This is a genomic window from Brucella haematophila, assembly GCF_005938105.1.
GTDB classification, from domain to species: Bacteria; Pseudomonadota; Alphaproteobacteria; order Rhizobiales; family Rhizobiaceae; genus Brucella; species Brucella haematophila.
This window is the reverse complement of record NZ_VCPE01000009.1, coordinates 171,008-276,154: the sequence shown is the minus strand read 5'-3', so window position 1 is coordinate 276,154 and position 105,147 is coordinate 171,008. Positions and strand designations below refer to the sequence as shown.

The following is a 105,147-nucleotide window of genomic DNA, read 5'->3' as shown; positions in this document are numbered from 1 at the left end:
CGTCGGTGCGATGAGCGCCGGGTTGGTTCGTCGGAAGCAGCGGCGAAATCACTGCCCACTGATGATCATCAAGCCAGAATTCACCTGCCATGGCCAAAAACTCCCGTTATCGCAGGCAGTGAATCAGTGAAAGGAAACATGATCAACAGTTTGATTGGGTTTCGAGCCTAAACCAGTTCCACGTCGACGACGCCCTGAATGGCCTTCATCGCGCTCGCAATCTGCGGACTGACGCGATAGCGATGCGGCAATTCGATTTCGACTTCGCGCTGACCATTATCCTTGATGACGATGAGGCTCACCTGTCCATCGCCGCGCGTGTTGAAATGCGGCGCGATATGGCGGACGGCTTCTGCAGAGCGCAGATAAAGCCGCATGGCCCTCTGCATACGACAGGCCTCGTCTTCCAGCGACTGCACAGTCTGGATGCGCAAACCAATGCCTTCCGGGCGATCTTCAGCTTGCACGGTGATCACCACCGATTTGCCGCTTTCCAGAAGATCGCGATATTGCGCAAGTCCTTCAGAGAACAGCACAGCTTCAAACTGGCCGCTGGCATCCGACAATTGCACAATGCCCATCTTGTTGCCGGTGCGGGTCTTCCGCTCCTGACGCGCCGTCACCGTGCCCGCCAGACGCCCGGCATTGGCCCCGCGCTTCACGGCAGCCGAAAAATCGGCCCAGCTTTGCACGCGCATGCGGTCGAGAACGGTGCGATATTCATCCAGCGGATGCGCCGACAGATAGAAGCCGACCGCCTGAAACTCGCGATGCAGCATTTCCGACGGCAGCCACGGCGCTGCCTGCGGCAGGATGAGCTGCTCCTTCGGCGCGCCGGACAAGCCGAAAATATCGGACTGACCGCTGGCGGCATTTTCCTGCGTGCGCTGGGCAAAGCCCATGATGCGGTCCATGCCCGCGCTCATTGCCGGGCGTTCACGCTTGAAGCAATCCATTGCGCCCGCATTGATCAGGCTTTCCAGCACACGGCGATTGACGATCCTCGGATCGACCCGCTCGCAGAAATCCTCAAGGCTTTCAAACGGCTTCTCGGCGCGCACATCCACAATATGATCGACAGCAGCTTCACCGACGCCCTTGATGGCGGCCAGCGAATAGAAAATCTGCTTTTCGCCGACTTCAAACGGGCGGAACGAGGTCACGACCGACGGCGGAACAACCTCAATCCCCAGACGATTCGCTTCACGGCGGAAATCGTTGAGCTTGTCGGTGTTCGACATATCGTAAGTCATTGACGCAGCGAGAAACTCGACCGGGTAATGCGCCTTCATATAGGCAGTCTGGTAGGAGACGATGGCGTAGGCCGCCGCGTGCGACTTGTTGAAGCCGTAGTCGGCAAACTTGGCGAGCAGATCGAAGATCATATTCGCCTGCGCCTTGTCGACACCGCCATCGATAGCGCCGGTGACGAAACGGACGCGCTGCTTGTCCATTTCCTCGCGAATCTTCTTACCCATGGCGCGGCGCAGAAGGTCAGCTTCACCGAGCGAATAGCCCGACAGCACCTGCGCGATCTGCATCACCTGTTCCTGATAAACGATAACGCCTTGCGTTTCCTTGATCAGGTGATCGATCTTCGGGTGAATGGAAGCGATTTCCTCTTCACCGTTCTTGCGCGCATTATAGGTCGGGATGTTCTCCATCGGACCCGGACGATAGAGCGCGACGAGCGCAATAATGTCTTCGATCCGGTCGGGCCGCATGCCGAGCAGCGCCTTACGCATGCCCGCACTTTCAACCTGGAACACGCCGACAGTTTCGCCGCGCGACAGCATTTCATAAGTCAGCGCATCGTCAAACGGCAACCGGGTCAGATCGATCTCGATCCCTTTGCGCGCGACGAGTTTGACCGCCGTTTCGAGAACCGTCAGCGTTTTCAGTCCGAGAAAGTCGAACTTGACCAGCCCGGCCTGTTCCACCCACTTCATATTGAACTGAGTAACCGGCATGTCGGAACGCGGATCGCGATACATCGGAACCAGTTCCGACAGCGGACGGTCGCCAATCACGATACCGGCGGCGTGGGTCGAAGCGTGGCGATAGAGGCCTTCAAGCTTGAGCGCCATATCGAGAAGCCGCCCGACGACTGGCTCTTTCTCACGCTCTTCCGTGATCTTCGGTTCGGTTTCGATGGCCTGCGCCAGAGACACCGGATTGGCCGGGTTCTGTGGCACGAGCTTGCAGAGCCGGTCCACCTGGCCGTAGGGCATTTCGAGCACGCGACCGACGTCACGCAGCACAGCGCGCGCCTGAAGCGTACCGAAGGTGATGATCTGGGCTACCTGATCGCGCCCGTATTTCTCCTGCACATAGCGGATCACCTCTTCACGACGATCCTGACAGAAGTCGATATCGAAGTCGGGCATCGAAACGCGGTCAGGATTGAGGAAGCGCTCGAACAGCAGCGAGAAGCGCAACGGATCGACGTCGGTGATTGTCAGCGCATAAGCGACGAGCGAACCTGCACCCGAACCACGGCCCGGCCCGACCGGAATGCCATGGGCCTTGGCCCATTTGATGAAGTCGGCAACGATCAGGAAGTAGCCGGGGAACTTCATGCGGGTGATGATGCCGATCTCATATTCGAGACGCTCGGCATATTGTTCCGCCGTATAGCCCTCCGCGAGACCTACGCTCTCAATGCGCATTTGCAAGCCCTCGCGGGCCTGTCGCGCCAGTTCACCCGCTTCCTCGGCTACAGCGGCTTCCGGATCGTCGGACTCACCGGTGAAGCGCGGCAGGATCGGAGCGCGGGTTTGCGTGTACCAGCTGCAACGCTCGGCAATCTCGACCGTATTGTCCAACGCCTCGGGCAAGTCGCCAAACAGCGCCGCCATCTCGGCACGGCTTTTCAGATAATGATCCGGCGTCAGGCGGCGGCGGTCGTCATTGGAGAGGATCTGCCCTTCCGCGATGGCCAGAAGCGCATCGTGGGCTTCGTAATCCTCCGCCTTGAGGAAGAATGCCTCATTGGTGGCAACCAGAGGCAATTCCATCTCATAGGCCAGTGCAACGGTCTTTGCTTCCAGAGCGCGATCATAGCCAGCATAACGCTGCAACTCGACATAAAGCCGATTGCCAAATGTCTCTTGCAGGAACGCCAGACGCGATTGCGCCCTGTCTGGCCGGTCTGCCGCAAAGGAGCGACCGATCGGCCCAAGCGGCCCACCCGTCAGAACAATGACGTCCTTGGCAAGTGCTGGCAGCCAGCTTGCATCAATGTGGACCGGATCGCCCGCAGGCGTGTCCAGAAACGAGCGGCTGACAAGCCGCACGATATTTGCATAGCCCTCTTCCGTCGATGCGAGCAGGACGAGAGGAGCCAGATCAAGCGCGAGCCTGCGATTGACGCTGCGCCCGTTGTCGTTGTGATCGCCGAAGGCAACATCGACCTGACAGCCGATGATCGGCTGCACACCATCCTTCGATGCCTTCTGCGCAAATTCCAGTGCACCAAACAGATTGTTGGTGTCAGTTACCGCGATGGCCGGCGCCTGGTCGGCAATCGCCTGTTTGATAACCTTGCCAAGCGGCAACGCGCCCTCAAGCAAGGAATAGGCTGAGTGAACGCGCAGATGCACAAAACGCGGCGTGGAAACGCTTCCACCGGCTGCATTGTCTGCTGCTGCATCACTCATTCTATTTACCCCGATCAAACTGAACCGTGCGGGTGGACATACACCCGTTTCATGGGACCGCCTACTGAAATGCGACTGGTCGCCAGCGACTCTGTCGCCTTGAGCTTTCAGTTTCAGGGAATGTCCCGGCGATGTCCAGAGAGACGGCCGCCGGTATCGAAGGGGTACACAAGAGAACCCTCAAAAGCGCATTCCATTCGACCCGTTTCTACGGCGAAATTCAGCGAACGCGCTCTAAGCTTTGTTGCGCATATCTGTGCCCACAACCGGTTTTCCGCTTTGGGAGATATGCTTTCAGTCACTTCAGATCGCGCTGACCCAGATGGCGAAGGTTGCAATAAACAGGCTGACGGAGACGAATGACAAAACGTCGTGGACGAGATCGGTCATGTGGAAAACTCCTCTGTGTTCACGTATGTTTATTTTTTGTTCTATTTTTGTTCCAAAGTCAACACCCTGTTCGAGTCGCCAGTTACTTTAGGGTTTACGAATACTAAACGCGCAACCGCAGGCGGTATCACGCGCCTGCAGTTTCAATAACTTAGCAATGGAGAAGATAACGGCGCCTTGGTCGGCGCCTTTTACAGATCGACGACCTTGCCGTCTTGCAAGGTCACACGGCGGTCCATGCGGCGGGCCAACTCGTGATTATGTGTGGCGATCAGCGCCGCCAGACCGGACTGACGCACAAGGGCTTCCAGCGCGCCAAACACATAGGACGAGGTTGTCGGGTCAAGATTGCCCGTCGGCTCGTCGGCCAGAAGCACAAGCGGTGCATTGGCAACGGCGCGTGCAATGGCGACACGCTGCTGTTCACCACCGGAAAGCTCGGCAGGACGGTGCGACGCACGCTTGCCGATCTTCATATATTCGAGCAATTGCTGCGCACGTTCTGCCGAGGACTTCTTGGTCAGGCCACGGATCATCTGCGGCATCATCACATTTTCCAGCGCGGAAAATTCTGGCAGCAGATGGTGGAACTGATAGACGAAACCGATATCGTTGCGGCGCACCGCCGTGCGGTCGTCGTCGGAGAGCGCGCTGCAAGAACGCCCGTCGAGAAAGACGTCGCCATGGTCAGGCCGCTCCAGAAGGCCCGCTGTATGCAACAGCGTGGACTTGCCTGCACCGGATGGCGCAACAAGTGCCACCATCTCGCCGCGACGCAGCGTGAAATCGGCATCCTTCAGGATGACCAGCTCGCGGTCGACTTCCTTATAGGCGCGACTGACCTTCTCCAGCCGCAGAATAATTTCAGCCGCCATTATTCGTACCTCAATGCTTCGACCGGATCGAGCTTGGCAGCGCGCCAGGCCGGGAAAATGGTGGCGATAAAGGAAAGCACCAGAGCCATGACGATGACGGAAATCGTCTCGCCCGGGTCCATCTTGGCTGGCAACTGGCTCAGGAAATAGAGTTCCGGATTGAACAGCGTCGTGCCCGAAAGCCACGAAAAGAACTCACGCAGCCGCTCGACATTCAGGCATACGACGACGCCGAGGACCACACCGGCGACCGTGCCAGTCACGCCGATAGCGGCACCCGTCATCAGGAATATGCGCATCACTGCGCCGCGTGTGGCACCCATGGTACGCAGAATGGCGATGTCGTGCCCCTTGTCCTTCACCAGCATGATGAGACCGGAGATGATATTAAGCGCAGCCACAAGCACGATCAGCGTCAGGATCATGAACATGACATTGCGCTCGACTTCCAGCGCCGAGAAGAAGGTCTGATTGCGCTGACGCCAGTCAACAAGTGTCAACTGACGACCTGCCGCCTCTTCCACGGGTGCGCGCATCGCATCCACCTTGTCGGGATTATCGACAAAGATTTCCAGAGACTGCACCTTGCCTTCCTGATTGAAGAAAAGCTGCGCCTCGGAAAGCGGCATCATCACGATGGAATTGTCATATTCCGACATGCCAATCTCAAAGATCGCGACAATCGGATAGGCTTTCACACGTGGATTGACGCCAAACGGCGTTACGTCGCCATCGGGCGAAATCACGCGGAGCGTATCCCCGATCGACAGACCAAGATTTTCGGCCATGCGCGTGCCGATGGCGACACCGCCACTTTGGTCGAAGCCTTGCAGCGTGCCCTGGCGAATATTGCCAGACACCAGCTTCAGCTTTTCAAGGTCTTCTTCGCGAAGGCCACGGACCAATGCGCCATTGCCCGCGCCGATAGTGCCCTGCACCAGAGCCTGCCCTTCCACAACGGGAATGGCGAATTTGATGCCGGAAATGCCGTCGATACGCTTGATCAGATCAGCATAATCATCCAGCGGGCGATCAATCGGCTGCATGATCAGATGGCCGTTAATGCCAAGAATACGCGACAGAAGCTCGGCACGAAAACCGTTCATCACCGCCATAACGATAATGAGTGTCGCCACGCCAAGCATGATGCCGGTGAAAGAAAACCCGGCAATAACCGAAATGAATGTCTCACGGCGGCGCGCACGCAGATATCGCCACGCGATCATCCGTTCGAAGGCCGAGAATGGGCCAGACTTCGGCGGCTTTACCGCTGCCTTGACCTGCCCTTCGGACTTTGCTGCCGCCGCGCCGCTCATGCTTCAGCCGTCAGCATGTTGATGGCGGCTTCCACCGTCAGGTTCTGGCGTTCGCCGGTCTTGCGATCCTTGACTTCGACCTCGCCAGCAGCAACGCCGCGCGGACCGACGATCACCTGCGTCGGCAGGCCGATCAGGTCCATGGTGGCGAACTTGGCGCCCGGACGGTCATCCGTATCGTCCAGAAGCGGATCGACACCGGCATTGGTCAGAGCTTCGTAGAGCTTTTCGCTCACGGCGTCGCAACCTTCGTCGCCCGGCTTCATGTTCACGATGCCTGCGCCGAACGGTGCAATGGCCTTCGGCCAGATGATGCCCGCATCGTCGTGGAATGCTTCGATAGCGGCAGCCACGAGGCGCGACGGACCGATGCCGTAGGAGCCCATCGACACCAGATGTTCCTTGCCGTCCGGGCCCTGCACTTTGGCGCCCATCGGCTCGGAATATTTCGTGCCGAAATGGAAGATGTGACCAACTTCGATGCCGCGTGCAGAAACCTGATCGTCAGCCTTGACCTTGGCCCAGTCGGCCTCGTCATGCATTTCGTCGGTTGCCGCATAAGGCGTCGTCCAGCGATTGACGATATCGATGAGCTGGGCATCGTTGCGGAAATCCGTATCCGCGCCCGGCACGGCCAGATCGAGATAAGCCTTGTCGCAATAGACCTGGCTTTCGCCGGTTTCAGCCAGAATGATGAATTCGTGAGACAGATCACCACCAATCGGGCCGGTATCGGCACGCATCGGGATCGCCTGCAGACCGACGCGCGCAAATGTGCGCAGGTAGGAGACGAACATGCGGTAATAAGCCATCTTCGCGCCCTCATAGTCGAGGTCGAACGAATAGGCGTCCTTCATCAGGAATTCGCGCGAGCGCATCACGCCGAAACGCGGACGGACTTCGTCGCGGAACTTCCACTGAATGTGATAAAGATTGAGCGGCAGATCCTTGTAGGAGCGCACATAGGAACGGAAAATATCCGTGACCATTTCTTCATTGGTCGGGCCGAAGAGCATTTCGCGCTCCTGACGGTCCTGAATGCGCAGCATTTCCTTGCCATAGGCGTCGTAACGCCCGCTTTCACGCCAAAGATCGGCGGACTGGATCGTCGGCATCAGGATTTCGTTGGCACCAGCGCGGTTCTGCTCCTCACGGATGATATCGCAGACCTTGTTCAGCACCTTCAGGCCTATCGGGAGCCACGAATAGATGCCGGCAGACTGCTGACGGATCATACCCGAACGCAGCATCAGCCTATGAGAGACGATTTCCGCCTCTTTAGGATTTTCCTTCAGAATGGGCAAAAAATACCGCGACAAACGCATCGTAACCACCGATCCAGAGAGAATGCCTGCTTGCTTCAAGAATCAGGCAAAAATTAAGCATATTTGCAGGTTTCTTATCGGGTTATGCTTGTGTTGAAAACCCGCTTGAAAAAGCTTTGCGCGGAGCGGTTTTCACCATCCACAGGCATAAGAGGCAGGTAAATGGCCCAAGGGTGCAAAACACCGCCTCCGAATTCACATTCAATTTCAATATATTACAGATATATCATCAGCATTTGGAAAATTTCACGAAAGAATTATGACGTTGAAGAAGATTTTTGGTGACAAAAGCTGTGCAGTTCGCTATTTTTTTCATCATAAGAGCAACAACGGAATAAAACCGTTGTTTTCACGCGGTCAAAGTCTTGGGAGGATGGATCCAGGCGCGAGCTACGCAGCCGCCAGTAACATGGAAACGGATCGAACGCGTATTTTATTAGCAAGGCGAAAGCCTTGCTTTTTTTTTGCATTTGCATGGACCTCAGCCCTCACCGCCACTTTCAAAAAAAGCCAGGCAATAACCTATTGAATTTGTGGGATTTATCGAGCTGCTTTTGCAGGCGACTATTTGCAATCTATTGTCAAAGTCAAAGTAGTTTTATTCTTGGCTCAGCCACAGCGGCGCAACGGGATGCGACCCGAGGAGCGAAACTCCATTAGCTTCATATAATTCAGTGGGTTACGATAAGATCATAAGTTTTTGATTCAGGCCGCGTCTCCACGCATCCCTCTTTCATCATAAAAGAAAGGCTGCCCATTTTATAGGCAGCCCTCAAATTCTCATCCGATTTCGCGAATGCGATTATGTCAGATCGGGGAAGAAATGCGGAATGTCATCCAGACCGAAACCGCTGACCTGCGTTACATAATAATAGACGGCGAAGATGAGCGTGGCGACGACCGTGGTGCGCAGAAATGCGCGACCGATGCGCGGCGTTGCCGGGGCGCTGGCCACAGTGCCTAGCGTGACATTGTTTTCCTCAGCCTGCGTCCGCAGACCGACAGGCAGCAGCGCGAAAAGCGCCGTCCACCAGATAATGAAATAGATCGCAATGCCGGACATGATAGACATGATTACACTTCCTCCAGCTCGATCAGCGTGCCGTTAAAGTCCTTTGGGTGCAAAAAAAGGACGGGCTTGCCATGCGCACCGGTCTTCGGCTCTCCATCACCAAGGATACGCGCGCCTTCAGCCTTGAGCCTGTCCCGCGCAGCGATGATGTCTTCCACCTCATAGCAAAGATGGTGCACGCCGCCCGAAGGGTTCTTTTCAAGGAAGGCCGCGATGGGCGATCCCTCGCCCAACGGCTCCAGCAGCTCAATTTTCGTATTGCCGACGTCGATGAAAACCACGGTCACACCGTGTTCCGGCAAGGCCTGCGGCGCGCCAACATTTGCAGCCAGTTTGCCACGATAAAGCGCGGACGCAGCCTCGATATCCGGAACGGCAATCGCGACATGGTTCAAACGTTCGAGCATCAGCACCTCCCTTGCTGTTATTCCTGTCGAGTGATGTCAGCGTATCCTATTCACGAATACGGTCACCACCGGCTTTTTGCCCCACGTCTGATTTGCCGCAGCACGCACGGCGCGACGTGCGGATTCACGCACCAGCTCGACGTCCTTGCGGCGGACACGCGGAATGCTCTCGACAGCCTCGACTGCTGCGTCGAGGAGAATGTCTTCCATCAATTCGCCCTGACCGTCTTCTTCCGGCAGGCCAAACGTTACCAGATCAGGCTCATCGAGCAGCTTGTGCTCGCGGTCCAGCAGGATCGAAACAGCGACGTGGCCGACATAAGCGAGCTTGCGACGCTCGACCATGCCGATCTCTTCTTCGTCACCGATCAGTTTGCCGTCCTTGTAGATACGACCAATCGGCGCTTCATCGACGATTTCGGCCTTGCCGGGAGCCAGACGCAGCACATCGCCATTGCGGATTTGGGCAACCTGACCGATCCCTTCCATCGCGCCAAGTGAGCCCTGCGCCACCAGATGCGCAGCTTCGCCATGCACCGGAACGAGTATCTGCGGGCGAACCCAGGAATACATGCGCTTCAATTCGCTGCGACGCGGATGGCCGGAGACATGCACCAGAGCATCGTCATCACCAATGATCTTGACGCCACGGTCGATCAAGCGGTTCTTGATATCGAGAATGGCCTTTTCATTGCCCGGAATGGCGCGCGACGAGTAAATGACCGTATCGCCGGGCGACAACGCCAGACTGCGCATTTCATCGCGGGCCAGCTTGGCAAGCGCTGCGCGCGGCTCGCCCTGGCTGCCGGTCAGGATCATCACCACGTTTTCACGCGGAATATATCCGTAATCCTCTTCGCTCAGATATTCCGGTAGGCCTTCCATATAGCCAAGCTCGGTTGCGACCGAAATGGCGCGCTTCATCGAGCGACCAACCACCAGAACCTGACGGCCCGCATCGCGCGCCGCTTCGGTAATGGAGCGAATGCGGCCCACATTGGAAGAAAAGGTGGTGATCGCAACACGGCCACGCGCATTTTCGATCAGCTCGCGCAGGCTTTCGCCGACCTGACGCTCCGAAGGAGATTCACCCTCGCGCATGGCATTGGTGGAATCGCAGATCAGCGCCAGAACACCGGCGTCGCCAATGGCGCGGAAGCGCGCTTCATCGATGACCGGACCGAGCGACGGTTCCGGATCCATCTTCCAGTCGCCCGTATGCACAACCGTGCCAAGCGGCGTGGTAATCGCAAGCGATACAGGTTCCGGGATGGAGTGCGTGACGGCAACCGCTTCAACCTTGAACGGACCGACCTCGAATTTTTCGCCAGCCTTGTAGATGGTGATCGGAATTTCCGGGGCACTGAACTCCGCCTGACGCTTGGCTTCAAGCAGACCGGCGGTGAACGGCGTCGCATAGACCGGCACCTTCAGGCGCGGCCACAGATCGAGCAGCGCACCGAAGTGGTCTTCATGCGCGTGGGTAATGATGATCCCGCGCACATTGTTCTTTTCCGCTTCGAGATAACGGATATCCGGCAAAATGAGGTCGGCGCCCGGCTGTTCCGGCCCGGCGAAGCTCACGCCCATATCGACGACCAGCCATTCGCGATTATCCGCAGGTCCAAAGCCGTACATAGCGAGATTCATGCCGATTTCGCCCACGCCGCCGAGCGGCAGGAAGACGAGTTCCGGAGTATTGGATCGGGCCATGAAATTTCCTTTGTAATTATACCTGCTTGCAAAGTGTATCTGGATCAGTTTGCGCTTGCAGCGTTCTTTGTGCGTCTTTCTGGAGGCACAAAGAACGCTGCAAGTCTTTGCATCTAGGCATCGTGCTTTCCAAAAATCGATTCCGATTTTCGGGCCGATGCGCTAAAACTTGATCCCACTTCAGGGAGACATGCTTTCGCCGCATCCACTGGACCTAAATGGCTCTAGTTGCAACCCCGGCAAGATAAAAGAAAGCTGTTATTTCCGCAGTGTTGCAGCAGTTCCGAAATAAACATCGCCTGCTGTAACCGTAACGCGCCCGCCATCATTGTCTCGGATCACGAAACGGCATGCTTCATCTATGGTCTCGAAGCGGCCTTCGATGATGTTGCCTTCAACCTGCATGGTGACATTTCCGCCCAAACCATGTGCCCGCTCCAGCCAGCGTTTGCGAATGGCATCAAGACCACGCCCCTCGTCCCATACACGATAATTGACCGACCATGCATCGGAAAGAGCGGCAAACAATGTCTCGGCATCGCACTTGCTGCCAAGCGCGTTCAGTGAGGTCGCGGCATAGGGCAGATCGTCGGGGAACGCCACGACGTTAGTGCCTATGCCGATGGCGACCGCGAAGCGATCCTTCGCGAGAATGGACGATTCCAGCAGAATGCCCGATAGCTTTGCGCCATCCAGCAGCACATCATTCGGCCATTTCAGGCCGATCTTCGGCGGTACGGCTGGTCCGGAAGCTGCAAAAGCCGCTTCCAGCGCATCAGCGAGCGACAGGCCTGCAACGAAACCGAGCGTCGCCGCCGTTTTCAACTCATAGGATTCAATCAGAAGAAGTGTGGAGGCCAGATTGCCTTCCGGTGTAGACCAGGCACGACCGCGTCTTCCACGTCCGCTTTCCTGTCTCTTCGAAACAAGCCAAAGCTTGCCCGGATCACCGCTAGCTGCTCGTTCCAGAGCCACTGCATTGGTAGAGCCTACCGTCTCGAAAACCTCGAGACGGTAGCCAGCATTTTCGGCGACAGGCGAAAGCGCAAAATGCATTCGACCACCTGCTGCCGTTTACTTAGAAGAACGTCTTTGCTGCGGCTTCGGCAAATCCACCGATCGGGCCAGCAAGGAAGACGTAGAAGAGCACGAAGGCACCCGTGACGCCGAGAACGAGACGCAGCTCGCCCGCGACCGGCACGAAACCGCCGACCGGCTCATCGAACCACATGATCTTGATCATGCGCAGATAGTAGAACGCACCCACGACCGACGCCACGATACCGATGATCGCCAGCGGATAAAGACCGGCCTGCACGGCAGCGAGGAAGGTGTACCACTTGCCGAAGAAGCCAGCGAGCGGCGGGATACCGGCGAGCGAGAACAGAAAGATCGTCATGATCGTTGCCAGCACCGGATTGGTGCGCGACAGACCGGCCAGATCGCCGATGTTCTCCACATTGCCGTCCTTGGTGCGCATGGCGAGGATGAAGGCAAAGGTGCCGAGCGTCATGGCAAGATAGATCGCCATGTAGATCGCCACGCCCTTCACGCCCACAGCCGTACCGGCAGCGAGACCGACAAGGGCATAGCCCATGTGGCTGATGGAGGAATAAGCCATCAGACGCTTGATGTTGCGCTGGCCGATAGCGGCGAAGGCGCCCAGAACCATCGAAGCGATTGCGATGAAGATCACAACCTGTTGCCAGTCATGGGTGACCGGAGCAAAGGCTTCCGAGACGACGCGGATGATGAGCGCCATGGCGGCCATCTTCGGAGCAGCGGCAAAGAAAGCCGTTACCGGAGTCGGCGCCCCTTCATAGACGTCCGGCGTCCACATATGGAACGGAACCGCGGAAATCTTGAATGCCAGACCGGCCAGAATGAAGACCAGACCGAACACCAGACCAAGCTCACGCTGGCCACCCGAAACAGCCTGCGCGATTTCGGTGAAGCCGATATGGCCGGTATAGCCGTAAACGAGCGAGATACCGTAAAGCAGCATACCCGAGGACAGCGAGCCGAGAACGAAATACTTCAGACCGGCTTCCGTCGAACGAACGCTGTCGCGGTTGAACGCTGCCAGCACGTAAAGCGCCAGCGACTGCAGTTCGAGACCGAGATAAAGCGACAGCATGTTGGATGCCGACACCATAAGCAGCATGCCCAGCGTCGAGATGACGATCAGGACCGGGAACTCGAACTTGTCGAACTTTTCCGCCTTGGCGAAACCGACCGACATGACGAGCGTGACGATGGAGCCGATCAGCGTCAGCACCTTCATGAAGCGGCCGAAGCCGTCATTGACGATGGCGCCGCCGAAAGCGGAACCGTTCGCCGGGAATAGAACAACCAGTGCCAGCGCTGCAATCAGCACTGCGACGGACAGTCCGTTGACGAGCGTGGTTGCACGCTCGCCAGAGAACACGCCAATCATAAGCAGTGCCAAGGCGCCTACAGCCAGGAGAACCTCCGGTGCTGCAAGGGTCAGATGAGCTATCAGATCAGTCTGCATGACCTTACGCCTTTATTTTCTTACTGTGCCAGCATTGCATTGGCGGCTCCGCCAACTGCAGCGTCGTAATGTTGAACCAGAGCGGTCACAGCACTTGCAGTCGCATTGAAGACCGGTGCCGGATACACGCCGAAGAAGATGGTGAGTACCACGAGCGGATAGAGAATGATCTTCTCACGCGGGCTCAGATCGAGGAGCGCCTTGAGGCTTTCCTTGTTGAGTGCGCCGAAGATCACCTGACGGTAGAGCCAGAGCGCATAGGCCGCCGAGAGAATGACACCCGTCGTTGCGAACAGCGCCACCCAGGTATTGACCCGGAACACACCGAACAGTGTCAGGAATTCACCGATGAAGCCCGAAGTACCCGGGAGGCCCACATTCGCCATCGTGAAGATGAGGAAGGCCACCGCATATTTCGGCATGTTGTTCACCAGACCGCCGAACGCCGCGATCTCACGGGTATGCATACGGTCATAGATCACGCCGACGCAAAGGAAGAGCGCGCCCGACACGATACCGTGCGACAGCATCTGGAAGATTGCACCCTGAATACCCTGCTCGTTGGCCGCGAAGATACCCATGGTCACATAGGCCATGTGTGCAACGGACGAGTAGGCGATCAGCTTCTTGATGTCTTCTTGAACCAGAGCCACCAGAGACGTGTAGATGATAGCGATCACCGACAGCGTGAAGACAAGCGGCGCGAAATCAGCGGAAGCCAGAGGGAACATCGGCAGCGAGAAGCGCAGGAAGCCGTAGCCACCGAGCTTCAGAAGGATACCGGCCAGAATGACCGAGCCTGCTGTCGGCGCTTCAACGTGCGCATCCGGAAGCCAGGTGTGGACTGGCCACATCGGCATCTTGACCGCAAACGACGCGAAGAAAGCGAGCCATAGCCATGTTTGCATGCCAGCCGGGAAGCTGAACTTCTGCAACTCGACGATGTTCATCGTGCCAGCCTGCCAGTACATGGCCATGATGGCGATGAGCATCAGCACCGAGCCGAGCAGCGTATAAAGGAAGAACTTCAAGCTTGCATAGACGCGACGCTTGCCGCCCCACACGCCGATGATGATGAACATCGGGATAAGGCTTGCTTCGAAGAACACGTAGAACAGGAACAGGTCGAGCGCGCAGAACACGCCGATCATGAGCGTTTCCAGAATAAGGAACGCGATCATGTATTCCTTGACGCGCTTTTCGACCGATACCCAGCTTGCAAGAATGCAGAACGGCATCAGGAAAGCAGACAGCACCACGAACAGGACGGAAATGCCGTCCACGCCCATGCGGTAGCTGATGCCACCACCCATCCAGCCAGCCTGCTCGACCATCTGGAAACCAGGGTTCGAATTATCGAACCCGGCCCAGACAACGAGCGACAGGATGAAGACGAACACCGTCGTCAGCAAAGCCACGTTGCGGATGTTGCGACGCGCAGCCTCGCTGTCGTCCTTGATCAGAAGGATCAGTAACGCGCCGACGAGCGGCAGAAACGTGACCGTTGAGAGAATTGGCCAGTCGGTCATCAGAAAGAGCTCCCGAGCATCATCCAGGTGACGAGCGCGGCGACGCCGATCAGCATCGCGAATGCGTAATGATAAAGATATCCGGACTGCATCTTGACGACGCGGTTGGTGACATCGAGCACACGGGCCGAGATACCATCCGGACCGAAGCCGTCAATGAGCCAGCCGTCACCGCCCTTCCAGAACAGACGACCGAGCCACTTGGCCGGACGAACGAAGAGGAAGTCGTAGAGTTCGTCGAAATACCACTTGTTCAGCAGGAACTGGTACAGACCGCGATGGCGTTCTGCCAGTGCCTTCGGCGTTTCCGGCGACCGGATGTAGAAGATCCAGGCGACGATGAAGCCGACGATCATAGCCGTGAAAGGCGACAACTTAACCCAGGTCGGAACGTGGTGGTAATGTTCCAGGACTTCGTTGGTCGGCAACGTGAACAGCGCACCCTTCCAGAACTCGGCATAGTCGTTCCCGAAGAAGAATTCCTTGAACACGACACCAGCAAGGATCGCGCCGACAGCGAGAATGAGCAGCGGAACCAGCATCACGGGCGGCGATTCATGGACGTGATGCATGACTTCCGCCGAAGCGCGTGGCTTGCCGAAGAAGGTCATGAAAATCAGACGCCAGGAATAGAAGCTCGTGAACAGAGCCGAGACGACGAGCAGCGTAAAGGCGTAGCCGGCTGCCGGGCTGTGCGAAGCGAACGTCGATTCAATGATCGCATCCTTCGAGAAGAAGCCCGCCGTACCAATGATCGTGCCCGGAATGCCGAGACCCGTAATAGCGACCGTACCGATAAGCATCATCCAGTAGGTAACCGGGATCAGCTTGCGCAGGCCGCCCATGCGACGCATGTCCTGTTCTTCCGACACGGAATGGATAACCGAACCGGCGCAAAGGAACAGGAGCGCCTTGAAGAAGGCGTGTGTGAACAGGTGGAACACGGCAGCGCCGTAAGCGCCAACGCCCAAAGCCACAAACATGTAGCCAAGCTGCGAACAGGTCGAATAAGCGATAACGCGCTTGATATCGTTCTGCACCAGGGCAACCGTTGCCGCGAAAAATGCGGTGGTTGCGCCGATGATGGTGACAACAAGAAGAGCCGTATGGGACAGTTCGAAGATCGGCGACATGCGTGCGACCATGAACACACCCGCGGTCACCATGGTTGCGGCGTGAATGAGAGCCGAAACAGGCGTCGGGCCTTCCATGGCGTCCGGAAGCCAGGTGTGCAGCAGGAACTGCGCCGACTTACCCATAGCGCCCATGAACAGGAGCAGGCAGACAACGGTCAGCGCCGTTTCCTTGTGCAACTCATAGCCGAGGAAGTTCAGCACGACCTGACCTGCATCCGCAGCGCCTTCTGCCGGCAGATAATTGGCCGCGGCAGCGAAGATCGTGTTGTAGTCGACCGACTGGAACAAAGCGAACAGGCCAAAGATGCCGAGCAGGAAGCCGAAGTCACCAACGCGGTTGACGACGAAGGCCTTCATGGCGGCGGCATTGGCCGAAGGCTTCTTGAACCAGAAACCGATCAGAAGATAGGATGCCAGACCCACGCCTTCCCAGCCGAAGAACATCTGGACGAGATTGTCCGACGTAACCAGCATGAGCATCGCGAAGGTGAACAGCGACAAATAGGCGAAGAAGCGCGGACGATGCGGATCGTGGTGCATATATCCAATCGAATAGATATGCACGAGAGCCGAAACCGAGTTCACGACAACGAGCATGACGCCAGTCAGCGTGTCAACACGCAGCGCCCAGTCGAAGGACAGCGCGCCCGAGGTGACCCAGTGCAGCACCGGAATGCGCACAGTTTCACCATCACCCATTGGAATCTGGAAGAACACGATCCACGAGCAGATCGCGACGATAACCATAAGGCCGGAAGTGATGTATTCACTCGCTTTTGCGCCGATCTTATTGCCGAACAAGCCAGCAATAAGAAAGCCGATAAGCGGAAGGAAGACGATCGCGTAGTAGAGCATTTGCCCGTCAACCTTTCATAACATTGACGTCTTCCACCGCGATGGAACCGCGATTACGGAAGAAAACAACGAGAATTGCCAGACCGATGGCCGCTTCAGCAGCCGCAACGGTCAGAACGAAAAGGGCGAAGACCTGCCCGACCATGTCGCCGAGCTGGCTGGAGAACGCCACGAAGTTGAGATTGACCGAAAGCAGGATCAATTCGATCGACATCAGGATAACGATGACATTCTTGCGGTTCAAAAAGATGCCGAAGACGCCAAGCGTGAACAGGATGGCCGAAACGGTCAGATAATGAGCGATACCGATTTCCATATGCTTATCCTTAGATGCCTTTGCCCGTTTCGACCTGCTTGATCTCGATCGCCGTTTCGGGCGTGCGAGCAACCTGGGCCGAGATGGACTGGCGCTTGACATTCGGCTTGTGCCGCAGCGTCAGAACGATGGCGCCGATCATCGCGACCAGAAGGACGAGACCTGCAACCTGGAAGTAGAAGACGAAGTCGGTGTAGAGAATGTCGCCCAGAGCAGCGGTATTGGACCGCTCGGCGATATTCGGGATCGGCACAGCGCCCTGCCCCAGCTTCGGTGCAAACATGTTGCTTGCGAATACGAAGATCAGTTCGCCCAGCAGGATCAACCCGACCAGAGCGCCGACCGGCGCATATTGCAGCGCACCGCGCTTCAGTTCCGAGAAATCCACATCCAACATCATGACAACGAAGAGGAAGAGAACCGCCACAGCGCCGACATAAACGACGAGCAGGATCATGGCGAGGAACTCAGCCCCTGTCAGCAGGAACAGAGCTGCCGCATTGAAGAATGTGAGGATCAGAAACAGCACCGAATGCACGGGGTTGCGTGCCGCAATCACCATGAACGCGCTTGCGATCATGATGAAAGCGAACAGATAGAAAAACGCTGCCGCAATACCTGTCAGCATGGGGATCCCCCAACACCTTTCCGTGAGCAAAGCCCTATTGCTTTGCCCGCTTTATTCATAAACTCTTGTTCGAGCATCGAACTGACCGAAAACCCGATCTGACGCTCGAACTGATCGGGAACCCGATCAGCGATAAGGCGCATCCATCGCGATATTGCGCGCGATTTCGCGTTCCCAACGGTCACCGTTGGCGAGGAGCTTGTCCTTGTCGTAGTACAGCTCTTCGCGCGTCTCGGTCGCGAACTCGAAGTTCGGACCTTCAACGATGGCATCCACCGGGCATGCTTCCTGGCAGAAGCCGCAATAGATGCACTTCACCATGTCGATGTCGTAACGCACCGTACGGCGGGTGCCGTCGTTGCGGCGCGGACCGGCCTCGATGGTGATAGCCTGCGCCGGGCAGATTGCTTCGCAAAGCTTGCAGGCGATGCAGCGTTCTTCACCGTTGGGATAACGGCGCAGCGCGTGTTCGCCACGGAAGCGCGGCGAAACCGGGCCCTTTTCATGCGGATAGTTCAACGTTGCCTTCGGCGCGAAGAACTGGCGCATGGAAAGAAAGAACGCGCCGACGAATTCCTTGAGAAGGAGCGATTTGGCTGCTTGAGCGATTGAAGCCATTGTTATTACTCCTTACGCCAGACCGAAGACTTTGAGGAAGGTCGCGGTTGCGACAACCATGAAGAGCGAGATCGGCAGGAAAACCTTCCAACCCAGACGCATCAGCTGGTCATAGCGGTAACGCGGTACGAAAGCCTTCACCATGGCGAACATGAAGAAGCAGAAGCAGAGCTTGAGCATGAACCAGATCACGCCCGGAACCCAGTTGAGGAACCATACGTCGACCGGAGGCAGCCAGCCGCCGAGGAAGAGCGTGGTCATCAGGGCGCACATCAGCGTGATCGCCACATACTCGCCGAGGAAGAACAGAAGGAACGGCGTGGACGAATATTCGATCATATGACCGGCCACGAGTTCGGATTCAGCTTCGACAAGATCGAAAGGCGGACGGTTCGTTTCAGCAAGCGCCGAAATGAAGAAGATCACGAACATCGGGAACAGGCAGAGCCAGTTCCAGTCGAGGAACGATGCAGGCAGGCCGAGCATGGTGCCGAGACCGGTATTCTGCGAAAGCACGATGTCGGTGAGGTTGAGCGAGCCAACCGTCAGCAGAACCGTAACAATCACGAAGCCGATGGAAACTTCGTAGGAAACCATCTGCGCCGCCGAACGAAGCGCGCCGAGGAACGGGTACTTCGAGTTGGAAGCCCAGCCGCCCATGATCACGCCGTAAACTTCAAGCGAAGAAATGGCGAAGATATAGAGAATGCCGACATTGATGTTGGCGATAGCCCAGCCTTCATTGACCGGAATTACCGCCCAGGTTGCCATTGCGAGAACGGCGGAAACGAAGGGCGCAAGGAGGAAGACACCCTTGTTTGCGCCCGACGGAATGATCGGTTCCTTGAAGACGAACTTCAACAAGTCGGCGAAAGCCTGGAACAAACCCCAGGGACCGACAACGTTAGGGCCGCGACGAAGCTGCACTGCTGCCCAGATCTTGCGATCCGCATAAAGCAGGTAAGCGACGACGATCAGCAATACGACGAGCAGAACGACCGACTTCAGCGCCATGATCAGCGCGGGTAAGACGTAAGCTGCAAAAATTCCTTCCATTGTTCCGTCTCTCTCTCGCTTACTCGGCAGCCTGCTGGAAGCCACCAGCCGCGAGCGCCGAGCATTCGGCCATGACGGCGGAAGCGCGCGCAATTGGGTTCGTCAGGTAGAAGTCCTTGACCGGGGAAACGAACGCAGCGCCGCCACCCAGGTTCGAGGCCTTAGCTGCCAGCGCGACGAGATCGTCGGCGGAAGCAGGCGTGATGGTGTCGATGGCCAGCATGTGCGGGTAATCCGCATAGAGCTTGGCGCGAAGCTGTGCGAGCGAGTCGAACGGCAGGCGCTTACCGAGCGTATCGGAAAGAGCACGCAGGATTGCCCAGTCTTCCTTCGCTTCGCCCGGTGCGAAACCGGCGCGGCTACCAAGCTGCACGCGACCTTCGGTGTTGAGCCAGGTGCCCGACTTTTCCGTATAGGCTGCGCCCGGCAGGATCACGTCGGCTGCATGCGCACCGGCATCGCCGTGCGTACCGATGTAAACCACGAAGCTCGAGCCCTTCCGGGTCATGTCGAGTTCGTCTGCACCAAGCAGGAACACAACATCCAGATTGCCCAGCATGTCGCCAGCTGCCTTGCCGCCCTCACCCGGCACAAAGCCGAGATCCAGAGCGCCAACGCGCGAAGCGGCAGTGTGCAGAACGGAGAAGCCGTTCCACTCATCCTTGATCGCGCCGACATCCTGAGCGAGCTTGGCGGCGGTCGACAGAACCGCAGCACCATTCTCGCCGGTGAGCGCGCCCTGACCGATGATGATCAGCGGACGTTCGGCCTTAGCCAGCACATCGCGGAAAGCGTGTCTGCCAGCGGCGAGCGAGCCAAGCGTATCTGCACCGGCGCCGAGATATTCGTATTCATAGCGCAGTTCAGCCTGTTCGCCGATCAGAGCGACCGGGAAATGACCCATGCGCTGACGCTTGCGGATACGAGCGTTCAGAACAGCAGCTTCAACGCGCGGATTGGAACCGATGATGAGCAGAGCATCAGCGTTTTCAATGCCTTCGATGGTCGCGTTGAAGAGATAGCTTGCACGACCCAAAGCCGGATCGAGCGCTGCGCCATCCTGACGGCTGTCGATGTTGGCGGAGCCGAGCGAACCCATCAGGTTCTTCAGCGCGTAAATTTCCTCAACCGAAGCCAGATCGCCTGCAACAGCGCCAATCTTGTCGGCAGAGGTTGCAGAAACCTTGGCAGCGATAGCGGAGAAGGCTTCCGGCCAGCTTGCGGCGACCAGACGGCCATCCTTGCGAACATAAGGGCGGTCGAGGCGCTGGGTGCGCAGGCCGTCCCAGATGAAGCGGGTCTTGTCCGAAATCCACTCTTCATTCACCGCTTCGTTGACGCGCGGCATGACGCGCATCACTTCACGGCCACGGGTATCAACGCGGATGTTGGAACCGACAGCATCCATCACATCGATGGTTTCAGTCTTGTTCAATTCCCACGGACGCGCCTGGAACGCATAAGGACGCGAGGTCAGAGCGCCAACCGGGCAAAGATCGATGACATTGCCCTGCAATTCCGACGTCATGGCGCGCTCGAGATAGGTGGTGATCTCGGCGTCTTCACCGCGGCCGATGAGGCCGAGTTCGGAAATGCCAGCAACTTCGGTCGTGAAGCGGACGCAGCGCGTGCAGTGAATGCAGCGCGTCATTACCGTCTTGACGAGCGGGCCGATATATTTGTTTTCGACAGCGCGCTTGTTCTCGCGATAGCGCGAACCGTCGGTGCCGAAAGCCATTGCCTGATCCTGCAGATCGCACTCGCCGCCCTGATCGCAGATCGGGCAATCCAGCGGGTGGTTGATGAGCAGGAATTCCATCACGCCTTCGCGGGCCTTCTTGACCATCGGCGTGTTGGTGAAGATTTCAGGTGCTTCGCCATTCGGGCCGGGACGCAGATCGCGCACGCCCATAGCGCAGGATGCTGCCGGCTTCGGCGGTCCACCCTTCACTTCAACCAGGCACATACGGCAATTTCCAGCGATGGAAAGCCGTTCGTGGAAACAAAAACGCGGCACTTCCGCGCCTGCGGCTTCGGCAGCCTGAAGGAGCGTATAGTGATCGGGTACTTCGATCTCTGTGCCGTCAACCTTGATCTTTGCCATCGCTTTTCCAAACCTGCGGCTCGTGCCGCAATCTAGACGTCAAACTTTTCCGCCTTCCCTACCCGGGCAGGCTCAACGCAACTCGTTTAAGCCTTATTCCGCTGCTTCCAGACGGATATTGCGGCTCTGCACGGCGTTGCGTGTGTAATCATCAATGCGCTTTTCAATTTCCGGACGGAAATTGCGGATCAGGCCCTGAATTGGCCATGCAGCCGCATCGCCAAGCGCACAAATCGTGTGACCTTCAATCTGCTTGGTCACGTCGAACAGCATATCGATTTCACGCTTCTGCGCGTTGCCCTTGACCATGCGTTCCATGACGCGCCACATCCAGCCGGTGCCTTCACGGCACGGCGTGCACTGGCCGCAGCTTTCATGCTTGAAGAACGCCGACAGACGGGCAATCGCCTTGATGATGTCCGTGGACTTGTCCATGACAATCAGGCCGCCGGTGCCGAACGACGATTTCTTGTCGCGCATGCCGTCGAAATCCATGATGGCGTCCATCATGTCTTCGCCCTTGATGACCGGGCACGATGCGCCGCCGGGAATAACCGCCAGCAGATTGTCCCAGCCGCCGCGAATACCGCCAGCGTGCTTTTCGATCAGTTCGCGGAATGGAATGCCGAGGCCTTCTTCCACCACGCAAGGCGTGTTCACATGGCCAGAAACCTGGAACAGCTTGGTGCCGACATTGTTCGGACGACCGATGGAGGAGAACCATGCACCGCCGCGACGCAGGATCGTCGGCGCAACCGCAATCGATTCCACGTTGTTCACGGTGGTCGGGCAGCCATACAGACCCATATTGGCCGGGAATGGCGGCTTCAGGCGCGGCTGGCCCTTCTTGCCTTCAAGGCTTTCGAGCAGCGCGGTTTCTTCGCCGCAAATATAAGCGCCAGCGCCGTGGGAGACGAAAATGTCCATGTCCCAGCCGCACTTGTTGTCCTTGCCAAGCAGACCGGCATCATAGCACTCGTCGATTGCTGCCTGCAGGGCTTCACGCTCACGCATGAACTCGCCGCGGATATAGATATAAGCGGTGTGTGCACCCATGGCGCAACCGGCGATCACGCAGCCTTCGATCAGCGTATGCGGATCGTGGCGCAGAATTTCGCGGTCCTTACAGGTACCTGGCTCGGATTCGTCGGCATTGACGACGAGGTAATGCGGGCGACCGTCGCTCTGCTTGGGCATGAACGACCATTTGAGACCCGTCGGGAAGCCAGCGCCGCCACGGCCACGCAGGCCCGACGCTTTCATCTCGTCGATGATCCAGTCACGGCCCTTTTCGATGAAGCCCTTGGTGTTGTCCCAATGGCCGCGAGCCATGGCACCCTTGAGGGAGCGATCCTTGAAGCCGTAAATATTGGTGAAGATGCGATCTTTATCAGCCAGCATGTCTCACCTGTTTCCGTTCGTGTTTGCGAATATCGAAGTCATCATACCGGCTTCTTTCCGAATACCTTGATGTATTCCTCGACGCCGCCCTTGGCCAAAGCCTTGGCTTGCTTCACCCATTCTTCCCGCTCGATGCGACCGTGGAAGCTGAGATAACCGTCAACCCATTCGCGCTCGGCCTTCTTCCAGGCTGCAACCTGCTTGAAGGTGAAGATGCCCAGCTCATGCAGGGTTTCTTCAATCTTCGGGCCAACGCCGGAGATCAGCTTCAGATCGTCAACGGCTTCCGGGCGCTCCATGGCAACCGGGCGATTGGTATCATCGAGCTTGAATGCCTGTTTCGTATCGACCGACGCGGCCTTCTCGGCAGCCTTCGACACCTTGACGTCCGAAGGCGTCTTCAGAGCCGGATCGGTTTCAGGTGCATTGGTGACCGGCTTTGCAGCGTTGGACGGCGCAGCGGCCTTTTCTTCAGCAGCCTTGGCTTCAGCTTCCGCCTTGGCCTTTGCTTCTGCTTCGGCCTTCGCCTTGGCGGTCGCGGCGTCCGATGCCTTGCGGGTTTCGAGACCGATCTTCTTGTAATCCAGATCTTCGGTCAGCGAGGTCAGGCCATTGATCGGCTCAGACGTCACGCGGTCTTCCTGCGGACCCGGCTTGACGGTATCGCCCTTGCCAGCTTCGAAAGCGTCGATGATTTCAGCCAGGCGTTCCGGCGTCAGATCTTCATAGGCGTCCTTGAAGATCATGACCATCGGCGCATTGGCGCAAGCGCCCTGGCATTCGACTTCTTCCCACGACAGCGTACCGTCGGCATTGGTCTCGAACGGGTCGTGGTTGATCTTGTGACGGCAGACGTCCATCAGCGCTTCCGAACCGCGCAGCATGCACGGGGTCGTACCACAAACCTGAATGTGAGCGCGCGTGCCAACCGGCTTCAGCTGGAACTGCGTATAGAAAGTCGCGACTTCCAGAACACGGATCAGCGGCATGTCAAGCATCGCTGCTACATGTTCAATGGCAGCTTTCGTGACCCAACCGTCCTGCTCCTGCGCACGCATGAGCAAAGGAATAACAGCCGACTGCTGACGGCTTTCTGGGAATTTTGCGATCGTCTTGTGCGCCCAGACCTGATTTTCCGCGTTGAACGCGAAAGCGGCTGGCTGGACGGCATCATCTGCGAGACGGCGAACGGACATCAGCGGTCAACCTCACCAAACACGATATCGAGCGAGCCAAGAATTGCCGACACGTCAGCCAGCATATGGCCGCGGCACAGGAAATCCATGGCTTGAAGATGGGCAAAGCCCGGAGCGCGCAGCTTGCAGCGATAAGGCTTGTTGGAGCCGTCCGAGACGAGGAAGACGCCAAATTCGCCCTTCGGGGCTTCAACTGCTGCGTAAACTTCACCGGCAGGCACATGGTAGCCTTCCGTGTAAAGCTTGAAGTGGTGGATGAGCGCTTCCATCGAACGCTTCATCTCGCCGCGCTTCGGCGGCACGATCTTGTTGTCGGTGTTGGAAACCGGACCGACACGTTCCTTGCCGAGAAGCAGGTCAACGCACTGGCGCATGATACGGGCCGACTGGCGCATTTCTTCCATGCGGATCAGATAGCGGTCGTAGCAGTCGCCGTTCTTGCCGATTGGAATATCGAATTCCATCTCGTTGTAGCACTCGTAAGGCTGCGACTTGCGCAGATCCCATGCAGCGCCAGATCCGCGAACCATAACGCCCGAGAAACCCCATGCCCACGCGTCTTCCAGCGAGACCACGCCGATATCGACGTTACGCTGCTTGAAAATGCGGTTCGGCGTGATGAGGTCATCAAGATTGTTGAGCGTCGTGAAGAACGGATCGATCCACTTGCCGATGTCTTCCACGAGCTGATCCGGCAGGTCCTGATGGACGCCGCCCGGACGGAAATAAGCAGCGTGCATACGCGCGCCACAGGCGCGTTCGTAGAACACCATCAGCTTTTCGCGCTCTTCGAAGCCCCAGAGCGGCGGCGTCAGCGCGCCAACGTCCATGGCCTGCGTGGTCACGTTCAGCAGGTGGTTCAGGATACGGCCGATTTCCGAATAGAGAACGCGGATCAGCTGACCGCGCTTCGGCACATCGATGCCCATAAGGCGTTCGACGGCGAGCGCATAGGCGTGCTCCTGATTCATCGGCGCCACGTAGTCGAGGCGGTCGAGATAAGGCACAGCCTGAAGATAGGTCTTGGCCTCCATCAGTTTCTCGGTGCCGCGATGCAGCAGACCGATATGCGGATCGACGCGATCGACGACTTCGCCGTCGAGCTCAAGCACCAGACGCAGCACACCGTGCGCGGCAGGATGCTGCGGACCAAAGTTGATATTGAAATTGCGGACCTGAGTCTCAGCCATGTTCAGCTTCCCGTCGCTCAGTTCGTCTTTGCCTTCTCATCGCCCGGCAGGACGTAATCCGTCCCTTCCCATGGCGAGAGAAAATCGAAATTGCGGAATTCCTGACGCAGTTCGACAGGTTCGTAGATGACGCGCTTCAGCTCGTCGCTGTAACGCACTTCCACAAAGCCGGTCAGCGGGAAATCCTTGCGCAGCGGATGGCCTTCGAAACCGTAGTCGGTCAGAAGGCGACGCAGATCCGGATGGCCGGAGAACAGCACGCCATACATGTCGTAGGCCTCGCGTTCGTACCATTCGGCACCCACGAAAACCGAAACCGCCGACGGAACCAGCGTATCTTCATCGGCCTGAACCTTGACGCGAATGCGCTGGTTCTGACGCGGAGACATCAGCTGATAGACCACATCGAAGCGATTGGCGCGCTGCGGATAGTCAACGCCGGAAATGTCCGTCAGATTGACGAACTGGCACTGCACATCGTCACGCAGGAAGGTCAGAACGCTGATAAGGCTCGTCACCGGCACGCAAAGCGTCAGCTCGCCATAGGCCAGCTTCGCCTCTTCGATTGCATCGCCGAGGCGTTCTTTGATGTAGCCGGAAAGTTCACCGAGAGCTTCTTCGCTCATTTCCCTAACTTCCTTATTTAGAACTCACACTGCACTTGCCTTGGGAGACTTTTGGGAGAAATCCCACGCGGCGGTGTCAGTCGAACCCTAACAAAACCTGTATGGCGCAAACCGGTCCAAGGACCGGATTAACGCTCGATCGTACCCGTGCGACGGATCTTCTTCTGGAGAAGAAGGATGCCGTAAAGCAGAGCTTCCGCGGTCGGCGGGCAGCCAGGCACATAGATATCGACCGGAACCACGCGATCGCAGCCACGAACCACCGAATAGGAATAGTGGTAGTAGCCGCCGCCATTGGCGCAGGAACCCATCGAGATCACATAGCGCGGCTCAGGCATCTGGTCGTAGACCTTGCGCAGAGCGGGCGCCATCTTGTTGGTCAGCGTGCCTGCAACGATCATCACGTCGGACTGACGCGGAGAAGCGCGCGGTGCGATACCGAAGCGTTCGGCGTCGTAGCGCGGCATGGAAATGTGCATCATTTCCACAGCGCAGCATGCGAGACCGAAGGTCATCCACATCAGTGAACCGGTACGCGCCCAGGTGATCAGAGCGTCAGCAGATGTGACGATGAAGCCCTTGTCGGACAGTTCGCTGTTCAGATCGTTGAAGAAAGCATCGTCGGAGCCGACGGGCTTGCCCGTACGTGGGTCAAGAATGCCCTTCGGCTGCGGAGCCACGAGTGTGGTGTTGGCTGTGGTCAATCCCATTCCAGCGCTCCCTTCTTCCATTCATAGATGAAGCCGATGGTGAGGACGCCAAGGAACAGCATCATCGATGCAAAGCCGAACCAACCGATGGAACCGAAGGACACAGCCCACGGAAACAGGAAGGCGACTTCCAGATCGAAGATGATGAAGAGAATCGACACGAGATAGAAACGAATGTCGAATTTCATACGGGCGTCATCGAAGGCATTGAAGCCGCACTCGTAAGCTGAAAGCTTTTCCGGGTCTGGCTGTCTATATGCGACGAGGAACGGCGCAACCAGAAGGGCTACACCGATTACCATTGCGATGCCGAGAAAGATGACAATCGGCAAATAGGAACTTAAAAGCTCGTTCATGATCCTTTATCCGGCTTGAATACGAGGCTGCGCCGCCTGTCATAAGCTTTTTGAAGCCCACGACCATGCGACACATTGCATCTGTTGCAACCTCGTCGCCCCAAGCAGCTTCAAAAGGCATGCCGTGCGAACTAAGCGCTTTCGCGGGGACGGTTAGCGCAGCCCGCGTTGAAGCGCAACCCCTCCAGCGCCTTCAGGTGGGCATAGTCGGGTCGAGATCCTTAATAAGGTGTCGCCTCAAGCCCGAATAACCCGGCTGAACCCGTTCAGCCCCCATGCTGGCGCAATAAGATCATAATTTTGTGAGGCAATGTCTCACGATGCATTCTCGCTGACAACAGCAAAGAGAATCATCGCCTATATTAATAAAGCGCGCCTACACGCCGTTCTCTGCGCCGCGGAACGAGAGATAAATATAAGCGTGCCGCGACAAAATGATCTCCCTCCCCCACCATCGCAAATCCAGCTTCCGAAAACGCCCCGCCGTGACACGCGCAAAATTTCTTTCGTGCAGGCAGCAATATGGAGAATGGAAATAGTCCGGCACGCTCGCAGTGCGCCAAGCCATGCCTTCAGATCGACAGGAAAGACTTTATCATAAGGACATTGTTTGGAATCAGAATCGAAGGGAGGTCACATATGCAGCATTTTCTGCTCACCGGCGGCGACCTTCTTGTGATCGGCGTGATCGTCCTTTCGGTCGCCTATCTCTCCTGGAAACAATTCTCCCGATAAAAGAGCGCTTGCTCAAGCACGCATCCGAACCAGCCGACGGGTCAAATCCGTCTGCGCGAGTTTGGGGGTCTCTTTTGGCTATCTCAGGGAAGAGTTTTACAAAATGGCGTGGAGCGCCACTTTCAGTTCAACAGTGCATTTGATTGTGTTGAAGGAAAGTGGCGCGAGTGACGGGGCTCGAACCCGCGACCTCCGGCGTGACAGGCCGGCACTCTAACCAACTGAGCTACACCCGCGCATTTTTTCAGCCCGTAGGCTTCAGTCACCACCGTCGTTTCCGGCGGTGTGAGCGGTCGTTTAAGGGGTTCGCGAACAAGTGTCAAGCGCATGTTTGGAGAAGAATTGTGATATTCTGTAATTCATACACAGGCTGTGCGAAACGCCTTGCAAACAGGGCCGTGAGAATAAGCCCGTGGCGCAATAGCGAGCAAAGGCTTGCACGATAAAAAGCTCGAAAAGGGAAAGGAATCAAGAGGCGTGGAGCGCCACTTTCAGTTCAACAGTGCATTTGATTGTGTTGAAGGAAAGTGGCGCGAGTGACGGGGCTCGAACCCGCGACCTCCGGCGTGACAGGCCGGCACTCTAACCAACTGAGCTACACCCGCGCATTTTTTTCAGCCCGTAGGCTTCAGTCACCACCGTCGTTTCCGGCGGTGTGAGCGGTCGTTTAAGGGGTTCGCACACAAGTGTCAAGCAAGTGCTGAAAAGAAAGCAAAAGAATTTTCGTCTTTCTTTCAAAAGACCGGTTTTCCCGGCCTTTTCAAAGACATCCTGTTATCCACATCGCTCCGTCCCGCCACCGAGAAGAGGCCGTCCAGCGTGGTGAATCACATGGTGCTTCGATATATCTGCCCGTTCACCGCATCTTGTGATTCATAATGCTAGCAAAAGCGCGGACTCAGGCGACAATTCCCTCCATTCCATGTATCCATGCTTCACTGATCCTTTTAGCCGCCCCTGCGTGCAGAAAAGGATCGGGATAATATGAAGATCGCGTCGCGATAGGCTGACTTGCTGCAATAGCAAGCGGAAAGGAATTGAGATGAGCTGGACACCCCATGGACAACACCTGATAGCTGGCGAGTGGGTTGCGGGGGAGACGACGTTCGCTTCGACACCGGCGACAGGTCCATCGCATGAGTTTGCAGTCGGTACGCCCGCTCTGGTAGCGCGCGCCTGCGAGGCAGCGGAAGACGCCTTCTGGACTTATGGTTATACAAGCCGTGAAGAACGCGCCCTCTTCCTTGAAGCCATTGCCGACGAAATCGAAGCGCGTGCTGCTGCCATCACAGAAATCGGCACGCAGGAAACCGGCCTTCCGACCGGACGTCTTGAAGGCGAGCGCGGACGCACCACCGGCCAGCTACGCCTTTTTGCCAATCATATCCGCAAGGCCGATTATCTCGACCGTCGCATCGATGAGGCCCTGCCCGACCGCAAGCCTGCCGCGCGTCCGGAAATCCGCCTGATGCAGCGTCCTATCGGCCCGGTTGCCGTTTTCGGCGCTTCCAATTTTCCGCTCGCCTTCTCGACAGCCGGTGGCGACACCGCTGCCGCCCTTGCCGCGGGCTGCCCGGTGGTTGTGAAGGGCCATTCCGCCCATCCTGGCACTGGCGAGATTGTCGCTGACGCTATTCAAGCCGCCATTGCCAAGACTGGCATGCCGAAGGGCGTGTTCAGTCTCATTCAGGGCGGTGACCGCAAGGTCGGCGAAGCACTCGTCACGCATCCCCTCATAAAGGCAGTCGGCTTTACCGGTTCGCTCGGCGGCGGTCGCGCTCTGTTCAATCTGTGCGCACAGCGCCCGGAACCGATTCCTTTCTTCGGCGAGCTTGGCTCGGTCAATCCGATGTTCCTGCTGCCGGAAGCCATGAAGGCACGCGCCTCGTCGCTCGGCGAAGGCTGGGCTGGATCGTTGACCATGGGTGCCGGTCAGTTCTGCACCAATCCGGGCATTGCTGTGGTTATCGATGGCTCGGAAGCCGACAGCTTTGTGCAGTCAACCCGCAGCGCTCTGGAAAAGGTTGCGCCGCAGGTCATGCTGACCGATGGCATTGCCAAGGCCTATCAGGACGGCAAGGCGCATTTCGACAGCCGCAACTCCGTCAAGCCGGTGCTGACCACCGAAAGCAAGGGGCGCGAAGCTTCGCCCAATCTCTATGAGACGACTGGCGAAGCTTTCCTTGGCGACCACACCATTGGTGAGGAAGTATTCGGTCCGCTGGGCGTTGTCGTTCGCGTCAAGTCGGTTGATGACATGGTGCATCTGGCCAAAGGCTTTGAAGGCCAGCTGACCGCGACCCTGCATATGGACAAGGACGACGCCGCAGACGCGCGCAAGCTTCTGCCGGTTCTGGAGCGCAAGGCCGGACGCGTTTTGGCCAACGGTTTCCCGACCGGCGTGGAAGTCGTCGATTCTATGGTTCATGGCGGCCCTTACCCGGCCAGCACGAATTTCGGCGCGACCAGCGTCGGAACCATGTCCATCCGCCGCTTCCTGCGCCCCGTCAGCTATCAGAACATCCCCGCGGATGTGCTGCCTGCTGACCTCGCTTAATAAGCTATGGATGCAGCCGTCGTTCCATTCGGGGGTAGACGGCTGCATCCCGATTATGATTGCCGGCAGTCGATGAGTTTCGACAGATCGGCCAGCTTCTGCTCATTCCAGAATCATCACCGCTGTAATAATTTGGCGTCTTCGATTGCGATAGATTCTGGGGGGCATCGCTATGAACAGCACACTCGACATTACGCTCAACGCAGCCATACAAGATCAAAGGACGGTCGACGACAATCGCCGCAGCATAGCGCCGTTGCTGGACGGTATGTCTATCCGTGAAAGCGTTCGTCACAACGACGACCGGGGAAGTGTCACAGAAATATATGATCCTCGTTGGAACTGGCATCCAGATCCGCTCGTATTCTCCTATGCATTCACGATACGTCCAGGTGCTGTCAAAGGATGGGGCCTCCATAAGCAACATGAAGACCGGTATTTCGTGATTAGTGGTGAACTGGAGCTGGTTCTGTTCGACCCACGTCCTGAATCCAGCACCTATAACAAGATTTGCAAGGTCTATCTGTCAGGCGCGCAGCCGAAACTGGTCAATGTTCCGAAATTCGTCTGGCACGCAGATCACAACATCGGAACTACCGAGCTCGTCGTCATTAATTTCCCGACAATCCAGTACGACCACAGCAAGCCTGACAAATACCGTCTACCGCTGGATACCGATTTGATTCCTTATGATTTCGGAACAGCAAAGGGATGGTAGACGCGCCACTATTCTCGATCTTGATGCCAACGCACAGCCGCCTCGACGTCATTCGATATGCCATTCAGTCCATACTAAATCAGTCAGTTAGCGATTTTGAACTGCTCGTCGTCGGAGACGGCTGCGCGCCGGGAACGGCAGATGTCGTTCACGCGTTCGATGACCCACGCATACGCTTCTTCGACCTCCCTAAAGCGCCGCATTTCGGTTACGCAAACCGCAATATCGCCCTGCGGCAATCACGTGGTCGATTCATCGCTTTCATGGCAGATGACGATCTGGTGCTGCCGGACCATCTGGCAATATTACGCGACGGTTTGGACAGTGGAAGCGCCCTCGCCTACACGCAAGCCGTTTGGGTTTCCACCGATGGCGTGGCCGCTCCGTTTCTCACAAATCTCGAGCTTCAGGACGAGCTTGAGATATTCATGAACCAATGGAACTCGATACCGGCCAGTTGCTTCGCTTATCGTGCGGACATATTGCCCAAGAGAGATGCTTGGCCGGAGGATGTGGCCTCAGCGGCAGACTGGCGGTTGTGGCACGCGATTATTAAAGCGGCTCCCGACAATCCTCTCGTCTATTGTCGTATCCCGACTGTTCTTCATTTCTCCGCAAAATGGAAACAGTCACGAAATTCACTGATGCCACAACTCGCCACGTTTCTAGACATTGCAGATAACGCCGCATGGTGGCCGAAGTCGCTGAAAGCACAGATACCGCCTGAGACGACCGAACAAACGATCTATGCCGCGCTTCTGGAAAATTCGTCGTGGACGGCAACATTCCGGCGGGATGCAACTGATCTTATTGGTAGAATCGCCTGGGACGATATTGGAAATCTGCGTCCGGAGCTGAACCGCAATAAGATACGGTCTGAACAACTGATGCAGTCGAATGCGCAGATTGTTAGTATGGACGAAGCTTATACCGCGCTGCAAATAGAACTCGATATGCGTTTGCAAGACCTTGAAGCCAAATCTGCACAGCTTGCCGATTTGGAACGAAAGCTGCAACAACATGCAATCGAGATTGCTCAATTGCGCAATTCCAAGTCGTGGAAATTAACGAAGCCTCTTCGGGACATTGTCAGTTTCATTCGCAGGTAGTTGTCCCTCAAATTGCACATGGAGAGACCACTCGTTACTCTTGCACAAACAATAGGCCATTCGAAAAGCGCCTAAATATGGTTCGACCTTCAAAAATCGAATTTGAATATCACCTTTGTTGGAGCAAAACTGCGTTTGCCATTTCATCAGCAGTAGGCTCATGCCTTTTTGGCGGTGAACATGATGCCGGGGCATACAAAAGAACAACGCAGCCCCCTTGAGCATCTCACACGGTTTCGGGTTCGCGGGGGGCAGGCCATGCTCAAAACCGACTTGCCCGACGATGCGGGCTCTTACAGGATTCACACACAGGCGGACTTTCAATACAGTGCATCGCTGGATTGGGCCTATCGATGCAGCATGGGTCTGCTCAAATATCCGCTCAATGAAGCCATATCCTATCAGCTTGTCTCGATGAGCAGTGCGTCACAAGCGGATCGGGCCGGGCCGATCGAATATCGGCCAGACGTGCTTTGCTTCCGCAATACGCATGAATGGTATCTCGGCCAGACTACAGCCTATATTTCGGAACTTCAGGAAGCGCCGACGCCCCTTATCGCGTGGCTGTGCAGATATATGGTCAAGGGCCATGCAGTCGCCGTGCATGAGGTCACCGACCTGCCTCGCACCGAGCTAGCAATTCAGGTCGAGTTTCTGCGTCAGAGCAATAAAAGTGTGCTTAGTGTGCCGGTGTTTCACGACGACAGGCTGTGCGGTATCATCGGCTTCGATACGACCGTCGCCAACAATATCTGGCCGACCTACGAAGTGAGTGCACTGCATGTCATCGACGTAGATCGCAGAAAGATCGATAAATGGCAGGTCAGGATGCGGTCGATTGACAGTTCATGGCCGGTATCACGATCCTATAGAAAACAGCTGCGTGAGCGCATGGGCATATGAAGGCGGAGAAGGCGTCTACACTGAAAGCTGTCTCAAAAGTCCAAGTCAGTCGGCATGAACCGTTTCCGCAAGCCGCGCACGTTCGCGCAAACGGAAGCTGCGGGGTGTCTCCCCGGTGGAATTCTGGAAAAAACGCGAGAAATAGGCCGGGTCGGAAAAGCCGAGCGAATAGGCGATGTGCTGCACCGAGGATGGCATTGCGATGAGGTCGCGTTTGGCCGTATCGATCAGCTTATGTGCAATCATATGTTGCGTCGTTTCTCCCGTCAGCTTTCGCACCAGCCGGTTGAGATGGGTCGGCGACAGGCCGAGCGTATCCGCATAAAAGGCCACCGGACGATGTTCCCGATAATGACGGTCGATCAGCTCCAGAAGTTTTTCAACGCGTGCGTCGCTATAAGCCGCGCGCCCGTCTTCAGCTTGTAGCTCGCTCAATGCCGGACGTGAGACGAGAACGATCATCGTCTTGAGCATGGATTCCAATATACTGTTTTTATATGGCTTTCTGGAATAGAACTCTGTCTGGATCCGGTTGACCGTCAGAGCAGCCAGCGCACAATCTTCCGCAGCAGCGTCCTCCATCGCGACAAGGCGTGGCCCATGCAGCCAGGCCGCAAAGGCGCTTCCCGGACGGTCGCTGACAAAGGGCATCTGTGGGCGCAGAACCGTAATAATATGGCCGGTAATATCGCGCGAGAATGAAAACCCGTGATTGAATCCGGGTGGAACCAGAATAGCGCATGGCGTGCGGAAACTATGAACCACGCCATTGAAACTGGCATTGCCCGCGCCGCTTTGAATGTACAGGAATTGAAAGAAATTCTCGTGCCGGTGCAGTTCGATTTCAAACTGATGCAAGCTGGATCGTGAGTAAAGCGTTTCGCAATGAAGCCAAAAATCCGGCTTTTTGTCGGTTCCTTCCCCGTAGAGTTCGTAGGTAGGAACCTCAATACGCATCATTCTTCTCCAGCAATAATGTTCGATTTGTACAATTTATTGCAGCAAGAATCCATTGCCAGTTTGAGGCTGTTTCAAAGAATAAAGGGCATTCGTTGCGTTGGGAGGAAATCATGCGCACCAAAGTGGCCATTATTGGTTCAGGTCCGTCGGGCCTGTTGCTCGGACAGCTTCTGACGCGCGCTGGTATCGACAATGTCATTCTCGACCGCGCCAGCGAAAGCTATATTCTTGGCCGCGTTCGCGCCGGTGTGCTGGAAGAAGGCACGGTGCGCTTGATGGAAGAAGCAGGCACTGCTGAACGCCTGCATCGCGAAGGCCTGCCGCATGATGGCTTCTCGCTCGCCTTCGACGGGCGCGATCACCGCATCAACCTTCATGCCCTGACCGGCAAACGCGTGACCGTTTATGGCCAGACGGAACTGACGCACGATCTGATGGATGAACGGCATAAATCCGGTACTGTCGGCATTTATGAAGCGTCGAACGTCACGCCGCATGATTTCGACGGCTCTTCGCCTTACGTCACCTATGAGAAGGATGGCATCACGCACCGCATCGACTGCGATTTCATCGCCGGTTGCGACGGTTATCACGGTGTCAGCCGCAAATCGGTGCCGGAAAAGGCGATTACCTCTTTCGAAAAAGTTTATCCGTTTGGATGGCTTGGCATTCTGGCAGATATCCCGCCGGTCGATCATGAACTGATCTATGCCAATCACGAACGCGGCTTTGCGCTGTGCTCTATGCGCTCGGAAACCCGCAGCCGCTATTATCTCCAGTGCTCGCTGGACGAAAAGATAGAGGACTGGAGCGACGACCGGTTCTACGACGAATTGCGTCGCCGCCTCCCCGAAAACCATGCCGAAGCCCTGGTGACGGGCCCCTCGTTTGAGAAGTCCATCGCCCCGCTCCGTTCTTTTGTTGCCGAACCGATGCGTTTCGGAAAACTGTTCCTTGTGGGCGATGCCGCCCATATCGTGCCGCCGACGGGTGCCAAGGGTCTCAATCTGGCGGCAAGCGATGTTCACTACCTGTTTGAAGGTCTGCGCGAGTTTTATCTCGACAAATCCGCGGCGGGCGTTGATGCCTATTCGGTCAAGGCGCTGGCGCGCATCTGGAAAGCGGAGCGCTTTTCATGGTCGATGACGAAGATGCTGCATCGCTTCCCCGACATGGAAGCCTTCGACCAGAAGGTGCAGGAAGCGGAGCTGGACTATATCAGCCATTCCCATACGGCATCGACCGCACTTGCTGAAAACTATGTAGGATTGCCGTTCTAAATATAAGCTCTCCAACATCCGGCGCGCTGTTCTGTTCTTAAGCGGCGCTCCTTCATGCTTAGCAATGCGCATCAGGCTTGAACGTGAGGATATATCCGACTTAAATCCTCCCAAGAAAGTCTGTGCGCAACGGTGTTGAATCATTTCTTATTTGGACATTCCCATAACCAATCGGTTATGATTTCGACCAACAATATCATTTTACATAAACAATCAGATCGACATTCTATTGCGCATCCCGAAAGGCGGAAAACGGTTTTCGGAAAAGATGCGCGTTAGAGCAAAAACTGAGACGCACCGAGCTGAGACCATCAGATCGGAACGCGCTCTGGAGAAAGGTCATTCCCTGTGGCGCTGCGACGGTCAGGCGCGGGAATGATGGGCAACTGGGAGGAGAATATGAAGAAATTAGCACTCACCGCATTGGCGGTTTTGTCGCTCACCGCATCGGCGGCTTATGCCGATGTGGTTAAGGTTGGCGTGATCGGTCCATTTTCGGGACCATTCGCTATTCAGGGCAAGAATTTCAAGGCCGGTATCGATGCCTATATGGCAGAGAACGGCAACAAGATCGGCGACGATACGGTGGAAGTCGTCTATCGCGACGTGCCGCAGGCTGATCCGGCGCAATCGAAGGCGCTGGCACAGGAACTCGTTGTCAAGGAAGGCGTCCAGTATCTGGCCGGTTTCTACTTCACGCCCGATGCCATGGCTGTCACGCCGATCCTCAAGCAAGGCAATGTGCCGATGGTGGTGATGAATGCCGCCACGTCTGCAATCGTGACCAAGAGCCCCTATGTGGTGCGCACGTCGTTCACGACCTGGCAGACCTCCACGCCTATTGCCAAAGTGGCACTCGACAAGGGCGTGAAGAAGGTCATCACTGTGGTGAGCGATTACGGTCCGGGTGTTGATGCAGAAAACGCTTTCAAGGCCGCATTCACCGATGCTGGCGGCGAAGTGGTCGAAGCCATTCGCATGCCGCTTGCCACCAATGATTTCAGCCCGATCATGCAGCGCATCAAGGATTCCGGTGCGCAGGGCGTTTTCGCCTTCCTACCGTCTGGTCCCACCACGCTCGGCTTCATGAAAGCCTATGTCGATAATGGCTTGAAAAATGGCGGCGTACAGCTTTTTGCGCCGGGCGACCTGACGCAGGAATCCGACCTTCCCGCTCTCGGCGAAACGGCGCTGGGCGTATTGACCACCTTCCACTATGCAATTTCGCACGATTCTCCTGAAAACAAGAAGTTCGTCGAAGAAGCCCGCAAGGCAATCGGCAATCCTGCCGAACTCTCGTTCCCGGCTGTCGGCGCTTATGACGGCATGCACGTCATCTACAAGATGATCGAGGCCACCGGCGGCAAGAAGGATGCGGAAAAGGCTGTGGAAGCTGTTAAAGGCATGGAATGGGTCAGCCCGCGCGGCCCGGTTTCCATCGATCCGGAAAGCCGTCACCTGACGCAGAATATCTATCTGCGTGAAGTCGCCAAGGCGGATGACGGCACCTACTACAACAAGGAAATCCAGACCTTCGAGAAGCAGGGCGATCCGGGCCTCAAGGCCAAGTAGTCTGTTTGCTTCATGGTTCAGCCCGCCTCTCATTCGATAGAATATGAGGCACTTGCGCTCCCGGACTATTTTCGGGAGCGACTTTCTCTTCGAGAGGTTCCTGATTTAACAGAATCGTTGGAACCGCTCTATCTCGTTGTTTTCGCGCATTATCCTACGCAAAACCGCTACGCACTTTTGCTGGAAATGCTCTGGGCCTCGGGCCAGAGAAACAGTCTAGAGCGGTTCCGGTTAAAACGGAATCGTGGAACCGCTCTATCTCGTTGTTTTACGCATTGTCCTACGCAAAACCGCTACGCACTTTTGCTGGAAATGCTCCAATAGGATTACTCAATGCAGACTGTGCTCAGCATTGCCATCGATGCCCTTGCCTATGGCATGGTGCTCTTCGTCATCTCTATCGGCCTTTCTGTCACCATGGGTCTGATGCGCGTTGTCAATCTGGCGCATGGCGCCTTTGCGATGATCGGCGGCTATTTCGCGTCTTATGCCGCGCAACAGCTTGGCCTCAATTACGGCTTTGCCATCATCATCGCCGTTATCGGCACGATGATCATCGCGGTACCCGTGGAACGGCTGCTCTATCGTCGCATTTATGGTGCGCCGGAGCTGACGCAGGTTCTGATGACCATCGGCATCACATTCTGCATCATCGGCCTGACCAACTATATTTTCGGCCCGACGCTGAAGACGATTCCGCTGCCGGAAATGCTGCGCGGCTCGATCGACCTTGGCTTTCGCTCTATCGCCAAGCACCGCGTTTTCGCCATTGGCTGCGGTCTCGCCGTTGCTGTTGGCCTCTGGTATATCGTCGAGCGCACCGCCTTCGGCGTGAAGCTGCGCGCTGCCGTCGATAATGCCAATATGGCCGCGGCTCTCGGTGTTCGAACCGAAATCGTCTACGCAGTCAGCTTTGCACTCGCCATCGGTCTTGCTGCATTTGGCGGTGTCGTCGGCGCAGAACTGCTGCCGGTCGAACCTTATTATGCGCTGCGCTATATGGTGACGTTCCTCGTGGTCGTTTCTGTCGGCGGTGCAGGTTCCATTCCGGGCGCTCTCATCGCCTGTCTCCTGCTTGGAGCCATCGACACAACAGGTCGCTATCTCGCGCCTGAATATGGCGAATTCTTCTTCTATCTGGCGGTGATCGTGATCGTTACCCTGTTCCCACGCGGCCTTGCCGGAAGGTTGGCCAAGAAATGACCGACATGTCGCAAACCCTCCCCCAAACCCGCAAGTCCTATGCAGGCCTGATCGGCGTCATCGCCATCATTGTGGCCAGTGTCATCGGCTGGTTCCTGTTTCCTGACAATCTGGCGCTGCTGACTCGCATCATCGCCATCGCGCTTCTTGTGCTCTCGCTCGATCTGGTCACCGGCTATTGCGGCATCGCAACGCTTGGCCATGCCGCATTGTTCGGCGCGGGCGCCTATGGCGCCGGCATTGCCGCAGCGCATTTCGGCGTGACCGATCCGCTGCTCATGACGCTGGTCGGCCTTGCCGCCGGCGCTGTCACCGGGTTGATTTCCGGCGTCGTCATTTTGCGCGCGCACGGATTGGCGCAGCTCGTTTTGTCGATTGCCGTGGTGCATCTTTTCCATGAAGCCGCCAATAAGGCATCTGAGTGGACAGGCGGCAGCGACGGCCTGAGCGGCATTTCGCCCGATCCGATTTTCGGTGTCTTCGAGTTCGATCTCTATGGGCAAACTGTCTATATTTACGGCATCATCCTGCTGCTCGTCTCCTTCATTTTCCTGCGCTATGTCGTGCGCTCGCCTTTCGGCATGTTGTGCCGCGGCGTGAAGGAAGACCCCATCCGCATTCATGCCATGGGCGCATCGGTTCATTCGGCGCAGCTTCGCATGTATGTCATCTCCGGCGCTATTGCTGGCATCGGCGGCGCACTGAACGCTATTTCCACGCAGGTTGTGGGTCTGGACAGCCTCAGCTTCACCATGTCGGCGGAAGCGCTGGTCATGCTGGTTCTGGGCGGCACGGGCACGCTGTTCGGCGGGCTGATTGGCACCGTCGTCTTCATGTGGTTTGAAGATCTGGTCTCTGCTGCCAACCCGTTTCACTGGCTTACCATGGTTGGCGCATTGCTGATCCTCGTGGTGCTGTTTGCCCCGCGCGGTCTCTACGGCACCGCCGTCCATTATTTCGAGAAGCGGAAGGCGCGCAATCCATGAGCACCGTGTTTGAAGTTTCAAAACTGCGCAAGAATTTCGGCGGTCTGGCGGTCACAAACGACGTTTCGCTCAGCATGGCCAAGGGCGACCGCGTCGCCCTGATCGGGCCAAACGGTGCAGGCAAGACCACCTTCGTCAATCTCGTGACCGGCAACCTTCCGGCAACCTCGGGCACGGTGACACTCGGCGGCGAAAATGTCTCGAAACTCAACGCCATGCAGCGCGTGCGGCGCGGTCTGGTGCGTTCGTTTCAGGTCACGCGCCTTTTCTTCGATATGACGCCAGAGGAGCATGTCGCGCTTGCGATTTTGCAGCGCGAAGGCAAGACGGGCCGCATTCTCGGTGACTATCATAAAATGCCGGGCGTGATGGATGAAGTGCGCGATATTCTCGACACACTCGGCCTGTTACCGCTCAGCCAGCTGCGTGTCAGCCAGATCGCTTATGGCCAGCAACGATTGCTGGAAATCGCGCTGGCATTGGCGCTGCGTCCAAAGGTGCTTTTGCTGGACGAACCTGCTGCTGGTGTGCCGCAAAGCGATACGGGCCGCATCGAAGAAGCGCTCGACCGCCTGCCCGCCGATCTCGCCGTTCTCATGATCGAGCACGACATGGATCTGGTTTTCCGCTTCGCAAAACGTGTGGTCGTTCTGGCCGCAGGAACAGTGATTTTCGACGGACTGCCGCAAGATGTCGTGCAGGATACGCGCGTCCGTGAAGCCTATCTGGGGAGCTATGCGCAATGAGTGCAGCCTCGCTTGAAATTCGCAACCTTTCTTCCGGCTACGGCCCGACGCGAGTTATCGAAGATGTGTCATTCAAGGCGGAACCCGGATCGAGACTGGCCATATTGGGGCGCAATGGCGTCGGCAAGACCAGTCTCTTCGCGACCATCGCAGGGCAGACCCGTCGCTATGGCGGCGAAATCCTGTTGGGTGGCCAGAATATCGCGACACTGCCGTCAGCTGCCCGTGCGCTTGCCGGTCTTGGCTATGTGCCCCAGACCCGCGACGTATTCCCTACACTTACCGTGGAAGAGAATCTGTTCGTCGGCTTGAAGAAGCGTCCCAAGGACGCGCTTGAGGAAGCCTATGCAATGTTCCCGCGCTTGAAGGAGCGCCGCCGCAATCTCGGCTCGCAGCTTTCGGGTGGCGAACAGCAGATGCTGTCGACGGCCCGCAGTATTCTCGGCAAGCCGACGGTACTGCTGCTGGACGAGCCACTCGAAGGCCTCGCACCGGTTATATGCGAAGAACTGATGGCAGCCTTCTCAGCTTTGGCGCAGAAAGGTGACATGACAATCCTGCTTGTCGAGCAACGCATCCAAAGCGCGCTCGATTTCGCAGATCATGTCATCATTCTGGAGCGTGGCCGCATTGCCTGGTCTGGAACATCGAAGGAACTGTCCGACGATCATCATGCTGTCGAGGAACATCTCGGCGTCGGCGGGCTTCACTAGAGCCAGCCCGGTTCAGCCCAGTCTGCGATCAAACACGCTTATGGCGCATCTTCCGCGCGTCATAAGCGTCGGCATTCTTGTACCAAGAATCGGTTCGTAACGCGCCGAAGGAACGAACGGCTCCACAGCGCCTCTCCTGCATCAACAGCTGGTATCGAGCTGCCAGAGTAAGCCTGCATCAGACGACACGCATGAGCGTTGAAGCGCTTAATATCTTGTGTTTTCAAGGAGATAAGTGGTGGGCGATGAGAGACTCGAACTCCCGACATCTTCGGTGTAAACGAAGCGCTCTACCAACTGAGCTAATCGCCCGACTGATTTGTCAGTCGCGTGAGAGCCGTTTAGGCAATTCGCACGCCAAGCGCAAGAGCAAATTTCGTCAATTCTCACAGTTTCGACCATTTTTCCAAAATGCCCGAATTTGACACGCCATCAGTCGCCCTAGTTTAGCCAGCTGAGCGAATGTCACCGACCCTTCAAGGAAACGAGGCTGGTTCTGATATCCGTCACCCAAACATAATGTATCTCGGCACAAGATCAGGAAAACAGATAACCTAAAGGGCAAATATGACGCGGATTTAAAAACCAGAAGAATTTAATTCTATTATATCACATTTCACTAATTAATCTTTCTTGAATTTTCTCGATTGGAAAAATCGCATTATCTCGTCATGCATTTGAATCATGGAGAGGAATTATAATGCGTAATATCGTTCGTGTTTCTTTGACCGGCCTGTTTCTCGGGGCAAATCTTACAGCTGCCTTTGCACAGGCAACGCCTGAACAGATGGAAATGGCCTATAATGCTGCCCGCAATCAGCTGGGCGTGCTGACCTATTGCAAGGACAAGGGCTATACCGATGGTGCAGCCATTGAAATCCAGAACAAGCTGCTTGGAATGATCCCCCCTCCGGCCGACACCTCCAAGGCTGAAGCTGCGGAAGAAACCGGCAAGCAGGGCAAGGTTTCCGCCATGGGTATGGAACAGGATATTGCCACCAGCGCGAAGGCGCAGAATGTTTCCGAAGAAAAGCTGTGCCAGACCATGGCTGACGCCGTGAAGCAGGCTGGCGCGCAGCTCCCCAAGTAAGCGCCGACCCTATCGAAAACGAACCCCGCCCAGTGCGGGGTTTTTGTTCATCTGGCCTTTCGCTGATGGCACAGCCCGCCCAAGTTTTAATGCAGTGGCGTCAATCTTGCTAATTCAGCAATTTATTAAGCATACAGGGCGCTTATCTTCTGTTTACCATGCAACTTAAGAGCGCAAAAAGAATTGCCCGTGTAATTTGCCCCCAGGTCAAGACGACCAGCTAATAAAAGCAGAGTCTCAGGAGCAACACATGTCCAAGCTTTTCTCGCGTTTTCGCAAAAATGAATCCGGTGCAACCGCTATTGAATACGGTCTGATCGCCGCTCTGATCGCAGTCGTCATCATCGGTGGCGCAACCACCCTCGGCTCGACCATCAGCGAAAAGTTCACCGAAATTGCCGGCAAAGTTGAAAGTGCAGGCAAGTAATTCTTAAAATCGGCTTTGAGACAATCAAGGCTCACACTAAACAGCCGCCCCCTGTGGGCGGCTGTTTATTTATTCCGGCCAGGAGTTATCGGAACATGTGGTTCCACTCAATGTTAATAAGTATCCTCAGCCGAGAGAGAACAGCAAAAAGAATATAGCTATCACTCTGCAATCTTTGTTGATTTTGCCGCTTGAAACGCTTTCGGCATACTACCAAGTGAATAGGGTTCGCTGAAAAATGGTGCGTTAATTGCTGCGCCGTTTTCGGCCTTTCAAGGAGCGACAGCCATGTCATTAAAATCACTTCTGATCGCCGTCGGCATTGGCATATCGGGACTAACGCTCACCGGGTGTGTGTCCGAAGGCTATTATGGCGGCGGTTATTACGACCCATATTATGTGCAGGGCAGCTATATCGGCACTGGTGTCGTTTATGACAGCGGCGGCTATTACCGCAACTACCCGCGCTATTATCGGGACTCGCGCTACCGCGATTACCGCTATCGTGACCGCGACCGTCGTCCGAATTACAACAGACCGGACAGACCACGCCCGCCGCAGGGTGAACGCCCTCGTCCCCCACAAGCCGAGCGTCCATCGCGACCACGCCCGGAAGTAAGGCCGCCTTCAGGCAACAGCGGGCCTCGCGCCTATATCCGGCCGAGAGGCGACGAGCCGCGGTAAATCCCAGAATCAAAAAGGCTGCGAGTTTCGCAGCCTTTTCTTTTGTCAGAGCTTGATCACATATTCCTTGCGGGTGGTTTCCAGTACATCCCAACTACCCTTGAAGCCCGGGCGGATGACAAAGCTGTCGCCCGCCTTGACTTCCTGGCTCGCTCCGCCCTCCTCGCTCACAATCGAGCGACCAGACAGAATGTGACAGAACTCCCATTCGTCATATTCGATCCGCCATTTTCCGGGCGTGCTTTCCCAGATGCCAGCAAAGAGCGTGCCTTCGGCATTTTCTTCCAGATTCCATGTACGGAATTTGGGATCACCGGAAAGAACGCGCTCCGGCAGCGGAGCGCCCTCTTCCGGTTCTATACCTGTCAGTTCGAAGTCGAGAAACCGGCTCATCCGATCAGACCTTGGCCAGAGCCTGTTCGATATCGGCGATGATATCGTCTGCATCTTCAATGCCGATCGACAGACGCACGACGTCCGGTCCAGCGCCAGCCGCCACCTTCTGCTCGTCGCTTAGCTGACGATGCGTGGTCGAAGCCGGATGGATAACCAGCGAGCGGGTGTCGCCAATATTGGCGAGCAAAGAGAACAGGTCGAGGCTGTCCACGAATTTCACGCCTGCATCGTAGCCACCCTTGAGACCAAAGGTGAAAACCGAACCAGCGCCCTTTGGCGAATATTTCTGCTGAAGCGCATGATATTTGTCATGCGGCAGTCCGGCATAATTCACCCAGGACACCTTCTCATGGCCATGCAGCCAGGTCGCAACCTTCTGCGCATTATCACTATGGCGCTGCATGCGAAGCGGCAGAGTTTCAACACCTGTCAGGATCTGGAACGCATTGAACGGAGAAATCGCCGGACCGAAGTCACGCAGTCCCAGCACGCGGGCCGCAATGGCAAAAGAGATATTGCCGAAGGTCTTGTGCAGTTCGAGACCGGCATAATCCGGGCGCGGTTCGGTCAGAAGCGGATAATTGCCCGATTTCGCCCAATCGAAGGTGCCACCATCGATGAGAATACCGCCCATGGAATTGCCATGACCGCCGATAAACTTGGTCAGCGAATGCACGACAATATCTGCACCATGTTCAATCGGGCGCACGAGATAGGGTGAAGCCAGCGTGTTGTCGACGATCAGCGGCAGACCATGCTTATGGGCGATTTCGGCAATCGCTTCGATATCCACGACAATGCCGCCCGGATTGGCGAAGCTTTCAATGAAGATTGCGCGCGTCTTGTCATCGATCTGCTTGGCAAAATCGGTCGGGTTGGTGGCATCCGCCCAGCGCACTTGCCAGCCGAAGGATTTAAAGGACTGGCCGAACTGGTTGATCGAACCGCCATAAAGCTGGCGCGCGGCGACAAAATTATCGCCCGGCTGCAACAGCGTATGAAAAACGAGCAGTTGCGCGGCATGCCCCGATGCCGTTGCGACGGCCGCTGTACCACCTTCCAGCGCGGCAATGCGCTCTTCCAGCACGGCCGTCGTCGGATTGGTGATGCGCGTATAGATGTTGCCGAATGCCTGAAGGCCGAACAGGGCAGCAGCGTGATCCGCATCTTCGAACACGAAAGACGTCGTCTGATATATCGGCGTTGCGCGCGCGCCCGTCGTCGGATCTGGCTTTGCGCCTGCATGAACGGCCAATGTTTCTATGCCGGGTGAGCGTTTGGACATTTATTCCTCCTGATAACGAATGCCACTCTTTGAGAGCGGACGTTAGGCTTTGCCCCAAAGAAAGCAAAGGAGGAATTTTTCGAGCCACAGCAAAGCGGGGAATTTTATTCCGGCTTCAAACAGTTACCCGATCAAACGCGGATATTCGATTGCCGGACAACGGTCCATGACGACTTTCAGCCCGGCATCTTCAGCGCGCTTACCTGCCTCTTCGTGAACAACGCCGAGCTGTGTCCACAGAACCGACGGGCGCTGCTTCATCGTCAGAATTTCATCAACAATACCGGGCAGCGAATAAGGCTCACGAAACACATCGACCATATCTACAGGCTCTTCAATATCGGCCAGACGTGCCACAACGCGCTGGCCATGGATTTCCTTGCCAACCTGCCCCGGATTGACGGGAATGACGTGGTAGCCCTTTGACAGCAGAAACTCCATCACGCCATTGCTCGGGCGTTCCGGCTTAGGTGAAGCGCCAAGAAGCGCGATTGTTTTGACGGATTGGAGAATGTCGCGAATCTGGTCGTTAGACGGATTGTTCATGTTGTCCTCACCGGCCTCAACTGCGTGACTGTGTTTAATCGTTCGCACGAGCGGATGCCGCTTGCAACACGATGGTTCACGCTTCTATTGCTATAAAGATTGGGAGGAATGGATGAATATCAATATGGCACAGCACACAAGCCCGACCCCGGTGATGGATATCGAAGACCTGCGCGCCTTCATGAAGCGCGAATTTCCGCAGCTTGGTGACAGTTTCGAGATTGTTGCAATAGACGAAGGCTCCGCCACGATGCGCCTTCACGCTGACGAACAACATTTGCGCCCCGGCGGCACGGTTTCCGGTCCTGCGCTTTTCGCGCTGGCCGATGTCGCAGCCTATGCGGCCATACTGGCGCATATCGGGCCGGTCGCGCTTGCGGTGACGACCAATCTCAACATCAACTTTCTGCGCAAGCCTTCGCCCGGCACGGTGGAAGCTGTTGCGCGGCTTCTCAAGCTTGGAAAGCGCCTTGCCGTCCTCGATATCAGCCTGACCGATGGCGTGACAGGGGAACTGGTGGCCCATGCAACAGCGACCTATTCAATCCCACCGCGTTAAAAGAGCCGCAAAAAGATGCGGTATTATAATACCAAATATGCAAGCCATTGATTTTATTACGCTTTTAAAATAAGCACGCAAAAGCGGGACTTGACGACAGGGCAGAGTTTGTGTATCGACCCGCCGGAAGCGCGCGAAACTTATCTTTTGCACGCCCGTTCGGGTTGGATAGCTCCAACACAAGCAACAAAAAAAGCCCTGATACAAGATCGGGGATTAGTCTAAGGAAGACTTCAATGGCAACTTTTTCTCAGAAGCCGGCTGAAGTGGTGAAGAAGTGGGTACTGATCGACGCCGAAGGTCTCGTCGTTGGTCGTCTCGCAACTATCGTCGCCAATCGCCTGCGTGGCAAGCACAAAGCAACCTTCACTCCGCATGTTGACGATGGCGACAATGTCATCATCATCAATGCCGACAAGGTTGTTCTGACCGGCAAGAAGTACACCGACAAGGTTTATTACTGGCACACCGGCCATCCGGGCGGCATCAAGGAGCGCACTGCTCGCCAGATTCTCGAAGGCCGTTTCCCGGAACGCGTTCTCGAGAAGGCTATTGAGCGTATGATCCCACGTGGTCCGCTCGGCCGTCGCCAGATGAAGAACCTGCGCGTTTATGCAGGTCCGAACCATCAGCATGAAGCTCAGCAGCCGGAAGTCCTCGACGTCGCAGCGCTGAACCGCAAGAACAAAGGGAATGCATAATCATGGCTGAGCAGCTCAACTCGCTCGAAGAACTCGGCACTGTTGCCAAGACCGAAGCTGCCGCTCCGGTTCACGTCCAGAAGCTGGACGCACAGGGCCGCGCTTATGCCACCGGCAAGCGTAAGGACGCCGTTGCACGCGTTTGGGTCAAGCCGGGTTCCGGCAAGATCACCGTCAACGACAAGGAATTCGAAAAGTATTTCGCACGTCCGGTCCTGCAGATGATCCTCCAGCAGCCGATCATCGCTTCGAACCGCGCTGGCCAGTTCGACATCATTGCTACCGTTGCTGGTGGCGGCCTGTCCGGTCAAGCTGGTGCCGTTCGTCACGGTATCTCGAAGGCCCTCACCTACTACGAACCAGGCCTGCGCACGGTTCTCAAGAAGGGTGGCTTCCTGACCCGCGATAGCCGCGTTGTCGAACGTAAGAAGTACGGTAAGGCCAAGGCTCGCCGTTCGTTCCAGTTCTCGAAGCGCTAATCCGCTTAGGGCCAGCTCTCGAAGCGCTGGCCCGTTTAAAAATCACCCAAGCGCTCCGGCGCTTGGGGTTATATTTCCAGACGATAATATTCTTGTCGTCTGGATATGCGAAAAGCGAGCCGCAAGGCTCGCTTTTTTGGTTTCTACGTCCCTCTCCTCCCTATTTAAAGGAGGTTCATTTACACTATTCTTTTTTCTTTTCAGATTTCACTTAAATTTTTAACTTACATTTTCATGGATGTGTATTTTGACATTTATTTCTAATGGGAAGGCCAATATTTTATTGGCTGCATGCACCTTGTCTCAAATTTTACTTTCTTCGACAGCTTATTCGCAAAGCATAACCGACAATGATGACAAGAGCTATTTCAACAGGGCTATCATCTTCGGCGACAGCCTGAGCGATAATGGTACGTTTGCTGATGATATCATAGCATTCACTGGACACGTTACGACCGATGGACGATTCAGCAATGGTCGCGTCTGGAACGAATATCTCTTCCGAAACCAAGAGCGAGGCACCGAATTCGTAGTATTTCGGATCCGTACCGATGATTTTGGTGACAACACCCCCAACCGCGACATCAACGTCAACTACGCCATCGGCGGCACGAAATATCAGAGTGCTGGCAGTGCGATATCATGGATAATCCCATCTATTGCAGACGAAGTGAACGAATTCATTGATGGGCGTAATACCATCTCCCCTCACAGCATCGTCTCCTTATGGGCCGGCGGCAATGATGCCATGGACGCGCTTGACCACGGTGCTTCAATACGGGATACGGCGGCGTTTGGCGGAAATGAATTATCGAAAGCGCTTGAGCGTCTTTATCAAGCAGGCGGGCGACAGTTCCTGGTACCTGACCTGCCCGACTTTTCGAAAGTTCCCCGCTATGCGAACAGGCCCGGCATCCCATCCAGAGAGGCAACGGACGAATTCAACAGCGCCATTGCCAACAGCATCGCCGCGTTCAAGAAAAAACACCCCGATGCTGTGGTCTATGCGCCCAAAATCGACGACATCCTCGATATGGTCGTGAAGCATCCCAATATCTTCGGCTTCTCAAATGCGACCGGCAATTGTGTAAACACACCCTCATGTTTGAATCAGCCGCGCGGTTCCTCGATACAGAACGAATATGTCTTCTGGGATGATATTCATCCGACAACCCGCACGCACAATTACATTGCCAACTATATGCGGGAATATTGGTCAAACCCGGATCTCGCAGGCTTCTACGTTCGATCTCCCGAAGGGCTCTTCAAGACCGAGCGGAACATTTTCTTTCCGACATCCGATAAAATCGTAGCAGGCTATCTGGACGGTGACCGTTCCCTCTACAAGATGCAGTCTGGAAAACTGACGCTGACCGGCGAAAACAAATATACCGGCAACAGCTTCGTGCTTGAGGGCGGGCTGGAGCTTGGCAATGGCGGCAAGACAGGCTCCATCATTGGCGATGTCGACTTGATGCAGAAGGATGCGTTTCTGTCATTCAACCGCAGCAATCTGCTCAGCTTCGACGGCAAAATTACCGGCGATGGCCGTGTGCGGCAGGTCGGACAAGGCACCACCGTGCTTGGCGGACAGAGTAGCTATAAGGGACAAACCGACATTTACGCGGGCGAATTGATGGTCAACGGTTCGATCACCTCGCCGGTTCTGGTCCATTCCGGCGGGACGCTAAGCGGCACCGGCTTTACCGGAGGTATAACAGCGGGAGATGGGGCTCATGTCGCTCCGGGTGATTTCCGCACATCCGACACGAAGACATTGAAAGTCAATGGTGACATAGACCTGAAAGACGGTAGCACTCTCGATATTGGCGTGGGCGCTGATGGCAGCACATCCCTGCTCTATGGCAGCGATCGGGCGCAGCTTGCGGGCGGTGTCGTGTTTGACGGAGACAAGAAACGCCTACCGCTGACTGTAGACGAGGTTATTGCTCGATTGGGCAAAAGCAGCGTCTTCCTGAAGGCAGATAATGGCATTACAGGGCGCTTCGACAAGGTTTCACCGACATATAATTTCATCGGTGAAGAACTTGACTATAGGCAGAACGAAGTCGGCGTCACCTTTGTAAAGCAGGATAAAAGGTTCGCAGTCTATGCGGCTAGCAATCAGCAAAGAAGGGTTGCCGACGCCGTACAAGCGCTCGGCTCTCAAAACGCGATCTACAAGAATGTGTTCACCTCACGGGTAGATGACAATCTGTCAGAAGCCTATACGCAGCTTTCCGGCGATATTTACGCGTCCACACTGACATCGCTTCTTTACGACAACCAATTACCACGCGAAGCTGTGACCCAGCGGATCAACAGCTTATCCGACAGCCGTTTCACGCATTCGGCGAATGTACCGAATGCGCCCCGCCAGAACGGCGTCTGGGGACAGGCCTATAATTCCAGGGCGCATTTCGAGAGTGATGGAGAAGCGCAAGGCATGAGCCGCAGCGCCACCGGTTTCATCACCGGTATCGACGGCCATGTCTCCGATAACTGGCTGCTGGGTCTCTTTACCGGCTATATGCAATCATCGCTCAATAGCGGTCTGTCGTCAGCCAGTATCGATAGCTACCAGATCGGCGCCTATGGCGGTTACGCATGGAACAACATCAACCTGACCTTTGGTGGCAACGCAAACCTGCATGATATCGATAGCAAGCGCACGATCCGCTTCAAGGAAGTCTCGAATGACAATCGCGCGAGTTACCGAGCCAGCAGTTTCCTGGGATTTGCTGAACTGGGTTACAAGATCGACACCAGGCTGGCATTGGTGGAACCCTTTGCCGGGATTTCCTACGCCTACGCGAAAACCAATGGCTTTATTGAAAACGAGGCGGTAACGGCCCTCTCCGGCTCCGGCGCAACGGGCAACCTGTTGAGCAACTATCTCGGTATTCGCTTCTCCAAAGATTACACAATTTCCGAAACCAGCAGCATAGGCACCAAGCTTGCAGTCGGCTGGCAGCACAATAGCTATGCACAACGAGAAACGATGCTAAGCTTTGGAAATGAAGCCGGGTTCACCTTGGCGGGGCTACCGCTCGACCGCGACATGTTCTACGCACAGGCTGGATTGGACTTCAATCTGACAAGGAATACTTCTCTCGGGTTGAACTACCGGGGACAGTTCGCAAACAAGGCGCAGGATCAGGCGATCAAAGTGAAACTCGCCGTCAATTTCTAGAGCATTTCCAGCAAAACTGCGTCGCGGTTTTGCGCAGGATAATGCGTAAAAACAAATAGATAGAGCGGTTCCACGGTTCCGTTTTAACCAGAACTGCTTCAGCGTGCCGCGAAAGGTCGGATATCGCGTTTTGCATACGGAAAGGCGGGCTTTCGGGCCCGCTTTTTGTTATGAATTTCAGGAATCAGCCAGCCAGGAGCCAGCACGATGTCGTCCGACCGCTTCGCCCCAACACCGCAACCACCTTATTACGTCGTCACCTTTGCTTCGCAGCGCATTGGTGACGACGATGGCTATGGCGATATGGCGGTGCGCATGGCCGAACTCGCGGCGCAACAACCCGGATATCTTGGCGTCGAAAGCGCCCGCGATGCGGAAGGCTTTGGCATCACAAACTCGTTCTGGGCGGATGAAGACAGTATTCGGGCATGGAAGCGCGAAGTGGACCATCTCGTGGCGCAGAAGCTTGGTCGCCAGCAATGGTATGAAACCTATCGCGTCCGCATTGGTCGTATCGAACGCGCCTACGGCTTTGATCGGGATTAAAACCTCTTCCCAATTTCTCAACTGACCGGTTATAGAAGTCTGAGCTTCATCGGGAAACGGCCATGCCATCCAAGACCATTGATCACGCATTTACCGCGCGCAGCCTGACAAGCGCTGCGACAGACCCGACCCATGCGGGCGTGCTGTCTTTCATGCGGCGCGTCTATAGCAAGTCGCTCAAAGGCGCGGAAGCTGTTGTCTGGGGCATTCCGTTCGATGCCGCTGTGTCCAACCGGCCCGGCGCGCGTTTCGGTCCGCAGGCCATCCGGCGCGCATCGGCCATTTTCGACAATGATCCGCAATATCCGTTCCAGCGTGATCTGTTCGAAAATCTCGCGGTCATCGACTATGGCGACTGTCTGCTCGACTACGGCAATCATTACAAGACCCCGGCCACGATTGAGCGCGAAGCGGCAAAGATCCTCAAATCCGACGCGTTTTTGTTAACGCTTGGTGGCGATCATTTCGTGACATGGCCGCTTCTGAAAGCCCATGCCGCGAAATACGGCCCGCTGGCACTGGTGCAGTTCGATGCGCATCAGGACACCTGGTTCGATGACGGCAAGCGGATCGACCATGGTTCCTTTGTTGCCCGCGCCGTGCGTGACGGCATCATCGACCCGGACCACTCCATTCAGGTCGGCATTCGCACCCATGCGCCGGACGATTGCGGCATCAAGATCATTTACGGCCACGAAGTCGAAGACATGACGGCGGCAGAGATTGCCGACGCCATTCTAAAGCGCACGGCTGGCAAGAAGAGCTATCTGACCTTCGATATCGATTGCCTCGATCCGGCCTTTGCGCCCGGCACGGGCACGCCGGTGGCTGGCGGCCCTTCATCCGCCAAGATGCTATCGATCCTGCGCAAGCTCACGCCGCTTGACTTCGTCGGTGCGGATGTGGTCGAGGTTGCACCAGCTTATGATCATGCCGATATTACGGCTATCGCTGGAGCCACAATCGCAATGTATTATCTGGGCCTGCTGGCAGAACAGAAAGAACGACGATGACGGCGCCGCTTTCGCGCGGTTAAGAAATTGATTCAAGCGGTTGAAAAACCGATTCCGGAATTTGTCGTAACTTTATGAAATCAAAAGGCAAAAGCATGAAACCGAAAATCTTCATCGATGGCGAACACGGCACCACCGGTCTGCAAATCCGCAGCCGTCTGGCCGAGCGCGGCGATCTTGAAGTGATTTCAATCCCGGAAGCCGAGCGGCGCAACAAGGATTTGCGCGCCGACTATCTGCGCTCTGCCGACATTGCTATTCTGTGCCTGCCTGACGATGCATCGAAGGAAGCCGTTTCCCTGCTTCGGGACCATAATTCGACCCGGATCATCGATACGTCGACCGCATTCCGCGTGCATCCGGAATGGGCCTATGGCTTTGCCGAACTGGCCAAAGGCCAGCGCGAGCGCATTGCCGAGGCCCGCCTTGTCGCCAATCCGGGCTGCTATCCGACTGGCGCAATTGCGCTCATTCGTCCGCTGCGTGACGCTGGGCTGTTGCCGCCTGACTATCCCGTTAGCGTCAATGCCGTTTCCGGTTATACGGGCGGCGGCAAGCAGTTGATCGCCCAGATGGAAGACACGAACAATCCGGACTATCTGGCCTCCAATAACTTCCTTTACGGCCTGCCGCTGCATCACAAGCACGTGCCGGAATTGCAGCTGCATGGACGTCTTGACCGTCGTCCGATCTTCAGCCCGAGCGTCGGACGTTTCCCGCAAGGGATGATCGTGCAGGTTCCGCTGTTCCTGAATGAGCTTGAAGGCCGGCCATCGCTTGCAAAGGTTCACGCTGCCTTGAGCGCGCATTATGCCGGTCAGGACATCGTCGAAGTCGTACCTCTGGAAGAAAGCGCCAAGCTGCCGCGTGTCGATGCGGAAGAACTGGCCGGCAAGGACGGCATGAAGCTTTTCGTCTTCGGCACCGAAGGCGACAATCAGGTCAATCTGGTCGCCCTGCTCGACAATCTCGGCAAGGGCGCTTCGGGCGCGGCTGTGCAGAACATGAACCTCATGCTCGGCAAAGCCTGATGACGATTGAACCGATGTTCCCTGACGAATGGAATATCGGTTCGTTCGAGCCATTGGCCGATACGCATTCAAGCCTCGTCTGGAAGGTCGAACGCATCGGTCATCCGGACGAGGTTTTTGTTATCAAGCAGTTGAAGCCAGTCGGGCTGGAGGAAATGCGCGGCGCACATTATCTGCGCTGGCAGGATGGGCACGGCGCGGCGCGGCTGTACGATCTGAAAGATACGTCGATGCTGCTCGAATATGCGGGCAGCTATCATCTCGATCAACACCTCAAAAGCGGCCACGATGCGGATTGTCTGGTGATCTTCGGGCAGGTTCTGGCCGCACTGCATACGCCCTCGCCCGCGCCTGCACCATCAGACCTGCAACCGCTCGACAGACACTTTTCCGGCCTTTTCGCAGTCGCGGATCAAACGCCGATCTATGCGGATGCTACAGCGCTTGCAAAGCAGCTCCTGGCGACACCGCATCAGCCTATTCCGCTTCATGGCGACATTCACCACGAAAACATCCTGCGAGGTCCGCGTGGCTGGCTTGCTATCGACCCGCATGGGCTGGTCGGCGATGCAGCTTTCGATGCCGCCAATATCTTCTACAATCCACTGGATCGCGACGATCTTTGCCTCGACCTTGACCGGGCAAGGCTCATGGCCGAACATTTCGCGCCGATCATAGACCGCGCGCCGTCCTATATACTTGATTATGCCTTTGCCTATGGCTGTCTTTCAGCCGCGTGGCACCGCGAGGACGGTAATGATGCCGACGAAGCGCGGGAGCTGAAGATCGCCACCGCGCTGAGATATTTGCGCCAGACGGCCTATCCTTCGTAAGCGCCCTTGGTGGCGCGCCAATGCGCAACCGCGAAAGCCAGTACAATCAGCGCAACAAACTGGTGCGTGAGGCCCATATGCAGCGGCACACTCATCAGCAACGTTCCAATACCGATCACAGCCTGCACCAGCACGAGGCCGAGCAACACAATCGTCCGCCGTGCGTGGGTTGTACCCGGCGCATCTTTCCAGACCTGAACGGCGTGGAGAACGGTGAGAACCAGAACCGTATAGGCAAACATGCGATGCACGAACTGCACGGTTTTCGGGTTTTCGAACAGATTGCGCCACCATGGTGACTGGATGAACAGATCGGATGGGATGATCGCGCCATCCATCAAAGGCCAGGTGTTGAAGGTGAGACCAGCATGCAGCCCGGCCACCAGACCGCCAAGATAGATCTGCACCAGAACGGCAAAGACGAGCCATCCGGCAAAGCGCTGCACTGACCGCTCAGCGGGGCGCTCTGTATAGGTCACAAGCCCTCTCGCAATGTAGAAGACCGCCGTAATGATCACGCAGGCTGTGGTGAGGTGGATCGCAAGCCGATACTGGCTGACGCTGGTAAGCTCGCTGAGGCCCGATGCGACCATCCACCAGCCAATGGCGCCCTGAAACCCGCCCAACGCCAGAAGACCCAGCATACGATATTTCAGCCCGCCTTTCAGGCGACCCGTCGCCCAGAAGAAGATCAGCGGCACGGCCACGAGGAAACCAACAAAGCGGGCCAGCAGACGATGCGCCCATTCCCACCAGAAAATATACTGGAACTCTTCAAGAGCCATGCCCTTGTTGATCTGCTGATATTGGGGAATTTGGCGGTATTTATCGAATTCTTCCACCCATTCCGCATGGTTGAGCGGAGGAATAACACCGTGGATCGGCTTCCATTCGGTAATCGACAGGCCGGAGCCGGTCATACGGGTGGCGCCGCCCACCATCACGATGGCGATCAGCACAACGAAAACCGCATAAAGCCAGTAACGCACAAGGCGCCGGTCGCGTTCGTCCTTCGACGTTCTTGAGCTTCGCTCTCCGCGCTGCGCCATCGATGCTGCCGTCATGCCGTTCTTCCTTCAAAACATCTGGAGGGATACATGCAGCATCGACCCGTGAGTTACAAGGCAAGCCCACGCGACATGCCGCCGCGTTTTTTGCCCTTTCGCAGACAGGGTACAGCGGTTAGTGATGGTTCGGGGAAAAGGAGAGACGCAATCATGCCCGTAAGGCTGAAGAAACTGATCGGCACATTTCTGCTGGTAACGCTGGTGATCGTCTATGCGATTCTGGCCACGATCATCGCCGTCGCGCATCTCGGCAATTCTCCGGCATGGGTGCATCTGCTCTATTTCATCGCGTCGGGCCTGCTTTGGGTTCTGCCTGCCATGGCTATCATCTGGTGGATGGCGCAGCCGCCGCGTAAAAAGCAGCTCTGACATTATTCCGAGGGGCGCATCGCAGCATGACTGAGCGGGGCAAAATAGCGGGATCAGCCACGCTTACGGAACGCATCATCAGCGATTTCTCCGAAATCGAGCGTCTCTGGGCTTCAGGGCCAGCCCTGCATGGTGCGCCGCAGTCTTATATCTGGATCGATTGCTGGCGCCGTTGCATCAACAGCGACTGTTTCGTCGCCGGAATTTTCGATGCTGATCGCCCCGTCTTTCTCCTGCCTCTGGAAGTTATCCGCCAGAACGGCATGAAAATCGCCCGCTATCCCGGTGGAAACCATGCCAATGGTAATTTCCCGTGGTTGAATGGAGCACAAGCAGCCGCAGTCAGCCGCAAGGCGCTGGAACGGCTTGTTGCCACTATCCGCAAGGAGCGACCGGATATCGACGCGCTGTCGCTGACGCGTCAACTTGAAGCCGTTGACGATATCGACAATCCGCTTTTTGCGCTGGGGCAGAAGAGAAACCCCAATCCGGTCCTGATGGTCTCGCTCGATGGTGGTTTTGACGCCGTGCTTGACCGCACCAACCGCCGCCGGAGATTGAAAAAGCACCGTCAGCACGAGCGCCGCTATGAAGAGGCAGGCGGCTGGCGAATTGAAAAGCCGCAGACACCGGAAGAATCCGACCGGGTTCTCGATCTTTTCTTCGTCATGAAAGCCGGGCGCTTCCGGCAGATGGGTATCAACGACCCTTTCGCCGACAAGGCCGTACAGACATTTTTCAAAGCGCTCTACGGACAGACTCTCACGGCGCAAGCGCCAGTCTGCGAACTACATTTTCTGGAAGTGAGCGGCGTCATCCGCTCTATCGTTGGCAAGAACCTGACACTCAGCGGACCGACAGCCGAATTTGCCGCCATTGCTGACGACGATATGGCCCATGCCAGCCCCGGCGAATTTCTGTTCTTCGAAGATATCAAGCGCTGTTGCGATGCCGGGTATTCGGTCTACAGTTTCGGCGTGGGCGATGAACCTTACAAGCGCGACTGGTGCGACATCGAGCTTGAAATCTTCGACACCGTTCTGCCGCTCTCGGCAAAAGGCAGGCTCTTTGTAGCGCTGCAATCCGCACGCAGCGCCGCCGCCGGCACAATCAAGCGCAATCCCCGGCTCTGGCGGCTCGCCAAACGCATCCGGGCAAAGCTTGCCCGGAAGTAGGTTGCGATTTTGATTCAGATTTTCGGTATAAGACGCTGTTTTTGAATCGAATTACGCACGTGGCTGTGGATTTTTGTCATCCATCAGAATGACCACATCCTCATAGCCGCCCTGATCGAGATCGAGTGCGGCAAGAGCAACGTCATTGTTTTCGGGGTCGACAATGCTCATCACAACCGTCGCATCGTCTTCGGCAACACGGCGGATTTGTGCGGCGGAAGACGGGCCGCATTCCACGATCACGAAGTCATAAACCGTCTCAAGCGCATCGAGGATCAGCGGCAGGCGATCAACGGAACGCATGGCTTCAACCGGGTCCGCCGCGCCCAGTGGCACGACATGCGCCTGCGAGAAACGGTCACTGTGTATCACTTCATTGAAGCGCTTCTCGCCGATCAGAAGTTCGGTAATGCCGGGCAGCTTATGCCCATCCAGCATTGCGCTTCCCACCGCACCCTGCGCGGTCATATCCACCAGAAGCGCACGCTTGCCACGGTCAGCAAGGTCGCGCAGCAGACGCACAGTTGTCGCCGACGCTTCATCACCTTCGGGCGAAACCACCACAATGCGCTTGTCGCGACCGTCGAGCAGGCGATTGGCAATCGCTTCCACGCCGTTCGGATTTTTCGGTGCAGACATGGTCGTCTCCTTCGCCGATGACGCAGGTGTCGTCCGTGCGTCAGATCCAGACGATCTCGTTATAAATGGCACTGTCCAGGAACGGCGCGGAGCAACGGTTCCTTCTCCCTGTTCGGAAGCTGTCGGCGGAACTGCGGCGGCTTCGGCAGCAGCCGTAATCACCGGCATTTCGATTTCCTCGACAGCCTCGACGCGTCTGCCGTCAGCCGTGACGAAGGCACGTCCGCTAAACAGTTCACGCAGCAATACGAAGATCGAGAGCAGCAGCAAGCCCGCCGCAAAGGTTGCGGCAACCGTTGGCAGAACCATTGGGAAATAAGGAAGCGCTGGCGTATCGCCCGACAGAATACGGGCATCGACAGGCACATAATTGCGGTCGATACGCGAAGCTGCTTCGCGATAACGGGTCAGATAGGTTTCGAGAAGCTCGCGCTGCGCTGCCGCCTCGCGCTCAAGCGCGCGAAGCTCGACTTCCTGATCGCCCGCCTGTGCGGCCTGCGACTGCACGCGATTGAGTTCGCGCGCCAGCTCGTCTTCCCGCAACTTCGCTGTGGTAACATCGTTTTCAAGGCTGGCAAGCAGCTTGCGACCTTCCGCCTTGGTCTGACGGTCAAGATCGGAGAGCTGCGAGCGCAACGCCTTGATGCGCGGATGGCCATCGAGAAGCGTCGTCGACAGATCCGCAATTTGGGCATTCAGCTCAATGCGACGCTCGGCAAGGCGCTGCATCATGCCGGAAGCGACGACTTCAGGCAGCGTATCGACCGGAGTTCCAGCAGCGAGCGCTTTGCGAACACTCGCCGCCCTCGCCTCAGCCGTGGCGCGGTCGGTGCGAACGCGGGTGAGTTCCGTCGAAACTTCGGAAAGCTGCTGCGATGCAATCGTATTGTTGCTTTGTCCGGTCAGCAATCCACGTGAGGCGCGGTAATCCGCAACTTTTTTCTCGGCATCACGTACATGCGTCCGCAGATCATCGATTTCCGGTGCCAGCCAATTGGTAGCATCGTCGTTGGATTGCAGCTTGGCCGCACTCTGCAGTGCAATATATTCTTCCGCAATCGTGTTGGCGATTTGTGCTGCCAATTGAGGATTGGCAGACGTGTACTGCACCGCGATAACACGTGAACCGGTGATATTATACACTTGCAAGTGCTTACGCAGTCGCAGCAAAACCCGCTCGTCCGGAGACAGTTTCTCCGGATCGGCTATCATGCCGAGTAGAATGAGAATCCGGCTGTAAGGCCTTACTTCGATTGACGTAAAAGCTTGATTGTTCGGCAGATCTAGCTTGCTTGAAACCCGCCTCAAAAGATCGTTAGACGTCAGAATTTCGATCTGGCTCTTCACGCCTTCCGGGTCCAGCAGCGGGCGCTCGGCAGGATTGTCACCGTTAGGCCGTGTAAAGACCGACTCGCGGGTTTCGATAATGATACGGGATTCGGCGCGGTAATCCGGCGTCAAAAGAAGACAAATGATCCATGCCAGCGCCGCTAACAGAAGAGCGCCGCCAACAATCAAAAGCCAGTTACGACGCAAACTTCCAAAAAGCGCGCCTATATCGATGTCTGCGTCTTTCAACGACGAATCGACTTCCGCCATTTCGTTACTCCGCAGGCGCCCGTCGATTACTGACAATCGTCATTCCCATCCAGGTCGCATACCCATTTCCGGCCGGAAAAGTAAACGCTTAAGGTAACCATAGGGTTAAGCACCGAGATTTCTTCACTATTCAAGCAGTCGCTTACATGAGCCTCCATGAGGCCATTCTCTATAGCTCTCGCGGCCTCCCAATACTTTCGTTGCATTGCCCTTCCCCGCTTCCGGAAAGTTTTTTGACCATCTCGGCACATCTTTACCAGCCATTAACCCTAATCAATCGATAACGCAGTGACAGGAATTCATCTGGCAGCGCTTCGGTGCTGATCAGTTTCCATAAATGCGGGCGATGCTTTTCGGGGATACCGAGGCGAGACATGATGGCGAAGAAAATTCACAACAAGCGTACAGGCCGTGCTTTGCTCACGGCACTCGGTCTTGCGGCGATCACTCTGTCGTCAGCTTGCACGAGCTATCGCCCGGCACCGCCAGCCTTTCATGAAGCGCTGAACCAGCCCTATATGCTGGATGCAGGCGACCGCGTGCGCATCACCGTCTTTGAACAGGCAAGCCTGACCAACACCTATAGCGTCGATCAGGCAGGCTATGTGGCTTTCCCACTCGTCGGCAGCATTCCAGCGCGCGGCAAAACAGCCAAACAGCTTGAAGGCCTGATCGCATCGAAACTGCGCGGCGGTTATCTGCGCGATCCCGATGTCAGCGTCGAAATCGACCGCTACCGTCCGATCTTCGTCATGGGTGAAGTCGGCGCAGCCGGGCAATATTCCTATGTGCCAGGCATGACTGTTCAGAAAGCGATTGCAGCCGCAGGCGGTTACAGCCCACGCGCCAATCAGGAAAATGCCGACATCACCCGCCAGTTCAATGGCAAGGTGCTGACGGGCCGGGTTCTGATCTCCGATCCGATCCTGCCTGGCGATACGATTTATGTCCGCGAACGTCTGTTCTGATGGCGATTGATGGCTGATGACGACACTGTTTCCCCTCTGCGTATCGTCCACTGCTTTCGCGAGCCCACTGGCGGACTGTTCCGCCATGTCCGCGATCTGGTCAGCGCACAGGCGGAAAAAGGTCACCTTGTCGGGGTCGTCTGCGACGCAACAACAGGCGGTCCAAGGGAGGATGCGCTTCTAGAAGAATTGCGGCCAAAGCTTGCGCTTGGCCTGCATAGAATTGCCATGCAACGCCATATTGGTATTGGCGATGCAGCGGCAGCACTCAAAGCATACCGCGTTGTCAAGAAATTGCGGCCGGACATTTTGCACGGACATGGCGCCAAAGGCGGCGTCTATGCCCGATTGTTCGGCTCTGTTCTACGGGTTTTTAGGTCTCGCGTAGCCCGTATCTATTCACCGCATGGCGGAAGCCTGCATTTTGACCGGAAGACGCGCCGTGGCGGCGCTGTCTTTCTGGTCGAGCGGTTTCTCGCCCCCATGACCGATGCGGTGATGTTCGTTTCCAATTTTGAGAAACGAACCTATGAGGAAAAGGTCGGACGGCCCCATGGTCTCCATGCGGTTGTCTATAACGGCCTTGCCGACGACGAATTCATCCCTGTACCCGATGCGCCCGATGCGAGCGACCTTCTGTTCGTTGGTACGATGCGTGATCTGAAAGGCCCCGATATTCTGATCCGCGCTCTGGCGCAGCTTCGCGAACAGGATGGCTTGTCGCTCAGCGCAACCATTGTCGGCGACGGTGCCGAAAAACCTGTCTTTACTGCACTTGCAGCCGAACTCGACCTTGACGAAAACGTCCATTTCTTGCCCGGCATGGCAGCGCGTGAGGCATTCGCGCTTGGCGGTTTAATGGTCATCCCTTCCCGTGCGGAGGCTTTCCCCTATATCGTACTCGAAGCAGTTGCCGCCGGGAAAACCGTTATCGCCAGCCGCGTTGGCGGCATTCCCGAAATATTCGGGCCCGGATCGCCAGCGTTGTTTGAACCGACAGTGGAAGCGCTTGTCGCTAAAATTCGGGAAACGAGGGGTGGAAAAGACAGTTTCAATGCGCTAATGCCCGATAATTCACGACTTCGTGAACGATTTGGCATTCAGTCCATGGCGCATTCTATAGAATTGATTTACCGTGAAACGCATTCGTGAGTACCAGGCAGGTCCGATACCTGCGTGCTCAGAGCCTGAATCAAAAAACGGCATGTGTGGGCGAAAATGGTGATTTTTGAGTACCGGAGCGGAGCGTACTCAAGGTACGTGAGCACCGGAATGAAGAAAATCGCCATTTGCAGCCACACAGGACGACTTTTGGAACAGGCTCTCAGAGATTTCTTAGGAATCTGACGGTACACATACTCCTGTAAACTGATAAGCGGGACATTATCGTGCGGGACAATGATGCTTTTTCTCCATTTGGACGCAAGGCTATCGAAGCCAGCGCCAAGCAGGATTCGAAGCCGCAAGAACCGGTGGAACTCAGCCCTCTGGCGCGCAGCATAGCTGCGCAATACAGGCGGGACACGTTTTCGCCACTCATGCTGAGCGGCGTCGTGCGGCTGGTCGAGTTCGGCCTCATCTTCCTGATGGGCATATTGAGCCTTGGCTATTATGTCGGGCTTCAGAGCAACTATCTGCTTTATTATCCGCTGATCATCATCGCTGGCGGCGTACTCTATGTCGCGTTGATGGAGATCAACGACGGTTATCAGGTCAATATTCTGAGAAGCCCCACCCACCATTTACGACGGCTGATCATCAGCTGGGCGGCCACGCTTGGCACGCTTGCAGTGCTCGGTTTTCTCTTCAAGGTTTCTGCGCACTTCTCGCGCGGCTGGTTTCTCATCTGGGCGGTCAGCGCCATTACCGTTATCCTGATTTCCCGCCTGATCATCGCTTGGAAAATCCGCCGCTGGGCCCGCAATGGCACCATGGAGCGCCGCGCCGTAATCGTCGGCGGCGGCCCCAATGCCGAAGCGTTGATCCGGTCGCTCGAACAACAGCCGGACAACGATATCCGCATCTGCGGTATTTTTGATGACCGTGACGACAAGCGCTCGCCGCCCGTCGTTGCCGGTTATCCGAAGCTCGGCAACATCAACGAACTGATCGAGTTTGCGCGTATCGCCCATATCGATCTGCTGATCGTTTCGCTGCCGATCAGTGCCGAGGCCCGTGTTCTGGCACTTCTCAAAAAGCTCTGGGTGCTGCCCGTCGACATTCGCCTGTCGGCGCTCAACAACCACCTGCGCTTCCGTCCGCGCTCCTATTCCTATGTCGGCTCGGTGCCGATGCTGGATATTTTCGACAAGCCGATCAACGACTGGGATTCCGTCGCCAAGCGCATTTTCGACATTGCCTTCAGTCTTGTCGGGATCGTGGTTCTGTCGCCGATCATGATTGGCGCTGCCATTGCTATCAAGCTCGACAGCAAGGGACCGGTTTTCTTCAAGCAAAAGCGCCATGGCTTCAACAATGAAGTCATCAATGTCTGGAAATTCCGCTCGATGTATACCGAGCAATGCGACCCGACGGCGCGCAATGCAGTGACAAAGAACGATCCGCGCGTCACCCGCGTCGGCCGTTTCATCCGCAAGACATCCATCGACGAGCTGCCGCAGTTCTTCAACGTTATCGCCGGATCGCTATCGCTGGTTGGCCCGCGGCCTCACGCGGTGGCCGCGCATTCCAACAATCTTCTCTATAACGAAGTCGTTGACGGCTATTTTGCACGCCATCGCGTCAAGCCGGGCGTGACCGGCTGGGCCCAGATCAATGGCTGGCGCGGCGAGATCGACAATGAAGAGAAGATCACGATGCGCACTGAGTACGATCTTTACTACATCGAAAACTGGTCGCTCTGGTTCGACCTAAAGATCCTCTTTTTGACGCCCATCCGGCTTCTCAATACGGAAAACGCCTATTGAGCCAGGCTGTGCCCATCGTTGCGCCGATGCATAATCCAGCTTCCCCCGCTGGTGTGACCGTGCATCAGCGACGGGCGTTGAACCGCCTGATCGTCAATTTTGCAGTGGGGTTTGGGGTTTTTCTGCTGGGCTTCGTGCTAAGCGAGCCTGCGCCCTATGAAGTCTATATGGCGGGGTTGATTGCCGTTGCGCTGCTGTTCGGGCTTCGCCTGAGCAGAACCAACCTCGTTCTTCTGGCTATCCTCGCGGCGTTCAACTTTGGCGGTGTCATCTCAACCTTGCAGATGGCCGACCTTAAAACAGCGCCGCTCTATATCGCTGTCTCGCTGTTTCTGGCTTTTACCTCGGTTTTCTTTGCCGCAATGATCGAGATGGATTACCGGCGGCTGCAAACAATCTTCAAAGCCTATCTTTTTGTGGGCCTTATAGCTGCGTTTCTCGGCATTGTTGGGTATCTCAACCTCTTCCCCGGAGCAGACCTCTTCACGCGCTACGGGCGCGCCAAGGGCGCATTTCAGGACCCGAATGTGTTCGGCCCGTTCCTCATCCTGCCGCTGAGCTGGAGCGTCTACCGCATTCTGACCGGACGCGCGCGCGATATGCTGGTCTATCTGCCTGCCGCCGCCATTCTGACGCTCGGAGTCCTGTTCTCGTTTTCACGCGCAGCCTGGGCCATGGTGCCCCTCGCCTGCTTGGTAATCCTGCTTACCCTGTGTCTGCAAGCCAGCAATAACCGCTTTCGCTTACGCCTGATCCTGATTGCATTATTGGCAGTTGCCGCTGTAGCGGTGGGATTGCTGATCCTTATTGAAATCCCCGGCATCGGTGATTTCTTTTTGCAGCGCGCGCAACTCGAACAAAGCTATGACGCCGACCGCATGGGGCGGTTTGCCCGTCACTGGTATGGCATGGTGCTTGCCACGCAGCATCCGCTCGGCATCGGACCGCTGGAATTCGGCCCGATGTTCGGAGAGGACACGCATAATAACTGGCTGAAAGCCGCACTCGATTATGGATGGATCGGCTTCACAGCCTTCGTCACGCTAACCTTCATGACGCTTGGCATCGGCTTTCGCCTGCTGTTCCGCAACAGGCCATGGCAGCCTTATCTGCTCTGCGCTTATGCCACCTATCTGGGGCATGTGCTGATCGGCAATGTCATCGATACCGACCATTGGCGGCATTTCTATCTGCTGTTCGGGATCATCTGGGGTTGCGCCGGACTTGAATATAAGTACCGGCGCCAGATGGCCATGTCCCGCGCTACCGCGCCAATCGCCCGCCAGCACGCACGCGCATAGGAGCCATCTTGCAGTCCATCATCTACGCTGCCGCTGCTATATGCGAAATCGCCGGTTGTTTTGCTTTCTGGGCCTGGCTGAAACTCGACAAATCACCGCTCTGGCTCATTCCCGGCATGGCGTCGCTGGCGCTCTTCGCCTATTTCCTGACGCTGATCGAGAGCGACACGGCAGGCCGCGCCTATGCGGCCTATGGCGGCATTTATATTGTCGCATCCATTGTGTGGATATGGGTGGCCGAAGGTGCAAAGCCAGATCGCTGGGATATCACCGGCGCATGCGTGGCTCTGGCGGGCACCTGCAGACTGTCCAGACTTTGCCGGGGCCTATCCCAATATGCCTTGTTCTCTACGCCCCCCACGGGACGGTGAGATAACGGGAACGAGTTTCATGAGTTCTCTTTCGGCAAAGAAAAATCCGCCTCAGTGGGCGGCTGTTTAGATTTGCACCATGTTTTATGTTGGCTTAACTTATAAAATCTAAGCCGCCATCGGCTGCACTAGCGGAGATATGGATGCAAGGTATCGGTGGAATGACGGACAGCTTACCATTTGATTTCGATCCTGATCTTTATTTGCGCCTCAACCCGGACGTAGCGCAAGCTGGCGTTGATCCTGTTACCCATTATCAATGCTTCGGGCGCCAAGAGGGGCGTCTCTATTTGGCGAACGCATCCACACGAAGCGGCATAGCGATGCTGGCCAGTGAAGCGGTAAGCGCCTTAGAGATTGGTCCATTTTGCAATCCGGTTCTTATAGGAGAAAACGTATCATACTTTGATGTGCTGACGCGGGCAGACCTGATCAAGCGTGCGAATGAAATCGGCTATGATATCAAACACGCGCCTCACATCGATTTCGTATCACCTAACGGCGACCTTTCCATTGTTGATCGCAAATTTGACGCGGTACTGAGTTCTCACTGCATTGAGCATCAACCGGACTTTATACGGCATCTGAACGATGTCGCTAATCTTCTTAATGAAGGCGGCGCGTACTTCCTCATCATTCCAGACAAGCGATACTGCTTCGATGCGGGGATTGAGGTTTCAAGTATCGCCGAAGTCGTTGCCGCTCACATCGAAGGCAGAAAAGTTCACTCATTGACGAGCGCCATCGAACACTTTGCCTTGACCACGCACAATGACCCTCCCCGTCATTGGGAAGGCAACAGCTTCGATGACACGTACGAAAATGCCGTTCTATCGCGTATCAAACTTGCCGTCCAAGCTTGGGAGGGAGGCAAGGGTGGATATATCGACGTGCACGCATGGCAGTTTACGCCCACAACTTTTCGAGAGATGATCACCCGTCTATGCAAATTGAACTATATTGGTCTGGTTGCCGAGGAAGTTCACGAGACCGCACTGGGCTCAAATGAATTCACCGCTATTTTGAGAAAACCCAAACAGCATTCCGTAATAACCGCCTAGCCGCGATTGATCCATTTTCTGGGTCATGCATCATAGGTGGAAGCACACAGCCTGCTATCAGGATGATCGTAATCCAGTAAATCAGCGTGTCGAGAATTGAGCCGCTTTCTATCCGACAGTTTCGCTATGTTAGGCTCTGTTTCCGTTTCGGTTGACACTGGCAAAGAAAAACCGCCTCAAGGGCGGCGTCTAGATGTTGATGGATTGTGGGCCTGAATTACAATGCTGATTTATTCTGACCAATAGTAATCAATAGGCTTTTTTTGGCGTCGCTGTCTTATTAAATCGGAGCTCCAGAATATCTCGGAATTTTACTTCCAACAAGTTGTGGCTAATTGCGGCCAGAATAGTGGTCGTTGCAAAGGCCAGCACAAATATGCCCCAGTTGTTTTTAAATATTGGAGAAAACTCGGCCAGTTGAGTACGCAATGATATAAGCGTGTAAATGGTCAGCGACTGAAATGCATAAAACGAATAGCTGATGCGCCCCATCCACACAATCGGTCGGAATATTGGTCCAGGGACCGAGCCAATACAGGCCGACGCAAAAATAGTAATAGCGATAGAAGGAACTGCTATATAGTGCGCGGTTATATAGCTAGTCCCTGTGAGTTGTGGAAAAGATAATGCCAAGGCGAGAACTATCAACGCGACAACCAGCACGAATTTAGGTGAACGTATCCTGACGTTATTAGCGAACATAAGCCCACTCGTCACCCCGACCAAAAATTCAGGCAACCTATATACTGGCGCTGAATAGAACACAATTAATGGAACAGTCGGAGGGAACGCAACATACGCCAATCCTACCACCGCAGATGCCAACACAGAGATTACAGTTATATGGAATAAACGTCGGTTACTTAAATCTACCGTTAGTAATATGACGAGTGGCAATACTGCGTAAAAGAAAAATTCAACTGAAATAGACCAACTAGCTCCGTTATTCCAAAAATGGAACGTAGACGGAAACCAAGCTTGTATCATCAGAATATTCGTTGTTATCAAGAGCGCACCTAGCAAGACGTTCGGTTTCTCAGAGCCGAACAGCCATGGAATAGTTGCGAGCGCGGCGAAGAAATACACCGGGTAAATACGAAATATTCTACTTTTGAAATAACTTCCGAAGCTTCTTGGTGACCTAGTTAGTGAGATTGCGAGAACAAACCCAGAGAGGATGAAAAACAAACTCATCCCAACCGCTCCTTGCGAGAGCAACCGGTCAAAAGTTTGCCCTGCTACTGCCAACGGCCATCGGATATGTATGTGAAAAATGAATACATAAAATGCCGCAAGAAACCTTAAGGCCGTGACTGCCATCAGCTCGTCAGAATTCCGCATCTAGCCCCCAATGCAATCATCAATGCGAATAGACCGATTTCTACTTGCTTTGCAAGCGAGTTGGCATCTATTCGCATCTGATGATCTGCAAAAACTCACAATGTTTGTACAGAAAGCAGTTCGTTTGCCCTCGCCTTACAAAACAAATCCGCCCCACCAGAACGAGCAGCGGCCAAAGCTCATGATCAGACCGGAACATGTTTACTGTCAGGAAAATCTGGCGCGTTCGAAAGAGCTGCGTAGCCATGATTGTCTCAACCTGACTGGCCTCTTCGACGGTCATTCGCTCCGATAGCGTGACAGCTGGTAGAATAGTGACCGGGACAATCTCAATGACTTCTGGTGGTGAATAGTTTTCACCATCAAAAAGCCAACCGCCCATCACCTCGGAAGAACAGGTCCTAAACTGTGATGCAATGGAAGCATGAAAGGCGTCTGCTGGTTTGATGCCGCTCGGTAATTCAACAACTTCGGCTACGACACCAGAATCAATTCGCGCATATCTGTTTACCATATCACCACGCCACAACCACTAAGCCGCCAGCGCCACCACTGATATTCATATCCCCACCCGAACCGCCATCTGGGGGTGAATTGCTAGGTTGAATGATGCTGATGACGGGAGAACAGAACGGGAAAATCCGTCGGGCTTTTGGTGCCGAACTGTTCCACGCCGTGCATCTGTGTGCATTTTGTTCCGTTTTGAAGTTTTTACAGCTTGCGAGGTAATCCTTTATATTCTAAGGCTTTCCCCGGCTCGGAGCGTAGCGCAGCCCGGTAGCGCACTTGACTGGGGGTCAAGGGGTCGTGGGTTCGAATCCCGCCGCTCCGACCATTTCCCTTCCCCTTTATTGTTTTCCTTTCACAATCTCCGCTTTGCGGGGAGCGTCAAAATGTTTTAACTCCACCGTGAAACATGCGGAGGAGTTCAAGCTTGAAAAACGTTCTGATTACCGGCGGCAGCCGTGGCATTGGCAAGGCAACGGCGTTGCGCTGTGCAGCAGACGGTTGGTCGATCGCCCTCAATTATGCAGGAAACGCTGCAGCCGCAGCGGAAACCACCGACAGCTTGAAACGTGCGGGCGCTGAGGCCATCGCCCTGCAAGGCGATATTTCACGCGAAGAGGACGTGCTTTCCATTTATAATCGCGCAGAGCAGGCGTTCGGCGCACTGCACGGCGTCGTGCTCAATGCAGGCATCGTCGCGCAGACCATGCCGCTTGCCGACATGAGCGCGGAACGCCTGCGCACCATGTTCGATGTCAATGTTTACGGCACTTATCTCTGCGCACGCGAAGCGGCGCGCCGCCTTCAGCCAGGCGGTTCCATCGTGATCGTTTCCTCGATGGCGGCAAAGCTCGGATCACCGTTCGAATATGTCGACTATGCGGGCGCCAAGGGCGCGCTCGACACTTTGACCATCGGCCTCTCTCGTGAGCTTGGCCCCAAGGGTATCCGGGTCAATGCGGTCCGCCCGGGTCTCATCGAAACGGAAATCCACGCCAGCGGCGGCAATCCCGACCGGGCAGTACAATTGGGGGCCGGAACCCCGATGGGGCGAGCCGGAAAAGCCGAAGAAGTCGCTGAAGCCATCTACTGGTTGCTCAACGACGCCCCCGGCTACACGACCGGCTCGTTTATCGATGTCGCGGGCGGACGCTGATCGCGATTACGTGTCCCTCAACTGGTAGGTTTCAGGCGTATAGCGATATGCCGCGCCATCCTTCTCCACATAAGCCACCGCCGGAAAAGGCAGGTGATATCCGATGAAAGGCAAACGCTCGGTCGCCAGCATGTCCAAGACGCGTTTGCGCGTCACGACGGCGGCCTCCTTGTCCACATCGAATGCCACGTGCCACTCGGGCCGCTGCATGGTGATGATAAAATGATTGGTGGTGTCGGAAATCAACATCAGCTGCTTGCCGCCGGATTCGATGCGGAATATCAAATGGCCCGGTGTATGCCCGAAAGCTGCAAGAGCATTGATGCCTGAAACAACTTCGCTGTTGTCTTCCAGAAAGGTTATTTTCTCGGCAAGCGGCTTCACATTCTTGCCGACAAGCTCGGCACCGCTCTTCATCGGGCTATCCAGCCGCGCAGGATCAGTCCAGAAATCAAACTCCTTCTGTCCGGCTGCATAACGAGCATTGGTGAAAGCAGGTTTGCCGTCTTCCATGAGACCGCCAATGTGATCGGCGTGGAAATGGCTCAGCACCACGAGCGAAACATCCGAGGCCTTGTAGCCCGAAGCCTCCAGTGAACTGATAAGCTTGCCCTGTCCACTCGCGCGCGCCCCGGCACCCATGCCAGTGTCGAAAAGCACGAGGTCCTTGCCGGTATTGATCAGCACAGGTGTAAAGCTGTTCACGAACCGGCCAGCAGGCAGCATGTTCTGTTCAAGCAGCGCTGCCACTTCCTTCGGATCCTGCTCAAACCCATAGATTTTCTCAATGTCCTCGCCTGCGCGGCGTCCATCGGACAGCGTGGTGATTTCAAATTCGCCGAGCTTAAAGCGGTGGAAACCCGGATTTTCGACTTGGGACGGTTTTTGCACGTTGGAACTGCCCGTTTCGGCTGCCGCTCTGGCGAGGTCCAGCGGCGAAAGCGCCAATCCCGCACCGGCAGCAGATGCTGCAACAATAAAATTACGTCTTGAGATAGTCATGGATCAATCTCCTGGCATAATCTGTGAGTAAGAATGGCAGGATAACCGAAAATAACCGCCAATCTACGACTGTGGCGATCAAGTTTATGTTGGCAGAAATATCCTTATGCACCCCTTGCCACAAGACAAACGAAAGCTTATCTAGTTGGCGCGCGGGACGACCCGCGCCAGTGTTCGCATAGGGGACGGCCCCATAGGAGTATCCTATGTCACGGCCAATCGAACAATTCGCCATCAAGCGCATCGTCAGGTCCAGACTTACTGGCGGCCACTCGGCCAGCATTGGCGATTTCGCGCGCTTCACGTTCTCGCAACCGGCAGAGCGAACCACATCTGACCTTTAGAAACTGATTCATCGAAACAGTCTAAGTCTTTGATTTTACCTATTTCCAAATATGGAGCACTCACAATGGCATGGGTCTATCTGGCTATCGCCGGCATCCTTGAGGTCGTCTGGGCTTTCTTCATGAAAAAGTCGGAAGGCTTCTCGCTTCTGACGCCCAGCATCATCACACTGGTCACAATGATCGGCAGTTTTCTACTGCTTTCAATCGCCATGCGCACGCTGCCTCTTGGCACGGCCTATGCGATCTGGACTGGTATCGGCGCAGTCGGCGCTTTCGTCGTCGGCATCTTTATTCTTGGGGAAGCCGCAAGTTTCTTCCGCGTTGCAAGCGTTATGCTCATCCTCGCGGGCATCATCGGACTGAAACTCTCGTCCAGTTGACGATAAAAAAAGGGAGGCTCCTGCCTCCCTTTTCACTTTCTGCTTGGCTCAGCGCACCTGATCCAGCAAGCGCTTGCATTCCAGAAGATCAAAAAGCGCTTCCTGCAAAAGCGAGCGATTGTCCTTGGAGGGGCGCTTGCCATCAGCACCAATGGGGCCGTCATCTTCGCCCTTCAACAAGCCGAACAGCTTGCGCGAGGGCTGCGGTGCCTTGATGCCGCTTGGCAGGGCCATTTCATTGTCGGCAGCTTCTTCCGCTGCACGCTTGTCAGCCGCAGCCTGTTTCTGGCGTGTGATGACTTCAATAGCCTGCACATCGCCGTTGCCAAGAGCAATGATGAACTGTGGATTGTTCTCGCGCAGCAGACGCTGCACTCCCTTGATCGTATAGCCTTGATCGTAGAGCAGATGGCGAATGCCCTTGAGCAGCTCGACATCGATTGGACGATAATAGCGGCGACCGCCGCCACGCTTCATAGGCTTGATCTGTGTAAAGCGCGTTTCCCAGAAACGCAGCACGTGCTGGGGAAGATCGAGATCCTCCGCAACTTCACTGATCGTCCTGAATGCATCAGGGCTCTTGTCCATCCACCTGCCCTTTCCAGCAGCAACGGCCCGCTCACCGAGCGACCCGTATAGGCTTTGAAATTCCACTTGCGGTCCGCACGATACGCAGACAGTGACAATAAGGCGGAATGCCACCAGTTTTTCAAAAACCGTGGCCTACTTATACTGTCCGAACGCCGATTGAAACCCGATGGCGTTTCACGCTGAAACTCTTTCCGAAAAGCCTATGCGCTTTCGGATTCGAATATTAGCGAAATGATTCGTTCCACTATATCCATTATATAATATCAGAGCTTTATACGCATCCCTTCACATGGGTGAGGCACAGTAGCTCGCCCTTAAATACGGCTCAGGCGAATTTAAAAATGCGAAGCTGCTCCACCTTGCAGCGAAGCAGGCCATCCATCACCGATGTAAAAGGAATGAAGACGGCAGCGTAAACCCGTCAATACGCGCCCTGCGCCAGAACGCGCAAGCCGCGGCTTTCAACACCTGAGCTGAAAAAACAAATGCCGCCCGAGGAAACTGGGGCGGCATCAATCCGTATTATTTGCTCTTGGTTTCGCGCTTCTGATGTTCCTGCAGAATGCGCTGCTTGAGAACATTCGAAGCCTTGAAGGTCATCACGCGTCGCGGAAGAATTGGCACTTCTTCACCGGTCTTCGGATTGCGACCGATACGCTCGTTCTTGTCGCGGACCTGAAAAGTGGCAAATGACGACAGCTTCACTGTTTCGCCATTGACGATTGCGTCACAGACCTCGTCGAGAATCATCTCGACCAAAGCCGCCGACTCCGTTCTGGAAAGACCGACCTTCCGGTAAACAGCCTCTGCCAGATCAGCCCGCGTGACCGTTTTACCTCCCATAACCGAACCCACCTGGTTAGCGTTTGAACAGATAATATCCTTACGTGACAGGACGTTACACAAATAAAAGCGGCTCGGTCAAGCCGCGAGTTCCCTCGCGGCGGATCAATTTTATTGCTTTTCTTTTCTGATCCGATTCCGAACGTGACAGAGCGCCCCTGTTTTGGGGCAATTGGCTTACCAGCGCAGCAAAACCGCACCCCACGTAAATCCGCCGCCCATGGCTTCGAGAAGCACGAGATCGCCCTTCTTGATCCGGCCATCCGCAACGGCTGTGGCCAGCGCCAACGGCACCGATGCAGCCGAGGTATTGCCGTGCCGGTCGACAGTGATGACGACCTTGCTCTCGGCGATATTCAGCTTCTTGGCCGAAGCGTCGATGATGCGCTTGTTCGCCTGATGCGGCACAAACCAGTCGATATCGTCTGCCGTGAGGCCCGTTTCAGCGAAGGAAGCTTCAATAACATCGGTGATCATGCCGACAGCGTGCTTGAAAACTTCGCGGCCTTCCATGCGCAGGTGGCCGACGGTCTGCGTCGTCGAAGGACCGCCATCCACATAGAGCTTTTCCTTGTGGTTGCCGTCCGAGCGCAGATTTGCAGCCAGAACGCCACGGTCCGAAGTCAGACCCTTGCCTTCGGCAGCTTCCAGAACCACGGCGCCTGCACCGTCGCCGAACAGAACGCAGGTCGTGCGGTCGGTCCAGTCGAGAATACGCGAGAAAGTTTCCGCGCCGATGACCAGAACGCGCTCGGCCATACCGCCGCGAATATAAAGATCGGCGGTCGTGATGGCATAGATGAAGCCGCTGCACACGGCCTGCATGTCGAAAGCAAAACCGGAGGTGATGCCAAGCTCACGCTGGATTTCCACAGCGCTGGCCGGGAATGTGTTGTTCGGCGTCGAGGTGGCGACCAGAACAAGATCGATATCCGATGGCTGCAAACCTGCATTTTCGATTGCCGCACGCGCGGCGGCTGCGCCCAGCGAAACCGTGGTTTCATCATCGCCCGCAATATGGCGTTCGCGAATGCCCGTGCGCTGCACGATCCATTCGTCCGAGGTCTCTATGACACCCTCAAAGTCGGTGTTTTTCATGACCCGCTTCGGCAATGCCGAACCGATACCCCGCACGACAGATCGTATCATTTTTTATTCCTGTCCTCATATACGAACGGAACGAGGCTGTTGCCCGCACCGTCGAAATCCGCGCCCACCAGAGGGGCAAATAATTATTTGGCCGCTTCGCCGCCTTCACTGGACGAAACATGCGGGTGACTGTGGTGAAAATGCGCCAGATCGGCTTCAATCTTCTCCAGAAGACGATTGCGCACCATGTCGTAGCCCACTTCAACCGCCGAGCAGAAGCCTTCAGCATTCGCGCCGCCATGGCTCTTGATGACGATGCCGCTCAAGCCAAGGAACACACCGCCATTGACCTTGTTCGGATCCATCTTTTCGCGCAGGCGATCAAAAGCGCCCTTGGCAAAAACATAGCCGATCTTGGCCAGCAAAGTGCGGGTCATAGCCTGGCGGAGCAATGTCGCCATCTGACGCGCCGTGCCTTCGGCAGCTTTAAGAGCGATATTGCCGGTGAAGCCTTCGGTCACCACAACATCGACGCTACCTTTGCCGATGTCGTTGCCTTCCACGAAGCCGGAATATGCCAGACCGTCCAGCGGTGTATCGCGCAGGATCTGACCGGCTTCCTTGATCTCGTCGAGACCCTTGACCTCTTCCGTGCCGACATTCAGCAGGCCGACCGTCGGCTTGCGCACTTCAAACAGCGCCCGCGCCATGCCAGCGCCCATCACAGCGTAATCGACCAACTGGCGTGCATCGGCGCCGATCGTCGCGCCGACATCCAACACAATGCTTTCACCGCGCAACGTCGGCCAGATGCCCGCAAGCGCTGGACGTTCAACATCCGACATCATCCGCAGGCAGAATTTCGACATGGCCATGAGTGCGCCCGTATTGCCCGCAGAAACGCAGGCATCGGCTTCGCCGGTCTTCACGGCCTCAATGGCCTTCCACATCGTGGACTTGCCGCGCCCATTGCGCAGAGCCTGGCTCGGCTTATCGTCCATACCAATGGCAACTTCACAGGCACGAAACTCGGATGCGGCCTGCAACTTCGGAAAGCGCGCCAACACCGGCTCAACCTGTCCGGCCAGACCGAAAAAAATAAAACGCATGTCGGGATGGCGCTCAAGCGCCCTTGCCGCGCCGGGGACGACCACTTCAGGACCGAAATCACCGCCCATCGCGTCAATCGATATTTTTACCACTCTTGATTATTCCTGTTCGATCCCTGCTCCCAGGCCGCGCTCAAGACGCGGCAGGGTTTTTGGCGAAAATAGTGGTTTTACGTTGCCGTACAACAATATTTTCTCAAACTCGTCGCAAATCACCGTTGATCACGGCTTCTTGTGCCATTCAGACAGCTTTGCGAAGGGCGACTCTGGCTTGTCATCCTCATCATCCGCATCCCCAAAAACCTGGGGTTCGGCATCGTCCGGCAGACCGGGCTTGCGCGGATAAGGATCGATTGCCAGTTCGAAAAACTCTTCCGCAACCGCGCCGACGTCGATCCGGTCACCGACAAAGGTTTCCGGACTATCGGCGCCATCGGCATCGAGCAGCATTTCGCCGCTCTCGTCGAGCTGAACGCGGGCCAGACGCGAATTTTCCGGAACGAAGATCGTGTCAACTTCTTCTGCAATCACATTGGTCAGCGGTTCCAGCGTGGTGACGCAGGCCTGCACGATCTCCGCATCGATGCGTCCGCGCACGCGGATGCCGTCCTTTTTCCACGGTGTCAGCAGAAATTCGGCCGAAAACGAATTCACCGCCTCAAGCGCATGGCTGGCGGCGAGCTGAGCGCGCTCTTTCTCATCGGTGCCAATTGTTACTGTCACGCCCTTCTGGGGCAGGTGCAGAACCGGAACGGGATAGCTCAGCGCCGGTTTGTCAGTCATTTTGTTTTGCCTCTTCGGTATTGTCATGCGTCAGCGCCAGATCGTCGGCATCCATAAAGGAAATCTCGCCAGCCACCAGTGTACTATCGTCGATTGCCCGCAATCGGTCGCGACAACGCAGAACATATTCGCCTAAATGGCGAGCTTGTGGCCAGAATTCCAGATCGGGCCGAATATTTCGCGTCAATGCAGCGGCAAGCGCTTCCGCATCGTCGGTATCGAGCGCCGCGCCATAAGTGGCCACACGGCCATAAAACATACGGGCAAGTTTTTTCATGCGTTTTGGAACGCCCTGGTCGCCGATTCCCAGTTCGCGCAGCGAGTGGTCGACATCCTTGAAAAACTCGTCGGCCACTTCCTGAGCAAGCGCCATCAGCGCGGAATTATCACCCCGCATACGATGCAGTGTCAGGAAAATATGCACCGACAACATCTCGTACCGGCCAAGTGGCGTATCCGGCACATGAAATTGTGCATAAAACCGTTTTTGCCGCGCCGCTGCCACGATCGCCTCGTACACGCGGAGCACGATAGCCTCATTGGCCTTCGATTTGCGGCGGAAAAGTTGGAGAATCATCCCTGTACGACCGTTCCAGTTGCATATAGAAGCAAGGTGGTTTACCGAAGTTCTCCCGACGGCGAAAGTGCCGCGCTGATAATAGAATTATGGAGAGGTCTTTGTTGCAGCGGATTTTCTCAACTGTGCGTTCCGGCGCATCATCAGGCGCACGCAAGCAGCGTGCCCTTCTGGCTGGTACGGCAATTCTGTTTTCGGCCGCCCTGGTCGGATGCAACACTGCATCCACGCTGAACCCGTCAGAAACGCTGACTGAGGGCTATGTGCTCGACCAGCAGGCGCTTGATTCGGTGCCGGTAGGCTCCAGCCGCGAGCAGGTCTTGCTTGCGCTCGGCACGCCATCGACCACCGCGACCTTCGACAATGAAGTGTTCTACTACATTTCGCAGAAGCGCCATCGCGCGGCTCAGTTCATGAAGCCGAAGCTGGTCGACCGTCAGATTCTTGCGATCTATTTCGACAAGGACGGTAAGGTTCAGAATATCGCCAATTACGGCATGAAGGACGGCAAGCTGTTCGATTTCGTATCGCGCACCACGCCAACCGGCGGCAAGGATCAGACCTTCCTCGGTCAGGTTATCCAGGGCGTTTCCAAGGCCCCGACCTCTGTGCCGGGCGCTGGCGCTGGCGGACCTGGCGGCAGCTAATCGCCGCAAGATCGAATTCAAAAGAAAACCCGCCTCTCGGCGGGTTTTCTTATTTTTGGACCTTTCAGAACCCGATCAAGCCATATGTGCCAGCACTGCAAGCAGCAGAAGTGCGACGATATTGGTGATCTTGATCGCCGGATTAACGGCAGGGCCAGCGGTATCCTTGTAGGGATCGCCAACCGTATCGCCCGTCACCGAGGCCTTGTGCGCTTCCGAACCCTTCAGGTGCTTCACACCATCGGCATCGGTAAAGCCATCTTCGAAGCTCTTCTTGGCATTGTCCCATGCGCCGCCGCCGGAGGTCATGGAAATGGCCACGAAAAGCCCGTTGACGATAACGCCGAGCAGCGATGCGCCGAGCGCTGCAAAAGCCGCAGCCTTGGAGCCCGAAATCAACAGCACACCGAAATAGACCACAAGCGGCGCCAGCACCGGCAGAAGCGACGGGATGATCATCTCGCGGATTGCTGCTTTCGTCAAAAGATCGACCGCGCGGGCATAATCCGGGCGTTCCTTACCGGTCATGATGCCCGGCTTTTCCTTGAACTGGCGACGAACTTCCTGCACCACCGCCCCGCCTGCGCGCCCCACAGCCGTCATGGCCATGCCGCCGAACAGATAGGGAATCAGGCCGCCGAAGATCAGACCTGCCACCACATAGGGATTGGACAGATCGAACGAAACCGGTCCCATATCCGCGAAATACGGATAGGTCTGGCCGTTGGCCGCGAAGTAAGCAAGGTCGTTGGAATAGGCTGCAAATAGCACCAGAGCGCCCAGACCTGCCGAACCGATGGCGTAACCCTTGGTCACAGCCTTGGTCGTGTTGCCCACGGCATCCAGCGCATCCGTGGATTTGCGCACTTCCGGATCGAGACCGGCCATTTCCGCAATACCACCGGCATTGTCTGTCACCGGCCCGAAAGCATCGAGCGCCACAATCATACCGGCAATGCCCAGCATGGCCGTGACCGCAATGGCCGTGCCGAAGAGACCGGCCAGCTGATAGGTGCTGATAATGCCGCCAACGATTACGATGGCAGGCAATGCGGTTGATTCCAGCGAAACGGCAAGGCCCTGAATGACATTCGTGCCATGCCCCGTCACGGAAGCCTGCGCGATGGAATTCACCGGGCGCTTGTTGGTGCCGGTATAATATTCGGTGATCACCACGATCAGGCCCGTCACGATGAGACCGATCAGACCGCAGATGAAGAGATTGGTGCCGGTGATGCTCTTGCCGGCCACGGTGCCGATTTCGCCCCAGCCAATCGTCAGCGTGTTGGCAACTCCAAGCCCGACTATGGACAAGAGACCCGTTACGATCAGGCCCTTATAGAGCGCGCCCATGATCGAGCCGTTGACGCCAAGCTTGACGAAGAACGTACCGGCAATCGACGTGATCACACAGGCTCCGCAGATCAGCAGCGGATAGAGCATGACGCTTGGCAGCACGTCCGAACCGTTGAAGAAGATCGCGCCCAGAACCATGGTCGCAACCACGGTAACGGCGTAAGTCTCGAACAGATCGGCCGCCATACCGGCGCAGTCGCCGACATTATCGCCCACATTGTCGGCGATGGTTGCCGGATTGCGCGGATCGTCCTCCGGAATACCCGCTTCAACCTTGCCGACCAGATCGCCGCCGACATCCGCACCCTTGGTGAAGATACCGCCGCCGAGACGGGCAAAGATCGAAATCAGCGATGCGCCAAAGCCGAGCGCCACCAGTGCATCGATAACCGTGCGATCGGCGGGCGCATAGCCCAGCCAGACGGTGAGAATGAAATAGTAGACGGATACGCCCAGCAGTGCGAGACCGGCCACCAGAAGGCCGGTAACGGCACCGGACTTGAAAGCCATTTCAAGCCCGCCTGCCAGACTCAAGGAAGCGGCCTGTGCTGTGCGCACATTGGCGCGCACCGAAACATGCATCCCGATAAAGCCTGTGACACCGGACAGAATTGCGCCGATCAGAAAGCCGATGGCGGCGCTCAGCGACAGCAAATACCATGCGGCGAGAAACACAACGACACCGACAATCGCAATCGTGGAATATTGTCGTGTGAGATAGGCCGACGCACCTTCGCGGATGGCGCCAGCGATTTCTTGCATACGCGGCGTTCCCTGATCAGCCGCCAGGATCGAACGGATCGACCAGAAGGCGAAAAGAACGGAAACCACGCCGCAGGCAATAACGAGAAGTAAAACTGCCACTCCCATTTGCATAAAGGCCAACTCCTATTGAGTTTGCGCCGGCTACCGTCAGATCGACCGCAGATAAACATCCGATACTGGGTAATTAACGGCAGGCATATGCGCATGAAGGCCCGAAAACCCCTCCCCGGGCCGATTAGAGCGGCATGGAAAGCGCTTGAAGCCACCACGTCGTACCGGGCTTCAACGGTATAGTTTCATCAGGAACTTATGCCTTTGAATCAATAAATTGGCGAAGTCCCCTTGCAGTCCAGCATTCTCAATGCCGCATGACCAACATGCGAAACGGTTGAACAAACGTCAAGACGTTCTTTGCCAGCATACAATGAAAGAAGGGCTGCGATTTCTCACAGCCCTTTCTATTCTTATCCTGATCTCTAAGCCGGTATTAAAGCGCATCCCGAAAAGTGTGAAACGCCTCCGCAGGGAAATCAGTCCACTGGACTGATTTCTGATCCTGCTTCGATCGGAAAAGATGCGCGTTAAAATAAAGGATTAGAGCGCCGATCTGATCCAATCAGATCGAAACACGCTCTAATGGCGCGGCTTGGCCCCACGGCTTTCGCCACGAATGACAAAGGCAAGACGGTCGAGCACCGCGTTGACCAGCTTCGGCTCATCTTCGGTGTAGAACGCCTTGGCGATATCGACATATTCCGAAACGATCACGGCGGTCGGCACATCGTTGCGCGACGTCAGTTCCCATGCACCGGCGCGCAGGATCGCGCGCAGCGTGGAATCAAGACGCGACAGCGGCCAGTCTTCGGTCAACGCCTGATGGATCATCGGATCGAGCTTGAGCTGACTGTCGACAACACCGGCGACGATAGCGCGGAACCATTGCGGATCAGCATCAAGATATTGCGTGCCGTCCACTTCCTTGCCGAGGCGGAAGGCTTCGTATTCTGCGACCACTTCCATCACGCCCGTACCGGCAACGTCCATTTGGTAGAGGGCCTGCACGGCTGCAAGACGGGCAACGCCACGCTTGTTCGCCGTACGCGGCAGGTTTGGTGTCGGGCGACCTTCTGCGGAAGAACTCATAATATTCAGGCTCCGAATTTCTTGCGCAGGTCAATCATGGTCAGTGCGGCGCGGGCAGCAAAACCGCCCTTGTCCTTGTCAGTACGGCGCGCACGCGCCCATGCCTGCTCGTCATTTTCAACGGTCAGAATGCCGTTGCCGATGGCAAGGCTTTCTTCAACCGCGAGATCGGTCAACGCACGGCAGGATTCATTTGCAACAATGTCGAAATGATAGGTTTCGCCACGGATAACCGTGCCAAGAGCGACATAGCCGTCATAGTCGGTGCCGCCATTATCTGCACCGTCGAGGGCGAAGGAAATGGTTGCCGGAATTTCCAGCGCGCCCGGTACGGTCACGACGTCATAGGTCGCGCCCGCATCGTCAAGGGCTGCCTTTGCGCCATCAAGAAGCGCATCAGCTAGATCGTCGTAGAAACGCGCTTCAACAATAAGCAAATGCGGCGCATGCGCCTCGTGATCGGACATGAGAAACTCCATGACAAATTTTGCGGACCGCAACACCTGCGGTCAACGCTCAAATCGGGATATGCTTTTACAGCCTGGAATTTTAGGCTGTAAGCCTATTTCCGATATTGCGCAAGCCTTGCCGCATAGCGTGCGAGCTGGTCGATCTCGATATTCACCTTGTCGCCCGCTTTTCGCTGTCCCCAGGTGGTCACTTCCAGCGAATGGCGGATGAGCAAAACGTCAAATTCATTGCCCTTCACACCGTTGACCGTCAGCGACGTGCCGTCCAGTGCGACCGAACCCTTCTGGGCGATGAATGGCGCCAGTTCTTCCGGCGCACGCAGGGTGAAGCGCACCGCGTCGCCCTCGTCCTTGCGTTCAACGATTTCAGCCTGTCCGTCGACATGACCGGAAACGAGATGTCCGCCCATTTCGTCGCCAAGCTTCAGCGAGCGCTCCAGATTGATATTGGTTCCATTCTCCCAGGTGGAGATTGTGGTCAGACGCAGGGCTTCTTCCCATGCCTCGACCTCGAACCAGCGGGCATTGGTGCCCTTTTCCGGCAGTGCAACGACAGTCAGGCAAACACCGGAACATGCAATCGAAGCGCCAAGCTCAATCGTTTCTGGGTCATAAACGGTTTCGATACGCAGCAGCACGCCTTCATTCAGCGGCTTGATCCGGTCAACCTTGCCGATATCGGTAATAATGCCTGTAAACATCAAGTCTCCTTAGTGTCCGATCCAAAAGTCGCCATATCTTGCTGCAAATGGCGTTTTTCTGCGCTTTCGGTGCTCATGTACTTAAGTACACTGCGCTCCGGTTCTCGAAAATCACCATTTTCGCCGCGATCTATCGCTTTTCGATTCAGACCCTCACATATTCCACAAAGGCATCGTCACCGTAACGCGCCTGTCTGAGAATTTTGAATTCTTCTGCGATATGGGTTTCAAGACCGGGCACGGCAACCCCATCGGCAGTACCAATTTCTATTGGTGAGCGAAAGGTGATCAGGCGGTCAACCAGCTTTTCATCCAAAAAGCTCTTGGCGACGCCCGCGCCGCCTTCCACAAGAACAGAACCAATGCCCTGTGCGGCAAGATCGTCCATCAACTCCGGCAAGGCGATGCGGCAGTCATGCGCCTCGGTTGCCAGAATGCGGCATCCCGCCGCCTTCAGTTCGTAGCGCCGTTCCGGCGATGCCTCTTCGCTGCAAGCGATCCAGAGCGGCTGCGCATCTGCCGATTGAACCAGCTTGGATGACAGGGGCAAACGAAGCCCGCCATCCAGCACAACCCTTATGGGTGAGCGTTGTTCCAGCCCCGGCAGGCGGCAATTCAAAACCGGATCGTCAGCAAGCGCTGTTTCGATACCAATCAGGATAACATCGGTTTGCGACCGTAAGATGTGGGACTGTGCACGCGACACCGGACCGGTAATCGGCACCTGCCCTTCGCCCTTTTTTCCGATCATGCCATCGGCGGAAAGTGCAAGTTTCAGAATCACTTCCGGGCGTTTCCTGGAAGATCGATTCAGGTAGCCTGCGAGATCATTGGCGGCCTTTTCGGAAAGGATCCCCGGCACCACTTCGATGCCCGCTTCGCGCAGGATGGCAAAGCCCTTGCCGCTGACCCGGTCGTCCGGATCGGTGGCCGCGACGACAACACGGGCTACACCGGCACGCACCAGCGCTTCGGCACAAGGCGGCGTGCGACCATGATGAGCGCAAGGCTCCAGCGTGACATAGGCTGTTGCGCCACGCGCCGCCTCGCCTGCATCGGCAAGCGCCTGCGGTTCGGCATGCGGCCTGCCGCCAAGTGCAGTGACGCCGCGCCCGATAATGACGCCATCCTTGACGATCAGCGTACCGACAGACGGATTTGTTCCCGTCAGTCCCTTGTGACGACGGGCATAACGGATCGTCGCTTCCATGAAGCGGATATCATCCGAGGTCACCTGCGAATGCGGTAGTTCCAATGCGGTCATGCCTATTTATCCAGATCGTCCTCGGAATCGGGGGCTGCCAGCTCATCGATCACGTTATGGAAATCGACGGCCTTGCTGAAATTGCGGTAGACCGATGCAAACCGGATATAGGCAATATCATCCACACCCTTGAGGGCATCCATTGCCAGACGGCCAATCTCGTCGGACGTCACCTCCGCCTCGCCCGAACTTTCGAGCTGGCGCACAATCCCGGAAATTGCGCGCTCGACGCGCTCGCTGTCGACATCGCGCTTGCGCAGCGCCACTTCGATAGAGCGGGTCAGCTTGTCACGGTCGAAAGGCACGCGGCGTCCGCTCTTTTTTACCACCATCAGGTCGCGAAGCTGAACGCGCTCGAATGTCGTAAAGCGCCCGCCGCAGACCGAACAGACACGACGCCTGCGAATAACGGCACCGTCCTCCGCAGGACGGGAATCCTTCACTTGCGTATCTTCAGATTGGCAATAGGGACAACGCATAGAACTCTTTCACTTAACTCTTCGAAGACTGATTCCTATAGATCATAGCTGATCTGCGCCAATCAACATACCGAATGCGACGCACCGGATATGAGGGGCAAAAAAGCCCCGCTCAACAAGGTTGAACGGGGCTTTTGATACTCTTCTTTCAGGGACTGATTATCCCTGATAGCCATACATCGGGAAACGGTCGGTCAGAGCGACAACCTTTTCCTTCACAGCCTGTTCGACAGCGGCATTGCCTTCGTCGGAATTGGCAACCTTCAGACCGTCGAGAACTTCAGCGATCAGCGAGCCGATTTCCTTGAATTCGGTTACGCCGAAGCCGCGCGTGGTGCCCGCTGGTGTGCCGAGACGAACGCCGGAGGTGACGAACGGCTTTTCAGGGTCGAACGGAATGCCGTTCTTGTTGCAGGTGATGTTGGCGCGGCCAAGAGCGGCTTCCGCACGCTTGCCCGTTGCGTTCTTCGGACGCAGATCAACCAGCATCAGATGGTTATCAGTGCCGCCGGAGACGATATCGAGGCCATGCGACTTCAGTTCTTCCGAGAGCGCGCGCGCATTATCGACGACGTTCTTGGCATAAAGCTTGAATTCAGGCTTCAGCGCTTCACCGAAGGCAACCGCCTTGGCGGCGATAACGTGCATCAGCGGACCGCCCTGAAGACCCGGGAACACAGCCGAATTGAACTTCTTCGCCAGATCGGCATCGTTGGTCAGGATCATGCCGCCACGCGGACCGCGCAGAGACTTGTGCGTCGTCGTCGTGCAGACATGTGCATGCGGGATCGGCGAAGGATGCTGACCACCAGCAACCAGACCGGCGATATGCGCCATATCGACCATGAGGTAAGCGCCGACTTCATCAGCGATTTCACGGAAGCGCTTCCAGTCCCAGACGCGCGAATAGGCGGTACCGCCAGCCAGAATCAGCTTTGGCTTGTTTTCGCGTGCGAGACGAGCCACTTCGTCCATATCCAGCAGATGGTCATCCTGACGGACGCCATAGGACACGACGTTGAACCACTTGCCAGACATGTTGACTGGCGAACCGTGCGTAAGATGGCCGCCCGAATTGAGGTCGAGACCCATGAAGGTGTCACCCGGCTGAAGCAGAGCCAGGAACACGGCCTGGTTCATCTGGCTGCCGGAATTCGGCTGAACATTGGCGAATTCGCAGCCGAAAAGCTTCTTGGCGCGTTCAATCGCCAGTTCTTCCACCACGTCCACATACTGGCAGCCGCCATAATAGCGCTTGCCCGGATAGCCTTCGGCATATTTGTTGGTGAGGATGGAACCCTGCGCTTCAAGAACAGCGCGCGAGACAATGTTTTCCGAGGCGATCAGCTCGATTTCATGGCGCTGACGACCGAGTTCGTTGCGAATTGCACCGAAAATTTCGGAATCGATGTCCTCGAGGCTTGCATTGAAGAAAGCGTCGGAAAACGCATTCTTGGCGGCGGCGTTGGCTTGAGACATTTTCACACCCTCCGGGTCAGCCGGTAAAAGCTATTGGATGAGGCGCATTATCACACTTGAATGCCCTAGGCCAATGGCCGCAAAGCGAAAAGCATGTTCCAAAATGCGGCAAACCGATTTGATATAGGTTTTAGAACTAAAAAAGCCGCCCCGAATGCTCGGAACGGCTTTTGCTCAGTAAGAAATACCGAAAAATCAGGTGTCGGTGCCAAGCGCCAGCGATGCTGCGCCGTCCATCTTGTAGATATCGTCGCGGAACTGCACAACGCCGTCGCCCGTCGACCAGGCAGAGATGTACACGAAGTGCAGCGGCACAGGGTCGGCAACCTGAATAGGCGTATTGTTGCCTGTCCGGATCGTTTCCTCGATGTTCTGACGATCCCAGCCAGCCGTGTTCTTCAAAAGCCATACGTCCAGATCGCGAACATTCTGCACGCGCACGCAGCCCGACGAGTCGAAACGCATGAGCTTGTTGAAATAGCTCTTCTGCGGCGTATCGTGCATGTAGACGGCATACTGATTATGGAAGTTGATCTTGGTCGAGGACATGGCGTTAATCTTGCCCGGGTCCTGACGGAACATCAGCTTCACAGCGTCATCCGTGTTCCAGTCGATGGTTTCCGGCGGCACTTCCTGACCGGCCTGATTGTAAAGACGAATCTTGTTCTTCGTCAGATATTGCGGATCCTTCCGCATCAACGGAATGATGTCCTTCTGGATGATCGACTTCGGCGCCGTCCAGTAAGGATTGAGAATGACTTCGTGAATTTTCGAATTGAGAAGCGGCGTCTGACGGTCGATCTTGCCAACAACGGCAGTATGACGCTGCATGACGCTGCCGTTTTCAACGGCTTCGATCCGTGCGGCAGGAATATTCACCATCACGAAGCGCTGTTCCTGCATACCGGCGCTGACCAGCGGCGACAGGCGCTGCAAATTGGTCTGGAGCTGACCGAGACGCGTATTGGCATCCACATTCATTGCGGCATAGGTGAACTGGCCCATCACGCCGTCTGCGGGCAGACCGTGACGCGCCTGGAAACGCTTCACTGCCGCATCGACATAGGTGTCAAAAGCATTGGAAAGACCAGCGCCCTGCGGCAGATCGCCGGAAACCATCAGGCGCTTGCGCAGATACTGGACCGACTGGTCGTTCGCGCCAAGCTGAAGCTTTGCATTGCCCGGAACTGTTGGCCAGCCGCCGCGACCGGCAATATCGGTATATTGTGCGATAGCGCCCTGGATATTGCCGATGGTCTGCTGGCTCAGAACCGGCTGGTTGGTCGCAACCTTCTGGCCGCCTGTCGCGCGCGCATCGAACTGGTCATCCCAGTTACCGCGCCGCGGCGACGCGAGCACATCGTTAAAAGCCTGCTGTGCAAAGGACGAGGTCGCAAAAGCCGAGGCTGCCACGGAAAGGCCGGCTGTTGCAGCACCGCGCAGGAAGCGGCGGCGGTCCACTTTGAAAGCTTCGGCATTCTTGTCAGTTTTGGTCATTTGCTTGGTCCCAAAAAGGCGCGCCGCTCACAGCTTAATGTCGGCGGCAGTCGTCCGAGAATATCAGCAACAGAGTGTCAAGGCGATAGGCGACCCGCAAACATGCGCGCCCGCTTATATCTCCCGACCTGTTGGAAGATGGCACATTCTTGCCCGTGCAGTCTTGAGAACTGCTTATGTCGGTTTTTATGGCTTAATCATGTCGCGCGGCCCAGTTTGCAAGCCACGCGCATCAAGATCGAAGCATAATTGCCCATCCGCTTCAGCAAATGCAGGTCTGTTGTGTCCGTTCTGCAACAAACTTCCCGGAACACCGGTCGATTTATCAGAGACGATAAGCGATGCTGTCGTTCCAGAAGCGGTCGAGGCGCTGCAGAGACTTGTTCATCGCCATGAATTCTTCAACCTGAATTCCGCCGACCTGTTCGATGGACAGGACGTGACGTTCATAAAGAGCAGCAACCTGATTGGCGATTTCATTGCCCTTGTCGGTCAGGCTGACACGCACCGAACGGCGATCAACACGCGAACGCTGATGATGAATGAAGCCCATTTCGACAAGCTTCTTGAGGTTGTAGGAAACATTCGAGCCGAGATAGTAACCGCGCGAGCGCAGTTCACCGGCGGTCAGTTCCGAATTGCCAATGTTGAAGAGCAGCAGCGCCTGCGTTGCGTTGATGTCGAGCTGACCGTTGCGGTCGAACTCATCCTTCACAACATCGAGCAGGCGGCGGTGCAGACGCTCTACCAGCTGAAGGGCTTCCAGATACAGGCTGCGGAGTGCGGCTTCCGGAGCATAGAGCGGAGCGTCGATCTTGCGCTGAGCATTCATCATTGTCTTTGCCTCTCTGTCGGAGCCGCATTCGGGAAATCCTCGATGCAGCTCTCTTCCTGTTTTATGCAGCGATGTTTCTCGCTGTCTTGAGAGGACTTTAGGGGAGATGCATAAAATTCGACTTAAAAGTCAGACTTAACAGTAGCTTACCGAGAGGAATGCAAATTCAGGCTTAATGTTTACTTACCTGCCCCCGCAATCAGGCGGAAATGCTGGCCTTTGCCTGCCGCCGCTTTTCCAGAACCAGCAGAACGCGGAACACGATATACATGACGATGCACAGCGCATTGAACGTAACCGTCAACGGTCTGCTTTCGAAGTTCCGCTCGAAAACCGAATAGATGCTGATCTCGCCGATTGCGGCAACGAACCAGAGCACCGGGCCCCAGGTTGCCCGCATCCAGAGACCCGTTGCAGCAACAGGCATTAACACAGCCAGCGCGACAACGGCGGTCTGCCACATCCATGGCATCAGATCGAACCGCCATAGCAATCCCGGATGAATACCGATGAGCCGCACCCAATAGAGAACGCCGCTCGCCAGTGCGGTAAGCGCCAGCAAGCGAATGAACCAGGTAAATGTCCATTCGAGGCCGGTCGGTTGCGCGTGCTGGCGCAGCTCATCCATATGCATCAGCAATTCCTCATGAGAACGTCAGTTCCTTTTCGCCAAGATTGACGAAATAGGCGTTTACCTGTTCCGGTTTCACATCCTCGATGGAAGCCGGTTGCCAGGACGGCGCGCCATCCTTGTCGATCAGCAACGCCCGCACGCCTTCATAGAAGTCGTGGGCTTCAAGCATCCGGCTGGCGATGCGATATTCCATCCGCATGCAATCATCGAGGTCGAGCGGACGCCCGTCGGCGATCTGCCGGAAGGTAACCGCCACGCTGGTTGGCGACCGCGTTGCGATCACATTCAAAATATCCGTCGCCGGTTTGCTGCCCGAAGCGGCGGCCTTGTCCAGCAAATTCATGCAATCGGCAAGCGTTGCACCGGAAAAGCTCTCATTGATCACATGCCGCGCTTCGGCGGATGTTTCGAAATCGGGATATTGGCTGCGCGTCAGCGCAGCATCGATATCCGCAGTCGCGATGAGATCATCGCGCAGGTCGTGCAGGTCACTTGCCGCAACCGCGTGGGTGGCAATCCCACTCTGGAGACAATCGCCCCAGCGAATGCGATTGCCCGTCAAGGCAAGATAATATCCGAAATTGTCGTGAAGATGCGGCAGGAACGCGCTTCCGCCGACATCGGGAAAGAAGCCGATTCCCGTTTCCGGCATGGCGAACATGGTGTTCTCGGTCACGATACGGTGCGAGCCATGCACCGAAATACCAGCGCCCCCGCCCATGATGATCCCGTTGATCAACGAGATATAGGGCTTGGGAAACCGGCCTATGCGGGCATTGAGCCGATATTCGTCACGGAAGAAATCATAAGCGGGCGTGCCCTCACGGCCAGCCTTGTAAGCCGCGACGACATCGCCGCCAGCGCAGAATGCCCGGCCCTCACCTTCGAGAATCACGCAGGCGACTTCGGGATCGTCTTCCCAAGCCTGCAATGCGCGGTCGAGCGCCAGAATCATCTTATGCGTCAGCGCGTTAAGCGCTGCGGTTCGCGTCAGCTTTACCAGACCGGCTTTTCCCTTGCGTTCAAAGCTGATTTCGCCGCCACCGCCAAAGTCAATCTGCATATCTTGTCTCCCGTTCCAACAAATGGGTAGAAAGTGAGACGCCCCGCGTCAATCCCACACAGGCGCGTACCGGCCAATCTTCTTGGTTTCACCACTTTTCCCGTGATAAACGGTGCGCATCCGAAGTCAGCCCTTGATTGCATATCAAAGCATAGGCATCGCGGCTTCCATTCTCGGGAATAATTCAATGAGCGACCGTCAATCCAAATATCTCCCCCCTCATATCGGCAGACATGTCGATGACGTGACCGGCAGCCGCCGTTTGCGCCGTATGCGCAAGGCCGACTGGTCGCGCAGGCTGGTGCAGGAAACGCAACTGACGGTGGACGATCTGATCCTGCCATTCTTCCTCACCTACGGAAACGGCGTTTCCGAACCTGTGGAAGCCATGCCGGGTGTCGAGCGCTATTCGGTCGATATGGCGGTGCGCATGGCCGAGAAAGCCGCCAAGCTTGGCATTCCTGCCATTGCCCCCTTCCCGCGCGAAAAGGCGGAAGTGAAAACGGATGACGGCGCCTTTGTCGCCAGCCCCGACAATCTGATCAACCGTGCCGTGCGCGCGATCAAGAAGGAAGTGCCGGAGATCGGCGTCATCACCGATGCCGCGCTCGATCCCTTTACCACGCATGGCCATGACGGCATTTTGCGCGATGGCGAGATCGTCAATGACGAATCCGTAGCCATGGTTGTGCGCGGCGCGCTTTCGCAGGCTGAAGCCGGTGCCGATATCATCGCGCCATCCGACATGATGGACGGCCGTATCGGCGCGATCCGTCAGGCGCTGGACGAGAACGGCTATCATCACATTCCGATCATGTCCTATGCGACGAAATTCGCATCGGCTTTCTATGGCCCCTATCGCGAGGCCATCGGCACGCAGGGACTGCTGAAAGGCGACAAGAAGACCTATTATCTCGACCCGGCCAATCCGGAAGAAGCAGTGCGCGAAGCCGAGCAGGATATTGCCGAGGGCGCGGACATGCTGATGGTCAAGCCTGGCATGCCCTATCTCGACATTATCCACCGGCTGAAAAGCGAATTCCGCCTGCCCACCTATGCCTATCAGGTGTCGGGTGAATACGCGATGATCAAGGCCGCCGGTATCAATGGCTGGATCGATGAAGAAAAGGTGATGATGGAAAGCCTTCTGGCTTTCAAGCGCGCCGGATGCGACGGCATCCTCACCTATTTCGCAATTGAGGTCGCCGAAAAGCTGAAACAGCGCGGCTAAGCTAGTGTCTGAATTAAAAAGCGACAGGCCGTGGCGAAAATGGTGATTTCGAGAACCGGAGCGCAGCGTACTTTTGGGTACGTGAGCACCGGAAGCACAGAAATTGCCATTTGCAGACCGGCATGGCGACTTTTGAATCAGACACGGACAGGTTGCCAGTGCTTTCTCTGGCCCCTTCCTTGAAACGGCCCACTTCATTTACCATGTTCGTAGCGTTCCGCCCGGAAGGCGGAGCGACGCCGGACGTTGTCTTGTCTCCGGTTGTCTTTTTAAACGACTGGAAGGAAAAATGTCCGACCATATCCTGCACGGCGAGATCATGGCTCCGCGTTACGACAGCCGGGCTTTCTTCGAAGGCGTGCGTACGCGCCGGATGATGGCTTTTCTCATCGATTATCTCATCGTCTTTCTGCTGTGTATCCCGGCCGCAATCATCATTGCGCTGTTCGGCATACTGACGCTTGGCATCGGCTGGATGCTCTACGGCATCATGTTCCCCATCGTCGCGCTGATCTATGTGTCGCGCACCATGGGCGGCCCGCAGCAGGCCACAAAGGGCATGCAGATGATGAACCTCAAGCTCGTCCGGCTTGAAGGCGGCATGGTAGACCCGATGCTCGCCATCGTTCACTCGGTGCTGTTCTGGGGCCTCAATGTCGTGCTGACGCCGCTGATCCTGCTTGCAACGCTGGTTCTCGACCGCAAGCGCACGGTGCACGATCTTCTGCTTGGTACGGCGGTCATCCGCTCGGATCGTTAAGATCGCGCTCAAAGACAGTTTCGTGTTTCCCGACACCAACCGATGTGGAGGGAAACACACCCATCTTAAATCATTTCTTTGACGCGCATCTTGTCCCGAAAATCGCTTCGCACTTTTCGACATGCGCTCTAAGATCAAAAAAATTCAGAGCCGGCTGCGCAAAATGCCACTTGACGTTTTGCGCCGTCGGTTCGATCCTTGTCAGATATCGTGATGGTTTCGGTATTGCCATTTCGTGGATATTGAATGACCCATCAACCGCAACAGTCTCCGCAGTTCTTTTTGACGGCCCCATCGCCTTGTCCGTATCTCGACGGGCAGATGGAGCGCAAAGTTTTTACGCATCTCGTGGGCGATAAAGCCAACGAGATCAACGATCTCCTGACTCAAGGCGGTTTCCGCCGCTCCCAGAACATCGCCTATCGTCCGGCCTGCGAGCTTTGCCGCGCCTGCGTTTCCGTGCGCATTCTGGCGGGAGAGTTCGAGATGACGCGCAATATGCGCCGCGTCTGGAACCAGAATCGTGATCTGGTTGGTCGCGTGCACAAGGCGCAGCCGAGCACCGAGCAATATGCGCTTTTTCGCGATTATCTCGACGCCCGCCACCGTTCAGGCGGCATGTCGGACATGACCGTGCTCGATTATGCGATGATGGTTGAAGATACCCACGTCAACACGCAGATCATCGAGTATCGCCGTCGCGGCCCCGACAGTTTTATCGATCCCAAGGGCGACGGTGAACTGATCGCCGTGGCGCTGACCGATGTGATGGCCGATGGCCTTTCCATGGTCTATTCGTTCTTCTCGCCGCATATGCACGACCGTTCGCTCGGCACCTATATGATTCTCGACCATATCGAACGGGCGCGCGCCGCAGGCTTGCCGCATGTCTATCTCGGCTATTGGGTCGAGGGTTCGCGCAAGATGCAGTATAAAATCCGCTTCACCCCGCAGGAACATCTCGGCCCTCGCGGGTGGCAACGGTTTGAAGGCTAGACATGAAAAAGGCGGCAGAAGCCGCCTTTTCTTATTGTTTTGATGGGCGCGTCAAAACTTGCCCGAACGCGGAAACCCCTTCGGGACAACGCGTCCGGCAGAAGCGCGAGCGCCAATCCACTCGACGAGTTCTTCCTTGTTGCGCGTAAAGGTCCGTTCTGCCGAATCCTGCCAGGACAGACCGTCGGCCATCGCGAATGTGCGAATGTCGGAAATGCCGCCATCCTTGTATTTTTGCAGACGAACGCCCTTGCCGCGTGTCATTTCCGGGATTTCAGCAAGCGGGAAGACAACCATCTTGCGATTTTCGCCAACGACCGCGATGTGATCGCCGGAAACGCGCGTGCAAATCTTCGCTTCGTCCGGTGCCTTCACATTCATCACCTGCTTGCCCTTGCGGGTATTGGCGACGGCTTCATTCTCCGGAACAATGAAACCATTGCCCTCATGTGAAACCAGCAGCAGCTTTGCCGATGGATCATGTACGAAAGCCGTCAGAATATCCTGATCGTTTTCCATATCGACCAGAATGCGGATCGGCTCGCCATGACCGCGACCACCCGGCAGCGTATTGGCGCCGATGGTGAAGAACTTGCCGCCAGTCGTGAAGAACAGAAGCTTGTCAGTGGTTTCCGCATGGAAAGCCAGCTTGAGCTTGTCGCCTTCCTTGAAGGAGAGCGTCGAGAAGTCGGCCATATGGCCCTTCATCGCACGCAACCAGCCTTTTTCCGACACGACAATCGTCACCGGCTCGCGCTCAATCATCGCATTGTGGATGTCTTCAAGATCGTGTGTCGGCGCTTCGGCGAAATTCGTGCGGCGCTTGCCGAGCTTGGTTGCGGGACCGAACTTCTCACGCACCGCCTTGATCTCGGCGCTGATCTTCTTCCACTGGCGTGTGCCGGAAACAAGCAGCCCTTCGATGTCGGCCTTTTCAACCGTCAGAGCATCAAACTCCTTGCGGATCTCGAATTCCTCGAGCTTGCGCAAAGAACGCAGGCGCATATTGAGGATCGACTCGGCCTGAACATCGTTCAGCTCGAATGTTCGCATCAATTCCTGCTTCGGCTCGTCTTCCTCGCGGATGATGCGAATGACTTCATCCAGATTGAGATAGGCGATCAGGAAGCCGCCGAGGATTTCCAGACGTCGTTCAATCTCGGCCAGACGATATTGCGAGCGACGAACCAGAACTTCCTTGCGGTGTTCCAGCCATTCGCGCAGCACGCCGCCCAGCGACAGCACATTCGGCACCTTGCCATGCGACAGCACATTCATGTTGAGCGAAACGCGGCTCTCAAGCTCGGTCAGCTTGAACAGCGATTCCATCAACAATTCCGGGTCGACGGTGCGGTTCTTCGGCTCCAGAACGATGCGGATATCTTCCGCAGATTCATCGCGAATATCGTCGAGCAGCGGCAGCTTCTTGGCCAGCAGCAATTCGGCAATCTTCTCGATCAGGCGCGACTTCTGCACCTGATACGGAATCTCAGTGACAACGATCACCCAGGTGCCGCGATTGCCCTCTTCCTTTTCCCAACGCGCACGGACACGGAACGCGCCGCGACCCGTGCGATAGGCTTCGACAATATTGCCATGGTCTTCAACCAGAACGCCGCCCGTCGGGAAATCCGGGCCGCGCACCTTGGCTTTCAGAAGTGCGGACGGATCGGTTTCCGCCTCACGCTTCAGCTCTTCCCATTGCTCCGGCGAGGTGATGAGTTCTTCCACGCCCGCATCGGGATGATTGATCAGGTAAAGCGCCGAGGAACACAGCTCCGCCACGTTATGCGGCGGAATATTCGTCGCCATGCCGACCGCGATGCCCGCCGAGCCATTGGCCAGCAGGTTCGGGAATGCACCCGGCAGAACGATCGGTTCCTCGTCTTCCTCATTATAGGTCGGACGGAAATCGATGGCGTTTTCGGTGATGCCTTCGAGCAGCAGCGTCGCCACTTCGGTCATGCGCGCTTCGGTATAACGCATGGCGGCAGCATTATCGCCGTCGATATTGCCGAAATTGCCCTGCCCGTCGACCAGCGGATAACGCACCGCGAAATCCTGCGCCAGACGCACCAGCGCATCGTAGATCGAAGCATCGCCATGCGGGTGGAACTTACCCATCACGTCGCCGACGATACGCGCGCATTTCGCATAGGCCTGATCGGGATTGAGACGCAGCAGACGCATGGCGTGCATGATGCGCCGATGCACCGGTTTCAGACCGTCGCGCACGTCCGGCAGCGCACGATGCATGATCGTGGACAGCGCATAAGCGAGGTAACGTTCCTCGAGGGCCGATTTAAGATCGACCCGTTCGATGTGTTCTTCGCCGTCGCCCGGCGGAATCAGACTTTTTCCCATGCTTCTCAGTACCAAGTGCGCGAATCGTCAGCAAGCGTTCAGGAGAACTAAACCAGTACATTACAGCGTGCTGCGCTAAATATGGCACGCAAAGAGCGTGCCAGCGCTTGAAATCCACTGCATAGTTGCACAAATCAAAATAGGAGTACGCGGCAGCGCTTCAGTCGCAAATCTGCCGCCATTTACGCCCTATAGAGCAATCGGAAACAGGTTTTCCTACGTTGCAAGCAAAGGTTTAGCAAATCGGGTTGTTAAATTAGAAGATTTGCGCCTATGAATGCCGCACTAAAATCAAGAGATTAGGCAGGAGCTTCGAATGCAGGTTTTCGTCAATATCAAGCCAGCGGCGCGCATTTTTGCTGCAAGCACAGCACTTTCGCTGATTTTCGGCAGCGTCGCCATGGCAGCGGATGCCAATGCGGTCGCCGAGCGCCTCAAGGCCCTTTATGCAAAACAGGGCGGCGAACTGAGCTTCGCCAATGTGAAGGCTGACGGTTCGAACATCGTGCTCGAAGGCACCAAGGTCAAGCTCGCCACATTGTCTCCCAAGGATGTGGAAATCGGCGACGTGACGCTGGAAGACGTTCAGGACGCACCGGATGGCGGTTTTACCATCGGACAGGTTGCTGTTCCCGACCTTACGCTCGACAACACCGACGGCAAGAACGACCAGGCCACCATCAAGGGCATGTCGATGCTGAACCTGCATATTCCATCGGAATCTGCCAAGGGTCCGCTCGATAGCATGATCCTCTACGACAAGATGAAGATCGACGAACTGGCTTTCGGCAAGCCGGGCACGGATGGCGCCACGGTAAAGGGCGTTGACGTCTCGCTCGACACGTCGAACAAGGCCGAGAAGATTGGCTACACCGCTTCGGTCGCCAGCATCGACGCCACCTTCGGCAAGGAAGGCCAGAACCCGCTTGAGCCGCTCGGCATGAAGAGCCTTCAGGCCGCCGTCAACATGAAGGGCCAGTGGTCGCCGAAGTCGGGCGATGCCACGCTCGACCAGATGGAAGTTGATGCACAGGACCTTGGCAAGATCAACATTACCGGCAGCCTTGGCGGTTATGATCTGGCCTTTGTCGAAGCCGTGCAGAAGACGCAGGAAGCGATGACCAAATCGGACGCCGACAAGGACGCCGCCGGTCTTGCCATTCTCGGCCTTGCAGAACAGCTGAACCTCAAGAACCTGACGATCCGCTTCGATGATGCATCGCTGACGGAAAAGCTGCTGACCTATTATGCCAAGCAGCAGGGTTCGGATGCCAAGGCGCTTGGCGAACAGCTGAAGATGATGGTTCCGCTGATGGCCACACAGCTGAAGAACCCGGATTTCGCGCAGCAGCTGAAAGCGGCATCGGACAAGTATTTCACCGATCCGAAGTCTCTGACGCTCAGCGCCTCACCTGACCAGCCGGTCACCTTCGCATCGATCGTTGCGACCGCATCGCTCGACCCGACGAAGATCATCCAGCTCCTGAAGGTCGGCGTCGACGCCAATAACTAAAATCGAAAAAGCCCGGTGTCATCACCGGGCTTTCTTTTAGATGCGCTCCAATAAAAAACCCGGCTCAAGGCCGGGTTTTTTGTTCTCTGAAAAGAGCTTAGCTCTTCTGAGCCGGAGGCGCCAAGCGGATATGCAGATCGCGCAGCTGGGCTGGCGATACTTCCGAAGGCGCGTTCATCAGAAGATCGAGCGCCTGCTGGTTCATCGGGAACAGCGAGATTTCACGCAGGTTCTTCGCACCTACGAGCAGCATGATGACGCGATCTATACCGGCAGCCATGCCGCCATGCGGAGGCGCGCCGTACTGGAACGCACGGTAGAGACCGCCGAAGCGCTCTTCCACATCCTGCTGGCTCAGTCCGACTTTTTCGAAGGCCTTGACCATGACATCCGGCAGCTGGTTACGGATCGAGCCCGAAGCAATTTCAAAGCCGTTGCAGACGAGATCGTACTGATAGGCCTTGATTGCAAGCGGATCCTGATTTTCCAGCGCATCCAGACCGCCCTGCGGCATGGAGAACGGGTTGTGTGCGAAGTCGAGCTTCTTGTTGTCTTCGTCCCATTCGTAGAACGGGAAGTCGATAATCCAAGCCAGTTCGAAACGGTCGCGGTCCACGAGGTTCAGTTCTTCGCCTGCACGCGTGCGTGCATCGCCGGCGAACTTATAGAACTTCGACGGCTGACCAGCCACGAAGAAGCAGGCGTCGCCAGCACCTAAACCTAACTGCTGACGGATCGCTTCAGTGCGCTCCTCACCAATATTCTTAGCGATGGGACCTGCGGCTTCAATTCCGCTGAACGAACCACCGCCTATCGGCAATTCATTCAACGCCATACCACCTACAGCTCCTTCTGCCTCTCGCCAGAAGATGTAGCCGAGACCCGGCTGACCTTCGCTCTGCGCCCAGGAATTCATGCGGTCGCAGAATGCTCTGGAGCCGCCGGTCTTGGCCGGAATGGCCCAAACTTCGACCTTGGGGTCGTTGGCGATCATGTTCGCGAAGACCTTGAAGCCCGAACCGGCGAAATGATCGGTCACAGCCTGCATTTCAATCGGGTTGCGCAGATCCGGCTTGTCCGAACCATAAGTGCGGATCGCATCGTCATAGGCGATACGGCGGAAGGTCTGCGTGACCGGCTTGCCTTCGGCAAATTCTTCGAAAATGCCGCGCATGACCGGTTCCATCGTTTCCCAGATTTCTTCCTGGGTCACGAAGCTCATTTCAAGGTCGAGCTGGTAGAACTCGCCCGGCAGACGATCAGCGCGCGGGTCTTCATCGCGGAAGCAAGGCGCGATCTGGAAGTAGCGGTCGAAACCGGCAACCATCAGAAGCTGCTTGTACTGCTGCGGCGCCTGCGGCAGCGCATAGAACTTGCCTTCGTGGATACGGCTCGGCACCAGGAAGTCACGTGCGCCTTCCGGCGACGAAGCCGTCAGGATCGGCGTGGTGAACTCGTTGAAGCCGATTTCGGTCATGCGGCGACGCATCGCGGCAATGATCTTGGTGCGGCTCATGATGTTCTTGTGCAGCGTTTCGCGGCGCAGATCGAGGAAGCGATACTTCAGGCGGATATCTTCCGGATAATCCGGCTCGCCGAAGACAGGCAGCGGCAGTTCCTTGGCTGCGGCCAGAACTTCGATCTCGGTTGCGAAGATTTCGACTTCGCCGGTCGGCAGGTTCGTATTGACCGCATCACCTGCGCGGGCCTTCACTTCACCATCGACGCGGATAACCCACTCGCCGCGAACCGTTTCGGCAACCTTGAAAGCGGGCGAATCGGGATCGGCCACAATCTGGGTAATGCCGTAATGATCGCGAAGATCGATGAAGAGAATGCCGCCATGGTCACGGACGCGGTGAACCCAGCCGGACAGACGAACGTTCGAACCGACGTCCGTCTTACGGAGGGCTGCGCAGGTATGGCTGCGGTAACGGTGCATGATTTCTGCCTTTTGGTAAGATAAGTCAGTGCAGGCAAAGCGCTGCAAATTCTGGCGGAAAAGCGCATTTTGACCGGGTTTTGTCAAGTCTGCACTCTCTACAAGTGTCGCGGTTCGGACCGCATGACGTAACGTATCGACAAAAAACACGATTTGCACTTGTTATGCTATCGCTTTTGCGCATTCTTTCGGGACAACCAGCATCGCTTTGTCTAAAAGAAACCTATGCAACTCATCACGACCACAGAGGCCCTCGAAGAGGCCGTATCCGCCCTGTCCAAGTCAGATTTCGTCACTGTCGACACGGAGTTCATCCGTGAAACGACTTTCTGGCCGGAATTGTGCCTTATCCAGATGGCTTCGCCGGATCACACCGCACTGGTGGATGCTCTCGCGCCCGGTCTCGACCTTGCCCCTTTCTTCCGCCTGATGGCCGACGAGAAGATCGTCAAGGTTTTCCATGCCGCACGGCAGGATATCGAAATCGTGTTCCATCTCGGCGACCTTATCCCATCGCCGGTCTTCGACAGTCAGGTTGCGGCGATGGTCTGCGGCTTCGGCGATGCGATTTCCTACGACCAGCTCGTCCAGAAAGTCACCGGCAAGCATCTCGACAAATCGTCCCGCTTTACCGACTGGCGCAGACGCCCGCTTTCAGACAAGCAGCTCGACTATGCGCTGGCTGACGTCACCTATCTGCGCGACATCTATCTCTATCTCAAGGAAGAGCTTCAGAAGGAAGGTCGCAGCGAGTGGGTGAATGAGGAAATGGCGGTACTGACCGCCCGCGAAACCTATGATCTGCATCCGGACGATGCATGGCGGCGCGTGAAAGCCCGCGTGCGCAAGCCCATTGAGCTTGCCATCATGCAGTCCGTCGCGGCTTGGCGTGAACGGGAAGCGCGTGAACGCAACGTGCCGCGTGGCCGTATCATCAAGGACGACACGATTGCCGAAATCGCGCAGCAACAGCCGCGCGATGCCGAGGCGCTCGGTCGCCTGCGCTCGATCCCCAAGGGCTGGGAGCGCTCGGCACAGGCGGCTGGTCTGGTGGCCGCAATCCAGTCAGCGCTCGCTATTCCAAAGGAAGACCTGCCGAAGCTGCCCAAGCCGTCGCATTCGCCGGAAGGCAGCGCCGCCGCAGCCGATCTTCTGAAGGTTCTGCTGAAGCTCGTTACCGAAGAACATGGCGTTGCCGCCAAGATCGTCGCCAACTCGGACGATATCGACAAGATTGCAGCAGAAGGTGATGAAGCGAAAGTGCCAGCCTTGCAGGGCTGGCGTCGCGAAGTATTCGGTCAGAAGGCACTGGACCTGATCGACGGCAAGATCGGCATCAAGTTCGAGAACCGTCGTATCCGGGCGGTGGAATTAGGGGAGTAAGGGAATAAGGCAGTAGGGGAATAGGTGAAAAGGGTTGTAAAAACATACTCCCCTATTCCCTTACTCCCTTATTCCCCTCCCTTTTCGCCTATCGCAAAATAGAGGTTCTTTCCCGTCAATTTGGCGAGCTGTTGCAAGCGGCCTTCCGGGCGATCCGAGACGAGATCGGCCAGATCGCTCGGCACAACCAGCGCGATGCCGTTTTCTTCCTCACGCCAGTAAAGGCGCGGAATGACCCCCGGCATGGATGCCGACAGCAGATAGACGACGCGTAGCAACGCGCCGAGCAGCTTCGCCCTTTCGCGAAGGCGCGGCGTGGCAAGCTGCACGATTTCCGGCGCGATTTCGTCTTCGATCAGCCCTTCGTGGCGGTAATAATTGGCAAGCGCCATATAAGAGCGGCCCGGATGATCGATGCCGCCGAACGAGCCGTGCGCGATGATATTCAATGCCTGCGAGCCACGATAATCCGGATGCGCACGCCAGCTTATATCCGCCACGAGACAGGCAGCTTCGCGATAACGCCCCTCGTCCTCAGTCTCGTCATAGCCGAGCTGCGGTAGAGAAAGCGTCGTCCAGACCGCCAGTTCGCGCGCATGGCGCGGCGAGCGCGAGCGCAGGATCGCCAGTTCTTCCGCAGAAGCCAGCAATGGGTCGAGTTTCTGCTCGTTCTTCGGCAACAGCGAATAGAGATAACCTTCACGCACGCCCAATGCCGAGAAGACAATCTTCGAAGGCTTCATGCGGCGAATGGTTTCCAGCATCACGGTTGCGCCATAGGACAGAAGCTGGCGACGGTTTTTCGATACCGCCTCGATGCCGCGCATCGTGTCGATATTGCCCTTGGCGACGCGCTTGAGAAAGCTCTGCGCCTCGACCGGGTCCATCTCATATCCATGCATAACGTGCAGCGGATAATGCTTGGCCGTCATGTGCAGCTTGGCGAGGTTGCGCCACGTGCCGCCAACTGCGTAGAAGACCTGCCCCTGATGCATTTCAAGGAGCGTGGCCTTTGTCAGTTCGCTGCGTGTGATCTTCGCAGCTTCGGTCAGCTTTTCGTCGGACATGTCCTGAAGACGCAGGCCGCCAAGCGGCAAGGTGATGCCCTCGCCGATGTCGTGATCGTTGACGGCCACGAGTTCGAGACTGCCCCCGCCCAGATCGCCCGCGACGCCGCAAGGCTTGTGGAAGCCGGAAATAATACCGAGCGCCGAATAATAGGCTTCTTCCTTGCCGGACAGGACTTCAATGTGCCGCCCGAGAATGGCCTCGGCCTGTGCGATGAAATCTGGACCATTCTTCGCTTCGCGCGCGGCAGCAGTCGCCAGCGCATGCACGGAAACCGCGCCCGCCTGTTCGGCAAGCGCACGAAAGCGCCGCAAGGCGCGCAAGGCGATATCGACGGACTTGTCGTTGAGCCGGCCTGTTTTGGCCAGCCCCTTGCCGAGACCGCAAAGGAGTTTTTCGTTGAACAATACCGTCGGTGAACGGACGATACCTTCGTAAATGACGAGACGGATCGAATTCGAGCCGATGTCAATGACCCCGATGGGCTTGAGACCCTTCAGACGGCCTTGTGCTATAGCTGGACTCATGCAGTCGTTTTTCTTTCCGCCTGCGCACGCTTACGATGTGCGATAAGACGGGGGGCCGAAGACTTCAGCGACTTTCCGCGACCCGACAGGCTGGGATTGGTCATGAAATATTCCTGCGCGTTGAAAGCTTCCTCTCCTTCTTCTTTTTCTATCCGGCGAGAGGTGCCGTCCGCAAGTAGCTGATAGCTCTGTTGGTTATCAATTATGTTGGCAAACATGATCTGAGACAGGATTTGCTGGTGCACTGTGGCATTTGTGATGGGCACTAAAGTCTCCACGCGACGGTCGAGATTGCGCGGCATCATATCGGCGGAACCTATATAGACAATCGCCTTGTCGGACGGCAGATCATGCCCGTTTCCAAAGCAGAAAACGCGGCTATGCTCGAGAAAACGTCCGACAATCGACTTGGCACGAATATTGTCGGATAGCCCCGGCACACCCGGACGCAGACAGCAGATGCCACGCACCACCAGCTCGATGTGAACGCCTGCCTGGCTTGCCTTGTAGAGCGCATCAATAATCTGTGGATCGACCAGAGAATTCATCTTCATCCAGATCGCCGCCGGTCGCCCTGCCTTGGCATGCGCCACTTCGTTCTCGATGTGCTTGATAATGCGCGCCCGCAAGGTGAAAGGCGAAATGGCAATCTTCATCTCTTCCGCCGGTTGAGCATAGCCGGTGATGAAATTGAAGATATGCGCCACATCGCGGGCAATATCGGCATCCGAGGTAAAGAAGGACAGATCCGTATAAATACGCGCGGTGATCGGGTGATAATTGCCCGTGCCCAGATGCACATAGGAGCGCAGCTTCTGGTCTTCGCGGCGCACAACGAGTGACATTTTCGCGTGGGTTTTCAACTCGATGAAGCCGAAAACCACCTGCACGCCCGCCCGCTCAAGATCGCGTGCCCAGCGAATATTGGCTTCTTCATCGAAACGCGCCTTCAGCTCGACCAGCGCAGTGACCGATTTGCCCGCTTCCGCCGCATCAACCAGCGCACGCACGATCGGGCTGTCGTTGGAGGTGCGATAGAGCGTCTGCTTGATGGCCAGCACATCCGGGTCTGCCGCCGCCTGGCGCAGAAACTGCACCACAACGTCGAACGACTCATAAGGGTGATGAACCACAATGTCCTTTTCGCGAATCGCGGCGAAGCAATCGCCGCCATGTTCGCGGATACGCTCCGGGAAACGCGGATTGTAGGATACGAATTTCAGGTCATCACGCGGAATGGAGACAATTTCCGAGATCATGTTGAGCGCCAGAAGCCCTTCATGCACGCTGACGCGATTCTCGGACACGCCAAGTTCAGTCGCCACAAAGACGCGCAAGGCTTCCGGCATTTCGCCATCGAATTCAATGCGGATAACCTGACCGCGGCGGCGGCGCTTCAGCGCCGTTTCGAAGAGACGCACGAGGTCTTCGGCTTCTTCTTCCACTTCAATATCGCTGTCGCGAATGATGCGGAACGTGCCTGCGCCGCGCACCTCATAACCGGGGAACAGCCGCCCGATAAACAGGCTCACCGCATCTTCAATGGTGATGAAGCGATAGACGTTCTGCTGATCCGTCGGGAGCTGGATGAATCGCTTCAAAGCCACGGGAATGCGCAGAAGCGCCGTCATCGGGTGATTATCGGCGCGGCGCGCCAGCTGCAAGGCAATCGAGAAACCCAGATTCGGGATGAACGGAAACGGATGCGCCGGATCGATGGAAAGCGGCGTCAAAACCGGGAAAATCGTTTCGAGAAAATGACTTTCCAGCCATTCCTTCTCCGGTTCCGACAAACCCGATGGGCGAACAATTTCGATATTTTCCTGCACCAGCTCGTCACGCAAAATGCGGAAACGTCCCTGCTGCTCGGCCTGCAAGCGGCTCACTTCATCCAGAACGAAATCGAGCTGTTCTTGCGGCGTGCGACCATCGGCACTGCGCAACGCCACACCGGCACGGACCTGCGCGGCAAGACCGGCAATACGCACCATGAAGAATTCATCGAGATTCGTGGCCGAGATAGACAGGAAACGCAGACGCTCCAGCAAAGGCTGGCGCATATTGGCGGCCTCGTCCAGAACGCGGCGGTTGAACTGGAGCCAGGAAAACTCACGATTGACGAAGCGATCCGCGCTGCTCATCAGCTCTGCGAGCTTATCTTCATTCAAAGCTTTGTGAGCATCAGGTGCGTTTTGCATGTCCGAACCGATTTCGGAGCTGCTGGCTGGTTCAGCTGTCATATCATGGGCCCCGCTCTGGGTTTCGCTTGCCAACGCACTGTTTTCGTTCATTTTTCCTAATCCGGCATTTGCCGGAAAGAACCGGCGCATCGTAAAGCCTATGGCTGTCGCATGACAGTTTGATAGCAAATCACTTAAATATCCCTAGAATTGATGAAAACGCTTCCGGAAACAAGAGTTTCGCGGTAAACGCAAGCAGAGTTTTGAGCGCGCTGGTCTGAAGCGTGCTATATTCCGCGAACGACAGCCCGGAGCGTATTATGTCCGATCACATCATTCCTCATTTCCAGAACGACGCCGGTCATAGTGCCATTGAAATCGGTGTGAAGGAATTCATGTGCGTCGGCGCAAACCCGCCTTTCGATCATCCGCATGTCTTCCTCGACATGGGCGACGAAAACGAAGTGGTCTGCCCCTATTGCTCGACCCTTTATCGCTACAATGCCAAGCTGCATGCCGACGAAACTCTTCCGGCAGGCTGCACCTATGACGCTCCAGCCGATAAAGCGGCCTGATCAGCGATTATTAAGCCCATCTTATCACAGCATTGGGCAAGAAGACCGATATGGGCAAAGGCCGCATATTGATAGCAGGGGCCGGTGTCGCGGGATTGAGCGCGGCGCTGGAACTTGCAGCACGGGGCTGGACAATCCAGCTCATCGAGAAAGCATCCGTTCTTTCTGAAGTCGGCGCGGGCCTGCAACTGGCCCCGAACGCAATGCGTCATCTTGAGCGCCTCGGTGTCGCCGATAGACTTGCTCCTCACACTGTAACGCCTGAAAAGCTCTATCTCATGGATGGTCGCAAGGCGCGTCCCTTGCTCGCCATGGAACTGGGCGACAAGGCTCGTCTGCGCTGGCGCCATTCTTATGTGGTCTGTCACCGCGCCGATCTGCAAACGGCGCTTTTGCAAGCCTGCGAGGAAAACCCGGCGATCCAGATCAGCCTCGGCAGTGAAATCCTCGACCATACCGCCCGCGACAATGGCATTGTGGCAACCGTCGAAAGCGAAAGCGGGACCAACACCGTTGAGGCCGATTATCTGATCGCCTGTGACGGTGTCTGGTCGGTGCAGCGCACCCTTGGCGGTTATGACAAGGCGCAGTTCAGCGGCCATATTGCGTGGCGCGCAACATTGGCGGCCGATGCCCTGCCCGCCTCTTTCCTGAGCGCTCTTCCCGAACGCAAGGCCGTATCAGCCTGGCTCGGCCCCGACATTCACTTCATCGCCTATCCCGTCAAAGCCGGGGCATTTTTCAATTTTGTCGCCATTACTGCGGGCGAAAATCCCGGCGAAAGCTGGTCGAAAACCGGCGACCGCACAAAACTGCAAGCCACCTATAGAAGCTGGGCCAAGCCGGTTCGTGATGTGTTGGCGACTGCCGACGACTGGACCTATTGGCCGCTTTTCGAAATGGCGGAACCGCAGTTTCTGGGACCGAACCGCACCATATTTCTGGGCGATGCGTCCCATGCCGTCACGCCATTTGCTGCGCAAGGCGCTGCGATGGCGATTGAGGATGCAGCCGCCCTTGCCGAAGCGCTTGATGCCGCTGATCAACCGTCGGGGCTGCGCCGCTTCGAAACCGTTCGCAAGGAACGGATAGCGGCGGTTGCCAAGCGCGGTCAGCTTAACCGCTTTGCCTATCACGCCACCGGACCGATGGCGCTTGGCCGCAACATGCTGTTTGCCCTGCGCCGCCCGGATACTTTCCTGAAGGATCTGGACTGGCTTTATGGCTATGATGCCGTTGCGGCCATACGCGGATAGTCGGTCAAAGGTTACGCCGCGTCGCGCGCTGCTTCCAATGTCGCAACATCGATTTTGACCATCTTCATCATGGCGTCTGCCACGCGCTGGCGGACATCAGGCGCACCATTTTCCATGGTGTCGAGCAACATGTCGGGCACGATCTGCCATGCGAAGCCATATTTATCGGTCAGCCAGCTGCATTCCATCGGTGTCCCGCCTTCCAGAAGCTTTTCCCAGAAGGCATCCACTTCCGCCTGATCCTTGCAGCGAACAATCAACGATGCCGCTGGCGTAAACTTGAAATGCGGCCCCCCGTTGAGGCCACAGATTTTCTGTCCATCAAGCGTGAAATTCGCGGTGACCGCCTGTTCTTCGTTTTGCTGGTTGCCATGCTTGAAGCGGATGAAACCATCAATTGAAGCCGGTCGCCCGCAGGCGCGAAAAATCGAGACATAATGATTGGCGGCTTCTTCCGCCTGCCCGTCGAACCACAGGCAAATGGTGAGACCAGACATGGTCAATTCCTCCCTGTTTATCCAGTTTGTGCGCTCAGCCCATAACCTTGGCGGCTTCTTCCATATCCATCCACATCAGCTCCCAGATATGACCGTCCAGATCTTCAAAGCTGCGTCCATACATGAAACCATAGTCCTGCTTGGCCGCCGGATCGGCACGACCGCCAGCTTTCGCGGCCTTTTCAACCGTATCATCCACCTCGGCCTTGCTGTCGGCGGACAGGCAGATCAGCACTTCGCTCACCGCACTGGCATCGGCGATTTTCTTCGGCGTGAACTGGCTGAACTTGTCATGATCCAGGATCATTGCGTGGATCGTATCGGAGAAAACCATGCAGGATGCGGTTTCGTCCGAAAACATCGGATTCTTCTTCGCGCCAATGGCTTCATAGAAGCTCGTCGAGCGCGCGACGTCTTTCACAGCTAAATTCACGAAGATCATTTTCGGCATGACATTTCCTCCATTGGCAGGGCGCGGCCCTGTATCCATTATTATTGTTTGTCGCCGCTGCGCCCCGCCGCAGCACCAGACATTTTTCGCGCGTTCTGGCGATGTCCGGATTAAGTTTGCTTGAACATAATGACAGATAAGTTATATTAGGCAACCATGAAGTTAGAAAAAATAACTAAAGGCGAAAAACAGGTCGCGAAGCGCAGCTACGACGATGCTTGCGCTGCGGCGCATGGCCTTGATTTAATTGGAGAACGCTGGGCGCTGCTCGTCATGCGAGAGCTGCTGCTGGGACCCAAGCGTTTTAGCGATTTGCGCGCCGATCTGCCGGGCGTGAGCGCGAATGTGCTGACGCAAAGGCTCGAGGGGCTGGAACTGGCCGGCATTCTCCACAAGACCAAATTACCGCCGCCGGCCTCGGTGCAGGTCTATGAACTTACCGAATGGGGCTATGAAAGTGAACCGATCCTGCAAGCACTCGGTCGTTGGGCGGCGCGTTCGCCAATGCACGATCCGAACCTGCCGATTTCAACGGTTTCCTTCCTGCTATCCCTGCGCACCATGCTGGATAGCGGACGCGCCCATGGGATGAATGCCATCATTCACCTGCGACTGGATGGCGAAGATTTCACCGTCCGCCTGCATGATGAGGCGCTGGATATCGCTCGCGGCATGCCCGAACGGTACGATCTTTCACTCCAGGGCGCGCCGCGTATGCTCGCTGCGACCATCTATGGCGGACAGCCATTGTCAGCGCTTGAGGAAGCCAATTTGCTGATAGTCAAAGGTGATCGCATTCTGGCGGAAAAACTGCGCACGCTCTTTCCTTTGCCTGACAAGGCACCCTTGCCAGAATAAATACGCAACTTTTTGGTTGCTTATTTTTTCAACGCCTGTAAATTAGCAACCATTGAGTTGCCAATCAAGAAGGAGTTGCACCATGACCGTTGCAAGCAAGACAGATCGCATTGAGAAGACCGTCGACATTCGCGCAGGCATTGACCGCGTTTGGCGCGCCTTGACCGACCATGACGAATTTGGAAGCTGGTTTCGCGTCAAGCTCAATGGCCCGTTCATCGTTGGCGAAGCTTCGACCGGTCACATCACCTATCCGGGATTTGAGCATGTGCGCTGGGAATCCATGGTCAAGGATATGAAGGCGCCGAACTATTTCGCGTTCACATGGCATCCTTATGCCGTCGAGCCGGACGTGGATTATTCCAAGGAGCCACCGACGCTGGTGGAGTTCAAACTTGAACCGATCGATAGCGGCACGCGCCTGACGGTTGTTGAAAGCGGTTTCGACGCCCTGCCCGCCGAGCGCCAGCCTTTGGCGTTGCGCATGAACGATGGCGGCTGGCAGGAGCAGGTCGGCAACATCAAGGCCCATGTCGAAAAATGAGTGAAAATCCGGTCAGTCACGCCATGGAGATTTCCGCTATTTTCGGCGCGCTTGCCGACCCGACGAGACTCGCTCTCATAGAGACATTGAGCGACGGTGAGAGCCGTTCTATCGTGGTGCTGTCACAGAATGGCAGCATCACGCGGCAAGCCGTAACCAAGCACCTGTCCGTTCTCGAACAGGTCGGGCTTGTGCATCGCGAAAAGATC

At 56.2% G+C, this 105,147-nt stretch carries 98 protein-coding genes and 4 tRNA genes (1 of these 102 running past the window's edge); 45 read left to right on the top strand and 57 right to left on the bottom strand.

The annotated features are described in order from the left end of the window. Positions 1-167: 167 nt before the first annotated feature. The 4 genes from dnaE to proS all read right to left on the bottom strand — a co-directional run bounded on the left by dnaE (position 168) and on the right by proS (position 7,565). Complete coding sequence (dnaE, locus tag FGI60_RS15230) at positions 168-3,659, bottom strand: DNA polymerase III subunit alpha (protein WP_138785914.1); 3,492 nt, start codon at positions 3,657-3,659, stop codon at positions 168-170. Between the two features lie 581 nt (positions 3,660-4,240). Then, positions 4,241-4,924, bottom strand: coding sequence for an ABC transporter ATP-binding protein (locus FGI60_RS15225; protein WP_078338440.1), 684 nt, complete (start codon positions 4,922-4,924; stop codon positions 4,241-4,243). Beyond that, a complete protein-coding gene (locus tag FGI60_RS15220; protein ID WP_138785913.1) occupies positions 4,924-6,240 on the bottom strand; it encodes a lipoprotein-releasing ABC transporter permease subunit in 1,317 nt (438 codons plus the stop codon). Before FGI60_RS15220 ends, FGI60_RS15225 begins: the two co-directional genes overlap by 1 nt. Further along, positions 6,237-7,565 carry a proline--tRNA ligase gene (gene proS, locus FGI60_RS15215; protein WP_138785912.1) on the bottom strand — a complete coding sequence of 443 codons (1,329 nt, stop codon included), beginning with the start codon at positions 7,563-7,565 and terminating at the stop codon, positions 6,237-6,239. Before proS ends, FGI60_RS15220 begins: the two co-directional genes overlap by 4 nt. Before the next feature lie 259 nt (positions 7,566-7,824). On the opposite strand from proS, the gene FGI60_RS26300 reads away from it, so the two are divergent. Next, a complete protein-coding gene (locus FGI60_RS26300; protein WP_171058780.1) occupies positions 7,825-8,094 on the top strand; it encodes a hypothetical protein in 270 nt (89 codons plus the stop codon). Between the two features lie 273 nt (positions 8,095-8,367). Here FGI60_RS26300 and FGI60_RS15210 read toward each other — a convergent pair whose 3' ends face one another. From FGI60_RS15210 to FGI60_RS15110, 20 genes are all read right to left on the bottom strand, one after another. Continuing rightward, positions 8,368-8,637, bottom strand: a complete 270-nt coding sequence (locus FGI60_RS15210; RefSeq protein WP_078338437.1) for a DUF1467 family protein — start codon at positions 8,635-8,637, stop codon at positions 8,368-8,370. Positions 8,638-8,639: 2 nt separating this feature from the next. Then, positions 8,640-9,044: a methylmalonyl-CoA epimerase gene (mce, locus tag FGI60_RS15205; RefSeq protein ID WP_138785911.1), complete on the bottom strand. Its 405-nt coding sequence runs from the start codon at positions 9,042-9,044 to the stop codon at positions 8,640-8,642. Between the two features lie 36 nt (positions 9,045-9,080). After that, a complete protein-coding gene (locus FGI60_RS15200; RefSeq protein ID WP_138785910.1) occupies positions 9,081-10,757 on the bottom strand; it encodes a ribonuclease J in 1,677 nt (558 codons plus the stop codon). Positions 10,758-11,015: 258 nt separating this feature from the next. Continuing rightward, the gene (locus FGI60_RS15195) at positions 11,016-11,813 is read right to left on the bottom strand and encodes a biotin--[acetyl-CoA-carboxylase] ligase (protein ID WP_138785909.1); all 798 of its coding nucleotides are present in this window, start codon (positions 11,811-11,813) and stop codon (positions 11,016-11,018) included. Positions 11,814-11,835: 22 nt separating this feature from the next. Continuing rightward, a complete protein-coding gene (gene nuoN / locus FGI60_RS15190; protein WP_078338433.1) occupies positions 11,836-13,272 on the bottom strand; it encodes an NADH-quinone oxidoreductase subunit NuoN in 1,437 nt (478 codons plus the stop codon). Between the two features lie 20 nt (positions 13,273-13,292). Beyond that, positions 13,293-14,801 carry an NADH-quinone oxidoreductase subunit M gene (locus tag FGI60_RS15185; RefSeq protein WP_138785908.1) on the bottom strand — a complete coding sequence of 503 codons (1,509 nt, stop codon included), beginning with the start codon at positions 14,799-14,801 and terminating at the stop codon, positions 13,293-13,295. Beyond that, positions 14,801-16,792, bottom strand: a complete 1,992-nt coding sequence (gene nuoL, locus FGI60_RS15180; protein WP_138785907.1) for an NADH-quinone oxidoreductase subunit L — start codon at positions 16,790-16,792, stop codon at positions 14,801-14,803. Before nuoL ends, FGI60_RS15185 begins: the two co-directional genes overlap by 1 nt. Before the next feature lie 7 nt (positions 16,793-16,799). Continuing rightward, positions 16,800-17,108, bottom strand: coding sequence for an NADH-quinone oxidoreductase subunit NuoK (gene nuoK, locus FGI60_RS15175; protein ID WP_006466598.1), 309 nt, complete (start codon positions 17,106-17,108; stop codon positions 16,800-16,802). A gap of 10 nt (positions 17,109-17,118) precedes the next feature. Further along, positions 17,119-17,736: an NADH-quinone oxidoreductase subunit J gene (locus FGI60_RS15170; RefSeq protein ID WP_138785906.1), complete on the bottom strand. Its 618-nt coding sequence runs from the start codon at positions 17,734-17,736 to the stop codon at positions 17,119-17,121. 126 nt (positions 17,737-17,862) lie between these two features. After that, positions 17,863-18,354, bottom strand: a complete 492-nt coding sequence (gene nuoI, locus FGI60_RS15165; protein ID WP_078338429.1) for an NADH-quinone oxidoreductase subunit NuoI — start codon at positions 18,352-18,354, stop codon at positions 17,863-17,865. Between the two features lie 12 nt (positions 18,355-18,366). Beyond that, positions 18,367-19,410 (bottom strand): NADH-quinone oxidoreductase subunit NuoH, encoded by a 1,044-nt coding sequence (gene nuoH, locus FGI60_RS15160; protein WP_078338428.1) that lies wholly within the window; start codon positions 19,408-19,410, stop codon positions 18,367-18,369. A gap of 19 nt (positions 19,411-19,429) precedes the next feature. Further along, the gene (gene nuoG / locus FGI60_RS15155) at positions 19,430-21,514 is read right to left on the bottom strand and encodes an NADH-quinone oxidoreductase subunit NuoG (protein WP_138785905.1); all 2,085 of its coding nucleotides are present in this window, start codon (positions 21,512-21,514) and stop codon (positions 19,430-19,432) included. Between the two features lie 93 nt (positions 21,515-21,607). Further along, positions 21,608-22,915 carry an NADH-quinone oxidoreductase subunit NuoF gene (gene nuoF, locus FGI60_RS15150; RefSeq protein WP_078338427.1) on the bottom strand — a complete coding sequence of 436 codons (1,308 nt, stop codon included), beginning with the start codon at positions 22,913-22,915 and terminating at the stop codon, positions 21,608-21,610. A 41-nt stretch (positions 22,916-22,956) separates the two neighbouring features. Beyond that, positions 22,957-24,111 carry an NADH-quinone oxidoreductase subunit E gene (locus tag FGI60_RS15145; protein ID WP_138785904.1) on the bottom strand — a complete coding sequence of 385 codons (1,155 nt, stop codon included), beginning with the start codon at positions 24,109-24,111 and terminating at the stop codon, positions 22,957-22,959. Continuing rightward, positions 24,111-25,301, bottom strand: coding sequence for an NADH-quinone oxidoreductase subunit D (locus tag FGI60_RS15140; protein WP_078338425.1), 1,191 nt, complete (start codon positions 25,299-25,301; stop codon positions 24,111-24,113). The genes FGI60_RS15145 and FGI60_RS15140 overlap by 1 nt, the downstream gene beginning before the upstream one ends. A 17-nt stretch (positions 25,302-25,318) precedes the next feature. Next, complete coding sequence (locus FGI60_RS15135) at positions 25,319-25,927, bottom strand: NADH-quinone oxidoreductase subunit C (protein WP_078338424.1); 609 nt, start codon at positions 25,925-25,927, stop codon at positions 25,319-25,321. A gap of 128 nt (positions 25,928-26,055) precedes the next feature. After that, positions 26,056-26,637, bottom strand: coding sequence for a NuoB/complex I 20 kDa subunit family protein (locus tag FGI60_RS15130; RefSeq protein ID WP_078338423.1), 582 nt, complete (start codon positions 26,635-26,637; stop codon positions 26,056-26,058). Then, the gene (locus tag FGI60_RS15125) at positions 26,628-26,993 is read right to left on the bottom strand and encodes an NADH-quinone oxidoreductase subunit A (protein WP_078338422.1); all 366 of its coding nucleotides are present in this window, start codon (positions 26,991-26,993) and stop codon (positions 26,628-26,630) included. Before FGI60_RS15125 ends, FGI60_RS15130 begins: the two co-directional genes overlap by 10 nt. A gap of 894 nt (positions 26,994-27,887) precedes the next feature. Further along, positions 27,888-27,964: transfer RNA gene (locus tag FGI60_RS15115), tRNA-Asp, on the bottom strand. Positions 27,965-28,256: 292 nt separating this feature from the next. After that, positions 28,257-28,333: transfer RNA gene (locus FGI60_RS15110), tRNA-Asp, on the bottom strand. A 437-nt stretch (positions 28,334-28,770) separates the two neighbouring features. Here FGI60_RS15110 and FGI60_RS15105 point away from each other — a divergent pair. From FGI60_RS15105 to FGI60_RS15090, 4 genes are all read left to right on the top strand, one after another. Further along, positions 28,771-30,285, top strand: a complete 1,515-nt coding sequence (locus FGI60_RS15105) for an aldehyde dehydrogenase (NADP(+)) (RefSeq protein ID WP_138785902.1) — start codon at positions 28,771-28,773, stop codon at positions 30,283-30,285. A 172-nt stretch (positions 30,286-30,457) separates the two neighbouring features. Beyond that, positions 30,458-31,003 (top strand): polysaccharide biosynthesis C-terminal domain-containing protein, encoded by a 546-nt coding sequence (locus FGI60_RS15100; RefSeq protein ID WP_138785901.1) that lies wholly within the window; start codon positions 30,458-30,460, stop codon positions 31,001-31,003. Beyond that, the gene (locus tag FGI60_RS15095; RefSeq protein WP_138785900.1) at positions 30,997-32,112 is read left to right on the top strand and encodes a glycosyltransferase family 2 protein; all 1,116 of its coding nucleotides are present in this window, start codon (positions 30,997-30,999) and stop codon (positions 32,110-32,112) included. The genes FGI60_RS15100 and FGI60_RS15095 overlap by 7 nt, the downstream gene beginning before the upstream one ends. A gap of 258 nt (positions 32,113-32,370) precedes the next feature. Next, the gene (locus tag FGI60_RS15090; protein ID WP_171058779.1) at positions 32,371-33,015 is read left to right on the top strand and encodes a hypothetical protein; all 645 of its coding nucleotides are present in this window, start codon (positions 32,371-32,373) and stop codon (positions 33,013-33,015) included. 45 nt (positions 33,016-33,060) lie between these two features. Here the strand turns inward: FGI60_RS15090 and FGI60_RS15085 are convergent, their stop codons facing one another. After that, positions 33,061-33,972, bottom strand: a complete 912-nt coding sequence (locus FGI60_RS15085) for a helix-turn-helix domain-containing protein (protein ID WP_138785925.1) — start codon at positions 33,970-33,972, stop codon at positions 33,061-33,063. A 113-nt stretch (positions 33,973-34,085) separates the two neighbouring features. Between FGI60_RS15085 and pobA the strand changes: the two genes are divergently transcribed. From pobA to FGI60_RS15055, 6 genes are all read left to right on the top strand, one after another. Continuing rightward, positions 34,086-35,255, top strand: a complete 1,170-nt coding sequence (gene pobA, locus FGI60_RS15080; RefSeq protein WP_138785899.1) for a 4-hydroxybenzoate 3-monooxygenase — start codon at positions 34,086-34,088, stop codon at positions 35,253-35,255. A gap of 399 nt (positions 35,256-35,654) precedes the next feature. Continuing rightward, the gene (locus FGI60_RS15075) at positions 35,655-36,827 is read left to right on the top strand and encodes an ABC transporter substrate-binding protein (protein WP_138785898.1); all 1,173 of its coding nucleotides are present in this window, start codon (positions 35,655-35,657) and stop codon (positions 36,825-36,827) included. Positions 36,828-37,160: 333 nt separating this feature from the next. Then, the gene (locus tag FGI60_RS15070; protein ID WP_138785897.1) at positions 37,161-38,030 is read left to right on the top strand and encodes a branched-chain amino acid ABC transporter permease; all 870 of its coding nucleotides are present in this window, start codon (positions 37,161-37,163) and stop codon (positions 38,028-38,030) included. Then, a complete protein-coding gene (locus FGI60_RS15065; RefSeq protein ID WP_138785896.1) occupies positions 38,027-39,016 on the top strand; it encodes a branched-chain amino acid ABC transporter permease in 990 nt (329 codons plus the stop codon). The genes FGI60_RS15070 and FGI60_RS15065 overlap by 4 nt, the downstream gene beginning before the upstream one ends. After that, positions 39,013-39,762, top strand: a complete 750-nt coding sequence (locus FGI60_RS15060) for an ABC transporter ATP-binding protein (protein ID WP_078340536.1) — start codon at positions 39,013-39,015, stop codon at positions 39,760-39,762. The genes FGI60_RS15065 and FGI60_RS15060 overlap by 4 nt, the downstream gene beginning before the upstream one ends. Further along, positions 39,759-40,475 carry an ABC transporter ATP-binding protein gene (locus tag FGI60_RS15055; RefSeq protein ID WP_138785895.1) on the top strand — a complete coding sequence of 239 codons (717 nt, stop codon included), beginning with the start codon at positions 39,759-39,761 and terminating at the stop codon, positions 40,473-40,475. The genes FGI60_RS15060 and FGI60_RS15055 overlap by 4 nt, the downstream gene beginning before the upstream one ends. A gap of 236 nt (positions 40,476-40,711) precedes the next feature. On the opposite strand, the gene FGI60_RS15050 is transcribed toward FGI60_RS15055, so the two are convergent. Then, a tRNA-Val gene (locus FGI60_RS15050) sits at positions 40,712-40,787 on the bottom strand. 388 nt (positions 40,788-41,175) lie between these two features. On the opposite strand from FGI60_RS15050, the gene FGI60_RS15045 reads away from it, so the two are divergent. The 3 genes from FGI60_RS15045 to FGI60_RS15035 all read left to right on the top strand — a co-directional run bounded on the left by FGI60_RS15045 (position 41,176) and on the right by FGI60_RS15035 (position 42,676). After that, complete coding sequence (locus FGI60_RS15045) at positions 41,176-41,565, top strand: pore-forming ESAT-6 family protein (protein ID WP_138785894.1); 390 nt, start codon at positions 41,176-41,178, stop codon at positions 41,563-41,565. A gap of 250 nt (positions 41,566-41,815) precedes the next feature. Continuing rightward, positions 41,816-41,992: a Flp family type IVb pilin gene (locus FGI60_RS15040; RefSeq protein ID WP_138785893.1), complete on the top strand. Its 177-nt coding sequence runs from the start codon at positions 41,816-41,818 to the stop codon at positions 41,990-41,992. A gap of 288 nt (positions 41,993-42,280) precedes the next feature. After that, positions 42,281-42,676 carry a hypothetical protein gene (locus FGI60_RS15035; protein ID WP_138785892.1) on the top strand — a complete coding sequence of 132 codons (396 nt, stop codon included), beginning with the start codon at positions 42,281-42,283 and terminating at the stop codon, positions 42,674-42,676. A gap of 45 nt (positions 42,677-42,721) precedes the next feature. Here FGI60_RS15035 and FGI60_RS15030 read toward each other — a convergent pair whose 3' ends face one another. The 3 genes from FGI60_RS15030 to FGI60_RS15020 all read right to left on the bottom strand — a co-directional run bounded on the left by FGI60_RS15030 (position 42,722) and on the right by FGI60_RS15020 (position 44,903). Next, positions 42,722-43,069 (bottom strand): cupin domain-containing protein, encoded by a 348-nt coding sequence (locus tag FGI60_RS15030; RefSeq protein ID WP_138785891.1) that lies wholly within the window; start codon positions 43,067-43,069, stop codon positions 42,722-42,724. A 4-nt stretch (positions 43,070-43,073) separates the two neighbouring features. Continuing rightward, on the bottom strand, positions 43,074-44,357 hold the full coding sequence (locus tag FGI60_RS15025) for an O-acetylhomoserine aminocarboxypropyltransferase (protein WP_138785890.1): 1,284 nt from the start codon (positions 44,355-44,357) through the stop codon (positions 43,074-43,076). Between the two features lie 123 nt (positions 44,358-44,480). Next, on the bottom strand, positions 44,481-44,903 hold the full coding sequence (locus FGI60_RS15020; protein WP_138785889.1) for a CoA-binding protein: 423 nt from the start codon (positions 44,901-44,903) through the stop codon (positions 44,481-44,483). A gap of 112 nt (positions 44,904-45,015) precedes the next feature. On the opposite strand from FGI60_RS15020, the gene FGI60_RS15015 reads away from it, so the two are divergent. From FGI60_RS15015 to FGI60_RS14980, 8 genes are all read left to right on the top strand, one after another. Continuing rightward, the gene (locus FGI60_RS15015; protein ID WP_138785888.1) at positions 45,016-45,462 is read left to right on the top strand and encodes a PaaI family thioesterase; all 447 of its coding nucleotides are present in this window, start codon (positions 45,016-45,018) and stop codon (positions 45,460-45,462) included. A 236-nt stretch (positions 45,463-45,698) separates the two neighbouring features. Next, on the top strand, positions 45,699-46,163 hold the full coding sequence (rplM, locus tag FGI60_RS15010; RefSeq protein ID WP_078340528.1) for a 50S ribosomal protein L13: 465 nt from the start codon (positions 45,699-45,701) through the stop codon (positions 46,161-46,163). A 2-nt stretch (positions 46,164-46,165) separates the two neighbouring features. After that, a complete protein-coding gene (gene rpsI / locus FGI60_RS15005; RefSeq protein WP_138785887.1) occupies positions 46,166-46,642 on the top strand; it encodes a 30S ribosomal protein S9 in 477 nt (158 codons plus the stop codon). Positions 46,643-46,889: 247 nt separating this feature from the next. Next, entirely contained in the window at positions 46,890-49,835 is a 2,946-nt protein-coding gene (locus tag FGI60_RS15000) for an autotransporter domain-containing protein (protein ID WP_171058778.1), read from the top strand. Positions 49,836-50,042: 207 nt separating this feature from the next. After that, complete coding sequence (locus FGI60_RS14995) at positions 50,043-50,381, top strand: antibiotic biosynthesis monooxygenase family protein (protein WP_138785885.1); 339 nt, start codon at positions 50,043-50,045, stop codon at positions 50,379-50,381. Between the two features lie 62 nt (positions 50,382-50,443). After that, positions 50,444-51,394 carry an agmatinase gene (gene speB / locus FGI60_RS14990; RefSeq protein WP_138785884.1) on the top strand — a complete coding sequence of 317 codons (951 nt, stop codon included), beginning with the start codon at positions 50,444-50,446 and terminating at the stop codon, positions 51,392-51,394. Between the two features lie 95 nt (positions 51,395-51,489). Further along, complete coding sequence (gene argC, locus FGI60_RS14985; RefSeq protein ID WP_138785883.1) at positions 51,490-52,425, top strand: N-acetyl-gamma-glutamyl-phosphate reductase; 936 nt, start codon at positions 51,490-51,492, stop codon at positions 52,423-52,425. Continuing rightward, positions 52,425-53,258, top strand: a complete 834-nt coding sequence (locus FGI60_RS14980) for an aminoglycoside phosphotransferase family protein (protein ID WP_138785882.1) — start codon at positions 52,425-52,427, stop codon at positions 53,256-53,258. The genes argC and FGI60_RS14980 overlap by 1 nt, the downstream gene beginning before the upstream one ends. Here FGI60_RS14980 and FGI60_RS14975 read toward each other — a convergent pair. After that, a complete protein-coding gene (locus tag FGI60_RS14975) occupies positions 53,246-54,322 on the bottom strand; it encodes a COX15/CtaA family protein (RefSeq protein WP_138785881.1) in 1,077 nt (358 codons plus the stop codon). The two genes, FGI60_RS14980 and FGI60_RS14975, sit on opposite strands and share 13 nt — an antisense overlap. Before the next feature lie 153 nt (positions 54,323-54,475). Here FGI60_RS14975 and FGI60_RS14970 point away from each other — a divergent pair, with 153 nt between their 5' ends. Together FGI60_RS14970 and FGI60_RS14965 are read left to right on the top strand one after the other, a co-directional pair. Then, positions 54,476-54,694, top strand: a complete 219-nt coding sequence (locus tag FGI60_RS14970) for a DUF2842 domain-containing protein (RefSeq protein WP_078340522.1) — start codon at positions 54,476-54,478, stop codon at positions 54,692-54,694. A gap of 26 nt (positions 54,695-54,720) precedes the next feature. Further along, positions 54,721-55,869, top strand: a complete 1,149-nt coding sequence (locus FGI60_RS14965) for a GNAT family N-acetyltransferase (protein ID WP_138785880.1) — start codon at positions 54,721-54,723, stop codon at positions 55,867-55,869. Positions 55,870-55,920: 51 nt separating this feature from the next. On the opposite strand, the gene FGI60_RS14960 is transcribed toward FGI60_RS14965, so the two are convergent. After that, positions 55,921-58,107 carry a GumC family protein gene (locus FGI60_RS14960; protein ID WP_138785879.1) on the bottom strand — a complete coding sequence of 729 codons (2,187 nt, stop codon included), beginning with the start codon at positions 58,105-58,107 and terminating at the stop codon, positions 55,921-55,923. A 377-nt stretch (positions 58,108-58,484) separates the two neighbouring features. Here FGI60_RS14960 and FGI60_RS14955 point away from each other — a divergent pair, with 377 nt between their 5' ends. From FGI60_RS14955 to FGI60_RS14925, 6 genes are all read left to right on the top strand, one after another. After that, positions 58,485-59,075, top strand: coding sequence for a polysaccharide biosynthesis/export family protein (locus tag FGI60_RS14955; protein WP_371836102.1), 591 nt, complete (start codon positions 58,485-58,487; stop codon positions 59,073-59,075). Positions 59,076-59,084: 9 nt separating this feature from the next. Next, a complete protein-coding gene (locus tag FGI60_RS14950) occupies positions 59,085-60,227 on the top strand; it encodes a glycosyltransferase family 4 protein (RefSeq protein ID WP_138785878.1) in 1,143 nt (380 codons plus the stop codon). Positions 60,228-60,463: 236 nt separating this feature from the next. Beyond that, positions 60,464-62,002: an undecaprenyl-phosphate glucose phosphotransferase gene (locus FGI60_RS14940; RefSeq protein ID WP_138785877.1), complete on the top strand. Its 1,539-nt coding sequence runs from the start codon at positions 60,464-60,466 to the stop codon at positions 62,000-62,002. A 26-nt stretch (positions 62,003-62,028) separates the two neighbouring features. Beyond that, positions 62,029-63,303, top strand: coding sequence for an O-antigen ligase family protein (locus tag FGI60_RS14935; protein WP_138785923.1), 1,275 nt, complete (start codon positions 62,029-62,031; stop codon positions 63,301-63,303). An 8-nt stretch (positions 63,304-63,311) separates the two neighbouring features. Next, on the top strand, positions 63,312-63,674 hold the full coding sequence (locus tag FGI60_RS14930; RefSeq protein ID WP_138785876.1) for a YnfA family protein: 363 nt from the start codon (positions 63,312-63,314) through the stop codon (positions 63,672-63,674). Positions 63,675-63,817: 143 nt separating this feature from the next. Then, positions 63,818-64,735: a class I SAM-dependent methyltransferase gene (locus FGI60_RS14925; RefSeq protein WP_235889823.1), complete on the top strand. Its 918-nt coding sequence runs from the start codon at positions 63,818-63,820 to the stop codon at positions 64,733-64,735. A gap of 249 nt (positions 64,736-64,984) precedes the next feature. Here FGI60_RS14925 and FGI60_RS14920 read toward each other — a convergent pair whose 3' ends face one another. Further along, positions 64,985-66,076, bottom strand: a complete 1,092-nt coding sequence (locus tag FGI60_RS14920) for an acyltransferase family protein (protein WP_138785875.1) — start codon at positions 66,074-66,076, stop codon at positions 64,985-64,987. A gap of 67 nt (positions 66,077-66,143) precedes the next feature. Continuing rightward, on the bottom strand, positions 66,144-66,590 hold the full coding sequence (locus tag FGI60_RS14915; RefSeq protein WP_138785874.1) for a hypothetical protein: 447 nt from the start codon (positions 66,588-66,590) through the stop codon (positions 66,144-66,146). Between the two features lie 244 nt (positions 66,591-66,834). Here FGI60_RS14915 and FGI60_RS14910 point away from each other — a divergent pair. Further along, a tRNA-Pro gene (locus FGI60_RS14910) sits at positions 66,835-66,911 on the top strand. A gap of 99 nt (positions 66,912-67,010) precedes the next feature. Continuing rightward, a complete protein-coding gene (locus tag FGI60_RS14905) occupies positions 67,011-67,739 on the top strand; it encodes an SDR family oxidoreductase (RefSeq protein ID WP_210238446.1) in 729 nt (242 codons plus the stop codon). 6 nt (positions 67,740-67,745) lie between these two features. On the opposite strand, the gene FGI60_RS14900 is transcribed toward FGI60_RS14905, so the two are convergent. After that, positions 67,746-68,741: an MBL fold metallo-hydrolase gene (locus FGI60_RS14900; protein ID WP_138785872.1), complete on the bottom strand. Its 996-nt coding sequence runs from the start codon at positions 68,739-68,741 to the stop codon at positions 67,746-67,748. 206 nt (positions 68,742-68,947) lie between these two features. Between FGI60_RS14900 and FGI60_RS26295 the strand changes: the two genes are divergently transcribed. Then, positions 68,948-69,085: a hypothetical protein gene (locus FGI60_RS26295; protein WP_171058777.1), complete on the top strand. Its 138-nt coding sequence runs from the start codon at positions 68,948-68,950 to the stop codon at positions 69,083-69,085. 65 nt (positions 69,086-69,150) lie between these two features. Beyond that, positions 69,151-69,468, top strand: coding sequence for a quaternary ammonium compound efflux SMR transporter SugE (sugE, locus tag FGI60_RS14895; protein WP_138785871.1), 318 nt, complete (start codon positions 69,151-69,153; stop codon positions 69,466-69,468). Positions 69,469-69,516: 48 nt separating this feature from the next. On the opposite strand, the gene FGI60_RS14890 is transcribed toward sugE, so the two are convergent. The 6 genes from FGI60_RS14890 to FGI60_RS14865 form a co-directional block, all read right to left on the bottom strand. Beyond that, positions 69,517-70,056, bottom strand: a complete 540-nt coding sequence (locus tag FGI60_RS14890; RefSeq protein WP_138785870.1) for a MerR family transcriptional regulator — start codon at positions 70,054-70,056, stop codon at positions 69,517-69,519. Between the two features lie 525 nt (positions 70,057-70,581). Further along, positions 70,582-70,902 carry an integration host factor subunit alpha gene (locus FGI60_RS14885; protein WP_078340512.1) on the bottom strand — a complete coding sequence of 107 codons (321 nt, stop codon included), beginning with the start codon at positions 70,900-70,902 and terminating at the stop codon, positions 70,582-70,584. A gap of 177 nt (positions 70,903-71,079) precedes the next feature. Further along, positions 71,080-72,051 carry a beta-ketoacyl-ACP synthase III gene (locus FGI60_RS14880; protein WP_138785869.1) on the bottom strand — a complete coding sequence of 324 codons (972 nt, stop codon included), beginning with the start codon at positions 72,049-72,051 and terminating at the stop codon, positions 71,080-71,082. Positions 72,052-72,134: 83 nt separating this feature from the next. Next, a complete protein-coding gene (gene plsX / locus FGI60_RS14875; protein ID WP_138785868.1) occupies positions 72,135-73,193 on the bottom strand; it encodes a phosphate acyltransferase PlsX in 1,059 nt (352 codons plus the stop codon). 129 nt (positions 73,194-73,322) lie between these two features. Continuing rightward, the gene (locus tag FGI60_RS14870) at positions 73,323-73,883 is read right to left on the bottom strand and encodes a YceD family protein (protein ID WP_138785867.1); all 561 of its coding nucleotides are present in this window, start codon (positions 73,881-73,883) and stop codon (positions 73,323-73,325) included. After that, positions 73,876-74,460, bottom strand: a complete 585-nt coding sequence (locus FGI60_RS14865) for a ubiquinol-cytochrome C chaperone family protein (RefSeq protein WP_138785866.1) — start codon at positions 74,458-74,460, stop codon at positions 73,876-73,878. The genes FGI60_RS14870 and FGI60_RS14865 overlap by 8 nt, the downstream gene beginning before the upstream one ends. An 89-nt stretch (positions 74,461-74,549) precedes the next feature. Between FGI60_RS14865 and FGI60_RS14860 the strand changes: the two genes are divergently transcribed. After that, the gene (locus FGI60_RS14860) at positions 74,550-75,107 is read left to right on the top strand and encodes an outer membrane protein assembly factor BamE (RefSeq protein ID WP_138785865.1); all 558 of its coding nucleotides are present in this window, start codon (positions 74,550-74,552) and stop codon (positions 75,105-75,107) included. 75 nt (positions 75,108-75,182) lie between these two features. Here the strand turns inward: FGI60_RS14860 and FGI60_RS14855 are convergent, their stop codons facing one another. From FGI60_RS14855 to FGI60_RS14805, 11 genes are all read right to left on the bottom strand, one after another. Then, positions 75,183-77,339, bottom strand: coding sequence for a sodium-translocating pyrophosphatase (locus FGI60_RS14855; protein ID WP_138785864.1), 2,157 nt, complete (start codon positions 77,337-77,339; stop codon positions 75,183-75,185). A gap of 522 nt (positions 77,340-77,861) precedes the next feature. Next, a complete protein-coding gene (nusB, locus tag FGI60_RS14850; RefSeq protein ID WP_078340505.1) occupies positions 77,862-78,371 on the bottom strand; it encodes a transcription antitermination factor NusB in 510 nt (169 codons plus the stop codon). 5 nt (positions 78,372-78,376) lie between these two features. Next, complete coding sequence (locus FGI60_RS14845) at positions 78,377-78,838, bottom strand: 6,7-dimethyl-8-ribityllumazine synthase (protein WP_078340544.1); 462 nt, start codon at positions 78,836-78,838, stop codon at positions 78,377-78,379. Positions 78,839-78,933: 95 nt separating this feature from the next. After that, positions 78,934-79,542: a riboflavin synthase gene (locus FGI60_RS14840; protein WP_078340504.1), complete on the bottom strand. Its 609-nt coding sequence runs from the start codon at positions 79,540-79,542 to the stop codon at positions 78,934-78,936. A gap of 145 nt (positions 79,543-79,687) precedes the next feature. Beyond that, a complete protein-coding gene (ribD, locus tag FGI60_RS14835; RefSeq protein ID WP_138785863.1) occupies positions 79,688-80,806 on the bottom strand; it encodes a bifunctional diaminohydroxyphosphoribosylaminopyrimidine deaminase/5-amino-6-(5-phosphoribosylamino)uracil reductase RibD in 1,119 nt (372 codons plus the stop codon). Between the two features lie 2 nt (positions 80,807-80,808). Beyond that, positions 80,809-81,285, bottom strand: a complete 477-nt coding sequence (nrdR, locus tag FGI60_RS14830) for a transcriptional regulator NrdR (protein ID WP_138785862.1) — start codon at positions 81,283-81,285, stop codon at positions 80,809-80,811. Positions 81,286-81,444: 159 nt separating this feature from the next. Beyond that, on the bottom strand, positions 81,445-82,764 hold the full coding sequence (gene glyA / locus FGI60_RS14825; protein WP_078340501.1) for a serine hydroxymethyltransferase: 1,320 nt from the start codon (positions 82,762-82,764) through the stop codon (positions 81,445-81,447). 195 nt (positions 82,765-82,959) lie between these two features. Continuing rightward, entirely contained in the window at positions 82,960-84,261 is a 1,302-nt protein-coding gene (locus FGI60_RS14820; RefSeq protein ID WP_138785861.1) for a L,D-transpeptidase family protein, read from the bottom strand. Positions 84,262-84,586: 325 nt separating this feature from the next. Continuing rightward, positions 84,587-85,096 carry a transcriptional regulator LdtR gene (gene ldtR, locus FGI60_RS14815; protein WP_078340499.1) on the bottom strand — a complete coding sequence of 170 codons (510 nt, stop codon included), beginning with the start codon at positions 85,094-85,096 and terminating at the stop codon, positions 84,587-84,589. 199 nt (positions 85,097-85,295) lie between these two features. Further along, positions 85,296-85,730: a DUF6163 family protein gene (locus FGI60_RS14810; protein ID WP_138785860.1), complete on the bottom strand. Its 435-nt coding sequence runs from the start codon at positions 85,728-85,730 to the stop codon at positions 85,296-85,298. A gap of 10 nt (positions 85,731-85,740) precedes the next feature. Next, a complete protein-coding gene (locus FGI60_RS14805) occupies positions 85,741-86,793 on the bottom strand; it encodes an enoyl-CoA hydratase/isomerase family protein (RefSeq protein ID WP_138785859.1) in 1,053 nt (350 codons plus the stop codon). Positions 86,794-86,980: 187 nt separating this feature from the next. On the opposite strand from FGI60_RS14805, the gene hemB reads away from it, so the two are divergent. The 3 genes from hemB to FGI60_RS14785 all read left to right on the top strand — a co-directional run bounded on the left by hemB (position 86,981) and on the right by FGI60_RS14785 (position 89,780). Continuing rightward, positions 86,981-88,024 (top strand): porphobilinogen synthase, encoded by a 1,044-nt coding sequence (hemB, locus tag FGI60_RS14800; protein ID WP_138785858.1) that lies wholly within the window; start codon positions 86,981-86,983, stop codon positions 88,022-88,024. Positions 88,025-88,313: 289 nt separating this feature from the next. Beyond that, positions 88,314-88,784 (top strand): RDD family protein, encoded by a 471-nt coding sequence (locus FGI60_RS14790; RefSeq protein ID WP_078340495.1) that lies wholly within the window; start codon positions 88,314-88,316, stop codon positions 88,782-88,784. Positions 88,785-89,030: 246 nt separating this feature from the next. Then, positions 89,031-89,780: an arginyltransferase gene (locus FGI60_RS14785; RefSeq protein WP_078340494.1), complete on the top strand. Its 750-nt coding sequence runs from the start codon at positions 89,031-89,033 to the stop codon at positions 89,778-89,780. A gap of 51 nt (positions 89,781-89,831) precedes the next feature. Here the strand turns inward: FGI60_RS14785 and FGI60_RS14780 are convergent, their stop codons facing one another. Then, positions 89,832-92,144 (bottom strand): DNA topoisomerase IV subunit A, encoded by a 2,313-nt coding sequence (locus FGI60_RS14780; RefSeq protein ID WP_138785857.1) that lies wholly within the window; start codon positions 92,142-92,144, stop codon positions 89,832-89,834. Between the two features lie 316 nt (positions 92,145-92,460). Here FGI60_RS14780 and FGI60_RS14775 point away from each other — a divergent pair, with 316 nt between their 5' ends. Beyond that, positions 92,461-93,657 carry a hypothetical protein gene (locus tag FGI60_RS14775; RefSeq protein ID WP_138785856.1) on the top strand — a complete coding sequence of 399 codons (1,197 nt, stop codon included), beginning with the start codon at positions 92,461-92,463 and terminating at the stop codon, positions 93,655-93,657. 97 nt (positions 93,658-93,754) lie between these two features. Here FGI60_RS14775 and aspS read toward each other — a convergent pair whose 3' ends face one another. Beyond that, the gene (gene aspS, locus FGI60_RS14770) at positions 93,755-95,599 is read right to left on the bottom strand and encodes an aspartate--tRNA ligase (RefSeq protein ID WP_138785855.1); all 1,845 of its coding nucleotides are present in this window, start codon (positions 95,597-95,599) and stop codon (positions 93,755-93,757) included. 225 nt (positions 95,600-95,824) lie between these two features. Between aspS and rnd the strand changes: the two genes are divergently transcribed. Continuing rightward, positions 95,825-96,982 (top strand): ribonuclease D, encoded by a 1,158-nt coding sequence (gene rnd / locus FGI60_RS14765; RefSeq protein WP_078340490.1) that lies wholly within the window; start codon positions 95,825-95,827, stop codon positions 96,980-96,982. 68 nt (positions 96,983-97,050) lie between these two features. Here the strand turns inward: rnd and ppx are convergent, their stop codons facing one another. Both ppx and FGI60_RS14755 read right to left on the bottom strand, forming a co-directional pair. Continuing rightward, entirely contained in the window at positions 97,051-98,577 is a 1,527-nt protein-coding gene (gene ppx, locus FGI60_RS14760) for an exopolyphosphatase (protein ID WP_138785854.1), read from the bottom strand. Beyond that, complete coding sequence (locus FGI60_RS14755; protein WP_374843597.1) at positions 98,574-100,817, bottom strand: RNA degradosome polyphosphate kinase; 2,244 nt, start codon at positions 100,815-100,817, stop codon at positions 98,574-98,576. Before FGI60_RS14755 ends, ppx begins: the two co-directional genes overlap by 4 nt. 260 nt (positions 100,818-101,077) lie before the next feature. On the opposite strand from FGI60_RS14755, the gene FGI60_RS14750 reads away from it, so the two are divergent. Both FGI60_RS14750 and FGI60_RS14745 read left to right on the top strand, forming a co-directional pair. Continuing rightward, a complete protein-coding gene (locus FGI60_RS14750; RefSeq protein WP_138785852.1) occupies positions 101,078-101,332 on the top strand; it encodes a zinc-finger domain-containing protein in 255 nt (84 codons plus the stop codon). Positions 101,333-101,382: 50 nt separating this feature from the next. Further along, entirely contained in the window at positions 101,383-102,588 is a 1,206-nt protein-coding gene (locus FGI60_RS14745) for an FAD-binding protein (protein WP_138785851.1), read from the top strand. An 11-nt stretch (positions 102,589-102,599) separates the two neighbouring features. Here the strand turns inward: FGI60_RS14745 and FGI60_RS14740 are convergent, their stop codons facing one another. Both FGI60_RS14740 and FGI60_RS14735 read right to left on the bottom strand, forming a co-directional pair. Then, positions 102,600-103,085: a VOC family protein gene (locus tag FGI60_RS14740; RefSeq protein WP_078340486.1), complete on the bottom strand. Its 486-nt coding sequence runs from the start codon at positions 103,083-103,085 to the stop codon at positions 102,600-102,602. Between the two features lie 34 nt (positions 103,086-103,119). Next, positions 103,120-103,536: a VOC family protein gene (locus tag FGI60_RS14735; protein WP_078340485.1), complete on the bottom strand. Its 417-nt coding sequence runs from the start codon at positions 103,534-103,536 to the stop codon at positions 103,120-103,122. A 156-nt stretch (positions 103,537-103,692) separates the two neighbouring features. Here FGI60_RS14735 and FGI60_RS14730 point away from each other — a divergent pair, with 156 nt between their 5' ends. From FGI60_RS14730 to FGI60_RS14720, 3 genes are all read left to right on the top strand, one after another. Continuing rightward, positions 103,693-104,394 (top strand): winged helix-turn-helix transcriptional regulator, encoded by a 702-nt coding sequence (locus FGI60_RS14730; protein ID WP_138785850.1) that lies wholly within the window; start codon positions 103,693-103,695, stop codon positions 104,392-104,394. An 82-nt stretch (positions 104,395-104,476) separates the two neighbouring features. Continuing rightward, on the top strand, positions 104,477-104,938 hold the full coding sequence (locus tag FGI60_RS14725) for an SRPBCC family protein (RefSeq protein ID WP_138785849.1): 462 nt from the start codon (positions 104,477-104,479) through the stop codon (positions 104,936-104,938). Continuing rightward, positions 104,935-105,147: the 5' portion of an ArsR/SmtB family transcription factor gene (locus tag FGI60_RS14720; RefSeq protein ID WP_171058776.1), read on the top strand. 123 nt of this gene lie beyond the right edge of the window; only the first 213 of its 336 coding nucleotides appear in the window; the start codon lies at positions 104,935-104,937; its stop codon lies beyond the right edge, outside the window. The genes FGI60_RS14725 and FGI60_RS14720 overlap by 4 nt, the downstream gene beginning before the upstream one ends.

Bases quoted from the DNA above. Each gene is read 5' to 3' on its own strand.
- FGI60_RS14955 (WP_371836102.1), top strand. From the start codon at position 58,485: ATGGCGAAGAAAATTCACAACAAGCGTACAGGCCGTGCTTTGCTCACG.
- FGI60_RS14890 (WP_138785870.1), bottom strand. From the start codon at position 70,056: ATGGACAAGAGCCCTGATGCATTCAGGACGATCAGTGAAGTTGCGGAG.
- FGI60_RS14975 (WP_138785881.1), bottom strand. From the start codon at position 54,322: ATGACGGCAGCATCGATGGCGCAGCGCGGAGAGCGAAGCTCAAGAACG.
- FGI60_RS15075 (WP_138785898.1), top strand. From the start codon at position 35,655: ATGAAGAAATTAGCACTCACCGCATTGGCGGTTTTGTCGCTCACCGCA.
- FGI60_RS14840 (WP_078340504.1), bottom strand. From the start codon at position 79,542: ATGTTTACAGGCATTATTACCGATATCGGCAAGGTTGACCGGATCAAG.
- nuoL (WP_138785907.1), bottom strand. From the start codon at position 16,792: ATGCTCTACTACGCGATCGTCTTCCTTCCGCTTATCGGCTTTCTTATT.
- FGI60_RS14845 (WP_078340544.1), bottom strand. From the start codon at position 78,838: ATGTCCGATCACGAGGCGCATGCGCCGCATTTGCTTATTGTTGAAGCG.
- FGI60_RS15085 (WP_138785925.1), bottom strand. From the start codon at position 33,972: ATGCGTATTGAGGTTCCTACCTACGAACTCTACGGGGAAGGAACCGAC.
- rnd (WP_078340490.1), top strand. From the start codon at position 95,825: ATGCAACTCATCACGACCACAGAGGCCCTCGAAGAGGCCGTATCCGCC.
- nuoK (WP_006466598.1), bottom strand. From the start codon at position 17,108: ATGGAAATCGGTATCGCTCATTATCTGACCGTTTCGGCCATCCTGTTC.
- FGI60_RS15020 (WP_138785889.1), bottom strand. From the start codon at position 44,903: ATGAACAATCCGTCTAACGACCAGATTCGCGACATTCTCCAATCCGTC.
- FGI60_RS15025 (WP_138785890.1), bottom strand. From the start codon at position 44,357: ATGTCCAAACGCTCACCCGGCATAGAAACATTGGCCGTTCATGCAGGC.
- mce (WP_138785911.1), bottom strand. From the start codon at position 9,044: ATGCTCGAACGTTTGAACCATGTCGCGATTGCCGTTCCGGATATCGAG.
- FGI60_RS14790 (WP_078340495.1), top strand. From the start codon at position 88,314: ATGTCCGACCATATCCTGCACGGCGAGATCATGGCTCCGCGTTACGAC.
- rpsI (WP_138785887.1), top strand. From the start codon at position 46,166: ATGGCTGAGCAGCTCAACTCGCTCGAAGAACTCGGCACTGTTGCCAAG.
- FGI60_RS14775 (WP_138785856.1), top strand. From the start codon at position 92,461: ATGCAGGTTTTCGTCAATATCAAGCCAGCGGCGCGCATTTTTGCTGCA.
- FGI60_RS15170 (WP_138785906.1), bottom strand. From the start codon at position 17,736: ATGCTGACAGGTATTGCGGCAGCGTTTTTCTATCTGTTCGCTTTCATC.
- ldtR (WP_078340499.1), bottom strand. From the start codon at position 85,096: ATGATGAATGCTCAGCGCAAGATCGACGCTCCGCTCTATGCTCCGGAA.
- FGI60_RS15065 (WP_138785896.1), top strand. From the start codon at position 38,027: ATGACCGACATGTCGCAAACCCTCCCCCAAACCCGCAAGTCCTATGCA.
- nrdR (WP_138785862.1), bottom strand. From the start codon at position 81,285: ATGCGTTGTCCCTATTGCCAATCTGAAGATACGCAAGTGAAGGATTCC.
- FGI60_RS14820 (WP_138785861.1), bottom strand. From the start codon at position 84,261: ATGACCAAAACTGACAAGAATGCCGAAGCTTTCAAAGTGGACCGCCGC.
- FGI60_RS14725 (WP_138785849.1), top strand. From the start codon at position 104,477: ATGACCGTTGCAAGCAAGACAGATCGCATTGAGAAGACCGTCGACATT.
- FGI60_RS15135 (WP_078338424.1), bottom strand. From the start codon at position 25,927: ATGAGCGAAGAAGCTCTCGGTGAACTTTCCGGCTACATCAAAGAACGC.
- FGI60_RS14870 (WP_138785867.1), bottom strand. From the start codon at position 73,883: ATGACTGACAAACCGGCGCTGAGCTATCCCGTTCCGGTTCTGCACCTG.
- FGI60_RS15070 (WP_138785897.1), top strand. From the start codon at position 37,161: ATGCAGACTGTGCTCAGCATTGCCATCGATGCCCTTGCCTATGGCATG.
- FGI60_RS14950 (WP_138785878.1), top strand. From the start codon at position 59,085: ATGGCTGATGACGACACTGTTTCCCCTCTGCGTATCGTCCACTGCTTT.
- speB (WP_138785884.1), top strand. From the start codon at position 50,444: ATGCCATCCAAGACCATTGATCACGCATTTACCGCGCGCAGCCTGACA.
- FGI60_RS14920 (WP_138785875.1), bottom strand. From the start codon at position 66,076: ATGCGGAATTCTGACGAGCTGATGGCAGTCACGGCCTTAAGGTTTCTT.
- nuoH (WP_078338428.1), bottom strand. From the start codon at position 19,410: ATGGAAGGAATTTTTGCAGCTTACGTCTTACCCGCGCTGATCATGGCG.
- FGI60_RS14980 (WP_138785882.1), top strand. From the start codon at position 52,425: ATGACGATTGAACCGATGTTCCCTGACGAATGGAATATCGGTTCGTTC.
- dnaE (WP_138785914.1), bottom strand. From the start codon at position 3,659: ATGAGTGATGCAGCAGCAGACAATGCAGCCGGTGGAAGCGTTTCCACG.
- FGI60_RS14935 (WP_138785923.1), top strand. From the start codon at position 62,029: ATGCATAATCCAGCTTCCCCCGCTGGTGTGACCGTGCATCAGCGACGG.
- rplM (WP_078340528.1), top strand. From the start codon at position 45,699: ATGGCAACTTTTTCTCAGAAGCCGGCTGAAGTGGTGAAGAAGTGGGTA.
- ppx (WP_138785854.1), bottom strand. From the start codon at position 98,577: ATGAGTCCAGCTATAGCACAAGGCCGTCTGAAGGGTCTCAAGCCCATC.
- FGI60_RS15185 (WP_138785908.1), bottom strand. From the start codon at position 14,801: ATGACCGACTGGCCAATTCTCTCAACGGTCACGTTTCTGCCGCTCGTC.
- aspS (WP_138785855.1), bottom strand. From the start codon at position 95,599: ATGCACCGTTACCGCAGCCATACCTGCGCAGCCCTCCGTAAGACGGAC.
- FGI60_RS15040 (WP_138785893.1), top strand. From the start codon at position 41,816: ATGTCCAAGCTTTTCTCGCGTTTTCGCAAAAATGAATCCGGTGCAACC.
- FGI60_RS15225 (WP_078338440.1), bottom strand. From the start codon at position 4,924: ATGGCGGCTGAAATTATTCTGCGGCTGGAGAAGGTCAGTCGCGCCTAT.
- FGI60_RS14970 (WP_078340522.1), top strand. From the start codon at position 54,476: ATGCCCGTAAGGCTGAAGAAACTGATCGGCACATTTCTGCTGGTAACG.
- FGI60_RS14880 (WP_138785869.1), bottom strand. From the start codon at position 72,051: ATGATACGATCTGTCGTGCGGGGTATCGGTTCGGCATTGCCGAAGCGG.
- FGI60_RS15145 (WP_138785904.1), bottom strand. From the start codon at position 24,111: ATGTCCGTTCGCCGTCTCGCAGATGATGCCGTCCAGCCAGCCGCTTTC.
- FGI60_RS14805 (WP_138785859.1), bottom strand. From the start codon at position 86,793: ATGCAGATTGACTTTGGCGGTGGCGGCGAAATCAGCTTTGAACGCAAG.
- nusB (WP_078340505.1), bottom strand. From the start codon at position 78,371: ATGAGTTCTTCCGCAGAAGGTCGCCCGACACCAAACCTGCCGCGTACG.
- ribD (WP_138785863.1), bottom strand. From the start codon at position 80,806: ATGACCGCATTGGAACTACCGCATTCGCAGGTGACCTCGGATGATATC.
- FGI60_RS14785 (WP_078340494.1), top strand. From the start codon at position 89,031: ATGACCCATCAACCGCAACAGTCTCCGCAGTTCTTTTTGACGGCCCCA.
- glyA (WP_078340501.1), bottom strand. From the start codon at position 82,764: ATGTCTCAAGCCAACGCCGCCGCCAAGAATGCGTTTTCCGACGCTTTC.
- nuoI (WP_078338429.1), bottom strand. From the start codon at position 18,354: ATGGCTTCAATCGCTCAAGCAGCCAAATCGCTCCTTCTCAAGGAATTC.
- FGI60_RS15210 (WP_078338437.1), bottom strand. From the start codon at position 8,637: ATGTCTATCATGTCCGGCATTGCGATCTATTTCATTATCTGGTGGACG.
- FGI60_RS15055 (WP_138785895.1), top strand. From the start codon at position 39,759: ATGAGTGCAGCCTCGCTTGAAATTCGCAACCTTTCTTCCGGCTACGGC.
- FGI60_RS15130 (WP_078338423.1), bottom strand. From the start codon at position 26,637: ATGGGATTGACCACAGCCAACACCACACTCGTGGCTCCGCAGCCGAAG.
- FGI60_RS14925 (WP_235889823.1), top strand. From the start codon at position 63,818: ATGCAAGGTATCGGTGGAATGACGGACAGCTTACCATTTGATTTCGAT.
- FGI60_RS14730 (WP_138785850.1), top strand. From the start codon at position 103,693: ATGAAGTTAGAAAAAATAACTAAAGGCGAAAAACAGGTCGCGAAGCGC.
- FGI60_RS15035 (WP_138785892.1), top strand. From the start codon at position 42,281: ATGTCATTAAAATCACTTCTGATCGCCGTCGGCATTGGCATATCGGGA.
- pobA (WP_138785899.1), top strand. From the start codon at position 34,086: ATGCGCACCAAAGTGGCCATTATTGGTTCAGGTCCGTCGGGCCTGTTG.
- FGI60_RS14810 (WP_138785860.1), bottom strand. From the start codon at position 85,730: ATGCATATGGATGAGCTGCGCCAGCACGCGCAACCGACCGGCCTCGAA.
- FGI60_RS26300 (WP_171058780.1), top strand. From the start codon at position 7,825: ATGACGTTGAAGAAGATTTTTGGTGACAAAAGCTGTGCAGTTCGCTAT.
- proS (WP_138785912.1), bottom strand. From the start codon at position 7,565: ATGCGTTTGTCGCGGTATTTTTTGCCCATTCTGAAGGAAAATCCTAAA.
- FGI60_RS14745 (WP_138785851.1), top strand. From the start codon at position 101,383: ATGGGCAAAGGCCGCATATTGATAGCAGGGGCCGGTGTCGCGGGATTG.
- FGI60_RS14885 (WP_078340512.1), bottom strand. From the start codon at position 70,902: ATGGGAGGTAAAACGGTCACGCGGGCTGATCTGGCAGAGGCTGTTTAC.
- FGI60_RS14865 (WP_138785866.1), bottom strand. From the start codon at position 74,460: ATGATTCTCCAACTTTTCCGCCGCAAATCGAAGGCCAATGAGGCTATC.
- nuoN (WP_078338433.1), bottom strand. From the start codon at position 13,272: ATGCAGACTGATCTGATAGCTCATCTGACCCTTGCAGCACCGGAGGTT.
- FGI60_RS14900 (WP_138785872.1), bottom strand. From the start codon at position 68,741: ATGACTATCTCAAGACGTAATTTTATTGTTGCAGCATCTGCTGCCGGT.
- FGI60_RS14780 (WP_138785857.1), bottom strand. From the start codon at position 92,144: ATGGGAAAAAGTCTGATTCCGCCGGGCGACGGCGAAGAACACATCGAA.
- FGI60_RS15100 (WP_138785901.1), top strand. From the start codon at position 30,458: ATGAACAGCACACTCGACATTACGCTCAACGCAGCCATACAAGATCAA.
- FGI60_RS15060 (WP_078340536.1), top strand. From the start codon at position 39,013: ATGAGCACCGTGTTTGAAGTTTCAAAACTGCGCAAGAATTTCGGCGGT.
- FGI60_RS14960 (WP_138785879.1), bottom strand. From the start codon at position 58,107: ATGGCGGAAGTCGATTCGTCGTTGAAAGACGCAGACATCGATATAGGC.
- FGI60_RS15140 (WP_078338425.1), bottom strand. From the start codon at position 25,301: ATGGCTGAGACTCAGGTCCGCAATTTCAATATCAACTTTGGTCCGCAG.
- FGI60_RS15200 (WP_138785910.1), bottom strand. From the start codon at position 10,757: ATGGCCCGATCCAATACTCCGGAACTCGTCTTCCTGCCGCTCGGCGGC.
- FGI60_RS15220 (WP_138785913.1), bottom strand. From the start codon at position 6,240: ATGAGCGGCGCGGCGGCAGCAAAGTCCGAAGGGCAGGTCAAGGCAGCG.
- FGI60_RS14750 (WP_138785852.1), top strand. From the start codon at position 101,078: ATGTCCGATCACATCATTCCTCATTTCCAGAACGACGCCGGTCATAGT.
- FGI60_RS14855 (WP_138785864.1), bottom strand. From the start codon at position 77,339: ATGCAAATGGGAGTGGCAGTTTTACTTCTCGTTATTGCCTGCGGCGTG.
- FGI60_RS14755 (WP_374843597.1), bottom strand. From the start codon at position 100,817: ATGACAGCTGAACCAGCCAGCAGCTCCGAAATCGGTTCGGACATGCAA.
- FGI60_RS14915 (WP_138785874.1), bottom strand. From the start codon at position 66,590: ATGGTAAACAGATATGCGCGAATTGATTCTGGTGTCGTAGCCGAAGTT.
- FGI60_RS15045 (WP_138785894.1), top strand. From the start codon at position 41,176: ATGCGTAATATCGTTCGTGTTTCTTTGACCGGCCTGTTTCTCGGGGCA.
- FGI60_RS15095 (WP_138785900.1), top strand. From the start codon at position 30,997: ATGGTAGACGCGCCACTATTCTCGATCTTGATGCCAACGCACAGCCGC.
- FGI60_RS14860 (WP_138785865.1), top strand. From the start codon at position 74,550: ATGGAGAGGTCTTTGTTGCAGCGGATTTTCTCAACTGTGCGTTCCGGC.
- FGI60_RS14995 (WP_138785885.1), top strand. From the start codon at position 50,043: ATGTCGTCCGACCGCTTCGCCCCAACACCGCAACCACCTTATTACGTC.
- FGI60_RS14740 (WP_078340486.1), bottom strand. From the start codon at position 103,085: ATGTCTGGTCTCACCATTTGCCTGTGGTTCGACGGGCAGGCGGAAGAA.
- argC (WP_138785883.1), top strand. From the start codon at position 51,490: ATGAAACCGAAAATCTTCATCGATGGCGAACACGGCACCACCGGTCTG.
- FGI60_RS15015 (WP_138785888.1), top strand. From the start codon at position 45,016: ATGAATATCAATATGGCACAGCACACAAGCCCGACCCCGGTGATGGAT.
- hemB (WP_138785858.1), top strand. From the start codon at position 86,981: ATGAGCGACCGTCAATCCAAATATCTCCCCCCTCATATCGGCAGACAT.
- FGI60_RS14735 (WP_078340485.1), bottom strand. From the start codon at position 103,536: ATGCCGAAAATGATCTTCGTGAATTTAGCTGTGAAAGACGTCGCGCGC.
- FGI60_RS26295 (WP_171058777.1), top strand. From the start codon at position 68,948: ATGTCACGGCCAATCGAACAATTCGCCATCAAGCGCATCGTCAGGTCC.
- FGI60_RS15030 (WP_138785891.1), bottom strand. From the start codon at position 43,069: ATGAGCCGGTTTCTCGACTTCGAACTGACAGGTATAGAACCGGAAGAG.
- FGI60_RS15125 (WP_078338422.1), bottom strand. From the start codon at position 26,993: ATGAACGAGCTTTTAAGTTCCTATTTGCCGATTGTCATCTTTCTCGGC.
- FGI60_RS15105 (WP_138785902.1), top strand. From the start codon at position 28,771: ATGAGCTGGACACCCCATGGACAACACCTGATAGCTGGCGAGTGGGTT.
- FGI60_RS15090 (WP_171058779.1), top strand. From the start codon at position 32,371: ATGCTCAAAACCGACTTGCCCGACGATGCGGGCTCTTACAGGATTCAC.
- FGI60_RS15195 (WP_138785909.1), bottom strand. From the start codon at position 11,813: ATGCATTTTGCGCTTTCGCCTGTCGCCGAAAATGCTGGCTACCGTCTC.
- nuoG (WP_138785905.1), bottom strand. From the start codon at position 21,514: ATGGCAAAGATCAAGGTTGACGGCACAGAGATCGAAGTACCCGATCAC.
- FGI60_RS14965 (WP_138785880.1), top strand. From the start codon at position 54,721: ATGACTGAGCGGGGCAAAATAGCGGGATCAGCCACGCTTACGGAACGC.
- sugE (WP_138785871.1), top strand. From the start codon at position 69,151: ATGGCATGGGTCTATCTGGCTATCGCCGGCATCCTTGAGGTCGTCTGG.
- nuoF (WP_078338427.1), bottom strand. From the start codon at position 22,915: ATGCTGGCTGATAAAGATCGCATCTTCACCAATATTTACGGCTTCAAG.